This window comes from Thalassobaculum salexigens DSM 19539 (assembly GCF_000423805.1).
Lineage (GTDB): Bacteria > Pseudomonadota > Alphaproteobacteria > Thalassobaculales > Thalassobaculaceae > Thalassobaculum > Thalassobaculum litoreum.
In genome coordinates this window covers 823421-934867 of sequence record NZ_KE384094.1, presented here as the reverse complement: position 1 = coordinate 934867, position 111447 = coordinate 823421, and the positions used below count along the sequence as shown (strand labels likewise).

General features: G+C 67.8%; 109 protein-coding genes and 1 pseudogene (2 of these 110 only partly in view). 48 read left to right on the top strand and 62 right to left on the bottom strand.

Annotated elements, in window-relative coordinates; all coding sequences use genetic code 11:
• The 3 genes from G578_RS0119590 to G578_RS0119580 all read left to right on the top strand — a co-directional run.
• Window positions 1-531, top strand: the 3' portion of a protein-coding gene (locus G578_RS0119590; protein ID WP_028795680.1) for a NapC/NirT family cytochrome c. Its footprint begins 69 nt before the window's first position; 531 of the gene's 600 nt are visible here — the last part of the coding sequence; its start codon lies beyond the left edge, outside the window; it ends in the stop codon at window positions 529-531.
• A gap of 88 nt (window positions 532-619) precedes the next feature.
• Window positions 620-1783, top strand: a complete 1164-nt coding sequence (locus tag G578_RS27240) for an NnrS family protein (protein WP_051245037.1) — start codon at window positions 620-622, stop codon at window positions 1781-1783.
• Window positions 1784-2024: 241 nt separating this feature from the next.
• Window positions 2025-3176: an HPP family protein gene (locus G578_RS0119580; RefSeq protein ID WP_245565652.1), complete on the top strand. Its 1152-nt coding sequence runs from the start codon at window positions 2025-2027 to the stop codon at window positions 3174-3176.
• Window positions 3177-3217: 41 nt separating this feature from the next.
• Here G578_RS0119580 and G578_RS30410 read toward each other — a convergent pair whose 3' ends face one another.
• A complete protein-coding gene (locus tag G578_RS30410; protein WP_084619037.1) occupies window positions 3218-3445 on the bottom strand; it encodes an HGGxSTG domain-containing protein in 228 nt (75 codons plus the stop codon).
• A gap of 317 nt (window positions 3446-3762) precedes the next feature.
• A complete protein-coding gene (locus G578_RS0119575) occupies window positions 3763-4635 on the bottom strand; it encodes a LysR family transcriptional regulator (RefSeq protein ID WP_028795678.1) in 873 nt (290 codons plus the stop codon).
• Between the two features lie 106 nt (window positions 4636-4741).
• Between G578_RS0119575 and G578_RS0119570 the strand changes: the two genes are divergently transcribed.
• From G578_RS0119570 to G578_RS30325, 3 genes are all read left to right on the top strand, one after another.
• On the top strand, window positions 4742-6058 hold the full coding sequence (locus G578_RS0119570; RefSeq protein ID WP_051245036.1) for an aspartate aminotransferase family protein: 1317 nt from the start codon (window positions 4742-4744) through the stop codon (window positions 6056-6058).
• Between the two features lie 327 nt (window positions 6059-6385).
• Window positions 6386-7282 (top strand): hypothetical protein, encoded by an 897-nt coding sequence (locus G578_RS27235; RefSeq protein ID WP_051245035.1) that lies wholly within the window; start codon window positions 6386-6388, stop codon window positions 7280-7282.
• Window positions 7258-7380 carry a hypothetical protein gene (locus G578_RS30325; protein ID WP_281169187.1) on the top strand — a complete coding sequence of 41 codons (123 nt, stop codon included), beginning with the start codon at window positions 7258-7260 and terminating at the stop codon, window positions 7378-7380. Before G578_RS27235 ends, G578_RS30325 begins: the two co-directional genes overlap by 25 nt.
• Window positions 7381-7579: 199 nt before the next feature.
• On the opposite strand, the gene G578_RS0119555 is transcribed toward G578_RS30325, so the two are convergent.
• Window positions 7580-8515 carry a LysR family transcriptional regulator gene (locus tag G578_RS0119555; RefSeq protein ID WP_281169186.1) on the bottom strand — a complete coding sequence of 312 codons (936 nt, stop codon included), beginning with the start codon at window positions 8513-8515 and terminating at the stop codon, window positions 7580-7582.
• 29 nt (window positions 8516-8544) lie between these two features.
• Between G578_RS0119555 and G578_RS0119550 the strand changes: the two genes are divergently transcribed.
• The 3 genes and pseudogenes from G578_RS0119550 to G578_RS0119540 all read left to right on the top strand — a co-directional run bounded on the left by G578_RS0119550 (window position 8545) and on the right by G578_RS0119540 (window position 12019).
• Entirely contained in the window at window positions 8545-9330 is a 786-nt protein-coding gene (locus G578_RS0119550) for an SDR family oxidoreductase (protein ID WP_245565651.1), read from the top strand.
• 27 nt (window positions 9331-9357) lie between these two features.
• Window positions 9358-9669, top strand: a pseudogene (locus G578_RS27230) (Atu4866 domain-containing protein).
• Between the two features lie 307 nt (window positions 9670-9976).
• On the top strand, window positions 9977-12019 hold the full coding sequence (locus G578_RS0119540; protein WP_084619070.1) for a YgiQ family radical SAM protein: 2043 nt from the start codon (window positions 9977-9979) through the stop codon (window positions 12017-12019).
• Here the strand turns inward: G578_RS0119540 and G578_RS0119535 are convergent.
• Together G578_RS0119535 and G578_RS28695 are read right to left on the bottom strand one after the other, a co-directional pair.
• Window positions 12007-12675, bottom strand: coding sequence for a 5-formyltetrahydrofolate cyclo-ligase (locus G578_RS0119535; RefSeq protein ID WP_028795673.1), 669 nt, complete (start codon window positions 12673-12675; stop codon window positions 12007-12009). The genes G578_RS0119540 and G578_RS0119535 overlap by 13 nt on opposite strands.
• 34 nt (window positions 12676-12709) lie before the next feature.
• Window positions 12710-16756 carry a chemotaxis protein CheB gene (locus G578_RS28695; protein ID WP_051245033.1) on the bottom strand — a complete coding sequence of 1349 codons (4047 nt, stop codon included), beginning with the start codon at window positions 16754-16756 and terminating at the stop codon, window positions 12710-12712.
• Window positions 16757-16946: 190 nt separating this feature from the next.
• Between G578_RS28695 and G578_RS27220 the strand changes: the two genes are divergently transcribed.
• Window positions 16947-17699 (top strand): response regulator, encoded by a 753-nt coding sequence (locus G578_RS27220; RefSeq protein WP_038015196.1) that lies wholly within the window; start codon window positions 16947-16949, stop codon window positions 17697-17699.
• Between the two features lie 32 nt (window positions 17700-17731).
• Here G578_RS27220 and G578_RS29670 read toward each other — a convergent pair whose 3' ends face one another.
• The 5 genes from G578_RS29670 to G578_RS0119500 form a co-directional block, all read right to left on the bottom strand.
• Window positions 17732-17923: a hypothetical protein gene (locus tag G578_RS29670; protein WP_038015195.1), complete on the bottom strand. Its 192-nt coding sequence runs from the start codon at window positions 17921-17923 to the stop codon at window positions 17732-17734.
• Window positions 17924-18224: 301 nt separating this feature from the next.
• Window positions 18225-19805, bottom strand: coding sequence for a TRAP transporter large permease (locus G578_RS0119515; RefSeq protein ID WP_028795672.1), 1581 nt, complete (start codon window positions 19803-19805; stop codon window positions 18225-18227).
• Between the two features lie 12 nt (window positions 19806-19817).
• A complete protein-coding gene (locus G578_RS27210; RefSeq protein WP_051245032.1) occupies window positions 19818-20384 on the bottom strand; it encodes a TRAP transporter small permease subunit in 567 nt (188 codons plus the stop codon).
• 118 nt (window positions 20385-20502) lie between these two features.
• Window positions 20503-21528, bottom strand: coding sequence for a TRAP transporter substrate-binding protein (locus tag G578_RS0119505; protein ID WP_028795671.1), 1026 nt, complete (start codon window positions 21526-21528; stop codon window positions 20503-20505).
• A 443-nt stretch (window positions 21529-21971) separates the two neighbouring features.
• Window positions 21972-24248, bottom strand: coding sequence for an adenosylcobalamin-dependent ribonucleoside-diphosphate reductase (locus G578_RS0119500; protein ID WP_028795670.1), 2277 nt, complete (start codon window positions 24246-24248; stop codon window positions 21972-21974).
• Window positions 24249-24440: 192 nt separating this feature from the next.
• Between G578_RS0119500 and G578_RS28690 the strand changes: the two genes are divergently transcribed.
• Window positions 24441-26261, top strand: coding sequence for a sensor histidine kinase (locus G578_RS28690; RefSeq protein ID WP_156907395.1), 1821 nt, complete (start codon window positions 24441-24443; stop codon window positions 26259-26261).
• A 14-nt stretch (window positions 26262-26275) separates the two neighbouring features.
• Here the strand turns inward: G578_RS28690 and G578_RS27200 are convergent, their stop codons facing one another.
• The 6 genes from G578_RS27200 to G578_RS0119465 form a co-directional block, all read right to left on the bottom strand.
• Window positions 26276-26944 (bottom strand): YdcF family protein, encoded by a 669-nt coding sequence (locus G578_RS27200; protein ID WP_084619035.1) that lies wholly within the window; start codon window positions 26942-26944, stop codon window positions 26276-26278.
• A 1-nt stretch (window position 26945) separates the two neighbouring features.
• Window positions 26946-27842 carry a cell division protein FtsX gene (locus G578_RS27195; protein WP_038015194.1) on the bottom strand — a complete coding sequence of 299 codons (897 nt, stop codon included), beginning with the start codon at window positions 27840-27842 and terminating at the stop codon, window positions 26946-26948.
• Complete coding sequence (ftsE, locus tag G578_RS27190; RefSeq protein ID WP_084619034.1) at window positions 27839-28588, bottom strand: cell division ATP-binding protein FtsE; 750 nt, start codon at window positions 28586-28588, stop codon at window positions 27839-27841. The genes G578_RS27195 and ftsE overlap by 4 nt, the downstream gene beginning before the upstream one ends.
• Window positions 28589-28714: 126 nt before the next feature.
• The gene (cobT, locus tag G578_RS0119475; RefSeq protein ID WP_028795668.1) at window positions 28715-30595 is read right to left on the bottom strand and encodes a cobaltochelatase subunit CobT; all 1881 of its coding nucleotides are present in this window, start codon (window positions 30593-30595) and stop codon (window positions 28715-28717) included.
• A 21-nt stretch (window positions 30596-30616) separates the two neighbouring features.
• Window positions 30617-31621, bottom strand: coding sequence for a cobaltochelatase subunit CobS (cobS, locus tag G578_RS0119470; protein WP_051245030.1), 1005 nt, complete (start codon window positions 31619-31621; stop codon window positions 30617-30619).
• 70 nt (window positions 31622-31691) lie between these two features.
• Complete coding sequence (locus G578_RS0119465; protein ID WP_051245097.1) at window positions 31692-32258, bottom strand: J domain-containing protein; 567 nt, start codon at window positions 32256-32258, stop codon at window positions 31692-31694.
• A 78-nt stretch (window positions 32259-32336) separates the two neighbouring features.
• Here G578_RS0119465 and G578_RS0119460 point away from each other — a divergent pair, with 78 nt between their 5' ends.
• Window positions 32337-32606: a BolA family protein gene (locus G578_RS0119460; protein ID WP_028795665.1), complete on the top strand. Its 270-nt coding sequence runs from the start codon at window positions 32337-32339 to the stop codon at window positions 32604-32606.
• Window positions 32607-32718: 112 nt separating this feature from the next.
• A complete protein-coding gene (locus tag G578_RS29665; RefSeq protein WP_156907394.1) occupies window positions 32719-33117 on the top strand; it encodes a ribbon-helix-helix domain-containing protein in 399 nt (132 codons plus the stop codon).
• A 39-nt stretch (window positions 33118-33156) separates the two neighbouring features.
• Here G578_RS29665 and G578_RS28685 read toward each other — a convergent pair whose 3' ends face one another.
• The 6 genes from G578_RS28685 to G578_RS29220 all read right to left on the bottom strand — a co-directional run bounded on the left by G578_RS28685 (window position 33157) and on the right by G578_RS29220 (window position 38911).
• On the bottom strand, window positions 33157-33639 hold the full coding sequence (locus G578_RS28685) for a tetratricopeptide repeat protein (RefSeq protein ID WP_169400886.1): 483 nt from the start codon (window positions 33637-33639) through the stop codon (window positions 33157-33159).
• A gap of 40 nt (window positions 33640-33679) precedes the next feature.
• Window positions 33680-34270: a glutathione peroxidase gene (locus tag G578_RS27175; protein ID WP_038015192.1), complete on the bottom strand. Its 591-nt coding sequence runs from the start codon at window positions 34268-34270 to the stop codon at window positions 33680-33682.
• The gene (locus G578_RS0119440) at window positions 34263-34919 is read right to left on the bottom strand and encodes a sulfite oxidase-like oxidoreductase (RefSeq protein ID WP_028795664.1); all 657 of its coding nucleotides are present in this window, start codon (window positions 34917-34919) and stop codon (window positions 34263-34265) included. Before G578_RS0119440 ends, G578_RS27175 begins: the two co-directional genes overlap by 8 nt.
• Before the next feature lie 126 nt (window positions 34920-35045).
• On the bottom strand, window positions 35046-35768 hold the full coding sequence (gene phbB / locus G578_RS0119435) for an acetoacetyl-CoA reductase (protein ID WP_028795663.1): 723 nt from the start codon (window positions 35766-35768) through the stop codon (window positions 35046-35048).
• Between the two features lie 155 nt (window positions 35769-35923).
• The gene (locus G578_RS0119430) at window positions 35924-37102 is read right to left on the bottom strand and encodes an acetyl-CoA C-acetyltransferase (RefSeq protein ID WP_028795662.1); all 1179 of its coding nucleotides are present in this window, start codon (window positions 37100-37102) and stop codon (window positions 35924-35926) included.
• Window positions 37103-37330: 228 nt separating this feature from the next.
• Entirely contained in the window at window positions 37331-38911 is a 1581-nt protein-coding gene (locus G578_RS29220; RefSeq protein ID WP_156907393.1) for an ATP-dependent nuclease, read from the bottom strand.
• Window positions 38912-39058: 147 nt separating this feature from the next.
• On the opposite strand from G578_RS29220, the gene G578_RS27170 reads away from it, so the two are divergent.
• A complete protein-coding gene (locus tag G578_RS27170; RefSeq protein WP_038015191.1) occupies window positions 39059-39649 on the top strand; it encodes a 3'-5' exonuclease family protein in 591 nt (196 codons plus the stop codon).
• 181 nt (window positions 39650-39830) lie between these two features.
• On the opposite strand, the gene G578_RS27165 is transcribed toward G578_RS27170, so the two are convergent.
• From G578_RS27165 to G578_RS30230, 3 genes are read right to left on the bottom strand one after another with little or no spacing between them, the layout of a single operon-like run.
• Complete coding sequence (locus tag G578_RS27165) at window positions 39831-40997, bottom strand: alpha-hydroxy acid oxidase (RefSeq protein WP_084619033.1); 1167 nt, start codon at window positions 40995-40997, stop codon at window positions 39831-39833.
• A gap of 56 nt (window positions 40998-41053) precedes the next feature.
• The gene (locus tag G578_RS27160) at window positions 41054-42202 is read right to left on the bottom strand and encodes an alpha/beta fold hydrolase (RefSeq protein ID WP_245565650.1); all 1149 of its coding nucleotides are present in this window, start codon (window positions 42200-42202) and stop codon (window positions 41054-41056) included.
• The gene (locus G578_RS30230) at window positions 42123-42632 is read right to left on the bottom strand and encodes a hypothetical protein (RefSeq protein WP_245565649.1); all 510 of its coding nucleotides are present in this window, start codon (window positions 42630-42632) and stop codon (window positions 42123-42125) included. Before G578_RS30230 ends, G578_RS27160 begins: the two co-directional genes overlap by 80 nt.
• A 217-nt stretch (window positions 42633-42849) precedes the next feature.
• On the opposite strand from G578_RS30230, the gene phaR reads away from it, so the two are divergent.
• Both phaR and G578_RS0119400 read left to right on the top strand, forming a co-directional pair.
• Entirely contained in the window at window positions 42850-43602 is a 753-nt protein-coding gene (gene phaR, locus G578_RS27155; protein ID WP_084619032.1) for a polyhydroxyalkanoate synthesis repressor PhaR, read from the top strand.
• A 267-nt stretch (window positions 43603-43869) separates the two neighbouring features.
• Window positions 43870-44133, top strand: a complete 264-nt coding sequence (locus G578_RS0119400) for a hypothetical protein (protein WP_028795661.1) — start codon at window positions 43870-43872, stop codon at window positions 44131-44133.
• 211 nt (window positions 44134-44344) lie between these two features.
• On the opposite strand, the gene G578_RS0119395 is transcribed toward G578_RS0119400, so the two are convergent.
• The 4 genes from G578_RS0119395 to argH all read right to left on the bottom strand — a co-directional run bounded on the left by G578_RS0119395 (window position 44345) and on the right by argH (window position 50177).
• Window positions 44345-45328, bottom strand: a complete 984-nt coding sequence (locus G578_RS0119395) for a DUF2333 family protein (protein ID WP_028795660.1) — start codon at window positions 45326-45328, stop codon at window positions 44345-44347.
• 139 nt (window positions 45329-45467) lie between these two features.
• On the bottom strand, window positions 45468-48212 hold the full coding sequence (locus tag G578_RS27150) for a TIGR02302 family protein (RefSeq protein ID WP_051245028.1): 2745 nt from the start codon (window positions 48210-48212) through the stop codon (window positions 45468-45470).
• A 379-nt stretch (window positions 48213-48591) separates the two neighbouring features.
• Window positions 48592-48756: a hypothetical protein gene (locus G578_RS29660; RefSeq protein ID WP_156907392.1), complete on the bottom strand. Its 165-nt coding sequence runs from the start codon at window positions 48754-48756 to the stop codon at window positions 48592-48594.
• Between the two features lie 14 nt (window positions 48757-48770).
• Window positions 48771-50177, bottom strand: a complete 1407-nt coding sequence (gene argH, locus G578_RS0119380) for an argininosuccinate lyase (protein WP_028795659.1) — start codon at window positions 50175-50177, stop codon at window positions 48771-48773.
• Here argH and G578_RS27145 point away from each other — a divergent pair.
• Window positions 50176-50772 (top strand): TlpA family protein disulfide reductase, encoded by a 597-nt coding sequence (locus G578_RS27145; protein WP_051245027.1) that lies wholly within the window; start codon window positions 50176-50178, stop codon window positions 50770-50772. The two genes, argH and G578_RS27145, sit on opposite strands and share 2 nt — an antisense overlap.
• Window positions 50773-50897: 125 nt before the next feature.
• On the top strand, window positions 50898-51920 hold the full coding sequence (locus G578_RS0119370; RefSeq protein WP_028795658.1) for a TAXI family TRAP transporter solute-binding subunit: 1023 nt from the start codon (window positions 50898-50900) through the stop codon (window positions 51918-51920).
• 142 nt (window positions 51921-52062) lie between these two features.
• Here G578_RS0119370 and G578_RS27140 read toward each other — a convergent pair whose 3' ends face one another.
• Window positions 52063-52284 (bottom strand): hypothetical protein, encoded by a 222-nt coding sequence (locus G578_RS27140; protein WP_038015189.1) that lies wholly within the window; start codon window positions 52282-52284, stop codon window positions 52063-52065.
• Between the two features lie 136 nt (window positions 52285-52420).
• Between G578_RS27140 and G578_RS28680 the strand changes: the two genes are divergently transcribed.
• Both G578_RS28680 and G578_RS0119355 read left to right on the top strand, forming a co-directional pair.
• Entirely contained in the window at window positions 52421-53080 is a 660-nt protein-coding gene (locus G578_RS28680; protein WP_028795657.1) for a class I SAM-dependent methyltransferase, read from the top strand.
• Window positions 53077-54129, top strand: coding sequence for an Ldh family oxidoreductase (locus G578_RS0119355; RefSeq protein WP_028795656.1), 1053 nt, complete (start codon window positions 53077-53079; stop codon window positions 54127-54129). The genes G578_RS28680 and G578_RS0119355 overlap by 4 nt, the downstream gene beginning before the upstream one ends.
• Before the next feature lie 177 nt (window positions 54130-54306).
• Here G578_RS0119355 and G578_RS0119350 read toward each other — a convergent pair whose 3' ends face one another.
• Window positions 54307-55134 carry a dienelactone hydrolase family protein gene (locus tag G578_RS0119350; protein ID WP_028795655.1) on the bottom strand — a complete coding sequence of 276 codons (828 nt, stop codon included), beginning with the start codon at window positions 55132-55134 and terminating at the stop codon, window positions 54307-54309.
• 145 nt (window positions 55135-55279) lie between these two features.
• Here G578_RS0119350 and G578_RS0119345 point away from each other — a divergent pair, with 145 nt between their 5' ends.
• Window positions 55280-56158, top strand: coding sequence for an endonuclease/exonuclease/phosphatase family protein (locus G578_RS0119345; RefSeq protein WP_028795654.1), 879 nt, complete (start codon window positions 55280-55282; stop codon window positions 56156-56158).
• Here G578_RS0119345 and G578_RS0119340 read toward each other — a convergent pair.
• Window positions 56113-57057 (bottom strand): DMT family transporter, encoded by a 945-nt coding sequence (locus tag G578_RS0119340; RefSeq protein WP_038015188.1) that lies wholly within the window; start codon window positions 57055-57057, stop codon window positions 56113-56115. The two genes, G578_RS0119345 and G578_RS0119340, sit on opposite strands and share 46 nt — an antisense overlap.
• Before the next feature lie 67 nt (window positions 57058-57124).
• Here G578_RS0119340 and G578_RS0119335 point away from each other — a divergent pair, with 67 nt between their 5' ends.
• Window positions 57125-58003, top strand: coding sequence for a sulfurtransferase (locus G578_RS0119335; protein ID WP_038015187.1), 879 nt, complete (start codon window positions 57125-57127; stop codon window positions 58001-58003).
• An 84-nt stretch (window positions 58004-58087) separates the two neighbouring features.
• Here the strand turns inward: G578_RS0119335 and G578_RS0119330 are convergent, their stop codons facing one another.
• The gene (locus G578_RS0119330; protein ID WP_028795651.1) at window positions 58088-58525 is read right to left on the bottom strand and encodes a GNAT family N-acetyltransferase; all 438 of its coding nucleotides are present in this window, start codon (window positions 58523-58525) and stop codon (window positions 58088-58090) included.
• Window positions 58526-58631: 106 nt separating this feature from the next.
• Here G578_RS0119330 and rpmH point away from each other — a divergent pair, with 106 nt between their 5' ends.
• The 6 genes from rpmH to argB all read left to right on the top strand — a co-directional run bounded on the left by rpmH (window position 58632) and on the right by argB (window position 62967).
• The gene (rpmH, locus tag G578_RS0119325) at window positions 58632-58766 is read left to right on the top strand and encodes a 50S ribosomal protein L34 (protein WP_028795650.1); all 135 of its coding nucleotides are present in this window, start codon (window positions 58632-58634) and stop codon (window positions 58764-58766) included.
• A gap of 40 nt (window positions 58767-58806) precedes the next feature.
• Window positions 58807-59166 (top strand): ribonuclease P protein component, encoded by a 360-nt coding sequence (rnpA, locus tag G578_RS0119320; protein ID WP_028795649.1) that lies wholly within the window; start codon window positions 58807-58809, stop codon window positions 59164-59166.
• Window positions 59166-59498 (top strand): membrane protein insertion efficiency factor YidD, encoded by a 333-nt coding sequence (gene yidD, locus G578_RS29210; protein ID WP_084619029.1) that lies wholly within the window; start codon window positions 59166-59168, stop codon window positions 59496-59498. Before rnpA ends, yidD begins: the two co-directional genes overlap by 1 nt.
• A complete protein-coding gene (gene yidC, locus G578_RS0119315; protein WP_028795648.1) occupies window positions 59495-61255 on the top strand; it encodes a membrane protein insertase YidC in 1761 nt (586 codons plus the stop codon). Before yidD ends, yidC begins: the two co-directional genes overlap by 4 nt.
• Entirely contained in the window at window positions 61252-61917 is a 666-nt protein-coding gene (yihA, locus tag G578_RS0119310) for a ribosome biogenesis GTP-binding protein YihA/YsxC (RefSeq protein WP_028795647.1), read from the top strand. The genes yidC and yihA overlap by 4 nt, the downstream gene beginning before the upstream one ends.
• A gap of 138 nt (window positions 61918-62055) precedes the next feature.
• Complete coding sequence (gene argB / locus G578_RS0119305) at window positions 62056-62967, top strand: acetylglutamate kinase (protein ID WP_028795646.1); 912 nt, start codon at window positions 62056-62058, stop codon at window positions 62965-62967.
• A gap of 34 nt (window positions 62968-63001) precedes the next feature.
• Here the strand turns inward: argB and G578_RS27130 are convergent, their stop codons facing one another.
• Together G578_RS27130 and G578_RS27125 are read right to left on the bottom strand one after the other, a co-directional pair.
• Window positions 63002-64237, bottom strand: coding sequence for a DUF2336 domain-containing protein (locus tag G578_RS27130; protein WP_038015186.1), 1236 nt, complete (start codon window positions 64235-64237; stop codon window positions 63002-63004).
• A 6-nt stretch (window positions 64238-64243) separates the two neighbouring features.
• Entirely contained in the window at window positions 64244-65947 is a 1704-nt protein-coding gene (locus G578_RS27125; protein WP_084619028.1) for a sensor domain-containing diguanylate cyclase, read from the bottom strand.
• A 224-nt stretch (window positions 65948-66171) separates the two neighbouring features.
• Here G578_RS27125 and G578_RS27120 point away from each other — a divergent pair, with 224 nt between their 5' ends.
• The 4 genes from G578_RS27120 to G578_RS0119275 all read left to right on the top strand — a co-directional run bounded on the left by G578_RS27120 (window position 66172) and on the right by G578_RS0119275 (window position 69588).
• On the top strand, window positions 66172-66843 hold the full coding sequence (locus G578_RS27120; RefSeq protein WP_038015185.1) for a pyrimidine 5'-nucleotidase: 672 nt from the start codon (window positions 66172-66174) through the stop codon (window positions 66841-66843).
• A gap of 87 nt (window positions 66844-66930) precedes the next feature.
• Window positions 66931-67788 (top strand): 2,3,4,5-tetrahydropyridine-2,6-dicarboxylate N-succinyltransferase, encoded by an 858-nt coding sequence (gene dapD / locus G578_RS0119285; protein ID WP_028795645.1) that lies wholly within the window; start codon window positions 66931-66933, stop codon window positions 67786-67788.
• 17 nt (window positions 67789-67805) lie between these two features.
• Entirely contained in the window at window positions 67806-69008 is a 1203-nt protein-coding gene (dapE, locus tag G578_RS0119280) for a succinyl-diaminopimelate desuccinylase (protein ID WP_084619027.1), read from the top strand.
• A 4-nt stretch (window positions 69009-69012) separates the two neighbouring features.
• Window positions 69013-69588 (top strand): hypothetical protein, encoded by a 576-nt coding sequence (locus G578_RS0119275; RefSeq protein WP_028795643.1) that lies wholly within the window; start codon window positions 69013-69015, stop codon window positions 69586-69588.
• A gap of 76 nt (window positions 69589-69664) precedes the next feature.
• Here G578_RS0119275 and G578_RS0119270 read toward each other — a convergent pair whose 3' ends face one another.
• From G578_RS0119270 to G578_RS0119230, 8 genes are all read right to left on the bottom strand, one after another.
• The gene (locus G578_RS0119270; RefSeq protein ID WP_028795642.1) at window positions 69665-70120 is read right to left on the bottom strand and encodes a YtoQ family protein; all 456 of its coding nucleotides are present in this window, start codon (window positions 70118-70120) and stop codon (window positions 69665-69667) included.
• 657 nt (window positions 70121-70777) lie between these two features.
• On the bottom strand, window positions 70778-71515 hold the full coding sequence (locus G578_RS0119260; protein ID WP_028795640.1) for a TerC family protein: 738 nt from the start codon (window positions 71513-71515) through the stop codon (window positions 70778-70780).
• A 5-nt stretch (window positions 71516-71520) separates the two neighbouring features.
• Window positions 71521-72141: a 3-isopropylmalate dehydratase small subunit gene (gene leuD / locus G578_RS0119255; protein WP_028795639.1), complete on the bottom strand. Its 621-nt coding sequence runs from the start codon at window positions 72139-72141 to the stop codon at window positions 71521-71523.
• Window positions 72142-72144: 3 nt separating this feature from the next.
• Window positions 72145-73548, bottom strand: coding sequence for a 3-isopropylmalate dehydratase large subunit (gene leuC / locus G578_RS0119250; protein WP_028795638.1), 1404 nt, complete (start codon window positions 73546-73548; stop codon window positions 72145-72147).
• A gap of 57 nt (window positions 73549-73605) precedes the next feature.
• Entirely contained in the window at window positions 73606-74118 is a 513-nt protein-coding gene (gene cobU, locus G578_RS0119245) for a bifunctional adenosylcobinamide kinase/adenosylcobinamide-phosphate guanylyltransferase (protein ID WP_028795637.1), read from the bottom strand.
• Window positions 74118-75275, bottom strand: a complete 1158-nt coding sequence (locus tag G578_RS0119240; protein ID WP_028795636.1) for an acetyl-CoA acetyltransferase — start codon at window positions 75273-75275, stop codon at window positions 74118-74120. Before G578_RS0119240 ends, cobU begins: the two co-directional genes overlap by 1 nt.
• Window positions 75272-75670 (bottom strand): Zn-ribbon domain-containing OB-fold protein, encoded by a 399-nt coding sequence (locus G578_RS0119235; RefSeq protein WP_028795635.1) that lies wholly within the window; start codon window positions 75668-75670, stop codon window positions 75272-75274. Before G578_RS0119235 ends, G578_RS0119240 begins: the two co-directional genes overlap by 4 nt.
• Window positions 75671-76013: 343 nt before the next feature.
• Window positions 76014-77558: a gamma-glutamyltransferase family protein gene (locus tag G578_RS0119230; protein WP_028795634.1), complete on the bottom strand. Its 1545-nt coding sequence runs from the start codon at window positions 77556-77558 to the stop codon at window positions 76014-76016.
• Between the two features lie 164 nt (window positions 77559-77722).
• Here G578_RS0119230 and G578_RS27115 point away from each other — a divergent pair, with 164 nt between their 5' ends.
• Window positions 77723-78721 (top strand): 2-hydroxyacid dehydrogenase, encoded by a 999-nt coding sequence (locus tag G578_RS27115; RefSeq protein ID WP_051245023.1) that lies wholly within the window; start codon window positions 77723-77725, stop codon window positions 78719-78721.
• A gap of 69 nt (window positions 78722-78790) precedes the next feature.
• On the opposite strand, the gene G578_RS0119220 is transcribed toward G578_RS27115, so the two are convergent.
• From G578_RS0119220 to G578_RS0119210, 3 genes are read right to left on the bottom strand one after another with little or no spacing between them, the layout of a single operon-like run.
• Window positions 78791-79552 (bottom strand): sulfite exporter TauE/SafE family protein, encoded by a 762-nt coding sequence (locus G578_RS0119220; protein WP_028795633.1) that lies wholly within the window; start codon window positions 79550-79552, stop codon window positions 78791-78793.
• A gap of 21 nt (window positions 79553-79573) precedes the next feature.
• Window positions 79574-80215 (bottom strand): pseudaminic acid biosynthesis-associated methylase, encoded by a 642-nt coding sequence (locus G578_RS0119215; RefSeq protein WP_028795632.1) that lies wholly within the window; start codon window positions 80213-80215, stop codon window positions 79574-79576.
• The gene (locus G578_RS0119210; RefSeq protein ID WP_028795631.1) at window positions 80212-80976 is read right to left on the bottom strand and encodes a cytidylyltransferase domain-containing protein; all 765 of its coding nucleotides are present in this window, start codon (window positions 80974-80976) and stop codon (window positions 80212-80214) included. The genes G578_RS0119215 and G578_RS0119210 overlap by 4 nt, the downstream gene beginning before the upstream one ends.
• An 87-nt stretch (window positions 80977-81063) precedes the next feature.
• Here G578_RS0119210 and G578_RS28675 point away from each other — a divergent pair, with 87 nt between their 5' ends.
• Entirely contained in the window at window positions 81064-81528 is a 465-nt protein-coding gene (locus tag G578_RS28675; protein ID WP_051245021.1) for a GNAT family N-acetyltransferase, read from the top strand.
• Here G578_RS28675 and G578_RS0119200 read toward each other — a convergent pair.
• Entirely contained in the window at window positions 81510-82532 is a 1023-nt protein-coding gene (locus tag G578_RS0119200) for a PseG/SpsG family protein (protein ID WP_051245020.1), read from the bottom strand. The genes G578_RS28675 and G578_RS0119200 overlap by 19 nt on opposite strands.
• A gap of 113 nt (window positions 82533-82645) precedes the next feature.
• Here G578_RS0119200 and pseI point away from each other — a divergent pair, with 113 nt between their 5' ends.
• On the top strand, window positions 82646-83710 hold the full coding sequence (gene pseI, locus G578_RS0119190) for a pseudaminic acid synthase (protein ID WP_028795827.1): 1065 nt from the start codon (window positions 82646-82648) through the stop codon (window positions 83708-83710).
• Between the two features lies 1 nt (window position 83711).
• Complete coding sequence (locus tag G578_RS0119185) at window positions 83712-85520, top strand: tetratricopeptide repeat protein (RefSeq protein WP_028795629.1); 1809 nt, start codon at window positions 83712-83714, stop codon at window positions 85518-85520.
• Here the strand turns inward: G578_RS0119185 and G578_RS0119180 are convergent.
• Window positions 85511-86452 carry a DMT family transporter gene (locus G578_RS0119180; protein ID WP_169400885.1) on the bottom strand — a complete coding sequence of 314 codons (942 nt, stop codon included), beginning with the start codon at window positions 86450-86452 and terminating at the stop codon, window positions 85511-85513. The two genes, G578_RS0119185 and G578_RS0119180, sit on opposite strands and share 10 nt — an antisense overlap.
• Before the next feature lie 107 nt (window positions 86453-86559).
• On the opposite strand from G578_RS0119180, the gene G578_RS0119175 reads away from it, so the two are divergent.
• The 7 genes from G578_RS0119175 (at window position 86560) to G578_RS0119145 (ending at window position 92929) form a co-directional block, all read left to right on the top strand.
• Window positions 86560-87228 (top strand): DUF2848 domain-containing protein, encoded by a 669-nt coding sequence (locus G578_RS0119175; protein ID WP_084619025.1) that lies wholly within the window; start codon window positions 86560-86562, stop codon window positions 87226-87228.
• Between the two features lie 3 nt (window positions 87229-87231).
• Window positions 87232-88587, top strand: coding sequence for an amidase (locus G578_RS0119170; protein ID WP_051245018.1), 1356 nt, complete (start codon window positions 87232-87234; stop codon window positions 88585-88587).
• Between the two features lie 130 nt (window positions 88588-88717).
• Window positions 88718-88885 carry a YdcH family protein gene (locus G578_RS29205; RefSeq protein ID WP_084619024.1) on the top strand — a complete coding sequence of 56 codons (168 nt, stop codon included), beginning with the start codon at window positions 88718-88720 and terminating at the stop codon, window positions 88883-88885.
• 365 nt (window positions 88886-89250) lie between these two features.
• Entirely contained in the window at window positions 89251-90387 is a 1137-nt protein-coding gene (locus G578_RS0119160) for a DSD1 family PLP-dependent enzyme (RefSeq protein ID WP_028795625.1), read from the top strand.
• Window positions 90388-90433: 46 nt separating this feature from the next.
• A complete protein-coding gene (locus G578_RS0119155; RefSeq protein WP_156907389.1) occupies window positions 90434-90895 on the top strand; it encodes a SufE family protein in 462 nt (153 codons plus the stop codon).
• Between the two features lie 8 nt (window positions 90896-90903).
• Window positions 90904-91374 carry an iron-sulfur cluster assembly scaffold protein gene (locus G578_RS0119150; RefSeq protein WP_051245017.1) on the top strand — a complete coding sequence of 157 codons (471 nt, stop codon included), beginning with the start codon at window positions 90904-90906 and terminating at the stop codon, window positions 91372-91374.
• Between the two features lie 226 nt (window positions 91375-91600).
• On the top strand, window positions 91601-92929 hold the full coding sequence (locus tag G578_RS0119145) for an MATE family efflux transporter (RefSeq protein ID WP_028795622.1): 1329 nt from the start codon (window positions 91601-91603) through the stop codon (window positions 92927-92929).
• A gap of 155 nt (window positions 92930-93084) precedes the next feature.
• On the opposite strand, the gene G578_RS0119140 is transcribed toward G578_RS0119145, so the two are convergent.
• The gene (locus tag G578_RS0119140; RefSeq protein WP_051245016.1) at window positions 93085-94608 is read right to left on the bottom strand and encodes a DHA2 family efflux MFS transporter permease subunit; all 1524 of its coding nucleotides are present in this window, start codon (window positions 94606-94608) and stop codon (window positions 93085-93087) included.
• A 126-nt stretch (window positions 94609-94734) separates the two neighbouring features.
• Between G578_RS0119140 and hisC the strand changes: the two genes are divergently transcribed.
• Entirely contained in the window at window positions 94735-95853 is a 1119-nt protein-coding gene (gene hisC / locus G578_RS27105; protein ID WP_051245015.1) for a histidinol-phosphate transaminase, read from the top strand.
• A gap of 32 nt (window positions 95854-95885) precedes the next feature.
• Here hisC and G578_RS0119130 read toward each other — a convergent pair whose 3' ends face one another.
• The 6 genes from G578_RS0119130 to G578_RS0119105 form a co-directional block, all read right to left on the bottom strand.
• Entirely contained in the window at window positions 95886-96491 is a 606-nt protein-coding gene (locus tag G578_RS0119130; protein ID WP_028795620.1) for a carboxymuconolactone decarboxylase family protein, read from the bottom strand.
• 73 nt (window positions 96492-96564) lie between these two features.
• Window positions 96565-97209 carry a PAS domain-containing protein gene (locus G578_RS0119125; RefSeq protein WP_028795619.1) on the bottom strand — a complete coding sequence of 215 codons (645 nt, stop codon included), beginning with the start codon at window positions 97207-97209 and terminating at the stop codon, window positions 96565-96567.
• A 194-nt stretch (window positions 97210-97403) separates the two neighbouring features.
• Window positions 97404-98216, bottom strand: coding sequence for an SDR family NAD(P)-dependent oxidoreductase (locus G578_RS0119120; protein ID WP_028795618.1), 813 nt, complete (start codon window positions 98214-98216; stop codon window positions 97404-97406).
• A gap of 34 nt (window positions 98217-98250) precedes the next feature.
• Window positions 98251-98805 (bottom strand): carboxymuconolactone decarboxylase family protein, encoded by a 555-nt coding sequence (locus G578_RS0119115; RefSeq protein WP_028795617.1) that lies wholly within the window; start codon window positions 98803-98805, stop codon window positions 98251-98253.
• Window positions 98806-98831: 26 nt separating this feature from the next.
• Window positions 98832-99914: an FAD-dependent oxidoreductase gene (locus G578_RS27100; RefSeq protein ID WP_051245014.1), complete on the bottom strand. Its 1083-nt coding sequence runs from the start codon at window positions 99912-99914 to the stop codon at window positions 98832-98834.
• A 27-nt stretch (window positions 99915-99941) separates the two neighbouring features.
• Window positions 99942-101405, bottom strand: coding sequence for an amidohydrolase family protein (locus G578_RS0119105; RefSeq protein ID WP_028795616.1), 1464 nt, complete (start codon window positions 101403-101405; stop codon window positions 99942-99944).
• A gap of 215 nt (window positions 101406-101620) precedes the next feature.
• On the opposite strand from G578_RS0119105, the gene G578_RS0119100 reads away from it, so the two are divergent.
• From G578_RS0119100 to G578_RS0119090, 3 genes are all read left to right on the top strand, one after another.
• Window positions 101621-103735, top strand: coding sequence for a hydantoinase/oxoprolinase family protein (locus G578_RS0119100; RefSeq protein ID WP_028795615.1), 2115 nt, complete (start codon window positions 101621-101623; stop codon window positions 103733-103735).
• A gap of 11 nt (window positions 103736-103746) precedes the next feature.
• Complete coding sequence (locus G578_RS0119095; protein WP_211228962.1) at window positions 103747-105441, top strand: hydantoinase B/oxoprolinase family protein; 1695 nt, start codon at window positions 103747-103749, stop codon at window positions 105439-105441.
• An 87-nt stretch (window positions 105442-105528) separates the two neighbouring features.
• The gene (locus tag G578_RS0119090; protein ID WP_028795613.1) at window positions 105529-105918 is read left to right on the top strand and encodes an STAS/SEC14 domain-containing protein; all 390 of its coding nucleotides are present in this window, start codon (window positions 105529-105531) and stop codon (window positions 105916-105918) included.
• Between the two features lie 7 nt (window positions 105919-105925).
• Here G578_RS0119090 and G578_RS0119085 read toward each other — a convergent pair whose 3' ends face one another.
• The 5 genes from G578_RS0119085 to G578_RS27095 form a co-directional block, all read right to left on the bottom strand.
• Entirely contained in the window at window positions 105926-106180 is a 255-nt protein-coding gene (locus G578_RS0119085; protein WP_028795612.1) for a hypothetical protein, read from the bottom strand.
• A 282-nt stretch (window positions 106181-106462) separates the two neighbouring features.
• Window positions 106463-106702 (bottom strand): hypothetical protein, encoded by a 240-nt coding sequence (locus tag G578_RS0119080; RefSeq protein WP_028795611.1) that lies wholly within the window; start codon window positions 106700-106702, stop codon window positions 106463-106465.
• Window positions 106703-106853: 151 nt separating this feature from the next.
• Window positions 106854-107108 carry a hypothetical protein gene (locus tag G578_RS0119075; protein ID WP_028795610.1) on the bottom strand — a complete coding sequence of 85 codons (255 nt, stop codon included), beginning with the start codon at window positions 107106-107108 and terminating at the stop codon, window positions 106854-106856.
• Window positions 107109-107121: 13 nt separating this feature from the next.
• On the bottom strand, window positions 107122-108453 hold the full coding sequence (locus G578_RS0119070; RefSeq protein WP_028795609.1) for an aspartate aminotransferase family protein: 1332 nt from the start codon (window positions 108451-108453) through the stop codon (window positions 107122-107124).
• Complete coding sequence (locus G578_RS27095; protein WP_342664901.1) at window positions 108450-109154, bottom strand: class II aldolase/adducin family protein; 705 nt, start codon at window positions 109152-109154, stop codon at window positions 108450-108452. Before G578_RS27095 ends, G578_RS0119070 begins: the two co-directional genes overlap by 4 nt.
• Window positions 109155-109318: 164 nt before the next feature.
• On the opposite strand from G578_RS27095, the gene G578_RS0119060 reads away from it, so the two are divergent.
• On the top strand, window positions 109319-109834 hold the full coding sequence (locus G578_RS0119060; RefSeq protein ID WP_028795608.1) for a PAS domain-containing protein: 516 nt from the start codon (window positions 109319-109321) through the stop codon (window positions 109832-109834).
• Here G578_RS0119060 and G578_RS0119055 read toward each other — a convergent pair.
• Window positions 109809-110825 (bottom strand): C-terminal binding protein, encoded by a 1017-nt coding sequence (locus G578_RS0119055; protein WP_038015184.1) that lies wholly within the window; start codon window positions 110823-110825, stop codon window positions 109809-109811. The genes G578_RS0119060 and G578_RS0119055 overlap by 26 nt on opposite strands.
• Before the next feature lie 142 nt (window positions 110826-110967).
• On the bottom strand, window positions 110968-111447 hold the 3' end of the coding sequence (locus tag G578_RS0119050; RefSeq protein WP_028795606.1) for a RimK family protein. The gene runs 987 nt beyond the window's last position; only the last 480 of its 1467 coding nucleotides appear in the window; its start codon lies off the right edge, out of view; its stop codon occupies window positions 110968-110970.

Below are 111447 nucleotides of genomic sequence, written 5' to 3'. Positions count from 1 at the left end.
CTCGGCACCCTCACGGTCGGCGGCTTCCTGGCCGGAATCGTGTTCTGGGGCGGTTTCAATACGGCGCTGGAGGCGACCAACACGGAGACCTTCTGCATCGGCTGCCACGAGATGCGCGACAACGTCTATGCGGAACTGCAGACCACCGTGCACTTCACCAACCCCTCGGGCGTGCGGGCGACCTGTCCCGACTGCCACGTGCCGCACGACTGGACCGACAAGATCGCCCGCAAGATGCAGGCCTCCAAGGAGGTGTGGGGGACGATCTTCGGGACGATCGACACCCGCGACGAGTTCCTGGAGGAAAGGCTGCGGCTGGCGAAGCACGAATGGTACCGCCTGAAGACCAACGACTCGCTGGAATGCAGGAACTGCCACAGCGAGGAGTCCATGGACTTCACGCGGCAGAGTCGCCGGGCGGCCGATGCGCACCAGTCCCTGCTGGTCCCCGGCGAGAAGACCTGCATCGACTGCCACAAGGGAATCGCCCACGAACTGCCGGACATGTCGGGGGTCGAGGGGTGGCAATAGGATCGACGCGGCGGCTCCGGGCAGCGCACGATATCGGGCGATGACCGGCGACAGGTCGCCGGCCGCAAAGGGGCCGGGCGAGGGGAGGTTGGCTTTCCTCTCCCTCGGCTTCCGGCCGTTCTTCCTGCTGGCCGCCGTCTGGTCGGCGGTGGCGGTCGCGCTCTGGATCGCCGTCTATGACGGGCGGCTGACCTTGCCGGGCCCGGCGGATCCGCTGGCCTGGCATGCCCATGAACTGCTGTTCGGCTATCTCTGGGCGGTGCTGGCCGGCTTTCTGCTGACCGCGCTGCCATCCTGGACGAAGCGGCCGCCGGTCTCCGGCACGCCGCTCGCGGTCCTGGCGGGGTTGTGGGTCCTCGGCCGCGGGGCGATGCTGCTGCCGGGGCTTGCCCTACCGCAGGCCGGGCTTGTGGCGCTGCTGTTTCCGGTCGCCTTCGCCGCGGTCGTCCTGCGCGAGATCATCGGCGGCGGAAGCCGGCGCAACCTGCCGGTCGGCCTCGCGATCGTGGTGCTGGTCCTGGCGCAGATCGGATTCCTGGCCGAAAACGTGCTGCTCGGCTACGCGCCCTACGCACCCCGGCTCGCGATCGCCGTGATGGTCATGCTCGTCTCTCTGATCGGCGGCAGGGTGACGCCGAACTTCACGGCGAACTGGCTGCGGTCGAGCGAACGCGGCTCGGAACCGGCACCGTTCGGGACCCTGGACCGTCTTGTCGTGTTCGCCGGCGCGGTGGCGCTGGCGCTCTGGATCCTTCAGCCGGGCGCGCCGCCCTGGCTGGAGCGGACGGCCGGCGTAGCGCTGGCCGTGGCCGGCATCGGACATCTGGTCCGGCAGGCGCGCTGGTCGCCGTTCGCTGTCCGTCGCGCGCCGCTGCTGGCTGTTCTGCATCTCGGATACTTCTTCGTCCCGCTGGGCTTTGTGCTTGGCGCCTCGGCCGTGTTCCGGCCGGGCTGGATCGACGGCGCCACCGCCCTGCATGCCTGGACCGTGGGTGCCTTCGGATTGATGCCGATCGCCATCATGGTGCGCGCAACCCGGGGGCACTCCGGTCTGCCGCTAACCGCGCCACCGGCCACGGTCGTCGTCTTCGGCGCGATCCTGGCGGCAACGCTCCTGCGCCTTGGAGCCGGTGCCGGGCTGATCGATCCGGCCCTTGGACTCCGTCTCGCGGGCCTGTCCTGGTCGCTCGGCTTCCTCGGCTTTCTTGGGCTCTACGGACGGGTCTGCATCGTCAAGTCCGCCCCGCGCTAACAGGAGCATGGGCCTTCCGTCTCACCCTCCGCGCGCCGCGGAGGGGATCTGGTACGGAAACGCCTTGCAGAACGAAGCCCCCACGCTCTACTGAGCACACCGAGCCATTGAGTGCCGCGCCCTGCGGTCGCGGCTGCGACGGAGCCCGACGCCCGATCCGCTGGGTGTCGGGTCAGGCGGTCTTCATGAAAACAACCCTGCCTCTGCGACCGCCGTTTCCGGGGAGTGAAAAGGAATTAGGTTGAGTATCCTGCGAGCGCTTGGGCCGGTTGTGGCCCGCACGTCGTCGATGGAAGCCGTCCGGGCGGGCTTCGGGGCCCTGCTGGGCCTGGGACTGGTCGGTCAGTTTCTCTTGTCTCCGACCGTCGATCTGACGGATGGGCTGTACCTCGTGGCGCCGCTTGGTGCGACGTCGGTGCTCCTGTTCGCCGTGCCGAACAGTCCGCTTGCCCAGCCCTGGTCCGCGATCGTCGGGAATACCGTTGCCGCCCTGGTCGCCGTCTCCGTCTGTATGGTCGTGAGTGATCCGGTTGCCCGAATAGCGCTGTCCGTCGGACTTGCGGTCTTCGCCACAATCGGCTGTCGCGCGGTCCATCCGCCTGCGGGTGCCGTCGCCATGACCGCCGCAATGAGCCCAGACGCAATGGAGCGACTGGGATTCTGGTTTGCCCTCGCCCCCGTCGCGACGGGCACGATCGCCCTGGTGCTCGTCGCGATCGCCTACGCGCGGATCACGGGGCGCCGGTACCCGTTCCGTCAGTTCGACGATCCGCACTCGAAGGAACCCGGTGACACGGACCCTGCGGAGCGGCTGGGGCTGTCTGAGCAGGACCTGACCGACATCCTGGAACGCTACCGGCAGTCGTTCAATCTCGGCGTCAAGGACCTTGCCCGTCTGATCGGCGCCGCGGAAGTTCAGGTGGCAACCCAGCATGCGGGTCCGCTCACCGCCGCCGATATCATGTCGAGGAATCTGACAACCGTGAGACTGACGACCCCGCTCGGGGACGTCGCCGACCTGTTCAAGCGACACCGCTTCACTTCGCTTCCCGTCATTGATTCCGACGCCCGATACCTCGGAGTGATCTTCCAGATACATCTGATCGGCCGTGCGCGAGACGATGCCTTGCGTCTCGATCGCGGTTTCGCACCCGCTCTGCGGCGGCTGGTTGACCGCGCGCGCGGCAGGCCGGTTCTGGCGGGAGATATCATGAGTGCGACCGGCCCTCGGGCCGTAGCCACGACCCCGCTGAGTGTCCTTCTGGCGATGATGGGCGACCGGGATGTCGATGCGGTGCCGGTGCTCGACTGTGGAAAGCTCATCGGGATCGTCACCCGAACCGATCTGATCGCGGCGATGGCGCGCCGCATCGCGAGAACCCCGTCCGGCTAAGCCACACACGTCTCCTGTCCGACCCAGAGCGGTCAGTCTGATCAAGCCTCCGATAGATTGCGGGCTAAGAGCCAGCCGGCGATCGTCATTGTATCGCATGACCGCGCGCCATGTTTCCAAGCGTTCCGGTTACCCGTCGGAGCGCCCGGATTGGCTCCGCCATGCATACTGCATAGCTTGCGACCTCTGACCGCCGGGGATTGGCAGGGCATCGCCGCCCGAGCCCTGGCCAAGCAAAGTGCGGGCCCGTGCGGCCTTTTCGGTCTCATTGGGATTGAGCAGCAGCACCGTCGACGCTTTCGGCTGGTCGCTGGTGGACGGAGTGCGCCGGGTAGCTCTGGTCCTCTCATCTCCCTCGCCGTGCTTTCGTGCCGATATTCTGAGACGTGCCGCAGCGCTTTCCGATGATGCGTCCGCCGTTCCGATGGCGGGGAAGCTGGAACTTGAAGGTCGCTGCCGCCTTCGCCCCTTTGAGGCAGTAGCAGAATGCCGTCTGGAGGTTGACGGACTCCCCATTCAAATGAGGGACCAAACGGGGCTCAGACCAGGACCATATTTCGCCGGACTCTGTGTCCGCCAATACCCGTTAAGCGCTCTCAGGCTGCTCCAATCGCGCCACGATGAACTCCCCGAACGCCCGGACCACCGGCGGCGGCCGCGTCGAGGCGTAGGCGATCGACAGGCCGATCTCCGGCAGCGCGGGCAGGCCCCGCGCCACCACGAACAGGTCCGGCGGCACCGCCGAGCGGGTCACCACGCTGAACGCCAGGCCCGAGCGCGCGATCGCCAGCAGACCGGCGAAGCCGTCGCTCGCATGGGTGATGCGGTAGGGACGTCCCGCCGCCTCGAGCGCGCTCTTCGCCATGCGGTGATCCAAGGTATCGGGCCCGGACAGGGCGAGCGGGAGGACCGGCGCCCGCAGCAGCTCGGGCTGCGGCGCGTTGGCGATCCACACGAAGGACTCCCGGCGGAAGATCTCTTCCGCCGGGGCCGAGCCGGGTCCGGACAGGGGCACGGACACGATGGCGAGATCGATATGGCGGCGCTGCAGCAGCGGGCGCAGAGCCACCGTCGGCGCGCAGACGATCTCCACCTCCACCTCCGGATTGTCCCGACCGTACCGCCGCAGCAGGTCGGGGAAGAAGGCGGTCAGGTAATCCTCCGGACAGCCGAAGGCGATCGCCCCCTGCAGGCCCTGGGCGCGGATGGACGCCAGGGTCTCGTCATGGGCGGAGAGGATACGCTCCGCCCCGACCATCAGACGCTCGCCCGCCGCCGTCAGGGCGACGCCGGAGCCGGTGCGGTGAAACAGCCGCTCGCCGGTGATGTCCTCCAGCCGCTTCATCTGCAGGCTGACCGCCGACTGGGTGCGGCCCACGCGCTCGGCCGCGGCCCGGATGGAGCCGGCCCGGGCGACGGCGACGAAACTGCGCAGCAGCAGGATGTCGAGATTGGCCATGGCTATAAGAAAAACTCGATTCCGCCATTAGTACTATGAAACTTTCTAACGTCAGTGGGACGGGTAGTCTTGTCCCATGTGGAACGGCCCCGGATGGAGCGCGCAGATGACCCGGCAGGACAGCACGACGACGCCGCAGGACGGCTTCTGGACCGACGTGGAGGCCCACGTCATGCGCTACGGCCCGGCGTTCGAGCGGCGGGTGATCGACCGGGCGGAGGGCAGCTTCGTCATCGACGAGGACGGCGCGCGGATCCTCGACTTCACCTCCGGCCAGATGAGCTCCGTGCTCGGCCATTCCCATCCGGATATCGTGCGCACCGTGCGCGCGCAGGTCGGGCGGCTCGACCATCTGTTCAGCGGCATGCTGTCCCGCCCCGTGGTCGATCTCTGCAGCCGCCTCGGCAGCATGGTCCCGGGGCTGGAGAAGGCGATGCTGCTGTCCACCGGCGGCGAGTCCAACGAGGCGGCGATCCGGCTGGCGAAATGCGTCACCGGCAAGCACGAGATCGTCGCGTTCACCAAGAGCTGGCATGGCATGACCGGCGGGGCCGCGGGGGCGACCTACAGCTCGGCGCGCAAGGGCTACGGCCCGGCGACGGTCGGCAATTTCGCGATCCCGGCGCCGCATGCCTACCGGCCGCGCTTCGCCCATCCGGACGGCAGCCTGGACTGGCAGACCGAGCTGGACGACGCCTTCGCCCAGGTCGACGCCCAGTCGACCGGCAGCCTCGCCGCCTTCATCGCCGAGCCGATCCTGTCCTCCGGCGGCGTCATCGAGCTGCCGGAGGGCTATCTGGCGGCGCTCAAGCGCAAGTGCGAGGAGCGCGGCATGCTGCTGATCCTCGACGAGGCGCAGACCGGCATCGGGCGCACCGGCCACATGTTCGCCTTCCAGCGCGACGGCGTCACGCCCGACATCCTGACCCTGTCGAAGACGCTGGGCGCCGGCCTCCCCCTGTCGGCGATCCTGACCAGCCGCGAGATCGAGGAGGCGGCGTATGAGAAGGGATTCGTGTTCCTGACGACCCATGTCTCCGACCCGTTGCCGGCCGCCGTCGGACTGACCGTGCTCGATGTGATCGGGCGCGACGGGCTGGTGGAGCGGGCCACCGCCTCCGGCGCGCGCCTGCGCGCGGGCATGGAGGCGCTGAAGCAGCGGTTCGACTGTATCGGCGACGTGCGGGGCCGCGGTCTTCTGCTGGGGCTCGAGATCGTGCAGGACCGGGCCGGCAAGGTGCCCGACCTAGACCGGGGAGACCGGATCGCCGCTGCGGCGATGGCGCGCGGCCTGAGCATGAACATCGTCAAGATCCCGGCCATGGGGGCGGTGTTCCGCATCGCGCCGCCGCTGACGGCCACCGACGCGGAGATCGACCTGGGCCTGGATCTGATGGCCGACGCGATCGCCGCCGCCGGATAAGCTCTGGCGGAACTAGCCGGTGCGGATGGCACCGCACAGAACCGAATACCTATCAAAACACCCTCATAAGACTGCAGACAATCGGACCGACCCGCAGTTTCACTGACGCCTGCGGGAACCGTTCAATCCGCCTGCTCGTTCCTCCGGCACTGAGATCCTGTCGGAAGGACAATCCTATGCATGGAATCATCTATCTCGTCGGCCTCGTCGTGATCGTGCTCGCGATCCTCTCGCTGCTCGGACTCGGCTGACGCCCGCCCGCCCCGGCCCGCGCCGCGGGTGAGGGGACGCCGCGGACATGCGGCAGGCTTACATATGGAGACGACAATGGCAGAGACGTTGCGTGCCGCGGAACCGGCGGCGGTCGTGCATTCCGATACTGGAGCGGCCGCCAGTCACATCGATTGGGCGGCGATTTTCGTGGGGGCTCTGCTGGCGACGGCGGTGTCCTTCGTCCTGAACGGCTTCGGCGCGGCGATCGGGCTGTCCGTGGTGTCGCCCTTCGGGGCGGATGGCATCGGCGGGACGGCCATGCTGATCGCGGTGGCGCTCTGGATGATCTGGGTGCTGGTCTCGAGCTACATGGCCGGCGCCTACGTCACCGGCCGGATGCGGCGGCGCGCGTTCGATGCCACCGAGCATGAGTCGGACGTGCGCGACGGCGTGCACGGGCTGGCGGTCTGGGCCCTGGGCGTTCTGTTCAGCGCCTTCCTGCTGGCCGCCACCGTCGATACCGCCGCGCGGACCGGCGCGCAGCTCGCCACGGCGGCCGGCGGCGCGGTCGCGGAGATGGCCGGCTCGGGCTACGAATACGAGCTGAACCAGCTTCTGCGCCCGGCCGAGCCCGGCCGGTTCTCCTCCCAGCCGGAAAGTCGGGCGGCAATCGTCGACGAGCTGCTGCCGATCGTCGAACGGTCGGTGGAGCGCGGTGAGATCTCCCAGCCGGACCGCGCCTATCTGGCCGGCGTGGTGGCCGCGCGGACGAGCCTCAGCGAGCAGGAAGCCATCCTGCGGGTGAACCAGATGGCCGCGACCGTGCAGGCCTCGGTCGAGGAGGCGAAGGACGCGGTTGAGACCGCCCGGGTCGCCTCGGTGCTGAGTGCCTTCGTGTTGGCGGCGGCCCTGCTGATCTCCGGCGCGGGGGCCTGGTGGGCCGCTGCCGTCGGCGGCACGCATCGCGATGACCAGACGGTCATCAAGTGGCTCTCCGGGCCGCGTCGCTGACGCCGCCCGCGATTGGAGGAGACATCATGCCCTACCTGATCCTGTGGCTGCTCGGCATGCCGCTGACCGTGGTCATCCTGCTGGCCCTGGTGCTGTAGACGCCGAGAAAGTCAGTCTGACGACAGTGGCGGGTTCCTTCGGGAGCCCGCCGCTTTTTTTGGACTGCGTCCATCGCCGACGACCCGTCGTCCCAACCGGGACCGCCCTCCAGAATCGCCCATCCGTCCGGTGAGGAAGTCAGAGCCAGGGAGGCGTCCGACCTGCGGCTCTTCCAGCGCTTGAAGCGCCGGGCATGACCTAGTCCTGCGAGGACGAGACGGGGTCCGCGGGCAAGATCGGTCGGCGCCAACGGCGGGTGTGTTCGACCAGGGCCCTCAGCTTCGGGGCCATGTTCAGACGCTGCGGGTAGTAGAGAAACAGCCCCGGGAACGGCGGCAGGAACTCCTCGAGCAGCGACACCAGCTCGCCGCGGTCGACGTAGGGTCGGAATGTATCGGCGGTCGCGAAGGTGATGCCGCCGCCGTTGAGGGCCATCCGCAGCATGAGCCACAGGTCGTTCGTGGTGACGTAGGGGTCGACGGCCACGTCGAAGGGAACGCCAGCCTCCTCGAATTCCCAGCGGTGCGGGGCGATGTTGGGCGCGCGGCGCCAGCCGATACAGCGATGATGGACCAGATCGCGGGGATGGGCCGGCGTATGATGGGCGGCGAGATAGCCGGGGGCCGCAACCACCGCCTCGCGCTGGTCGCCCGTCACCGGGACGGCGATCATGTCCATTTCGATCACTTCGCCCAGGCGAACACCGGCGTCGAAACCGGCGGCGACGATGTCGAACTCCTCGTCCGTCACCGTCACGTCGAGTTCCACCGCCGGATGGGCATTGGCGAACCCGACAAGGAACGGGCCCGACAGAAACTCTTCGGCGATCGAGGTCACGGCGAGTTTCAGCAGTCCGCTCGGCCGATCCGCGCCGCCGAGCCCTTCCAGCGCGACATCGATATCGGACATCGGCTGAGACAGGGCCGCGTAGAGCCGCTCGCCCGCTTCTGTCAGCCGTACCGATCGGGTGGTTCGCGTTACCAGGGTGATGCCAAGGCTGTCTTCGAGGCGTCGCACGCCCTGGCTTACGGCAGAGCGCGTGACACCCAGCCGGTCGGCCGCAGCGCGGAAGTTTTTCTCTTCGGCCACTGCGGCGAACAGGGGCAGGAGGTTCAGGTCGATTTTTATTGTCAAATGAAGCTAACCATAATGTCCATCAAGGCATGGATACCGCTAACCATCAAGAAGGTCCACCTCCGAGGCTTCACGCAATCACGGAGAAGACGATGGATAAGGTTGTTCTTGTTACCGGAGCGTCTGGCGGTATCGGCGAGGGCATTGCCCGTGAACTTGCCGCCCAAGGTGCGAAGGTGCTTCTGGGTGCGCGCCGGCTTGACCGCATTGAGGCTGTCTCGGACGCCATCTGTGGCGCCGGCGGCACGGCCCGGGCCCGGGTCCTGGATGTCACCGATCGTGAAACGATGTTCGCCTTCGCCGAAGCCGCGGTGGACCTTTGGGGCCGCATCGACGTGCTGGTGAACAACGCCGGAATCATGCCGTTATCGCCGCTTTCCGCCGGAAAGCATGACGAATGGGAGCAGATGGTCGATGTGAACATCAAGGGCACGCTCTGGGGCATGGGGGCGGTGCTGCCCCACATGGAGAAGCAGGGCTTCGGACAGATCGTCAATATCGGCTCCATCGGCGCCCTGGCCGTGGTGCCGACGGCCTCGGTCTACTGCGCGACGAAATTCGCCGTCCGGGCCCTGTCGGACGGACTTCGGCAGGAGAGCGACACGATCCGGGTGACCTGCGTGAATCCGGGCGTCGTCGAGAGCGACCTCGCTTCCACCATCACTCATGAGGGGACCAAGGCATTGATGGATGCGTATCGCGCCATCGCCCTGCGGCCCTCGGACATCGCCCGGGCCGTGCGCCAGGTGATCGAGGCGCCGTATGGCGTCGACACGACTGAGATCACCATCCGACCCACCCGGTCGCCGCATTGATCCCAACCGAACGTACGGGAGACCGTAATGCAGAAAACTCTGACCACGCTCATGACTGTCGCCATGCTGGCACAACCGGTCGGCGCCGCCGGTACCGAGGCCGAGGCGAACCATCCGTATGTCGGGATGTGGGTTACCGAGGACGGACGGGTCCGCCACGAACTTCTGCCCAATGGCCGGTATGTGGAAGCCCGTGGGTCGCGCGAACGGGCCTATGAGGGCCGCTTTGAGGTGACCGGCGACCATATCGAGTACTAGGACGACACCGGATTCACGGCCGACGGCGATTTCATCGACGGCGTCCTGTACCACGGGGGGATGGTGCTTTTCCGGCGATAGGCCAGCCCGCCACCCCCAGCCCGCAACCCATCAAGAATCCGCGCCCCGCAGAGAGCCCCTCGCAGAGAGCCCCTCGCAGAGAGCCCCTCGCCGGGCGCGGCCGCCGCAGACAGGCAAGAAGGTCGCGAGTCGGCCCTCGATTTGCTAAACTGGAGCCTTGCAGGTACAACCCGCGCCAATTCCATCATACGAGGCTTTTGCCGTGAACGCCGTTGTCCCCCCCGCCCGGCCCCGCCAAGGCGCGCGGGAGATCTTCAAGTACAAGAAGTACTGGGCCCACCGTTTCGGGGTGGCGCCGTTCCTGCCGATGAGCCGGGACGAAATGGATCTGCTCGGCTGGGACAGCTGCGACGTCATCCTGGTGACCGGCGACGCCTATGTGGACCACCCGAGCTTCGGCATGGCCGTCATCGGCCGCACGCTGGAGGCGCACGGCTTCCGCGTCGGCATCATCGCCCAGCCCGACTGGACCAGTGCCGAGGCGTTCAAGGAACTGGGCCGGCCGAACCTCTATTTCGGGGTGACGGCGGGCAACATGGACAGCCTCGTCAACAACTACACCGCCGACAAGCGCATCCGCACCGACGACAACTACACGCCGGACGCCGCCCCCGGGAAGCGGCCGGACCGCGCCGTGCTGGTCTACTCCCAGCGCTGCCGCGAGGCGTTCCCGGACGCGCCGATCGTGCTCGGCGGCATCGAGGCGTCCCTGCGCCGGATCGCCCATTTCGACCATTGGAGCGAGAAGGTCCGCCGCTCGGTCCTGATCGACAGCAAGGCCGACGTGCTGCTCTACGGCAATGCCGAGCGCGCGATCATCGACGTCACCCACCGCATCGCCAAGGGCGACAACCCGCGCGACCTGTTCGACATCCGCGGCCTGGCGCTGGTCCGCAACGAGGCCGCCCCCGACTACCGCGAGATCGACATGACCTCGATCGACGACGCGCCGGAGCGGGCCGAGCGCGGCGACGAGGAGCAGGTGATCCGCCTGCCGTCCTACGAGACCGTGCGCGACGACAAGGAGGTCTACGCCCAGGCCTCCCGCATCCTGCATCTGGAGAGCAATCCGGGGAACGCGCGCCCGCTGGTGCAGCGCCACGGCGACCGCGACGTCTGGGTGACGCCGCCGCCGATCCCGCTGACCACCAAGGAGATGGACTGGGTCTTCGACCATCCCTACGCGCGGGCACCTCACCCCTTCTACGGCGATGCGCGGATCCCGGCCTGGGAGATGATCCGCTTCTCGGTGAACATCATGCGCGGCTGCTTCGGCGGCTGCACCTTCTGTTCGATCACCGAGCATGAGGGCCGGATCATCCAGTCGCGCAGCCAGGAGTCGATCGTCCGCGAGATCGAGGACATGCGCGACAAGGTGCCGGGATTCACCGGACAGGTCTCCGACCTCGGCGGGCCGACGGCGAACATGTACCGCATGGCCTGCAAGGACCCGGAGATCGAGAAGTCCTGCCGCCGGCTGTCCTGCGTGTACCCGACGATCTGCAAGAACCTGAACACCGACCACAAGCCGCTGATCGACCTGTACAGGGCAGCCCGCGGCACCGAGGGCGTGAAGAAGGTCTCGATCAGCTCCGGCCTGCGCTACGACCTCGCCGTGGAAAGCCCGGAATACGTCGAAGAGTTGGTGACCCACCACGTGGGCGGCTACCTGAAGATCGCGCCGGAGCATACCGAGGACGGTCCGCTCTCGCGGATGATGAAGCCGGGCATCGGCTCTTACGACAAGTTCAAGGAGATGTTCGACGCGGCGGCCGCCAAGGCGGGCAAGAAGTACTTCCTCATCCCGTACTTCATCGCCGCCCATCCCGGCTGCACCGACGAGGACATGATGAACCTCGCCCTGTGGCTGAAGAAGAACGGCTACCGGGCCGACCAGGTGCAGACGTTCACGCCGACGCCGATGGCGATGGCGACGGCCATGTACTATTCCGGCCGCAACCCGCTGAAGCCGGTCCGCCGTGCCGGGACCGAGCGGGTGGAGACGGCCAAGGGCCTGCGCCAGCGCCGCCTGCACAAGGCGTTTCTGCGTTACCACGACGCCGAGAACTGGCCGCTGCTGCGCGAGGCGCTGAAGGAGATGGGTCGCGAGGACCTGATCGGCAACGGCAAGCACCACCTGATCCCGCGCTGGCAGCCCGCCGGCACCGGCAAGGCCGGCGGCGAGGGCCGCCGACGCGCGGGAGGCCCGGCCAAGGCGGGGGCTCCGGCCGGCTGGAAGCTGCCGCACCGCCCGGCCGAGATGGACCGCGAGGGCGGCGGCCGTCCGGGCGGCCGGTCCCGTAACAAGGCCAAGCCGCAGGCCCAGCGTCGAGGGCGTCAGGCCACCTGAGGATTGCGGATCTTGCCGTCGTCCAGGATGACGGTATCCATGGGAACGTCCCACGGCATGGGAAAAATCGTGGGCATGCGAGAGAAGGCGTATCCGATGCCGACGATCTGCGGCCTCGGCTCGATCCGCACCAGCGTGCGGTCGTAATAGCCCCCGCCGTTGCCGAGCCGGTAGCTCTCCGCATCGACGCCGACGAGCGGCACGACGACGATCTCGGGCCTCGCGGCGTCGGTACCGTCGGGCACGGGGATGTCCCAGAGGCCCCGGACCATGCGGCATCCCGGCTCCCACCGGCGGAAGGTCAGCGGCGCGTCCCGGGTCTCGACCACCGGCAGCAGGACGCTGGCGCCGGCCTCATGGATCTCGCGCATCCAGGGCCGCAGGTCGGGCTCGCCGCGGATCGGCCAGTAGACGGCGACGGTACGGTCGGCGATCGGGCCCAGGGTTCGGCCCAGCCCTTCGGTAATGGCCCGGCCGCAGGCCTCGCGGTCGCCGACCGGCATGGCCCGGCGCAGGGCGTAGAGGCGTTCGCGTTCGGCCTTCCGGAAGCGGGCGACGTCGCGGGCGGTCTCGCAGTCCACCAAATGGCCATCGACCAGCCGATGGCCGAAGCAGGGATCCTCGCCACCGGGCGTCGATATCGGGTCATCAGCCATGGCCGCTCTCCTCACGATCGTCCGCGCCCACCATCTATTCAATCCCGTGTTCGATCGCCTCCAGCGGCAGGTCGAAGCGGCAGACCAGGCCGCTCGGCTTGAACGCGAGATCCACCGTCGCGCCGAGTTCGTACTCCACCAGATCGCGGATGACGCGGATACCGAAGCCGAATTCGCTCGGCTCGCGGACCGGCGGTCCGTCGATCTCGACCCAGTCGACGCAGATCCGGTCACCCCGGCTCTCGGTGCGCACCGAGATCAGCCCGCTCTCGGTCGACAGCGCGCCGTATTTCAGGCTGTTGGTGACCAGCTCGTGGATCGCCATGCCGAGGGTCTGTGCGGCCTGGGGATTGAGGCGGATGTCCTTGCCCTCGAACCGGACGCGGTCGACCATCTTGGCCGAGTAGGGGGCGCATTCCTCGACGATCCGCGTGCGCAGGCTGGCCCCGTCGAACTGGGCATGGCTGAGCATGGAATGGGTCCGGGCGAGCGACAGCAGCCGCTGGCGCAGGTTCGTCTTGAAGCTGGCGACATGCTCCTCCTTGTCCGCCAGGTTCACGATCGAGCCCATGACCGTGAGCATATTCTGCACCCGGTGGTCCAACTCGGCCAGAAGCGTGGCCAGCCGGGTGGCGCTCTGTTTCAGGTCGGTGATGTCATAGCTGAGGCCGATCAGGTGCGGGCCGTCCGCGCGCCCGATGAACATCTTGCCCTTGCTGACCAGCCAGCGTTCCCGGCCGGCAGTGTCGATGATCCGGAACTCGACGTCGAAGACCTCTCCGCGCTCGACCGCCTGGGTCTGTTCCCGCAGCACGAAGTCGCGGTCCTCGGGATGGATAAAGGAATGGAACTTCTCGACACTCGGCGGGATCGCACCCGGCTGCAGGCCGAGCATCGTGTAGAGCCGGTCGTCCCACTGGGCGAGGTCGCTGCGGGGATCCCAGTCCCAGGTGGCGATGCGGCCGGCCTCCAGCGCCAGGCGCAGTCGCTCCGAGTTCTCCAGGAGCTGCTGTTTGAAGGCGGCGTTCGTGATTACCCCATGCAGGACATTGGCGACCGCCTGGACGAAGGCGACGTCGTCGTCGGTGAACTGCTTGATGTCGGTCGCGTGCACGCCGAGCACGCCCCAGGGATCGGCTTCCGTCCCGATGAGCACGCTGATGCCGGACTTGACGCCGCTGCGGGTCAGCAGTTCGGGACCCTGGAAGCGGGTTTCGTTCGGCAGATCCGTGACGACGACCGGCTGGCGGGAGAGCAGGGTGTAGCCGCCCTGGCTGGTATTGCTGTCCGGCACGCTGGAAACGTTCACCTCCACATCCCGGAAACCGCGCTGTGCCACCAGCAGGAGATCGTGGTGCTCCGGGCGATGACGCAGGACCTTGGCCATGTCGCAGCCGAGGCCGTCCACCAGGCAGCGGGCGGCGGCGTCGAACAGGAAGGACAGCGGTGCGTCGGTCAGGCCGATGCGGCCGATATTGGCGACCGCGCGCTGCTGGCGTTCGCGCGTCCCCCGCAGCTCGGTCTCCCGGTACAGCTCGCTGATGTCGCCGTAGGTGATGAGCACGCCTTCGATCCGGCTGTCGGAGGTGCGGTAGGGCAAGACCTGACGATGGAACCACCGACCGTCGATGCTGCTCACATGGGCCGAGAGGGTGGCCAATGTCGTGACGCACCGTTCCACGTCTTCGTAGAGCGTCGGGTCGTTCACCCGCACCGACAGATCGGAGATCGGCCGGCCGATATCGGACTCCAGGATGCGCAGCAGGTCGGCGGCCGAGGGGGTGAACCGGCGGATCACCAGTGATTTGTCGAGAAACAGGACGGCGAGTTGCGTGCTGTTGATCAGGTTCGAGATGTCGTTGTTGACCCGCTCCAGCTCGCCGATCTTGCTCTCGAGCTGATTGTTCACCGTGGAGAGCTCTTCGTTCAGCGACTGCAGCTCTTCGCGGGAGGTCTCCAGTTCCTCGTTGGAGGACTGAAGCTCCTCGTTCGTCGACGTCACCTCCTCGTTGGAGGCGCGGAGCTCCTCGTTGGAGGCCTCGAGCTGCTCGACCGCCGCGGTCAGTTCGTCCCGGGTGATCTGCAGGTCGAATTCGAGCCGCTGGACCGCGGTCTGTTCGTCGGGTGCGACCTCGCTTGCCGGCTCGATCGGCCGCGGCTCGCCGATATCCTCCAGATACAGCAGGACCGCCCACTGGTCGCTCTGCAGGCGCACCGGTTCCGCGGTGATCCGAACCGTGAGCTCCCGGCCGCTGCGGCGCACCCGATGGGCCGTCATGGTCTGCACCTCGCAGGTCTCGAAGGCCTGCTTCAGGGCCACCCGCATCCGGGTGCGCAGCCCGTCCAGGGCCATCAGCGTCACATCGCGGGTCGGCTCGCCCGGCGGAAAGTCGAGATAGTCGCGCACCGGCCCGTGGAAATAGATCGCGTCGTTGCGCTGGTTCACCAGGATGCTGGCTGGAACGAACCGCGAGATCATCGCGTTCTTGGCCAGATCGATGGAGGAGTGTCGGTAGCTCTGCATGCGCGCGGACGCCCGGTTGTCGGAACTTCGGACACCACCTTGGACGTCCGACAGGGTATGGGGAAGGGTCACTCGCTCACTATGTTTTTCGCCGATGCACCGGTAGAGCCGCCATTCCTTCGACAGGGTCGTGTAGAACCGAGCCTGCTTTCCGACGGTCTCGGAACTCCCGAGGAACAGGTGGCCGCCCTGTTTCAGCGCGAAGTGGAACATCCGCAGGATCCGGCTCTGGACCTCGGCGTCGAGATAGATCATCACGTTGCGGCAGATAATCAGGTCGAGCTTCGAGAACGGCGGGTCGCTGATCAGGTCCTGACGGGCGAAGAGGATGAGATCGCGGAGCCGCTTGCCCAGCACGTACCGGCCGTTGTCTTCGATGAAGTGGCGCTGCAACCGCTCCGGTGTGACGTCATCGGCGATGCTGGCGGGAAAGTCGGCCTCGCGGGCCGTGTCGACCGCGCGCCGGTCGATATCGGTGGCGAAGATCTGGAAGCGGGGTTCCATGCCGCGGCGCTCGAACGCCTCGGCCAGAAGGATGGCGACCGATACCGCCTCCTCGCCGGTGGAGCAGCCGGCCACCCAGACCCGGACCGGCTGGTCGTCGATGTGCCCGCCGATCATCGGTCGGATGACGGCTTCCGCCAGCAGATCCCAGGCCTCCGGATCGCGGAAGAACCGGGTGACCCCGATCAGCAGATCGCCGGCGAGACTGTGCACCTCCTCGCGGTCGTTGCGCAGCCGGTCCAGGTATTGCCGCATGGTCTGTACCTGCGCCAGCCCCATGCGCCGGCGGATGCGCCGGTTCAGGGTGGCCGGGCGATAGCTGCTGAAATCGTGATCGGTCTGGCTGCGCAGCAGGCCCAGCAACGCCTGAAAGGCCGCCGGTTCCTCCTCGCTGACCTTTCCGGTTGCTTCCGGTGCGGCGATGAACGGATGGCCGGCATAGCGTGCCAGTAGCCCCGGCATCTCGGCGATCGGCGCGACGAAGTCGGTCACGCCGGCGCCGATGGCGCTGCGCGGCATGCCGTCATAATCGGCGGTCTCCGGATCCTGGACCAGCGTCAGACCGCCCGTCGCCTTGATCTCCCGCAGACCTGCCGTCCCGTCGGAGCCGTTGCCGGTCAGGACGATGCCGACCGCCCGCTCGTGGAGCGTCTCGGCGAGCGAGCGGAAGCAATAGTCGATCGGCATCCGGACGCCGCGCGGCGCGACCGGACGCTCGAGCATGATGGTGAGGTCGACCACGCGCAGATAGCAGTTGGACGGAATGACGTACACCGTGCCCGGGGCGATCCGCATGTCGTCCGCCGCGCTGCGGACCGGCATCCGGCTGTGCCGGTCCAGCAGGTCCGCCATCACGCTCTCGTGGTTCGGGTCCAGATGCTGGATCAGCAGAAAGGCCATCCCGCTGCTCTCGGGCACCGCTTCCAGGAACCGGCGGAACGCGTCCAGTCCGCCGGCCGACGCGCCGACTGCCACGATCGGGAACGGCGCGTCGGCGGCGGGACCGCCGTCGTCGTCGTGCCGGGGCGGAGGGGCGTCCTGATCGTCGGGCATGCGGCCGACCTCGGCTCGGTGATCTTCGGACTCGGCGACGGCCTATGCTGTCGGTGGCGGCGGTTGAGTCGGTATCTTTGAGTTGTAACAGGCCGCACTTGCAGCGCACAGTCCTGCAAATCGGGATTGGAACCGCCGTCCAGATCGCGCGTTAAATACCGATGGGGAACCGCTTTCAGGAATCTCGCAGATGTCTAACGAGCAGGCCGAACTGAGACATCATGCCCGGGTCATGCTCTGGGACCGCGATGTCGGCGACGAGTTGTTCCGGCTCGCCGCCGATCGCGCTTTCCAGGGCACGTCGATCCCGGACAACCAGCGTATGGACGCGTTCAAGCGGTTCTACGAGGCCTGGCGCGAGGGAGTGTCGACGGTTGGCGCGCCCCTGTTCACCGACGCCGCGCTTTTCAGCGCGCTACCCGGCCCCGACAACGTACCCCGCCAGGTGCTCATGCTGGTGGATTTCGCCGGATTCCCGCTGGATCAGGCGGCCGAGATCATGGGCATAGACCGGTCGGTCGCGGAGAAGGCGCTGTCCATAGGCCGCACCCAGAACCGGCTCGATCCGGCCATGGGGTGTAAGGCTCTGATCATTGAGGACGAGTTCCTGATCGCGGAGGAGCTGAGCGCGCTGGCGAAGCAGGCGGGCATCGCGGAGGTCTATCTCGCCCGCACGGTCGAACAGGCGATCCTGCTGGCTCAGGAGCATCTGCCCGACATCATCTTCGCCGACTTTCGGTTGAAGGACGGCGAGACGGGCGTCGACGCCATCGAACCCCTGCGCGAGCTGTCCGGCGCGCCGGTCGGATTCGTGACCGCCTATCCGCACTCGGTTCTGAAGCACTCGGTGATTCCGCCGGATTTCCTGATCCAGAAGCCCTTCCGGCCGGAGGCGGTGACCGCCATCATCGGGCATTGGCTGGTCGAAAAGGAAATGGACTGATCGGCACGGCGAGCGCGCCCGGCAGACAGTCGTTAGTTCGTGAAGTTGTCGCCGAGATCGAGGTCGCTCGCGTGCGTCAGGCCGATGCGCAGCAGTTCGCGGATTGCGGCCGCCATTGAGGGTACACGGTTCTCGAACTGCCAGTCCTTCAACTGGTCGATCTCGGAGTCCGTCAGCATCACCTGCTGTCGGACGAGACGCTTCTCTCTTTGATTCTGGTTCACGTGTCCGTCTGACCTCTGTACGTCACCGCCCGCACCGTCGGTGAAGCTGCCACCGCAGCAAGTCTCGGGACAGGGCCGCGCTCCGTCCCTACTGAATCACTTTGATCGGCGGAAGTCGAATGGTCAATTGTCTCGCGCAGAGTAAGTGGGTGAATTCGCCGGAATGGTTGTATATATATTAAATTAATAATATTCCAATGATTGGAAAGACTTGCCGCTCGGCGGCGGTTCCGGCGGCAGCGTCTCCCGGACGACCGCCGCATACCGGTGTCTGCGGCGGTCGATGTCATTGTGACGGGGGCTACAGGAAGATCGTCGTGATCTCCGGCACCAGCAGGATCAGCGCCAGGATCATAAGCTGGATGCAGATGAAAGGCAGGAACCCACGGAAGATGTCGGTCAGCGAGATATGCGCCGGCGCGACGGACTTCAGATAGAATGCCGCGGGTCCGAAGGGAGGTGACAGGAAGCTGACCTGCATGTTCACGCAGAACAGGATGCCGAACCACACCTTCACCATGGTCATGCTGTCCAGCCCGCCGGTCAGGCCGAGCTCCTCCATCGGCATCTTCAGGACGATCGGCAGGAACACCGGCATGACCAGCAGGACGATCCCGGTCCAGTCCATGAAGGCGCCGAGGAACAGGAAGATCACCATCATCACCAGCAGCACGCCCATGGTCGGCAGGTCGTAGCCGAGGATCAGGTTGGCCACATAGGTCGGCCCGCCGGCGATGGTGTAGGCGCCGGCCAGCGCGGTGGCGCCGAAGGTCACCCAGATGATGGTGCCGGTCGACTTGAACGTCCGCATGGAGGCTTCCTGCAGGAGCTGGAAGGAGAACTCCCCGCGCAGGACGATGAGGACCAGCACGGCGATCGAGCCCATGCCGGCCGCCTCGGTGATGCCGGTGATGCCGCCGTAGATCGAGCCCAGCACGACGACGACGATCAGCAGCGGGGCGACCAGGCCCTTGCCCTTTTCCCAGGCATCCATCGCCTTCTCCCGGCCGACGACCAGGAGCAGATAGCCGAGGCAGGCGACCGCGATCGCCGCGGCGATGCCGAGGGACTGGGCGTCGATCAGCGTGGTCTCCTCGTCGATCGACCCGACGGCGTAGAGCACGGCCCCGCGCAGCACCACCAGAGCGGCGGCGCCGCCGACCATCATCGACAGCAGACTCAGGCCCATCGTGAGCTTCTCCGAGCCGGTCATGTCGTCGGGCGACGGCTCGGGCAGGGGTGCCTGCTCGGGATGCATGCGGGTGCGGATCAGGATGTAGACGATGTAGCAGCCGGCCAGGATGAAGCCCGGCAGGAAGGCCGCCTGAAACAGGGCGTGAATCGACGTCTCGGTGATCAGCCCGTAGAAGATCAGGACGATGGACGGCGGGATCATGGTGCCGAGCGAGCCCGACGCGCAGATCGTGCCGACCGCCAGGTTCTGGTCGTAGCCCAGGCGCAGCATCTGCGGCAGGGCGATCAGGCCGAGCAGCACGACCTCGCCGCCGATGATGCCGGACATCGCCGCCATGACGATGGCCATCACCGCGGTGACCACGGCGATGCCGCCGCGGGTACGCGACAGCCAGAGGTTCAGGGTCGAGTACATGTCGCGGGCGATGCCGGAGCGTTCAAGCAGCGTCGCCATGAAGATGAACAGCGGCACCGACACCAGCACGTAGTTGGTGGTAATGCCGTAGAGCCGCTGGGCCAGGATGTTCAGCGGGCCGGTGCCGAAGGTGCCGAACAGCAGGTCGGGGCCGAATTTCAGCACCATCACGACGACGGCGAGGAAGCCCGAGGCGAAGCCGAGCGGCATGCCGATCGCCAGGAGCGCCAGCATGCCGACCAGCAGGATCAGCGAGATTGTCCCGATATCCATGACGGCGCTTCCTCAGTCGGTCCGGGTGGTCGACGGATCGTTGCCGATATTCGGCATGTCCAGGTCGTCGGCCGGATCGTGGGATTGGGGTTCCTTGTTCCAGTCGAAGATCAGGTTCGAGATCGACTGCAGCGCCAGGAACACGAGGGTGATCAGGATCAGCGGCTTGATGGTGGCCGGGATCGGCGGGTCGAAGGCTGTGCCGAAGGTCTCCCATCGCAGGAACTTGGCCTTGGCCTCGCCGAAGCCGCCCCAGACGACGGCGATCGCGAAGATGACGACGCAGATCACCGACAGGGTGTCGAACAGCTGGCGCATCCATTTCGGCGCCATGTCGTAGAGGATGAAGATGCGAATATGGCTGCGTTGCTGCAGCGCGTAGAGCCCGGCGGTCAGATAGATGCCGCCGCCGACCCACAGGGACATCTCGTTGACCCAGAGCGTGGGGGCAAGGAAGACGTACCGCATCACCACTTCGTAGAAGATGATCGCGACGATGAAGGCTGGCGCCCACATCGCGATCCGACTGAAGCCCCACGTGAGCCAGTCCAGAGGACCGGTGCGCTCATGCTCGACCATTTCCGACTCCCTAGATCTCTCGGCGTCCCGCCGTGCCGCCCGGGAATGGTCCCGAGGGGGGCGACGGGCCGTCCGAAAGGGGGACGGCCCGTCGGATGATGTGCTCAGGCGGTCAGGATCACTCCTTAACCAGGCCGAGCTGACGCAGGTAGGTCAGGTGGCTTTCGACCAGGGCCTTGGCCTCCGGCGTCGTGGCGAAGTCCTTCCACGCGGACTGGGCGGCGTCGCGGAACTTCTGCAGATCCTCGTCCGACCAGGCGTACAGGGTCACGCCCTTCGACTTCAGGTCTGCGGCGGCCTCGGCGTTCTTCTTCTCGAAGGTCAGCGCGGTGCGCAGGGCCAGCGACTCCATGGCCACCGACATGATCCGGCGATGGCTCTCCGGCATGGCGTCCCACTTCGCCTTGTTGCAGGCGAGGTGGTCGGACGGCATGGAATGGAAGCCGGGATAGTTGGCATGCTTCACCAGGTCGTAGAGACCCAGGGACTGGTTGTTCGCCAGGCCCGAGGCGTCGGCGCCGTCGATGATACCGGACTCAAGCGCGGTGAAGATCTCGGTGAAGTCCATCACGATCGGCTTGGCGCCGAGATTCTCGAAGATCTTCGTCTCCATGCCCGGGGGCGAGCGGAACTTGAAGTCCTTCAGGTCGGCGGCGTTGCGGATCGGCTTGGACGAGGCCAGGGACTCCTGCCCGTAGACCCACCAGCCGACCAGCTGCATGTCGAACTTGTTGTAGAGCTTCTGGGCCGCGTCGAGACCGCCGCCGTAATATAGCCAGGAGAGCTGCTGATACGGGGTGGCATAGCCGCCCATGATGTCGCCGACGAACTGGAAGGCCGGGTTCTTGCCGGTCTGATAGGCGCCGCCGGTCATGTCGCAGTCAAGGATGCCCGTGGCCGCGGCGTCGAAGGTCTCCACCGACTTCACGACCGAGGACGAGTAGAACATCTCGATCTGGATCTCGCCGTTCGACATCGTCTGAACGTTATCGACATACTGGGCGGCGAGCTTGCCGGACACGGTCTCCGGGGCGTAGTGCGTCTGGATGCGCAGGGTCGTGGTCTGCGCCATGGCGGCGGTGCTGAGCCCGGCCGCCAGCAGAGCGGCCGACACTGCGGGTGCGAGTTTTCCGATCATTCTCATCATGTCCTCCCTATGGACTGCCGGACTTCCGGCTTCTTGATCCTGGCTTATCAGACAGGATTTGTTCCATCGGTGAGTTTACCTGCATTGGTTTTCAAACGATGCAGAATAACGCCTCACCCGACATGGGTCCGACTTTGTCGGGACCGTCTGTGAACGTCAAGTGATTGGGTGGTTGTATGACTAATTCAGATCGCTCGACCGGCGGCTTGCAGAGGCGGACATCGCCGTAGACGAAGCTTTAGGTCCCGGGCTCCGGGGGATTTCCGATGCTTACCCTGCCCGCAGTGCGCTGGGGGAGCGGAAGATCGACCCTGAGGTCAGACGTGAAGCGGGTTTGTACGATCTGAGATCTGGTTCCCGCGACCCGGCAATCGGCGGTGCGGCCTGTCGGCGGGAGCACCCCCGGCGCAGGGCCGGGGGCGGCGTTCAGATCGACGGCCTCAGCCGCACTTGGAATAGCCGCAGGCGGTGCAGAGGTCGCAGCCCTCCTGCTTCACCAGCGCGACCGAGCCGCAGCTCGGGCATTGCGCCGGGGCGCCGCCGATATTGATGACCTGCTTGACCACCTGCGGAGCCGCATTCTCGGAGTCCGGCGCCTTCAGGAAGCCGATGGCCAGCATGTGTTCCTCGATCACGTCGCCGATCGCCGCCAGCAGGGACGGCACATAGCGCCCCTTCACCCATTGCCCGCCGCGCGGATCGAACACCGCCTTCAGCTCGTCGACCACGAAGCTCACGTCGCCGCCGCGCCGGAACACCGCGCTGATCATGCGGGTCAGGGCCACGGTCCAGGCGAAATGCTCCATGTTCTTGGAGTTGATGAACACCTCGAACGGGCGGCGGCGGCCGTCCTGCTCGATGTCGTTCACGGTGATGTAGATCGCATGGTCGCTGTCGGCCCATTTGATCTTGTATGTCGCCCCCGGCAGGAAGGTCGGTCGGTCCAGCGGCTGCATCAGGTGGATGACCTCGGGATCCTCGGAGGTAACCGTTGCTGGAGCCGGTTGCTCGGGCTCCTCGCGCTTGGTCGCCAGGACCGAGCCGGTGATCAGGTTCGGCCGGTAGGTGGTGCAGCCCTTGCAGCCGCTGCGGTAGGCCTCGCGATAGACGTCCTTGAACGTCTCGAAGGCGATGTCCTCGGGCACGTTGATCGTCTTGGAGATCGAGCTGTCGACATACTTCTGCACGGCCGCCTGCATGACCACGTGGTCATGCGGGGTCAGGCTCTGGGCATCGACGAAGGCATCGGTCAGCTCCGCTGTCTCGCCCTTCAGGCGCCGGTACAGGCGGTAGGCGAAGTCGCTGACCTCCTCCACCTTCTTCGAGCCGTCCGGCATCAGCACCGTGCGGTCGTAGGTGAAGCTGAACACCGGCTCCAGCCCGCTGGACACGTTGTCGGCCAGCAGGGAGATGGTCCCGGTCGGCGCGATGGAGGTGACCAGGGCGTTGCGGATGCCGTGCTTGGCGATCCCCGCCTTCAGGTCGTCGTCCAGCTCGGCGATGCTCTCGCCGGCCAGATAGGCGTCGCGGTCGAACAGCGGGAAGGCGCCCTTCTCGGCGGCGAGGTCGATGGAGGCCTGGTAGGCGTGGCGGCGCACCGCGTCCATCCACTTCTCCACCGTCGCCACCGCTTCCGGCGAGCCGTAGCGCAGACCGCACATGATCAGCGCGTCGGCCAGCCCGGTGACGCCCAGGCCGATCCGCCGCTTGGCCAGCGCCTCGGCGCGCTGCTGCTCCAGCGGGAACAGGGAGACATCGACGACGTTGTCCATCATCCGCACGGCGAGCGGCACCGCCTCGGCCAGCGCCGCCTCGTCCAGGCAGGCATCCGGCTCGAAGGGATGGCGCACGAAGGTGGCCAGGTTCATCGAGCCGAGAAGGCAGGCGCCGTAGGGCGGCAGGGGCTGCTCGCCGCAGGGATTGGTCGCCGCGATGGTCTCGCAATAGTGCAGGTTGTTGCGCTGGTTGATCCGGTCGATGAAGATCACGCCCGGCTCCGCCACGTCGTATGTGGCGGTCATGATCCGGTCCCACAGGTCGCGGGCGCGGATCGTGCGGTAGACGGTCCCGTCGAACACGAGGTCCCAGTCGCCGTCGGTCTCCACCGCCTGCATGAAGGCGTCGGTCACCAGGACCGAGAGGTTGAACATGCGCAGCCGCACCGGATCGCGCTTCACCTCGATGAAGGCCTCGATGTCCGGGTGGTCGCAGCGCAGCGTCGCCATCATCGCACCACGGCGGGAGCCGGCGCTCATGATGGTGCGGCACATGGCGTCCCAGACATCCATGAACGACAGCGGGCCGGAGGCGTCGGCGCCCACGCCCTTCACCGGCGCGCCCTTGGGTCGGATCGTGGAGAAATCGTAGCCGATGCCGCCGCCCTGCTGCATGGTCAGGGCCGCTTCCTTCAGGGCGTCGAAGATGCCGCCCATGTTGTCGGGCACGGTGCCCATGACGAAGCAGTTGAACAGGGTGACCTGGCGCCCGGTTCCCGCGCCGGCGACGATGCGGCCGGCCGGCAGGAAGCGGAAACCTTCCAGCACCTCGCGGAAGCGCGCGGACCACTGGGCGCGTTCGCGCGGCTTCTCCGCCTGAGCCAGGGCATTCGCGACCCGCGTCCAGGTGTCCTCCATCGTCGCGTCGATGGCGGATCCGCCCTGTTTCAGGCGGTATTTCATGTCCCAGATCTGCGTACTGATGGGCGCGAGATCGTTCATCGAATCCTACATGTAGTGGTTCTAGCGCAAGCTACCCAGTGTATCTCGACATTCTTCGGCAGACAAGGAGTCCGGCAGCCGTCCCGGCCGACGCAACTCCGTGTTATGCCGATCTTAACATTTGGGCGCGTAGCACGAGTTCTTAAACAAGAAAACATTGGGGGGAGGCCGTCCAACGGCCCCGCAGATCACGTGTCACGGGAACCAGGCAAGGCAGAGCAGGCCCGCCGGGGGATGAACCCGCCCGGCGCCAGTCGTGTTGGTGCCAGTCGTCTTGGCGGCAGCGTCTCCTTCGGGGCGTTCGCGCTCGTTCTGCTCCTGTCGCTGTGCGGGGTCGCCGCGTCCGTCCTCGGCGCCCTGCGGCTGGCCGAGTCGAGCCGCCAGAACTGGCTGGAACGCGGACGGATGGAGGCGCTCGAGCTCTCCAGCGCCGTGGACGGCGCCCTCCTGCAGGTCGAGGCCCAGCTCGGCGCACTGGTCACTCTGTTCCACAGCTCGTCCTTCGTGGAGGCGGACGAGCTCTCCCGCGCGGAAGCCAATCTTCCATCCGACGGACTGAGCGTCACCCTGTCCGGGCTCGCCTTCGCGGCTATCCTCGACGACAGCGAGCGGCGCCGCTACGAGGACCGGCGGGGCATTGTTCTCTCCGTGCCGGGGAACCCCGACAAGCCCTCGCCTAGCTGGGCCAGCCATTTTCCGGTGATGCTCGCGAGCCAGGGGCATCCGCAGTTCCACGAGGGGGCCGATCTGGCGGCGATCGCACCCCTGCGGTCCATGGCGCTGTCGGCGACGCGGTTGGAACGCACCGTGGTCATGAGCCCGACGTTCCAGATGGTCGGCCGTCGCTTCGCCGCCTTGGCGGTGTCCGCTCCGAACGGGGGCACGCCGGGTCTTCTGCTGGGCATTCTCGACGTGGATGAGATGTTCGAGCGGATGGTCCGGTGGGAACTGCCGGGACTGTCAATGCGGCTGCTGGAATACCCGGGAAGCTGGGAGCTCGACAGCGAACCGAAGACGGTGCGCGGCGTGGCCGAGCCGCCCAGCGAGGCGATCGCCACCTTCGATCACCGGTTCACCCATGGCGAGGCGCGCTGGCACCTGCAATGGAGCCTGCTGCCGAGCTTCGAGGGCGGCGTGGATACGGTGCCGGCATTCATGCTGGGGATCGGCGGCTCGATGCTGAGCCTGCTCGTCGGGCTGGCGCTCTGCCTGCTGATCTATCAGAACGCGCTGATCCGCCAACGGGTGGACGAACGCACCGCGGAGCTGAGCGACGCCTTGAACCGGGCGGAGGCCGGCAACCAGGCGAAGACCAACTTCCTGGCGGTGATCGGCCACGAACTGCGCACGCCGCTGAACGCGGTGATCGGTTTCGCCGACCTGCTGGAGAGCCGGCAGCCGACCGACGAGGCCCGCAGCTACGTCAATTTCGTCCGGGGCGGGGGGCGCCACCTGCTGCGTCTGGTCAATGCCCTGCTGGAGGTCGCCCAGGCCGAGACCGGCGAATTGGCTCTCGAGGAATCGGAGATCGACGTGACGCAGATGATCGTGGAGGCCGTCCGGTCGGTCGACGCGTCGGTGATGGCGCCGGGCGTGGCGATCGCGCTCGACCTGGCCGAGGGGCTGCCGACGGTGCGGGGCGACCGCGAACGGCTGCAGCTGGTGGTCGTCAACCTGGTGCTCAACGCGATCCGCGCCGCAGGCGAGGGAGGAAGGGTGGCCGTCGGCGCCTGGCGCGGCCCGGAAGACGGCGACATCCCGAACGGCGGTGTCCGGATCCGGGTCTGCGACACCGGATCGGGCATGACCGAGAACCAGGTCCAGGCCTCGCTGCAGCTGTTCGAACAGGTGGAGAGCCCGATGAACCGCCGCCACGAGGGGCTCGGCATCGGACTGCCGCTCTGTCGGCATCTGGTCCGCCTGCACGGCGGGACCTTGGAGATCGACACCCGTCCCGGGCAGGGGACCGCGGTGACGGTCGACCTGCCGCCCCACCGCATCCTGAGCCGCTAGCCCGGCCGGTCGTCTCAGCTCGCCACCACCATGAACCAGCCGGCGACGGTGACGCGGGCTGTGGCGAACAGGTACTTGGAATACTCGTTCGCCAGCAGTGCCAGAGTTCCGGGATAGCGGTACCAGTGGTCCAGGCGGACATCCTGCGGAATGACCGGGTACGGGGTGATGCGGACCGACGGCATGGCGTGGGCGAATTCCAGCATCGCCCGCGGCATGTGGTAGTTCGACGTCACCAGCAGCATCGACTCTCGGTCGCCCACGGCCATCCAGATCTCGGTCTCGCGGGCATTGCCGATGGTGTCGGTTGCGCCGTGCCCCAGCACCAGACAGCAGTCGATCAGCTTGTCCGGCAGGCGGGTATCGCCGTCGTCCAGCAGCGAGCGGATGCCCTTGCCGTCGACCCGCTCGTCCACGCCGCTGACGAACAGCACGGGGGCGGCCCCCGCTTCCAGCAGCGCCACGCCCTCGTCCACCCGCCGGCTGCCGCCGGTCAGCACGACCACCGCATCGGCGGTCGGCGGCTGCGCCTCGGCGGTGCGGGGCAGCCGGTCCACGAACCGCACCAGGCCGACGGTCCACACGACGACCAGGGCGACGGCGGCCAGCAGGACCAGCCATCCCAGCCCCCCCATGCGCCGTTCCTGCGCGCGGGCGCTGCGAAAACGATTGCGTCGTGCCATCTCAGGCCATCCTGGCGAGGGCTGTCTGGACCGACACCCGCGCGGTCGCCATGGCGATCGCCGCGGTGACGGGAGGAAGGAGGATCAGCGCGATCCACTCGGCCCAGCCGATCCGCACAAGGGCGGTGATGCTGGACACGCCGACATCCATCGGGGCGGAGGACCATTGCCCGACCCCGATCTGCAGTCCGATGATGCTGGCCACCGCCAGCAGGGCGCCGGCGATGCCGCCGTACAGGGCCAGCCGACCGGCATGCCACTGGAACTGCCGGGCGATGTATCGGTCGGGGGCGCCGATCAGGTTCAGGATCTCGATCTCCTCGCGATGCACCGACAGGCCGGTACGTACGGCGAAGATCACCGCCAGCACGGCCGCGAGCAGCACGACCGCCAGGATGCAGGTCCCGGCGATGGCCACGGAATTGCCCAACGCCCGCGCCTCGGCGAGCCAGCGGCCGTGATCGTCCAGGGTGGTGCCGGGGGCGGCATTGTCGAGGCGGGTCGCGAGGCTGGCCAGGTCGACCTCCTGGCCGCGGTCAAGCTGCAGGTCGACGAGCAGCGGCAGCGGCAGGGTCTCCGCCAGCTCGGCGCCGAGCCAGGGGGCCAGCAGGGCGGCCGACTGTTTCGGCGGCATCGGCTCCACCGAGGCGACCCCTGGCGTGACGCCGAGCAGCCGCAGCACGGAATCCAGCCGTTCCTGCTGGCTGAGCCCGTCGACCGGCGGAATCTGCACGGTGGCCGCCCCGGACAGCCGTGCGTCCCAGTCGGAGACGAACCCGCGCGCGGCCAGCGCACCGACCGTGGCCAGCGCGGCGAGATAGACCATGACGGCCAGCAGGCCGGGCAGGAACCGGGTCGAGGAATCCCGGCCCAGCGCGAGGTCGGAGTGGCCGATCATCGCGGATCCGCCGCCGGCGGCCGGGGCGCGGCGGCACCGGCTGACGCAGTGGTCGCGCGGGGCGGCGGACGGCGCAGCAGGCTGGACGGCGCGCGCCGGGTGATCCGGGCGTCCTCCAGATGCAGGCGCGGATGGTCGAACCGGTCCACCAGACTCTCGTTGTGGGTCGCGATGATCACCGTCGTGCCCATCTTGTGCAGCTCTTCGAACAGGTAGAGGAGGCGCACCGCGATGCGGTCGTCCACGTTGCCGGTCGGCTCGTCGGCGAGCAGCAGAGAGGGCCTTCCTATCACCGCCCGGGCGATGGCGATGCGCTGCTGCTGGCCGCCGGACAGGGTGGCGGGCAGGGCGTCCAGATGGCCCGACAGCCCGACCCAGGCGAGCAGCTCCGGCACATGCTCGCGGATCAGCGCCTCACGGGTGCCGGCGATGCGCAGCGGCAGCGCCACGTTGTCCAGGGCGGAGAGATGGGGCAGCAGGCGGAAATCCTGGAACACCACGCCGATCCGGCGGCGGAAGGAGGGGCGCTCCTTGCGGGTGACCTTGGCGATGTCGCGGCCGAACATGGAGACTTGGCCCGAGACCGGGCGGGCCGCCAGATACATCAGCCGCAGCAGCGTCGATTTCCCGGCCCCGCTGGCGCCGGTCAGGAAATGAAACGATCCCGGCTCCAGATCGAAGGACACGTCGCGCAGGATGACGGGACCTCCGTCATAGCGCATGAAGACGTTCTCAAAGCGAACCACCGCGTCCCTCTGTCACCCGACAGTCTGAAAGTCGCGCGAGTGTGACCCAAGGGCGTGGCGAAAGAAAGGCGTTGCCAAGGTCTTATCCGACCGAGGCATCGCCCGTTGTGGTTCGCGTCCGTCCGCTCAGAGCCGCGCGCCGGCCCGCTGGCGACCGCCGGAAGCGCCGCCCTTGCCGTCCTCGTCGAACAGCGAGGCCAACTGTTCCATCATCGTGCCGCCGAGCTGCTCGGCGTCGACGATGGTGACGGCCCGCCGGTAGTAGCGGGTCACGTCATGGCCGATACCGATGGCCACCAGCTCCACCGGAGAGCGCGACTCGATGTACTTGATGACATCGCGCAGGTGCTTCTCCAGGTAGTTGCCCGGGTTCACGGACAGGGTGCTGTCGTCCACCGGCGCGCCGTCGGAGATCACCATGAGGATGCGTCGCTCCTCCGAGCGGGCGATGATGCGGTTATGCGCCCACATCAGGGCCTCGCCGTCGATGTTCTCCTTCAGGATGCCCTCGCGCAGCATCAGGCCGAGCGACTTGCGGGCCCGGCGCCACGGGGCGTCCGCCGACTTGTAGATGATGTGCCGCAGGTCGTTCAGGCGACCCGGCCCCTGGGGTTTGCCGGAGGAGATCCAGCGCTCGCGCGCCGAGCCGCCCTTCCAGGCCCGGGTGGTGAAGCCGAGGATCTCGACCTTCACGCCGCAGCGCTCCAGCGTGCGCGCCAGGATGTCGGCGGCGATCGCCGCGATGGTGATCGGCCGGCCGCGCATGGAGCCGGAATTGTCGATCAGCAGGGTGACGACCGTGTCCCGGAAATCCGTGTCCTTCTCCATCTTGTAGGACAGCGGGAAGAGCGGCGCGGTGACCACGCGGGACAGGCGGCCGGCATCCAGCACGCCCTCGTCCAGATCGAAATCCCAGGACCGGTTCTGCTGCGCCATCAGGCGGCGCTGCAGCCGGTTGGCCAGCTTGCCGATCACGCCCTGCAGGTGGCTGAGCTGCTGGTCGAGCAGGGCGCGCAGGCGGGTCAGCTCGTCGGCGTCGCACAGGGTGTCGGCCTGCACCACCTCGTCGTATTCGGTGGTGTAGGCGCGGTAGGCCTGATCCTGCCAGTTGCGGCCGTCCATGTTCGGATGCATGGGCGAGCCCGGATTGGCCGGCTCCTCGTCGCCGGAACCCGGCTCGAGGTCCATCTCCTCGGCATCCTCGCCCTCGGCGCTCTCGTCGCCGGCCTGCATGTCGGACGGGATGCTCTCGCTTTCGGTGCCGTCCTCGGAGGTGCCGCGGGTGCCGCCGTCGCTGGTCTCGTCGACGTCGCCACCCTCGTCCTCGCCTTCGGCCTCGCTCGGATCGTCGTCGGCCACACCCTCGTCGCCGACATCCAGGTCGAGATCGGTGATCAGCTGGCGCGCCAGCTTGGCGAAGGCGCCCTGGTCTTCCACGTGCTTGACCAGTTCCGACAGGTCGGCGCCGGCCTTCGACTGCACCCAGGGGCGCCACAGGTCGATCACCCGCTGGGCGCATTCCGGCGGCGCCTCGCCGGTCATCGACTCCCGCGCCATCAGGCGCATGACGTCGACCAGGGAGACGTCGTCCTTCTCCGCCCGGTCCAGGCCCTTGCGCTGGAAATTGTCGTCGAGCATGGCGGAGAGGTTGTTGGCCACCCCCTCCATCCGCCGCGCGCCGATGGCCTCGACCCGCGCCTGCTCCATCGCCTCGAAGATCTCACGCGCCGCCTGGCCCTGGGGGGCGTAGCGGGCATGGACATCGTCGTTATGGTGCTTCAGGCGCAGCGCCATGGAATCCGCCTCGCCGCGCAGACGGGCGAGGGCGGCAGGCTCCATGTCCTTGGGCGGCGAGGGCAGGCGGGCACGGGTACCCGCCGCCGTCGCGTGCTCGGCGCCGTAGGTGACCTCGAGCTCGATCTCGCCGGACATCGCCCGCAGGCAGGCCGCGGTGGATCGCTTGAAGTCCTCGAACGCCGGATCGTCGGGCGCGCGGTTGCTCCTCATGGGATTCCTCGCTGGCTGCGGTTACTCGGCCGCCTTGATGCCGAGCTCGGTGATCTCGTCACCGAAGCAGCGCTGATAGTATTCCGCCACGATCGTCCGCTCGACCTCGTCGCACTTGTTGAGGAAGGTCAGACGGAACGCCAGGTTGATGTCGCCGCCGAAGATGTCGGCGTTCTCGGCCCAGGTGATGACCGTGCGCGGCGACATGACCGTGGAGATGTCGCCGGCGATGAAGCCGGCGCGGGTCAGATCGGCGCAGGCCACCATCTTGGAGATCGTCTGCTTGCCGTCGTCGTTGGCGTAGCCCGGGCTCTTGGCGAGCACGATGTTCACCTCGGCGTCGTGCGGCAGGTAGTTCAGGGTGGTGACGATGTTCCAGCGGTCCATCTGGCCCTGGTTGATCTGCTGGGTGCCGTGATAGAGGCCCGTGGTGTCGCCGAGGCCGACCGTGTTGGCGGTCGAGAACAGGCGGAAATACGGGTTCGGCGTGATCACCTTGTTGGTGTCCAGCAGGGTCAGGCGGCCGTCGACCTCCAGAATACGCTGGATGACGAACATCACGTCGGCGCGGCCGGCGTCGTACTCGTCGAACACCAGCGCGACCGGGTTCTGCAGCGCCCAGGGAAGGATGCCCTCGCGGAACTCCGTCACCTGCTTGCCGTCGCGTAGGACGATGGCGTCCTTGCCGATCAGGTCGATACGGCTGACATGGCTGTCCAGGTTGACGCGGATGCAGGGCCAGTTGAGGCGCGCCGCGACCTGCTCGATATGGGTCGATTTGCCGGTGCCGTGGTAGCCCTGGATCATGACGCGGCGGTTGCGCGCGAAGCCGGCGAGAATGGCCAGCGTGGTGTCATGGTCGAACAGGTAGGAGTCGTCCTTCGTCGGGACATACTCGCTCGGCTCGCTGAAGGCCGGCAGTTCGAGGTCGATATCGAGGCCAAACACCTCACGGGCCGAGACCGTCATGTCGGGCTGGCCGAGGGGGTGGGCGGGCTTACGCTCGATGACGCTGTCGTTCGTCATGGACGAGATCCTGTCTCTCGGGAGTGGGGAGCCGATGCTCCACAGAAGGGATAACTTAGCTCTATGAGCCTTAACTTAGAAACCGACGCAAAGTCGTATAGGCCTCGTTGATACTTTTCAACCGTTCCTCCGCCGCCTTGTCGCCGCCATTGGCGTCGGGATGGTGTTTTTTGACCAGTTCCTTGTAGCGGGCCTTGAGCCGCTCCAGGGTGAAGGGCGGCTCAAGGCCGAGAATGGCGGCCGCCTTGCCTTCGGCCGTGTCGGCCGGCTGCCGTCGGCGGGTCTCTCCCGCGCCCTCCTCGTCGTCGTCCATGAAGCCGAACGGGTCGTTCACGCGGCGGCGCGGTCCCTGGCCCGGCTTCACGGTGCCGAACGGCCAGGACGGGCGGTTCCAGGTCGTGGAGCGGCGGATATCCTCCTCGACCTCGTTGTCGCTCATGCCGTCGTAGTAGTTCCAGGCCTTATTGTACTCGCGGACATGGTCGAGGCAGAACCAGTAATAGTCATTCAGCCGATTTCGGGCCTTTGGCGCGCGGTGCGTTCCCTCTGCGCCGCAGCCCGGACGGTCGCAGGCCCGGACCGCCGGTTTGCGCGGCGCAAAATCCTCCAGGAAAGAGTCTGGATTTGCCTTCGCCATCGCTGTGCCCATCTGCTCCATAGGCGTGTAACAAGACCGGATCTCCGACCCTAGCGCGCCCGAAAGGAAAGTCCATACATGACCATCGCCGAAACCATCCACGACAAGCTGCAAAACGCCTTTGCGCCAACCGCCCTAGAGGTCGTCGATGAATCCCACCTTCATGCCGGACATATGGGTTCCAGGCCGGAGGGCGAAACCCATTTCCGGGTGACGATCGTGTCCGCCGCCTTCACCGGGGTCAGCCGGGTGCAGCGCCACCGGATGGTCCACGAGGTGCTGGCGCAGGAACTCCGCGACCGGGTCCATGCGCTCGCCCTTCAGCTACGCGCGCCCGAGGAAACATGAACAACAACTGAAAATAGTTAATGAGACAAAATAACGTTTAATGGTTGCGCATCAGTGAGAGCCATGCCATTGCTATATTGCACTTAGAAATTGCATGCAATTTGTGCGTTCCATGAGCGTAGAGTTCGATTTGTCATCCGAGAGCGACAAGGCATCGATCCTGGAAAGCCGGAATGTGACGGTCGGCAACAAGCGGACCAGCATGCGGCTTGAGCCTCAGATGTGGGATTCGCTCGAGAAAATCGCCAGGACCGAGGGCGTGACGATCAACAGCCTGTGCACGCAGATCGACCTGCGGCGCGGCCCCGTCGGCCTGACCTCCGCGACCCGGGTGTTCATCATCAGCTATTTCCGTCACCTGGTGCGCCAGCACGAGATCGAGCGGGGCCTGAACGGCCCCGGCCTGGTTCCCAGGATCGACGGGCTGAAAGGCGCGTCGCTGGCCCGCTGGGTGCTGGACACCGTCGTCCCGGCCCATGAGCTCGGCCGCGCCGGGCGGCATCGCGGTTAGACCCGGGACGGGTTTAGGGCCAGGAAAGCCGGGCAGGCGTCAGTTCGTCGCTGCGTATTTCTCGATCGCGGCGGCGAGCTGGTCGCGCTCCTCGCACTCGGCGGCGGGGCAGAGCGCGTTGATCCGCTCCAGCAGGTCGCGGGCGAGTTGCGGCTCGCCGGTCTGCAGGTAGAGCTCGCCCAGATACTCCATGGCCTTCAGGTGTTCGGGATCGAGGCGCAGGGCGTTGAAGTAGTACTGCTGGGCCTCCTCGAGCTTGCCGAGCTTGCGGGTGGCGAATCCCAGGTAGTTCCAGCCGTCCGGGTTCTTGGGATTGCGCTTCAGGGCGGCGTGGAGGAGGGGTTCGGCCTCGGCGAACTCCTCCGCCCAGACCAGGGCGATGGCCCGCTCCAGCTCCGGGTCCTCCATCATGGTCGGCTGGTCGGTCGGCGAGGGGGCCATGGCGGCGGCCGGGGTGCCGACCGCCGGGACCGTCAGGGCCAGCACGGCGAGCAGCGAGGCCCGCAGAAGGGTAGCATGCATCATCGAACCTGTGGCTGTGAGCGCAAGGGTGAGCTCCGGTCTATTGCGGAAGCGCCTTCTCGATCGCCGCGATGGCGCTCGGGTCGGTTGGCGAGACGCGGGTCGGGATCGCCGCCACGAACGTGCCGTCCGGAGCGATCAGGTATTTGTGGAAGTTCCAGCTCGGCACCTTGTCGGCCCCACCGGCTTCGGCCGCCCAGCGGTAGAACGGATGGGCGCCGGACCCCACCACCACCTGCTTCTCGGTCATCGGGAAGTCGACCGAGAAGTTGGTCTCGCAGAACGCCTTGATCTGGGCCTCGGTGCCGGGCTCCTGGCCGCCGAAATCGTTCGACGGCACGCCGAGCACCACCAGCCCCCGGTCGCGGTAGGTCTCCCACACGCTCTGCAGGGCGTCGTATTGCGGGGTGAAGCCGCAGCGCGAGGCGGTGTTGACCACCAGCACCGCCTTGCCGGCGAAATCGCCCATCGACATCGGCGCGCCGTCGATCGAGGTGAAGCTGAACTGGTGGGCGGGGCCGGTTCCGGCGGGCTGGGGAGCGGCGGCCTCGGCGGTGGTGTCGTCTCCCATCAGGGCGGCTCCCGTCAGCATGGTCAGCGCCGCCAGGGCGCCTGTCAGAACTCTAAGCATAGCGCTGCTCCTTCCACGGGTCGCCCAGCATGTGATAGCCGCGGGATTCCCAGAACCCCTTTATGTCGTGCTCGACGAAGCGGATCGACCGGATCCACTTGGCACTCTTCCAGAAATAGAGCGCCGGCACGACGAGGCGAACCGGGCCGCCATGCTCGCGGGTCAGCGGCGCGCCGTTCCAGTGGGTGGCGATCAGGCTGTCCGGCTCGTGCAGGTACGCCACCGGCAGGTTGGTGGTGTAGCCGTCATAGGACTTGATCAGTACGAAGCGCGCCTCCTCGCGCGGCCGCACCTCGGCGATCAGGTCGCGGGTCGCCACCCCGGCGAAGGTGTCGCCCAGCCGGGACCAGGAGGTCACGCAGTGGATGTCGACCGTGCGCTCGCTCCGGGGGATCAGCGACAGCTCGCGGTAGTCGAAACTGGTCGGCACGTCGACCAGCCCCTCCACCCGCAGGGTCCAGTCCTTGGCCGGGACGTTCGGGTGGGTGCCGAGATCCAGGACCGGCCAGTCGCGCGCCAGATGCTGGCCGCGCGGCAGCCGGCCGGTCGGCGCCTCGGGTTTGCCGAACTGCCTGTTCTCGCGCGCCCAGCGCTCCTTCTCGGAGACCAGCTTGGCGCGTTTGGCGGCGATGCGGACGTCGTCTGTCATGGCGGGGAATATGGACCGGCCGGGCCGTCCGGTCACCGGGGCGGCACGAAAACGTGATGGGGCCGGAACGCGAACGGCCCGCCTCGCGGGGAGACGGGCCGTCGGACGCGGGCAGAGAACCGCCGCTCAGTACATGTGCTGGCCGCCGTTGATGCTCAGGGTCGAGCCGGTGATGAAGCCGCCCTCGTCGGCGGTCAGGAACACCACGCCGCGGGCGATCTCCGAGGCGTCGCCGAGACGGCCGACCGGGATGCGCGCCTTGATCTTGTCGAGCACGTCGCCCGGCACCGCCGCGACCATGTCGGTGTCGATATAGCCCGGCGCGATGGCGTTGACGGTGATGCCGGCGCGCGCGCCCTCCTGGGCCAGCGCCTTGGTGAAGCCGTGGATGCCCGACTTGGCGGCGGCGTAGTTCACCTGGCCGTACTGGCCGGCCTGGCCGTTGATCGAGCCGATATTCACGATCCGGCCGAAATTGCGCGACCGCATGCCCTCGATGACGTTGCGGCACATGTTGAAGCAGGAGCCCAGGTTGGTGTCGATCACCGCCTGCCAGGCGTCGTGGCTCATCTTGTGGATGGTGCCGTCGCGGGTGATGCCGGCGTTGTTCACCAGGATGTCGACCGGGCCGACCTCCTTCTCCACCTGGGCGATGCCCTCCTTGCAGGCCTCGAAGTCGGAGACGTCCCACTTGAAGGCCGGAATGCCGGTGCGCGACGTGAAGGCCTTCGCCCGCTCGTCGTTGCCGCCGTAATTGGCGGCGACCTTGCAGCCGGCGTTCTTCAGCGCGACGCAGATCGCCTCGCCGATGCCGCGGGTTCCGCCGGTGACCAATGCTACGCGTGCCATGTGTCCCTCCCTGTCCTGTTCCGGTCCTCGCGGCGTTGAGCGGCCGCGTTGGGTTTGCTGAGCGTCGACGGCCGCACCCGGCCCGTCAACGCCGTTGGTTCATCATGGTTGCACGGGAGGGCGCTATCGTCCCGCCCTCCGCGCAGCCGAAAAGGTCAGTCGCGCTCCACACACATCGCGACACCCATGCCGCCGCCGATGCACAGGGTGGCGAGGCCCTTCTTGGCGTCGCGCTTCTGCATCTCGTGCAGCAGGGTGACCAGCACCCGGGCGCCGGACGCGCCGATCGGATGGCCGAGCGCGATGGCGCCGCCGTTCACGTTGACCTTGTCGGTGTCCCAGGCGAGGCCCTTGTTCACCGCGCAGGCCTGGGCGGCGAAGGCCTCGTTGGCTTCCATCAGGTCCAGATCGTCCTTCGACCAGCCGGCCTTCTCCAGGGCGCGCTGGCTGGACGGGATCGGGCCGGTGCCCATGATCGACGGATCGACGCCGGCGGTGGCCCAGGACACGATGCGGGCGAGCGGCGTCACCCCGCGCTTCGACGCGTTGGCCGCGGTCATCAGCACCAGGGCGGCGGCCCCGTCGTTGATGCCCGAGGCGTTGCCGGCGGTCACGGTGCCGTTCTCGCGCACGAAGGCCGGGCGCAGCTTGGCCAGGGTCGCCGCGGTGGTGTCGGGCTTGGGATGCTCGTCGGTATCGACCACGGTCTCGCCCTTGCGCGACTTGATGGTCACCGGCGCGATCTCGTCCTTGAACCGGCCGGACTCCATGGCCGCGCCCGCCTTCTTCTGGCTGGCCAGGGCGAAGGCGTCCTGCTCGTCGCGGGTGATCTGAAATTTCTCGGCAACGTTCTCGGCGGTGTTGCCCATGTGGTAGCCGTTGAAGGCGTCCCACAGCCCGTCGCGGATCATGGTGTCGATCAGCGACAGGTCGCCCATGCGCTGGCCGGCGCGCAGGTACTGGGCGTGCGGGGCCTGGCTCATGCTCTCCTGGCCGCCGCAGACCATCACCTCGGCATCGCCGAGCATGATCGCCTGGTAGCCGAGCGCCACCGTGCGCAGGCCGGAGCCGCAGAGCTGGTTGATGCCGTAGGCGGTGCGCTCGACCGGGATGCCGGCGCCGATGGCGGCCTGGCGGGCCGGGTTCTGGCCGGCGGCGGCGGTGAGGATCTGGCCCATCACCACCTCGTCGACCTCGCCGGCCTCGGTCTTGGCCCGCTCCAGCGCGGCGCGGATGGCGACCTCGCCGAGATAGCTGGCGGCGACGCTGCTCAGGCTTCCGTTGAATGCGCCGACCGGTGTGCGGGCGGCTCCGGCGATCACGACCTCGGTCATCGGGTCTCTCCTCCTGGATCGTCTCTTACGAGTTCTGCTCTATCAGTTGTCAGCGCGCCCGCGAGCCCTGGGCCGCGGCGCGGGGAATATCACAGACCGGGCGGTTCCGCCCGTGCGTTAAACATAAGCGCGGGGGGATGCTGCCACAACCGGGAGGGGTGTGGGGTTGATGTGGATCAAGGGGTGGGACTATTTCGGGACTGATTACCATATGATCGGGCTTTGTGACTACGGAAGGCGATTGTGAATCTCTTCTATTAAATGTTCGAACTCACTATCGCGGTTTTTTATTACAAAGGATATTAAGTCGTGTCGAGTGGTGGCTTCAGTTAAGTCGATGGCCAGAGATAAATCTCGAAATTCACCATGCTTTTCTGCATATTCAGCTTCTTTAAACGCATTGATCAGGTCGTTAATGCTTTCTATTCCCCAGATGTTCATTAAGAATTCGGCCTTTGAGGTATCTGTACTATTTATTAAAATAGAAGTTTCTTCAATTATCCATCGTTCTGGCCAGTCAGATCCAGGGAGATAAAATACCCTTTCAGATATCCAAGATTCAACGTCTTGCCTTTCATCGGGAGTGCTGCATTCACAGGCGGATTGAGCAATGGAAATGGCTGTTTTTAAATTTCCATTTTGATCTCCGTCCAGAACGCATATACAATTATGTATGCTTTCAAGTTTTCTTGAGGAAAGCTGCCGAATTACAGCAGCGTGTGATCCAATTGACTTTATCTTAACTCTTTTTCTAAGGCCTGCAGGTAACGCGGCTTGCAGCATTTCGACTCCCACGCCATCTTCGACAAATATATCAAGCTCGTGCGCGTCGGGACGGCCCATTTTCCCGCAAACAAAATCTGGCGATGCGCCGGGAGTAATGAAAGTTTTCTCATTGATGCTTTCTACATGAAACCGGGCTTCAGGGGGGAGATTTCTAAGTATTGCGTGAGAATGTGTCGAGCACACTATCTGGCATTTCATTTTGTGGCAGAGCTTTTTTAATTCATCGATAAGTCGAACTTGAGCTAACTCGTGCAAGCCGAGTTCAATTTCATCGATAACTAGTAGGGTTCCTGGGCCTGCGGCAAAAAGGGCGGTCAAGATTTCAAAAACGGACCCTTCACCAGCACCCATATTAAACCCAGAATAGGATATACCATTAGAAGACGCGACGGGCAGAGTATATTTGGTGTGCTCGTAAGAGTCAAAATTGGTATAAGATTTTCCAATTATTCGAGTTGCAATTTCAGCAATTCGTTTTCTGTCTTCTCCATTCATCGTTCCAGGCTTAAATTTACTACGGTAAGATTTATGAGTGCTACGCTCGTAGTGCGGAACTACCCTCTGAACACCGAAGTAAATTACGTTACGATCAACTCGTAGGTCGTAGTCGTTCCATTTTCCTCCTTTCCCTTTTTTTCGAGCTTGAAAGCGAATGCCAGGTTCAACAAGATGCCAGCGGTTATGATGAATTCCATAAAGAATTTCTACTCCCTCAACGGTTGTCTCTGCGCTGGATTGAACAAAAAAATCATGAAATGTATAGTAATTTTTATTTCTTAAGGGCGGATAAAACCCATCGTTTTTATTGTGAAAGGCGCAGGTGGCTAAAGCAAGTATAGTGGATTTTCCTGATCCATTACCTCCAGAAAATACTGTAATTGGATAGTTAAGTGAAATGGAGAAATTCGTAAGGCCACGAATTGTCCCTTTTGTCAGCCGTATTTCGCGAAGAGACGCTCTTGAATCATCATTTTCGAACCACTTGAAGTTGGATTTATCAATCTGGGAGTTTTTATAGGCCATAATTCTCCAGAAGGCATGAAATTGATTTGAGTTTAATTGTATAAACACTTCTTAATTGAGTCAAGTATTCCAGGTGTCGCGTCAACTGAAAACAATGGTAACTGTTTATCCATTCAAAGCCGTGTTGGGGTTGGGCGACAGCATCCAATGACCCTATACCTCGTCACCGATATCGAGACCGACGGCCCGGAGCCGGAGGCGCAGTCGATGCTATCGCTCGCCACGGCCGCCTGTGCGCCGGGGCGGGGGATTGTGGACACCTTCACCATCAACCTCGCCCCGCAGCTGGGCCACGCCGCCCATCCGGAGACGGCCGCCTGGTGGCGGACCCAGCCGGAGGCCTGGGCGGCGGCCACATCCGATCCGGTGGCGCCGGGCGAGGCCATGACCCGCTGGGCCGACTGGGTGCGGGCGCTGCCGGCACCGCGGATCTTCGTCGCCCATCCGCTCACCTTCGACGGCATCTGGGTGGACTGGTATCTGCGGCGCTATGTGGGGGTGCCGCTGAATAGGGGCCCGCTCTCTGGTGAGGCGCTGTTCGCGCCCACCGCGCTGGACCTGCCGAGCCTGATCGCCGGACGGCTCGGCCGGGACCCGGCCACCCTGCACGAGAAGCGCTACCCGCCGGAGTGGCTCGGCGCCGTCCCGCACAGCCACCGGGCGGAGGACGACGCGGTCGGCTATGCGCACCTGCTGCTGCGGGTGCTGGCGATGCCGGTGGCGGTCGGGGCAGGATAGGCTGGCACGCTTCGGGCCTGGGGGTCACAGGCCCCGGCGACGGCGGGGCTGGGTCCCGGCTCAGCCTTTCAGGCCGGCCGGGAAGACGGTGAGGGAGGATGGCGGGTGCCGGCGTCGGAACGCGCGCGGCGCCGCCTCAATACGTGCCGCCTCAATACATGCCGCCTCAATACGTGCCCCCTCAGTACGTATAGTCGTCCGCCGCCAGCAGCGGATACTGGCTCCACACATGGGCCGGCTCCACCGGGTCGGTATAGGCGATGTAGCGCCCGTCGATGTCGTTGAACGAATTCAGCCCGAGCAGGCCGAGATCGATGCGGACCTCCTCCTCCAGCAGCTCCAGCACCCGCACCACCCCGGCGGCCCCGCCGGCGGCGAGGCCGCAGCACAGCATCCGGCCGATGCCGACCGCGTCGGCGCCCAGCGCCCGGGCCTTGATGATGTCGGAGCCGCGGGTCACGCCGCCGTCCACCGCGATCTTCGCCCGGCCGGCGACCGCGTCGGCCACCTCCGGCAGCACGTCGAGCGCGCCCAGCCCGTGGTCGAGCTGGCGGCCGCCATGGTTGGAGACGTAGATCATGTCGGCGCCGTGCTCGACCGCCAGGCGGGCGTCCTCGGCGGTGGCGATGCCCTTCAGGATCAGCGGGATGTCGTGGGTCTTCTTGAACCGCTCCACGTCCTTCCAGTTCAGCGCCTTCTGGAACTCCATGCCGGGCACCTGGCGCCAGGGCTTCACGAAGCGGTTGGCCATGTCGCGCTCGCGCCGGCTGTACCAGGCGCTGTCGACGGTCAGCGCGAAGGCGTCGTAGCCGTGGTCGACGGCGCGGGCGACGATGTCGTCCAGCCAGGAATCGTCGCCGCGCTTGTACAGGCAGAACACCTTGGTGCCGCCCTCGATCTTGGCCACGTCCTCCAGCGGCACGGTGCCGACCGAGGACAGGAACAGCGGCACGCCGGCATGGGCGGCGGCGCGCATCGCCTGGACCGGGCCGTTGGCGGCGAAGCTCTCCAGGCTGCCGATCGGGCAGAGCAGGACCGGCAGGCTGACCTTGTGGGTCAGGAAGGTGCCGCCGGTGTCGATCTCGCGCATGTCGTTGAGCACGCGCGGGCGGAAGGCGACCTTGTCGAAGGCCAGCCGGTTGCGCTTGACCGTGGTCTCGCTCTCGGTGCCGCCGCGCAGGTAGTCCCAGGTGTTGCGGTCCAGGTTGGCGCGGGCGCGCTTGACGATCTCGTGCAGCACGTGGAACTCGTCGCGGACCGTCTCCAGGTCGGTCTCCGGAATGGCGCCCAACTCGGCTGTAGCGGCGGCGTCAGCGGCAGAGGTAGAGGCGGCGGCGGCGTCGGTCATGGTCTGTCTTCCTCCCGGATGCCCTGACGGGCGATCGTTGATCTCTTCTCGTTGCGTCAGCCCGGCAGCGTCTCGGCGAGCCAGGTATGCAGGGTCGTCCAGGCCCGTCGGGGCGCGCCGGCGCTGACCACCATGCCGATATGGCCCAGCGCGACATCGGCGCGGGTGGCGTTCGGCAGGCGGTCGGCCAGGGCGCGGGCCGAGGCGGGCGGGACGATGCGGTCGCGCGCCGGGATCATGGCGAGCGCCGGCACCGTCACCTGTTCCGGAATAACCGTCCGTCCGGCAATCCGCCAGTCCCCGATTGCAGGGGTGTTGCGGCCGTACCAGCCGAACAGGGCCTCGCGCGCCACCGGGGCGGCCAGCGGCACGCCGTCGTTCAGCCAGTCCTCCAGGGCGACGAAGGCCAGCGCCTCCGGCGTGTCGCCGCTGTCCTGGCCGAAGCGCAGGAACTTGTTGATCACCAGCAGCGGGTCGAGGGCGAAGAACAGCGCCTGGATCCAGTCGGTCGGCAGCCAGCCCAGGGTCTCGATCGTGCCGGCCATCCACGGCTCGGCCCCGGGCAGGGCGGCGGCGATCGGCGGGGCGTCGGCGGCGAAGTCGAACGGCGTGGCGAGCAGCAGCAGGCCGGCGACGTCGCGCGGCCGGCGCTGGGCCAGGGCCAGGGCCAGCAGCCCGCCCATGCAGTAGCCCAGCAGGGCGGGGCGGGTGCCGGTGATGGTGAGGACGGCTTCCAGGGCCGCCTCCAGCCGGCCGGCGACGTAGTCGGTCAGCGAGAACCGCCGCTCCGCCTCGCCGGGAAACCCCCACTCGACCAGGAACGGCCGGTAGCCGCGCCGGGCCAGGTCGCGCAGCAGCGAGCGCTCCTCGGTCAGGTCGAGCACGTAGCCGCGGTTGACCAGGGAGGGGACGACCAGGATCGGGATGCCGCCGGGGGCGGCGCCCGGGACGGTGCCGTAGTCGAGCAGCAGGGTGGCGCCGTCCTTCCAGCAGACGGCGGGCTCGGCGACGGCTCGTCGGTAGGGGTGGTGGCGGTAGCGCTCGATGCCGGACAGAAAGCGGTCGAGGCGCCGGCGCACCTCCTCCTCCATGGCGGTCTCGAAGCTGTCCGGCGCGGCGGAGGGGTTACGACCGGCGGCCGCTGCGGCTCTTGCCGCCTCCAGGGCGTCGAGCTGGGTCTTCAGGCTCGCCGCCGTCTCGCTCAAGCCGGGCTTCCAGTCGAGCGATCCGTTCTTCCAGGCGACGGAGCTCGCGTAGGATGAGAGCCAGGTCGTCGCCGCCGCGCTCAGATACAGGGGCAGCGGGCGCGGCCCCGGCCGTGGGGCGTCCCTGCTGCTGCTTCCGATACCGTTCGCTGTCGCCGTCATGGCCGGCACTATAAGGCGAAGCGGGCGCAGATGAAGAGGAAGCGGCGCCGCCGGGCGCGTAGCCGGGCTGCAGCCCGTCGGCCATCGGTCGCGCGGACGGGCCCGAGAAACCCTGGCCGGTCCACAGCGCGGTCCAGCGGCGCACCGCGTCGGCGACCTCCGGATCTGTGGCCATGGCCTGGACCTGGGTTTGCCACAGGTCCATGAACCGGCGCGCCAGATCGCCGGCATCGGGCGGCGGGGCGGAGCTGTCTGAGGTGTCGTTCATGTCGTGCGGTCCGGTCATGGCGCCGCAGTATCTCACGCCGCCACGGGCGGGCCAAGCGCGCGGGACAACCCTACTGGTTGTACAGCCTTCCGCGCCGCCACACGTTGCAAGACCGGGAAATTGCACGGATTCCGGACATCATCGTTGCAAAGCACAAACGAGCGGCGCACTGTTAAAAGAAACGCTAAAAACTGAACCGAGGGTGGGACAGTAAGCCATGACGGATAGCTCCAAGACTGACGCCGCCAAGAAGACGACCCGGGCCCCCGGCCGCAAGGCTGCGGCGGCGAAGGCGTCGACGGTCGGCCGACGGTCGGAGGCGGAGGATGGGTCCGGCGCCACCGGCGGCGCTCAAGCGATCACCATCAAGAAATACGCCAACCGACGGCTCTACAACACGGCGACGAGCAGCTACGTCACCCTCGACCACCTGTGTCAGATGGTGAAGGATGGCGTAGAGTTCGTGGTCTACGATGCCAAGACCGGCGAGGACATCACCCGCGCGGTGCTGACCCAGATCATCGTGGAGGAGGAGTCCAAGGGGCAGAACCTGCTCCCCATCGGCTTCCTGCGCCAGCTCATCAGCTTCTACGGCGACAACCTGCAGATGGTGGTGCCGGGGTATCTGGAATCCTCCATGGCCGCGTTCTCCCAGAATCAGGAGCGGATGCGGAGCTACATGTCCGAGGCGTTCGGCGGCATGTACCCGTTCGGCTCGATCGAGGACATGACCAAGCGCAACCTGACCATGCTGGAACAGGCGATGTCCATGTTCACCCCGCCGGGCGGCACGGCCACGGGCGGCGGTGCGAAGCCGGCCCAGTCCAGCGCCGAGCCAGCCTCGGGCGGATCGGGCGAGGATACGGCGGCGGCGGTGCGCCAACTCCAGACCCAGCTCGAGACGCTGCAGCGGCAGCTGATGGAGCTTGGGACGGGCGCGCTGTCGAAGCGGGACACCGACGACTCTTAACGTGGTTAACCGCTGTTAACCTTCGATCTTAAACCTTTCTCTGGTTTTCTCTTAACATTTCTACGCTAGACTGGGGCTGTCGATCCTTGAGGGAGGCAGGACCCCATGGTCTCGCCTGTCGACGGCCCCGGCCCCCCGCCGGGAAGTTATCTACCCGTCCCGACGGGCGGTCGCGCCGTCGTTCCCTACACGCGTGCCGATGCCGATGAGTCCCTGGGTGCCGGACGCGGCCGTCCGGATCGCCCGGAGCGTCCTGTTCCCGATGCCGTGGCCGTTCCGGTCGGCGCGTCGGCCGGCCGGCCGGCGACACGCGAAAATCCGTTCCTCGACCGCGGCGACGTCTTCCGCCGCCCGCTCCTCACCAGCCGGCCGACCGCGTCCTTCCTCGCCCAGGCGTTCGGCCAGGACGGGGACACGGACGCCCGCACCGCCAGTGCCGAGGCGGCCCGGCGCTACCGAGAGGTTCAGGAGACCGTCGACCGCGCCACCGCCCGCCGCTCCGGCCCGCCGGAGGTGGATGTGGTGACGTAGGGGGCTGATGCTTGCCTGAACGCCTGCCGGTGCTTCCCGCCGCCTGCCGCGCGGCCTTCCGCTGCCGTCTTCCCGGCCTTGCGCCGGGATCCAGCCATCCATCGGCTGGAGCGTGTATCGCGAGAAGACTCCCAACGGCCCGGTTGCTCTATCCCTGGGCCCCGGCGCAGGGCCGGGGAGACGGAGGAAGTGGGACGACGCGCGAGCCTGCCTACTTCAGCAGGATGTTGGTGATTTCTCGGAGCTGGGTGCGGGCGCGCAGGAGGTAGAAGCCCTGAACCGCCAGATGGCTCGGGAAATAGGCGCCGTCCGGCGCGCCGTTCATGACCACCACCGGGTCGAGGATCGCCGCCTGGTTCAGCGACTGCATCATCTGCTCCCAGGCCGGGCCGAGCTGGCGGTCCTTGATCACCCCGTCGAAATCGCGCCCCAGCTCCCGCAGCAGGATCGAGTAGCCGTAGAGCCGGCCCTTCACCCCGTAGAAGATGTCGTCGACCTTGGTGTCGACGAGCAGCGGGCGCGGCTTGGCCAGATGCTGGTCAAGGGTCGCCGAGGCCGACCCCAGATCGGAGGCGATCCGGTCCAGGGTGGCGATCAGGTTGTCCGAGCGGCGCTCGAAGATCGCCTGGCCCGCCGCCAGCCTGTCGTTGTAGGCCTTCAGGGCGCGCGACGCGGCGCGGTACTGGGTCTCCGAGGCCGGGGTGGGCAGGAACGAGGTGGAGAGGTCGAAGATCCAGACATTGCCGGGATACTTCAGCAGCCCCGCCGCCTTGTCGAGATCGGCATCCACCTCCGACGACCCGCGGGTCCGGCCGATCTGGTCGGCCATCTCGATGGTGAAGCGCGACAGGGCGTAGATGATGCCCTGCTGGTAGTTCGGCGTGTTGTCGAGCAGGGCCGAGGGATAGAAGAACGGGTCGTTGGCGGTCCAGAAATGGGTGTCGATCTCCCGGTCGATCAGGGCCGCGGTCGCGGCGACCGCGTGGCTGCCGCCCTCGGGCTCGTTGATCGCCTGGAAATTCGGATCGTCATCGATGCTGTGCATGATGAAGGCGCCGACGACGTAGTAGAGCAGGATCAGGACGACCAGAACGATCAGGGAATACCCGCCGATACGGGCCACGCCGCGGCCTGGGAGGAACCGGCGTTTCGGGGCCGAGTACTCATCGTCCCAGTCGATTTCCGGTCGCGCCATATCCCTGCCCCTTCGCAGCTCTGTCCCATTGCCAGGCTAAACACATAGGAAGCGGGGCCGGTTCTGTCATCCTTGCGTGATCGGGAACGGGCGCGGCCCATCCACCCGTCCGCGCGGCGACGGCCCGGTCGGCGGGCCGTCAGAACCGCTTCAGCAGCCGGTCGATATAATCCAGCTCCTGGGCCGGACGGCCGCGCTCGCCGGATCGCTTGCGCAGTTCGTCGAAGATCCGCCGGGAGCGCAGCAGGTCGCTTTCCGCCGGCAGGCCGTGTCGGGTGGTGCTGTCGGTGGCGTAGCCCTGGCTGTCCTCGCGGTCGTTGTTCAGCGGATCTCGGATCTGGCCGTCCTGAGCGCGGCCCTGGGCGCCGGGTGTGGGGGCGGCACCGCCGCCGGCCTGCTGCTGTTGCTGCATCGCCTCGGACAGCGCCTGGGCGCCGTCCTGCAGGGCCTCGATCGCATCGCCCTGGGGGCCGACCGCCTCGCCCGGCTGGTTCTGGCCGAGCGCGTCGCCCGCCCCCTTCATCGACCGCTCTGCCTGTCCGAAGGGTTGCGGGATCTGACCCATCCCCTCGCCGAGCTTGCGCATGAACTCGCCGAGCTGGCGGCGGAGCTGCTCCTGCATCTGGGCGAGCTGCTCGGAGGTCATGCCCTGGGGGCTGCCGTCGCGGCCCGGTTGGCCCTGACCGGGCTGACCCTGACCCCGCTGGCCCTGTTGACCCTGGCCCTGTTGACCCTGGCCGGGCCGCTGACCCTGCTGTCCGGGCTGCTGGCCCAGATTCTGCTGGCCGCGGTTGCCGAACTGCTCCTCGCCCTGCTGGTGGTTCTTGAAAGTCTCGTCCATCAGCCGCTGCTGCTGCTCGGCGAGGTCCTGGAGCTGGCGCATCATCTCGCGGGCGGCGAGCTGCTCCGGCGACATCATCTGCGGCCGCCCGGCACGCAGGTTCTCCATCATCTCGCGCAGCTGCGACAGCATCTCGCGCGCCGCGTCCTTGGCGCCGGCCTGGGCCATCTGCCGGGCCCGCTCCAGCATGTCCATCAGGTCCTGGCGCTCGATGATCCGGTTGGGGTCGACCTCCTGCATCTGCTCGGCGTTCTGCTCGCCGTTGCGCATCATCTCCTGCATCTGCTCGGCCATCGCCTGCAGCATCTTGTCGATCGCCTGCCGCATCTCGTCGAGCAGCTTGTCCAGCTCGGCCTGATCGACGCTGTCCTCGGCCAGCAGGTCCATGATCTTGCGCTCGATCTCGCGCAGCTCGCGCTCGGCTAGGGACAGCTCGCCGTCCTCGACCCGCAGGGCGGTGTCCCAGAGCAGCTTCTGCACCGCCTCGATCATCTCCGGGCCTTCGTCGTTCAGCACGAGGCGGCCGGCCGCGGTGCGCAGGGCGAGGAAGGTGACGATGTCCTCGTAGTAGTGGTGCGGCCGGACCGCGATCGACATCAGCACCTGGGCGATGTCGTCCTTCGCGCCGGGCTCGGTGGTCAGGCGCTTGCGCTGTTCGATGATCGCCTGGGCGACCGGGTGGGTGAACTGGCGCTCGGGCAGGATGATGTTCAGCGGCTCGCTGATCCCCTCCTGGCCGATCGCGTCGCGGGCCACCAGGGTGATGCGGACCGGCTGTCCGGCCCAGGGATGCGGCGTGAGGTCGTGATAATCCTTGGCGTCCACCGCCTCCGGGGCGGCACCGGGCAGGGACAGCGGCAGGATGATCGGCTCATCGCTGGCCACCTCGGCCGTGCTGCTCAGCCGGTCGATCCGCGCCTCGACCGAGGCCAGGCCGTAATCGTCGGAGGCGGCGAAATGGATCATCAGGGCCGCCCGCTCGGTGGCGGCCGGCGGCTCGGCCATGGTGACGGTCGGCTTCAGGTCGGGCACGACGGTGATGGTCCAGCCGGCGAGCCTGTCGCCGTCCTGGCGGATGGTGAGGGCCGTGCCGGCCTCGATCGGCTTCTCGATCTGGTGGGCGCGGGTGCCCACGGTCTCGAAGGGCAGCACGGTCTCGCGGGCCCCGTCGCCGTCGCCGTCGGTCACCGCCAGTTCCGGGGTGCCGTCGCCGCCATTCACCTTGGCGAGCAGGACCGAGCCCACCGGGACCGCCAGCCGCTCGGGCGCGCCCGGCTCAGCAGGGGAGGCGCTATCGGGGGAGGCGGCTTCCGCGCCGTCCGCCGGCTTGTCGGCGGCCCGGGCCAGCAGCATCGGCACCCGACCGGTATAGGCCGGCGGGTTGATCCAGACATCCAGGGTCGGCGGGGCCGACGCGTAGGGCGAGCGCAGATCGGGCTGGAAGGCGAGCGCGATCCGCTGCCCCGGGTTGCCGGCGGCGATCGCCAGCCCGAGCACCAGCGCCAGCGCCAGCCCGGCGCGCAGGCCGAACCGGTCGAGCTTGGCCATCGCCGGTTCCGGCGGGGCGACCTTGAGACCTCTCAGCCGGGCGGCTTCCCGCTTCAGGTGGGCCCGCCAGATCGCCAGACCCATGTAGTTGGCCTCGTCGGCCGGCCGATCGGCCAGACTGCTCAGCGGCCGGTGGGTGAGGCCGCTGTCGCGCTCCAGGCGGCGCACGGCGTCCCCGTGGGTCGCCGGCTGCCAGCGCACCGCGCCGCGCCGCAGGCTCCACAGGAAGGCGGCGCCGAGGATCAGCAGCAGCGCCAGATGGCCCCAGCCGTAGGTCAGGTCGCCGAGCCAGTGCGGCACGCCGATCAGCGCCAGGGCGATGAAGGTGGCGGCGATCACGATGGGCGGCCACAGGGACGGCCACAGCCGTTCCCAGCCGAGAACGGCTTTCGACAGGGCGAGTTTCAGGGCAAGCGGGCGACTGGTGTCGTCCTGCTTCCCGGACCTTGACCGGTCTTGGGACGTTGACCGGTCCGGCGTCTGCGGGTCACGCACCACGGGTCTCCACCATCGTCGGGGCGTCCGGTGCGCCGGCGGCTTCTTCCGGCCGGCACGATCATGCCTGGCCGGAACCCGCTCCGAAGCGACCGCCAAACCGGGCGCCGATGTAGGGAGTGTTGGTCGACAGGCAGGGGTGGTCAAGCCCCGGCACGGTGATTCAAGCGGATGTGTTCGGGGGAGGGAAGGCGGATATCACGCCACGACCCATATCCCTCCCCGATTGCGCACTCCCCGGACCTGTTCCGGGGCCAGCCCTGCCATCTGGGCGGGCGTCGGTGCATTTCGTCGGGCGCCCGCCTGGAGGATGCCTTGCCCCGGCACAAGGCCGGGGAGTGAGAAATAAGGGGATGGACCCGCTTCCCTCTCCCAATTCCTACTCCTGCAGCACCTTGGTCTTGGTCTGGGCCGGGTAGTTGCGCGGGTGGAGGACCGGCTTGTCCTTCGGCGGGCTCGGGTCGCCTCGCTTGCCGCAGGCCGCGAGGCCGCCCAGGGCCAGGGCCGCGAGGGTCAGAGCCAGTCGGCGGCGGGTCTCGTCCATGCTCACCCTCCCTGTCAGGAACCGTCGTCCAGGAACCGCTCCCGGGCGGCGGCGACCTGCTCGCGCACCCGGGCCGGGGCGGTGCCGCCATAGCTCATGCGGGCGTTCACCGACGCCTCCACAGACAGCACCGCGAAGATGCGGTCGTCAATCGCCGGATCGATCTCCCGCATGACCTCCAGCGGCAGATCCTCCAGACCGCCGCCGCGCTCCTCGGCGGCGCGCACGACCCGGCCGGTGACGTGGTGGGCGTCACGGAACGGCATGCCGGCCTCGCGCACCAGCCAGTCGGCGAGGTCGGTGGCGGTCGGGAAGCCGGCATCCACCGCCTTGCGCAGGGCGGCGGGGTTGGCCTCCATGTCGCGGATCATGCCGGTGGTGCAGGCGATGCACAGGCCCAGGGTGTCGACCGCGTCGAAGCACGGCTCCTTGTCCTCCTGCATGTCCTTGCCGTAGGCCAGCGGCAGGCCCTTCAGGACCACGGCGATCGCGGTGAAGGCGCCGAGCACGCGGCCGGTCTTGCCGCGGACCAGCTCCGCCCCGTCGGCGTTCTTCTTCTGCGGCATGATCGAGCTGCCGGTGGTGAAGGCGTCGGACAGCTTCACGAAGCGGAACTGGGCCGTGGTCCAGATCACCAGCTCCTCGGCGAGACGCGACAGGTGCACCGCGCAGATTCCGGCGGCGGCCAGCAGCTCCAGAACGAAGTCGCGGTCGGACACCGCATCCAGCGAATTGGCGGCCGGCCGGTCGAAGCCGAGCGCGGAGGCGGTCATGTGGCGGTCGATCGGGAACGGCGTGCCGGCGAGGGCGGCCGCCCCGAGCGGGCACTCGTTCAGGCGCCGCCGGGCGTCGGCGAGACGCGAGCGGTCGCGGCCGATCATCTCCACATAGGCCAGCATGTGGTGGCCCAGGGTGACCGGCTGGGCCGGCTGCAGGTGGGTGAAGCCGGGCATGATGGTGTCGGCGTTGCGATCCGCCTGGTCGATCAGCGCGGCCTGCAGGTCCTTCATCTCGACATCCAGGGCGTCGATGGCGCCGCGGACCCAGAGCTTCATGTCGGTCGCGACCTGATCGTTGCGCGACCGACCCGTGTGCAGGCGACCGGCGGCGTCGCCGATCTTTTCGCGCAGCCGGCTCTCCACGTTCAGGTGGATATCCTCCAGTGCGCGCGAGAATTTGAACTCACCGGACTCGATCTCGCCCCAGATGTCCTCTAGACCCTGGGCGATGGCCGCCCCATCTTCGGCGGTGAGGATGCCCTGGGCGACCAGCATCTGCGCGTGGGCCTTGGAGCCCTGGATGTCCTCGCGCCAGAAGCGCCGGTCGAAATCGATGGACGGGTTGATCCGTTCCATGGCTTCCGCCGGCCCGGCGGCGAAGCGGCCGCCCCACATCGTGTTCGCAGAAGAAGGTTCGGTCATGACGTTTCTCGGTTCGCTCTCGTCCTGGTCGCCGGTGCGGCTGGCGCTGGTTGGCGGGGTGGTCGGTCTCGTTGCGGCACTCGCTGCGGGCGGCGTCTTCCTGACCCGGGCCTCCGCCTCCGGACCGCCGGCTTTTTCCGGCGGCTACGGGGACTGGGAGGCCTTCGCGGATCCGCAGCCCGCACCGGCCATCGACTTCCTAGACCCGGACGGCGAGCGCATCAACCTCGACGCATACAAGGGGCAGACGCTCCTGGTGAATTTCTGGGCCACCTGGTGCGCCCCGTGCATCCGCGAACTGCCCGCCCTGGACGAGCTTCAGGCCGATCTGGGCAGCGACGCGTTCCGGGTGCTGATCATCTCCATCGACCGCAAGGGGCTGGAGGTGGCGCAGCCGTTCCTGGACGGCCTCGAGGTGGAGCACCTGAGGACGGCCGCCGACCCCAAGGGCGCGCTGGCCCGCGAGATGAAGGCGACCGGCCTGCCGACGACGGTGCTGATTGCGCCGGACGGCAAGGTGATGGGGCGGATCCTCGGTGACGCGGAGTGGAATTCCGACGGTGCCAAGGCACTCGTGCGTTACTATCTGAAGTGAGGGTGCCTCGATTAAGGGCGTCGCCGGTGTCGTCTCAAGGTCATCGGCGTTCCCTCCGCGGCGGCAGCCAGATTCTGGCCGACGACTCCACCGCGCAACCTGATCAAGGGAGCCGAAGCAGAAAGATGACGACCCTGGCCCGACTGTCCGTCGCCCTGCTCCTGCTTGTCCCTCTGCTGTCCGCCAGCCTGCCCGCCGCGTCCGCCCAGGAGCCGAAATTCTTCCGCATCGGCACCGGCGGGGTGAACGGCACCTACTATCCGATCGGCTCGATCATCGGCAACGCGATCTCCAACCCGCCCGGCTCCCGCGCCTGCGAGGCCGGCGGAAGCTGCGGCGTGCCCGGCCTAATCGGCATCGTGGTGTCGTCCAACGGCTCGGTGGCGAATATCGAGGCGATGGAGCGTGGCGAGATCGATTCCGGCTTCGCTCAGTCCGATGTGATCCACGCCGCCTATACCGGCACCGGCGCTTTCGCGGATCGCGCGCCGATGACCGACCTGCGGGTCATCGCCTCGCTCTATGCCGAGCACATGCAGCTGGTGGTCGGCGAGGACACCGCCATCACCACGCTGGCGGAACTGGCCGGCCACCGCGTTTCCCTGGACGAGCCCGGCTCGGGCACGCTGCTGCTGTCGACCGGTCTGCTGAATGCGGCAGGGATCGGGACCGGCGGCGTGATCGCCGAATACATGAAGCCCGGACCCGCGGCGAGCCTGATGTCCCGAGGCGAACTGGACGCCTTCTTCATCGTCGCCGGCGTACCCACCAATGCGGTGGCCGACCTGATGCGCGCGGGCAAGGCGCGGATCGTGCCCCTGTCCGGCCCCGCCGTGGAGACGCTGCTGGCGCGCCACGAGTTCCTCTCCCGGGTACCGATCCCGGCCGGCATCTACGGCAGCGACCAGAAGGAGATCGACACCTTCGGCGTCACCGCGCAGTGGGTTACCACCGCCAAGGCGTCGGAGGATCTGGTCTATGCCGTCTGCAAGGCGCTGTGGAACGACGCCACCCGCACCCTGCTGGATGGCGGTCATCCCGGCGGCAGGCAGATCCGGCTGACCTCGGCCCTGGACGGGGTCAACGTACCGCTGCATGCCGGCGCGGAGCGCTGCTACGCCGATCTCGAGAAGGCCGAGAAGAATTAGAACCGGGTCCAGGATCCGCGCGCGAAGGGGTTTCCCCGGCCGCCTTTGGAGGCTGGCCGGGGAAACAGCGCCGTGGGGGTGGGGGATCCCACGACACCTTCAAAAGCGACAAAACAGAGGATTTGCGTATCCGTCCCCCGGATCAGTGCACCGTGTCGGCCAAGCGCATCGCATGGCCGTGAATCTGGCGCCGGGTCGCTACGTCGAGGTCTTCGAACGAGGCCTGGGCCATCATCAGATCCACCGAACTCCCACTGTTAATGGCGCGCATGAGCGCCGTCGCAATCTTGGTTTCGTTGCCGACAATGTCGGCAACAGATTGAGATAGAAGGGCAAAAGCCTTATCAGTCACCATTCTGGTCATCGTCTTCCCTCTTTCTGAAGGACTGTAGGTGAGGGGAATTTATGTAAAGTTTTATCTAAAATCAAGGCAAAAGCTGCGGAACTCGGCCATTTCACCGGTTCCGCCTGTAACCTCTTGAGTCATGAGGACTTAGCGTATGGAAGATCCGATCGGCGGCCATCCGACCCGCGCCGAGCAACTCGACATCCTGGTGAGCGCCGCCGCCGCAGTGCTGCAGCCGGGCGACGCCCTGCTCGATCTCGGCTGCGGCACCGGCTATCTGGCCCATCTGCTGTTCCGGCGCCGCGACGATGTCGCGTTCGTCGGGCTGGACCGGAAGGGCGAGTCGCTGCAGGCGTCGCGCGATCGGTTCGGCGACCGGGCCCGGTTCGTCGAGGGGGACCTGGGCGACATCGGGTCGATCGAGATCGCCGGTGGGCCCTTCAAGGTGGTTGCCACCGCCCTGACCTTCCATGACCTCGATGACGGGGCCAAGCGGTCGGTGATCGCCTGGGCGGCCGAGCGGCTCGCCCCCGGCGGCGTGTTCCTGCTGTACGACCGGCTGCGGCTGACGGCGCCGTCGACCTTTCGACTTCAGCAGGCCGTCTGGGACCGAATCGAGAAGATCCACGGCCGGCCGATGCGCACCGCCGCAAGTTTCGCCGACTACGAGGCCGACCTGTCCCCGAGCAACCGGCCGGCGCGGCTCGACGATTACAGTCGGTGGTTTACCGAGCTCGGGCTTGAGCATCAGATACTGCATCTGCACGGTAACGTGGCATTGATCGCGGCCGCCAAGGGAGAGACGACGCCATGACAGAACACTACGCCGCCGAGGCGCTGATCGACTATGCCGAGGCCCTGTTCGCCGCGGCCGGCCTGGAGGCCGACAAGGCCGCCCTGGTGGCGCCGCTGATGGTGGAGGCCGACCTGATGGGGCATACCACCCACGGCCTGCAGCTCGTGGCGCCGTATCTGGCGGCCCTGGCCGACGGCTCGATGACGGCGGCCGGCGCCCCGGAGGTTCTGTCCGACCGTGGACCGGTGGTGGTGTGGGACGGCCGGCGGCTGTCCGGCGTGTGGCTGACGGCGACGGCGGTCGACCTGGCGGTGGAGCGGGCCCGGCAGTACGGAACCTGTACCGTCTCCATCCGCCGCGCCCATCACATCGCCTGCCTCGCCGCCTTCCTGGAGCGCGCGACGGCCCCGGGCATGATGGTGACCCTGACCTGCTCCGATCCGTCGGTGGCCAGCGTCGCCCCCTTCGGCGGCACCCGGGCGATCTACACGCCGGATCCGGTCGCGGTCGGCATCCCGACCTCCGGCGATCCGATCCTGATCGACATCTCCGCGTCGATCACCACCAACGGCCTGACCAACCGCCTGCACAAGGAGGGACGGAATCTCGAGCACGACTGGCTGATCGACGCCGACGGCAACCCGTCCAAGGATCCGTCGGTGCTGTTCACCGACCCGCCGGGCACGATCCTGCCGGTCGGCGGACTGGACCACGGCCACAAGGGCTACGGGCTGGCCCTGATCGTCGAGGCGCTGACCCAGGCTCTGTCCGGCCATGGCCGGGCCGATCCGCCCGAGGGTTGGGGCGCCGGCATCTGGGTGCAGGTCCAGGACCCGACGGCCTTTGCCGGCGCCGACGCCTTCACCCGCCAGACCGACCGGCTGGCCGAGCTGTGCCGCACCAACCCGCCGCGCCCGGGCGTGGAGGCCGTGCGGCTGCCGGGCGACGGCGCGCTGGCCCGCAAGCGCACGGCATTGGCGGACGGGGTGGCGCTGTATCCCGGGATCATTGAGGGTCTGGCGGAATGGGCCGGTAAGCTCGGGGTGGCGGCACCGACGCCGCTCTGAGGGGGATTCGCCTTTCCCTCTGCCCCTCCATTCACTCCCCGGATTCATTCCGGGGCCTACCGGTCGGCTTGCACTGAGTGTGCGGCGGAGTGGCTGACGCCCGCACCTCGCCCGACCGTGGCCCCCGGAATGAATCCGGGGAGTGAAGGAAAGTAAGAACGGGAAAGGGGGTGCCCTCTACTCCCGCGCCAGCCGCTTCAGCTTCGGCGACGGCACCACCCGGGCGAGGAAGTCGGCCACCGCTTCCTGCGCGTCGGCGCGGCGGAGCACGTGGTGGGTCGCGCCCTCGATCACCACCGACGAGGCATCGGCAAAGCCGTCCATGTCCTCGCCGCAGTCGCCGCGCAGGAACCAGCGGTCGAACCAGCGGTCCTCGGCGCTGACGACGGAGAGGACCGGGATCGCGTCCTCGCCCTTGACGCCCCAGAGCGGCGGCCACGGGATCTGGCAGGTCCAGCCCAGGATCACCCGGGCGGCGACGTCGTCGCCCGGATAGTTGGCCGTCGTCATGCCACCCTCGCTCTGGCCCATCAGGACGATCCGATCCGGGTCGACCCAGGGGAAGCGCTGCACCTGCCGGACCGCGAACTCGGCCTCCGCCAGCCGGAAGCCGATCACGCCCGGATGCGCGCCGGCGGATTTCGAGCGCCAGTCGCAGCTCGTCGGTTTGTAGGCGCGCGAGAAGCTGTCCGGCGCGATCACCGCGTATCCGAGGTCGCGCAGGAACTCCAGATCGACCCGATAGCCCCGGTGCAGGCCGTTGCAGCCATGCAGGAAGATCACCACCGGCAGGGTCGGCGCCAGCCGGGCGGATCGCAGCAGCGGCTCCACCTCGGCCATGTCGCCGGTGATGTCGGACATGGCCGGGTCGGCCGAGGAGAACGGCACCACCACCGTCGCCCCCTGCCAGGTGCGCGCCAGCTCGTCCGGCAGGTCGGCCGAACGGGACAGATAGCAGCCGGCCAGCAGGAGAAGGCCGAGGAGGGCGAGGACGGATCGGGTCATGGTAAAGGAATTGTCCTCACGCAGGCGTTCCGGCAAGAGGGAGGTGGTTTCACACGGCGGTCACACCCCGGCGCCATAGTGGCGGCCCTGCCCGCCTTCCTGCCCACCTGTCGTCATACCCGATCCACTGACCAAGGACCCACCGATGCGCCTCGTCATCGCCACCTACAACATCCAGTACGCCCTCGGCCAGGACGGCCGGTACGACATCGCCCGGATCGCCGACGCCGTCGCCGAGGCGGACATCGTCCTGTTCCAGGAAGTCACCCAGAACTGGACGCGCAACGACGGCGAGGATCAGGTGGCGGAACTGGCGGCGCGTCTGAACCGCCACGTGGTGTTCGGCTCGACCTTCGACAGCGACGCCAGCACCGTGGTGGACGGCAAGGTGGTCAACCGCCGGCGCACCTTCGGCAACATGATCGCCAGCCGCTGGCCGATCCTGTCCTCGCGCACCCAGCTCCTGCCGAAGCACGCCCTGCCGGAGACCATGGACGTGCAGCGCTGCGTGGTGGAGGGGATCTGCCAGACCCCGGCCGGTCCCATCCGCGCCTATTCGGTCCATCTGTCCCACATCTCCGCCGGACAGCGTCTGCCGCAGGTCGAGGTGCTGATGCGTTTCATCCGGGAGGCGCAGACCGACGCGCTGCCGGCCGACGGGCCGTTCCCGCAGGCGTGGGACGGTGACGCGGTGGAGGTGCCGCTGCCGGCAAGCGTGATCCTGGGCGGCGACTTCAACTGCACGGCGGACTCGCGGGAGATCGCCCTGGTCTGCGGCGAGATGGACCCGCATCGCGGCCGCCTGCGCCGGGCCGACCAGCTGGTGGACACGTTCGTCGCCGCCGGTCACGACCCGTTGGTCGCCTCGACCTTCTACACCCGCGAGACGGCCTACAAGATCGACCATCTGGTGGCGACGCCGGACCTCGCCGGCTCGGTCGTGCGGAGCTGGATCGGCGACAGCAAGGCCTCCGACCACTATCCGGTGTTCGTGGAACTCGACTGGGCGGGGGTGACGGTCTGACGGCCGCGCTCCCGCGCGGCGGCTTCCCGGCGGGCGATATAGATGGCGGCGGAGACGATGATCGCCGCCCCGACCCAGGTCCAGATCTCCGGTACCTCGGAGAACAGCGCGAAGCCGATCAGCGCCGACCACAGGAGCTGGACGTAGCGGGCCGGCGCGATCGCCGAGATCTCTCCGACCTTGAAGCCCTGGACCATGGCCAGGTGCCCCAGGGTTGCCAGGCCGGCGATGACGATGATCAGGAACCATTCCTCCGGGCTCGGCCATTTCCACACGGAGATGGCCGGTCCCATGGTCACCAGGGTGACGATGACCGAGAGATAGGCAACCACGGCCGGGCCGGATTCCTTGCGGGTCAGCGCCTTTGCCACGAGGTCGGAGAAGGCGAAGAGCGGGGCGGCGATCAGCATGGCGATCGCCCCGGGATCGACGTTGGCGAACCCGGGCCGCACGATGATCAGCGCCCCCATCAGGCCGACGACGACGGCGGTGATGCGCGGCAGCCGGATGCGCTCGCCGAGGAACAGAGCGGCGCCGACGGTGGCGAAGACCGGGGCGGTGAAGCCGATGGCGGTGACCTCCGCCAGCGGGATCCGCGACATGGCGTAGAACCAGAGCATGACGCCGGTGCCGTGCATCAGGCCGCGTCCCAGATGCAGCTTCCACTGCATGGCCCGCAGGTCGACGGCGGTGACCCGCAGGAAGAACGGCGTCAGGAACAGCAGCCCGAAACCGTAGCGCAGGAACGAGGCCTGGATCGGGTCCATGGTGGTGCCGACCAGCCGCACCAGCGCCATGAAGCTGGAGAAGATCAGGCCGGACAGGACGATCCAGAACATGCCCTGTACATTGCGGGGCACGGCATCGAAGGCGGCACGGATTTGTGCGACGGAAGGCATCCGGTACAGTCCGGTGAGAGGCGGCGCGAGAGACGCCACCGGAGACATCAAGGGGAGCACGCGGACAATGGCCGGATCAAGCACTTACGCCCTGCGCGACACATTGGTGAGCACCGACTGGCTGGCCGGCGCCCTGGATCGGGGCGAGGTGCGGGTGTTCGACTGCACCTGCTTTCTGGTGCCGGATCCCAAGACCACCCTGCGCGCCGAAAGCGGTCGCCCCGCCTATGAGGAGGCGCATATTCCGGGTGCCGGGTTCCTCGACATCATGGGCGACTTCTCCGATCCCGCGGGCCGGTTCCGCTTCACCATGCCGGCGCCGGAGCGCCTGGCCGAGGTGTTCGGCACCCATGGCATCGGCGACGACACGGCGGTGGTGCTCTACGCCGCCGACAATCCGAGCTGGGCGACCCGGTTCTGGTGGATGCTGCGGGTCGCCGGCTTCGACAATGCGGCGGTGCTGGACGGCGGTCTGAAGAAATGGCGCGCCGAGGGCCGTCCGGTCGAGCGTGGGGCGGTGTCCCTGCCGCCGGCGACCCTGACCCCGCATCCCCGTCCGGAGCTGGTGGTGGGCCGCGACGGCGTGCTGGCGGCGGTCGGCGATCCGGGGGTGTGCATCGTCAACGCCCTGTCCGAGGCACAGCACAAGGGCGAGGGGGCGCATTACGGCCGGCCGGGCCGGATCGCCGGCTCGACCAACGTGCCGTCGGCGACGCTGCTCGATCCGGAGACCAACGCCTTCAGGCCGGCGGCGGAGATCGAGGCGGCCCTGCGCGCGGCGGGCGCCATGGAGGCGGCCCGGGTGGTGCCCTATTGCGGCGGCGGCATCGCCGCTTCGGTCACCACCTACTGGCTGACCCGGCTGGGCAAGGAGAACGTGGCGCTTTACGACGCCTCCCTGTCGGAATGGGTGTCCGACGAGGCGCTGCCGATGGAGGTCGGGTGAGGTCTGCCAATGCCATTTCCCCCTCTCGTTTTCCCGAACTCGTTTCGGGATGACGGGCAAAGGGATAAAAGAGGACGGGACCGCTCACCCGCCGTCCAGCCGCTTCTTCATGTGATACAGCACGGTCCCGATCGGCCGGTCCTCCAGCACGCCGTAGACCGCGTAGCCCATCCGCTCGTAGAACGGCCGCGCGTCCACGGTCCGCAGATAGGCGACCACCGCTTCGTGCCCGCGCGCGAATTGCTCCAGCCGTTCCATCAGGCCGCTTGCGATGCCCTTGTGGCGGTGCGCCTCGTCGACCCAGAGCAGCTCGACCTCCAGCCCGTTCCAGTACACATCGCCCCGGACGCCGCCGATCACCGCACCGCCCGCGTCCCGGGCGAAGACCGCGGCGGGCATGTCCGCCGTTTCGTCCGGCAGGCCGGGCAGGCGCGACACTTCGTAGCGCCGCATCCCGGCCTTCAGGACGGCGAGGTCGGCGGCCTCCGGTGCGGTGGTCAGGGCGAGACTGAAATCGGCCATGGCGGCATGAAGCGAGGGTGGGGTCGTTGACAGGTCGGGAAGCAGCCTATATACACCCGCGCTCGCTATATCGAGCATCATTCAGTCGACGTGACGGAGGCTTCCCGTGAAGCGCACTTATCAACCGAGCGTTCTGGTCCGCAAGCGCCGCCACGGCTTTCGCTCCCGCATGGCCACGGTCGGCGGTCGCAACGTGATCCGCGCCCGCCGGGCCAAGGGCCGCAAGCGCCTGTCCGCGTAGATCCTCGCGATCTGCGCTACCCAGGCCGGAGAGTGACGGCATGCGCGCGTCGGGCTCCGCCAAGTTAGAGATACTGCCGGCCAGGAAGGATTTCCTGGCCGTTGCGCGTGGGCGCAAGGTGGCCGCACCCGGTCTGGTCCTGCAGATGCGGGTCCGCGAGGATGCCGATGCACCCGCCCGCGTCGGCTATACCGCCAGCCGCAAGGTCGGCAACGCCGTGGCGCGCAACCGGTCGCGACGGCGCCTGCGGGCCGTGGTCAACGACGTCCTCGCCGCCCGTGCGATGCCGGGTCGCGACTATGTCCTGATCGCCCGCGCGGCCACCGCCGGGCGTCCATACGACGACCTTGTGGCGGATCTCGCCGGCGCGCTCGACCGCATCGAAAAGAAGGGTCGGTGATGGCACCTGGGCCGCTCAGCAGGCTCGCTCGGACCGCCGCCCTGGCGCCTGTCTATTTCTACCGCTACGTCCTGTCGCCCTTTTTCGCCGGTTCGTGCCGCTACGCCCCGAGCTGCTCGGCATACGCGGTGGAGGCGGTTCAGACACACGGGGTCTTGCGCGGCGGCCTTCTAGCCCTTAGACGCTTCGCAAGATGCCATCCCTGGGGAGGCGCCGGCTATGATCCGGTGCCGCCGCTCGCCGCGAGCGACCCCCGGACCATGACCGCCTATCCGGCGGAAAAGACCCGCGCCCGCACCGCCCGCGCCAGTACCGACGGAAGCGTTCTATGAGCGACCAGAAGAACATGATCCTAGCGATCGCCCTCTCCGTGGTGATCCTGATCGGTTTTCAGTTCCTAGCCGCGGAGTTCGGGTGGACCCCGACCGCCCCGTCGCAGCAGGCTATAGAGCAGGGCGCCGATCCGACCCCGGGTGTCGGCTCCGACGCGCCGGTTCCGCCGACGGACTCCAGCACCTCGCCGGCACCGTCCGCTGCCCCGGCGATCACCCCGGGCGGTCAGACCGATCGCGCGGCGGCCCTGGCGGCGACCCCGCGCATCGAGATCAACACCCCGACCATCGACGGCTCGATCTCCCTGGTGGGCGCGCGCATCGACGACGTGGTGCTGGACGATTACCAAGTGACCCTGGACCCGAACAGCGAGCACATCCACCTGCTCGAGCCGACCAACTACGTGCGGCCCTACTACGCTGAATTCGGCTGGGTGGCCGCTCCGGGCTCCAACCTGGCGCTGCCCGGGCCGAAGACCCAGTGGGAGACCGACGCGACGGAGCTGGCGCCCGGCTCGCCGGTGACGCTGACCTGGACCAGTCCCCAGGGCCTGACCTTCAAGCGGACCATCGGCGTCGACGACGGCTACCTGTTCACCATCACGGACACGGTGACCAACGGCAGCGACGCGGCCCAGGAGCTGTTCCCCTACGGTCTGATCAGCCGGGGCGGCCTGCCGGAGACCACCGGCTTCTACATCCTGCATGAAGGCCCGCTCGGCGTGTTCGACGACACTCTGAAGGAGGTCGACTACGGCGATCTTCAGGAGGACGGCGACCAGGAGGCGAGATCAGCGGGCGGCTGGATCGGCATCACCGACAAATACTGGCTGGCGGCCCTGGTGCCGGACCAGCAGGCCGAGTGGAGCTACAAGTTCCGCCACTCCATGCGCAATCAGAACGACCGCTTCCAGGTCGACTATCTCGGCGGCGCGACCTCGGTGGCCGCGGGCGGCGAGGTCACCAACACCTCGCATTTCTTCGCCGGCGCCAAGCGCCTCGACCTGCTCGACAAGTACGAGGAGCAGATCGGCGCGCCGAGCTTCGACCTCGCCATCGACTTCGGCTGGTTCTACTTCCTGACCAAGCCGTTCTTCATCGTGCTGACCTGGCTGCACGGCATCCTGGGCAATTTCGGCCTGGCGATCCTGGCGCTGACCGTGGTCATCAAGCTGATCTTCTTCCCGCTGGCCAACAAGTCCTACAAGTCCATGGCCAAGATGAAGGAGCTGACGCCGAAGCTGCAGGAGATGCGCGAGAAGTATGGCGACGACCGCCAGCGTCTCAATGAGGAGATGATGGCGATGTACAAGCGGGAGAAGGTCAATCCCGCCGCCGGCTGTCTGCCGATCGTGGTGCAGATCCCGGTGTTCTTCTCGCTCTACAAGGTGCTGTTCGTCAGCATCGAGATGCGTCACTCGCCGTTCTACGGCTGGATCCGAGACCTGTCGGCGCCGGATCCGACCACGCTCTTCAACCTGTTCGGCCTGATTCCCTGGTCGCCGCCGGCGATGCTGATGATCGGCGCCTGGCCGGTCCTGATGGGCCTGACCATGTACCTGCAGCAGCGCCTCAACCCGCAGCCGGCCGACCCGGTGCAGGCCAAGGTCTTCATGTTCCTGCCGCTGCTGTTCACCTTCCTGCTGTCCAGCTTCGCCGCCGGCCTGGTGATCTACTGGACCTGGAACAACCTGCTGTCGATCCTGCAGCAGTGGGTGATCATGAAGCGCATGGGCGTGAAGAACGCGCTGTCGTGACGGGCGGGCCGGTCCACGACACCCCCGACGCGCCGTCCCAGGCGGAGCTGGAGGCGGCGCGGGTGCTGTTCGCCCAGGAGTGCGGCTTCGTGGCCGCCGCGGCGACGATCCCGCAGCTGCCGCCGGAGACCCTGCCGGAAGTCGCCTTTGTCGGCCGTTCCAATGTCGGTAAGTCGAGCCTGGTCAACGCGCTCACCGGCCGCAAGACCCTGGCCCGGACCTCGAACACTCCGGGGCGGACCCAGGAGGTCATCTTCTTCGACCTGGGCGGCCGGCTGATGCTGGTCGACCTGCCGGGATACGGCTACGCCAAGGTGTCCAAGGCCAAGCAGGCGATCTGGACCGATACGCTGTTCGCCTATCTGCGCGGCCGGCCGACCCTGCAGCGGGTCAGCATGCTGATTGACGGCCGCCACGGCCTGAAGGAGCTGGACACCGAGGCCATGGACATGCTGGACCGCGCGGCGCTGTCCTATCAGGTGGTGCTGACCAAGGGCGACAAGGTGAAGCCGGACGAGATGGCGGCGATGATCGAGAAGACGTCCGCCGCTCTGAAGCGTCACCCGGCGGCCCATCCGATCGTGCTGGCGACCAGCAGCGAGACCGGTGCCGGCATTCCCGAGCTGCGCGCCGAGCTGGCTCGCTTCGCCAATCCGGCCTGACCGGACCACCCCGCATTTCCCCGATTGCCGGACCGAGCGGCCCGGCCCGATTGTGCCGGAGCTGACGGGGGTGCTTTGCGGGACGGGCGCGGCGCTCTATAACCGCAGGCCGGTTTTCTATTGGAGGGAAGGAGCGCCATGACCAGCAAGCCGATCGACCTCAAGCGGCGGGCCGAATGGCTGTCGAAGGCGGGCATCCTGACGGAGGCGCTCCCCTTCATGCGCCGATATTCCGGCAAGACGGTCGTCATCAAGTACGGCGGCCATGCCATGGGCGACAACGATCTGGCGCTGAAATTCGCCGCCGACATGGTCCTGCTGCAGCAGGTCGGCATGAACCCGGTCGTGGTGCATGGCGGCGGCCCGCAGATCGGTAAGATGCTGGAACGGCTGGCGATCAAGAGCGAGTTCATCGACGGTCTGCGGGTCACCGATCAGGCGACGGTCGAGATCGTCGAGATGGTGCTGTCCGGCGCGATCAACAAAGGCATCGTCGCCGCCATCAATCAGGCCGGCGGCCGCGCCATCGGCCTGTCCGGCAAGGACGGCGGCCTGATCCGGGCGGAGAAGCTGCGCCGCACCAAGGTCGATCCCGACAGCAACATCGAGAAGGTGCTCGACCTGGGCTTCGTGGGCGAGCCGACCAAGGTGGACGGCTCGCTGCTGAAGTCGCTGGTGTCCCAGAACCTGATCCCGGTGGTCGCGCCGATCGGTCTCGGCGCCGAGGGCGAGACCTTCAACATCAACGCCGATACGGCCGCCGGCGCCGTCGCCGCCGCGGTCGACGCCAGCCGCTTCATGCTGCTGACCGACGTGGAGGGGGTGCTGGACAAGGACCGCCGCCTGATCCCGGAGCTTACCGTGCCCCAGGCCCGCGCGCTGATCGCCGACGGCACGATTTCCGGCGGCATGATCCCGAAGATCGAGACCTGCATCGAAGCCGTCGAAGGCGGCGCCGAAGGGGCGGTGATCATCGACGGCCGGGTCCAGCACGGCGTGCTGCTGGAACTCTTCACCAGTCACGGCATGGGCACCTGGATCCGCGGCTGACCCGGACCCGCCCCACGATCTTCTCTAGCGGCGGTCAGGCGCTCTGGCCGCCGTCGAACATGCCGAGCTGCCAGAGCATGTCCTCTTCGCTGAGCGGATAGCTGCCGCGCTGACCGCGCAGCATGTCCCGGTCGGCGATATAGGCGAGGCGCTGCTGGAGCTGCTCGGCGAAGCCCATGCTGAGCCCGGCCTTCCAGGACAGGGCGGTCACCGCCTTGGCGCTGCCCGAATTCAGGATCGAGTGGACGATCGGCTCCTTGTAGCCGGTGCGCACCGCCAGGGACGAGATCACCTTGGCGCGGCGGCCCGAGGCCACGGCCTGGGCCAGGTCGTCCTCCGACAATCCGCCGCCCTGGCTCTGGCCGCCGCCTTCCTCCAGCCGCTGGGCCATCACCGTCTGCAGGTGCTTGGACGTCTCCGGGTCGAGGTCGGAGCGTTTGGAGAGCTGCTCGACCAGGGCGTTGGCGACGAATTCCGAGAGCTTCCCGATCTGCCGGCCCGCCAGCTTCGGGCGTGAGACCAGCGGCGCGTGCCAACTCGGCTTCGGCGGCGCACTCTCGATCAGCCGGTCCAGAGTTTCCTCGCGGATCTGGGCGGACTCGTTGCCGAGCAGCACGGCGATCGCCGCGTCGTCGCCGCTGGTGGCGATCGCGTCGGTGACCTTGGAGGAGACGCCCTGGCGTCGGGAGATCGCGCTGACGGACCCGGTGTGCGACGGCTCGTTGATGACGTCCACCAGGAAGTCGTCGCTCAGCAGGCTGGAATGCTCCAGCACCGGCCCCGCCACCTCGATGGCGGCGTCGCGGGCCAGCACCTCGATCACGCCGGTGATCACCTCGGGCGGCGCGCTATCCACGTCCTTGATCGATTCCGCCAGCCGGGCGCGCACCTTGACCGCCGCGTCCAGGGCCAGCGCCTCCAGCATGTTGATGGTCAGCAGCCGCTGCGGGCCCCGACGCTCGTCGATCACGTCGGGGGCGAGAACGCCGATCTTCTCGGCGACCGCGCAGCGCACGGCCTCGTCGTCGTCCTGGGCCAGGAAATCATCGGCCTGGCGCGGCGTGTTGATGTTGGCGGCGACCACCCGGCGCACGGCAGGGTCGGCATCCTCGGCCAGGAAGAACAGCAGTTCCGGCGGCACGTCGCTGCGCGCGGCCAGCGTGCAGCGTTCGGGCACGGTGCCGGTGCGCGCGATCTCCATCGACTGGGCGAGGGTCTGCTTGTCGGCGGTCTGGTCGTCGGACCGGCGGCGCGGTGTCGGCTTGGTCACGGTTCCTCACCCATGCGGTTCGTTGGCGGCTTTGGCGTCGGCGTCCGGAGCGATCCGGTACCAGCCTTTTCCACCATGCTTGATTTCGTACATCACTGCGTCGGCCCGTTCGATCAGGTGCTGGCGGCTCTCGCCGGATCCGGGCAGATAGATCGCCATGCCGATGGACAGGCCGACGGGATGGTCCGGTGTTCCCGAATACTGCAGCAGTTCCTTGCCGGTCTCCAAGATCCACTCTGCACGGGCGGGCGCATCCGGCGCGCCGACCCCCTCCATCCACAGGGCGAACTCGTCGCCGCCGAGGCGGGCGATCAGGTCGCCGGGCCTGGCCTGGCGGTTCAGGATGTCGGACAGATGGATCAGCGCCTGATCCCCGACCTGATGCCCCTTCGTGTCGTTGACCTTCTTGAAGTTATCCAGGTCGACATAGGTGAGCGTCCCGGGGGTCGGGTCGCCGGCGGCCAGCCGCCGGGTGATCGCGTCGTCGAAGGCCCGGCGGTTCAGCAGGCCCGTCATGGCATCGGTGGTCGACAGCCGCTCCAGATGCTGGTGGGCGGCGGCCTGATGCAGGGCGATGCCGAGCTGGTCCGACAGGTCGGCGATCAGCCGGGCGTCGTCGTCGCTCCAGTCCGCGGTGTCTCCGACCCGCCACAGCATCACGGCACCGTTGATCTCGTGGTGGTGCGACAGCTGGTGGGCGAGGGCCGCCCCGATGTCATAGGCCTCGACCACCGGTTCCCGGCTCGCCGTGATGCGCTCGCGCATCTCCTCCACGATGGCACCGGGCACGGGAATGCCCACCGCGGCGGCCAGCCGCATGCCGGCGCCGGGCAGGATCCGGTAGACCGAGCAGCCGTCCGCATTGCCGCCGCGGAACACCGCCTCGGCGGCGATGGACAGCATCCGGTCGGGATCGGTCTCGTCGCGGATCGCCCGCATGATATGGGCGGTCAGCCGCTGGCGCGCGCCGACCCGGGCCAGCTCCATGTCGCGCTGGCGGTCGTCGGTCACGTCGCGGCACACCCCGCGCGCGCCGGCCCAGCTTCCATCCGGCGCGTATAGGGGCGCGGCGGCCGTTTCCAGGCGCGCTTCGCTGCCATCGGCCCGCCGGAAGGTGATCTCCATCTCCTGGCGCGCCTCGCGGGTCTGGAACGGGCTGTCGACGGTGACGCCGGGCGGGGCGATCAGGAAGCCGTCGGCCCGCCGGCCGATCAGGTCGGCCGCCGCCCATCCGATGCCGCCATGGGGCGAGACGAAGACGAAGCGGCCCTGGGCGTCGGTCTCCCAGACGAGGTCGGCGGAGATTTCCACCAGATCGCGGTAGCGCTGGCGCGAGTCGACCAGAGCGGAGCGCAGGTTGCGGTCGACCGAGACGTCGCGGCCGATCAGCAGGACCGCGCCGTCCTCGCCCACGGGCATGGCCGAGAAGCTGGTGGCGCTCGTCGACGCGCCGTCGGTGTCGCGCGATTCGATCACCGCGGAGATGCCGCGTCCGGCACGTCGGGCCTCGGCGATCAGCGAGCCGATATCGGGAAGGTCGCCCAGCCGGCGGGCGAGATCCGCTCCGGCCATGTTGCGGGCCTGCACGCCGTTGTCGCTGCCGACCAGGATCGCGGGACCGTCGGCCAAGGCGAACGGGCCGGTCGACACCATTCTCGCGACCAGTGCCTCTTCCGGTGCTTCAACGGCCGTCTCGCCCGATCCGCTCATGCGTCCACCTTACCCGGTCACCGCTCGATCCGCATTCCACTGCATTATCGTCATGGCAGCGGACCCGCTCCAGGTCTAGTGCATTTGTCGCAAATGGTGCCGGGGCGGGCCGTGGCGAGACGGTGACTGGGGCGAGACGGTGACGGGGGCGGGCATCGTGGGTATTGTCGCGAACAGCCTGGGACCAGCGCGCCCAGATCCTTACCCGGTGCCCAGGACGCTGCATGCTCGCCAAGACCATCGACTGCTGGATCTTCGATCTCGACAACACGCTGTACCCGGCGCGTTCCAACCTGTTCGTCCAGGTCTCCGCCCGGATGACCGAGTTCATCAAGGACCGCTTCGATCTGGAACACGAGCCGGCCCGCGAGCTGCAGCGCGACCTGTTCCGGCGCCACGGCACCACCCTGCGCGGGCTGATGACCGAGCATGGGGTCGACCCCGCGCCGTTCCTCGACTTCGTGCATGACATCGATGTCAGCATCATCGACCCGGCGCCGGAGCTGGACGACCTGCTGACCCGGCTGCCCGGGCGCAAGGTGATCTACACCAACGGCTCGGTCGGCCATTTCGAGCGGGTGGCGAAGCGCCTGGGCGTCGACCACCATTTCGACCATGTCTACGACATCGTCGCCTCCGACTATTCGCCGAAGCCGGACCCGGTGCCCTACGACAAGCTGATCAGGCTGCTGGACATCGATCCCACGCGCACCGCGATGGTCGAGGACATGGCCAAGAACCTGAAGCCGGCGGCCGATCTGGGCATGACCACGGTCTGGCTGAAGAGCGATTTCGACTGGGCGACCGACGGCGCCGACCAGCCCCATGTGCATCATGTGGCCGAGGATGTGATCAGCTTCCTGCGCACCGTCGTCGACTCCGACGCACAGTCGTGACGCGCATCGCGTTGACAGCCTTCCGGCCCCCCGCCATTGTGCCGCGGACCTGCGGAATTCCGACCTTTCGACAAGAGCCGAGACCCCATGACCTCTGATCTTCAAACCGTCATCGACGCCGCCTGGGAAACCCGAGACAGCATCACCGTCTCCACCAAGGGCGAGGTCCGCGACGCCGTCGAGGCGGCGCTGGAAGGGCTGGACAACGGCTCGATCCGTACCGCTCAGCCCGAGGGCAATCATCAGTGGACGGTCAACCAGTGGGCCAAGAAGGCGGTGCTGCTGTCGTTCCGGCTGAACGACATGGTGGTTGTCCCCGGCGGCCCCGAGGATCCGGAGCGCGGCCCGTCGGTGTGGTGGGACAAGGTCCCGTCCAAGTTCGCCGGCTGGGGCGAGAACCGGTTCCGCGAGGCCGGCTTCCGCGCCGTGCCGAACTGCGTCGTGCGCCGCTCCGCCTACATCGCGCCGGGCGTGGTGCTGATGCCGAGCTTCGTGAACCTGGGCGCCTATGTCGACAAGGGCACCATGGTCGACACCTGGGCCACGGTCGGCTCCTGCGCCCAGATCGGCAAGAACGTGCACCTGTCCGGCGGCGTCGGCATCGGCGGCGTGCTCGAGCCGCTGCAGGCCGATCCGGTGATCATCGAGGACAACTGCTTCATCGGCGCGCGCAGCGAGGTCGTCGAGGGCGTGATCGTCGAGGAGGGCGCGGTGCTCTCCATGGGCGTGTTCATCTCCAAGTCGACCCGCATCATCAACCGCGAGACCGGCGAGGTCCATATCGGCCGGGTGCCGGCGTTCTCGGTCGTGGTGCCGGGCTCGATGCCGGGCAAGCCGCTGCCGGACGGCACGCCGGGTCCGTCCCTGTCCTGCGCGGTGATCGTCAAGACGGTCGACGCCCAGACCCGGTCGAAGACTTCCATCAACGAACTGCTGCGCGACTGATCGCGAGGAGCACCGACATGTCGGCGTCCCCCCGGGCCGGCTCAGCTTCCGCCGCCTCAACCTCGGCGGACACCGCGGCGCGCCTCGATCCGGTCGAGGTCGCGGCGGGTCTGATCCGCTGTCCCAGCGTCACCCCGGAGGAGGGCGGCGCCCTCGACCTGCTGCAGTCGCTGCTGGAACCGATGGGCTTCGCCTGCCACCGCCTGCGGTTCGAGGCGGAGGGGACCCCGGCGATCGACAATCTCTATGCCCGACGCGGCACCGAGGCGCCGCATCTCTGCTTCGCCGGCCACACGGACGTGGTCCCGGTCGGTGACGCCGCGGCCTGGAGCAAGGGGCCGTTCGACGGCACCGTCGCCGACGACCGGCTCTGGGGCCGCGGGGCTGCCGACATGAAGGGCGGCATCGCCGCCTTCGTCGCCGCGGTCGACCGCTATCTGGCGTCGGGCGAGGGCAGGGGCTCCATCAGCCTGCTGATCACCGGCGACGAGGAAGGTCCCGCCGTCAACGGCACCACCAAGGTGCTGGACTGGATGGAGGCCAACGGCGAGATCCCCGACATGTGCATCGTGGGCGAGCCGACCAATCCGACCGCCATGGGCGACATGATGAAGATCGGCCGGCGCGGATCCTTCACCGGCCGCCTCACGGTGCACGGGACCCAGGGCCATGTGGCCTATCCGCATCTGGCGGAGAACCCGGTCCACGGTCTGATCCGCCTGCTGGAGCCGTTCGCCCACGGCACACTGGACGAGGGCACGGCGCATTTCCCGCCGACCACGATGTCGGTGACCACCATCGACGTGGGCAACCCCGCCAACAACGTGATCCCGGCGGAGGCGCGGGCCACCTTCAACGTGCGCTTCAACGACGCCCATTCCTCGGCCTCGCTGGAGAAGATGTTCCGCGACAGCTTCGACCAGAAGGGTGTGCGCTACGACATGGAGACCGAGTGCTCGGGCGAGAGTTTCGTCACCGAGCCCGGGGCGCTGTCCGACATGATCTCCGAGGCCAGCTTCGCCGTCACCGGCCGGCGGCCGGAGCTCAGCACCACTGGCGGCACCTCCGACGCGCGCTTCATCAAGCGGCTCTGCCCGGTGGTGGAGTTCGGGCTGGTGGGCCAGACCATGCACAAGGTGGACGAGCATGTCGCCGTTGCCGATATCCGGACGCTGACCGACATCTACGCGGCCGTCCTGGACCGCGCGTTGGGCGGCTAGGGCGATGGCGTTGCCGCCGATCCCCACCCAGCCGGAGGTCGTCGCCTCGGTCTACGGGACGTGGCGGCTGCTGCTCGGCGACCGGGGCGGCCTGAGCTATTTCGGGACCGGGGCTTCCGGGTTCTGGCGGTCCTGCTGGGTGCTGGCCGCCGTGCTGCCGTTGAACCTGCTGATCTACATGATCCAGTCGAGCGCGAGCGACGCGCCGTTCTCCCTCGGTCTGCTGGCGCTGGTCGGCTTCACCGTCGTCATCGCCTGGTACGGCTTTGCGCTGGCGGTGCATTACGTGCTGCCGTCCATCGACCGGGCGGAGCGGTACTACGACTACATGATCCCGGAATTCTGGTCGTCCCTGCCGACCGTGGTGATCCAGTTCGCCGCCATCGCCCTGGCGACGAGCGACGTCCTGCCCGGCTCCCTGGGCAAGGTGCTGACCATCGCCTCGTTCGGCGGCGCCCTCTGGCTGCGGGCGCAGATCATCCGCCTGTCGCTGGATGTCAGCTACGGCGTGTCGGTCGGGCTGGTGGTCGGCAGCCTGGTGTTCAACGCGGTGCTCGCGGCGATCCTGATCCCAGGCTGATTCCCAGGACCAATTTCACTCCCCGGACTTGTTCCGGGGAGTGTGGGAGGCGAGAGGGGGAAGAGGTACGAGCCTCTCACCCCGGCAGCTTGCCGGTCAGCACGTAGCGCAGGATGTCGACCACCTGTTCCGGCGTCTCGGCCACCGCCAGGGCGGCGCCATCGACCTCCTTGAGGGCGTGGGTGTGCTCCGGGGCGTGCAGCACCACCAGGGGCGTGCCCAGGGCCGCCGCATAGCCGGCGTCGAAGGCGGCGTTCCACTGCTTGTACTTCTCGCCGAAGCGCACGACGACCACGTCGGCCTGCTCGATCAGGGTGCGCGTGCGGATGGCGTTGAGCTTGGCGCCCTTGTGGTCCTTCCAGAAGCCGGTCTCCTCCGCGCCCAGGATCGCCACGCCGCAGTCGTCGCTGGCGTCGTGGTCGGTGACGGGGGCCGAGAAGTCGACATCCAGGCCGGCGGCGCGCGCGCCCTTCTCGATGACGTCGCGCCAGTCGGTGTGGATCTCGCCGGACAGATAGACGGACAGGCTCACGATTGCCTCCTTGAGGTGTATTGGACGCCTCAGGCCATAGCACATCCGCTGGCCCGGGTCAGGCACCGCCCCGCGGCCGAACCGACGAGGTTTTCGAACGGCCGGCAAAAAATCCACGGCGCCCTCCGGCGGATCCGACCGACAAATGCGGGTCGGCGGGCCGCCGGGAGATCCTCGAACCGAGCCGCGCGGACGCCCGGAGAGGCTGCGCTAACTGTCTGAAAATAATCGTAAAACGAGTGAAGGCCTGGAGACTTATCTCCAGGCCTTCCTTTACTCGCATTCCGAACCGGGCATCAGGTGGGGAGAGGGGGACGTGCCCCGATCCGAAAGCACTTCTAACTTAGGCGTTCTTTCTGTAATGTGCAATAGAAAATTTTGTTTCAGATTGAAAGGCTGAAGCGGTGAAACGGAGAGTGTTTACACGCCGCCGCCATGCCGAGATCGTGGCCCGCAGGCGGCTGCGGATGGCGACATGGCTGGGGGCGCCACTGGCACTGGGGGCCTTGGGGTGGGAAATCCTGGAAGGCGGCGGAATGCCTGCCATCGGGACCGTTGCGGCGGTCGCGGTGGTGGTGGCGTATACGGTCGCGCTGCTGCGGATCCACGACCTGACGGGGGAGTGGACGTTCTTCTAGAACGTCCACCTCGCCGACTTTAGGTTTTTAAAGTCTGGTCCTTGCGGCGGTTTCGACGCGCCAATTGGTTGAGCGCCTCCACGGCGATGGCGAAGCCGATCGCCGCGTAGAGATAGCCGCGCGGGATGTGGAACTGCAGCCCGTCGGCGACCAGGGCCACGCCGATCAGCATCAGGAACGACAGGGCCAGCATCTTCGAGGTCGGGTGCTTGTGGATGAAGTCGGCGATCGCGCCGGCCGCCGCCATCATCACGCCGATGGACACCACCACGGCAGCCACCATCACCTCGATATGCTCGACCATGCCGATGGCGGTCAGGATCGAGTCGACGCTGAACACCATGTCCAGCGCCATGATCTGGACGACCACGCTGGTGAAGCCGGCCGAGATCCCCTTCTTGGGACCCTGATCCTCTTCGTCGCCCTCGACGGTCTTGTGGATCTCCAGGGTGGCCTTCGCCAGCAGGAAGGCGCCGCCGGCGATCAGGATCAGATCCCGCCAGGACAGATCCACCCCCTGAACCGAGAACGCCACCGCCGTCAGCCCGATCACCCAGGTGATCGCGAAAAGCAGGGCGATGCGCATGACCAGCGCGCCGGCCAGCCCGATCGTTCTGCCGAGCGGCCGCTGCTTCTCCGGCAGCCGGTTGGCGATGATCGAGACGAAGACGACATTGTCGATGCCGAGCACGATCTCCATCAGGGTCAGGGTCAGGAAGCTGGCCCAGACGGTCGGGTCGGCAAGAAGGTCCATCATCACGCTCAACCGGTTGGAGTACGCCAGGGGAAGTCCTGGCCGTAGGAACGCTCGAAGGCCGAGAGGGTTTCAGAATGGGCGAGGGTCAGGTCGATATCGTCCTTGCCCTCCATCAGGCATTCCTTGACGAACGGGTCGATCTCGAAGCCGAACGTCTCCGGGTCGTTGGCCAGGCGTACCGTCTGGGTGGCGAGGTCGACGGTCAGCGGCGCGGAGGGATCGGCTTCGGCCATCTCCCAGATCCTCTCGATCGCCTCGATCGGCAGTTCGACCGGCAGCACGCCGTTCTTGGCGCAGTTCGAGCGGAAGATGTCGCCGAAGCTGGCGGCGATGACGCATCGGAAGCCGGCATCGGCGAGGGCGTAGACCGCACCCTCCCGGCTCGAACCGCCGCCGAAATTGCGGTCGGCAACCAGGATCTCCGCGCTCTGGTACTGCGGCTGGTTCAGCGGGAAATCCTCCCGCATCGAGCCGTCCTCGTTCCGGCGCAGGTCGTGGAACAGGTAATTGTCGTAGCCGTCCGAGCGCGGCTTGCGCAGGAAGCGGCCGGGCTGCAGCTGGTCGGTGTCCACATTGGCCAGCCGCAGGGGCACGACGGTGGCGGCGAGGGTTCCGAAGGGGTCCATGGCTCAGCCCTCCGCCAGCTTGCGCACGTCGGTGATGGTGCCGGTGACGGCCGCCGCGGCCGCCATGGCCGGGCTCATCAGATGGGTGCGGGACCCCGGCCCCTGGCGGCCGCGGAAATTGCGGTTGGTGGTCGACGCGCAGCGCTCGCCCGGCGGCACCATGTCGCCGTTGGTGGCGGCACACATGGAGCAGCCTGACTCAAGCCACTCGGCCCCGGCACCGGTGAAGATCCGGTCCAACCCTTCCTGCTCGGCCTGGCGCTTCACCATGGTGGAGCCGGGGACGATCATGGTCGGCACCTTCGTGCTGCGGTCCTTCAGGATCGCGGCGGCGGCCCGCAGGTCCTCGATCCTTGCGTTGGTGCAGGAGCCGATGAACACCCGGTCCACCCGCAGCCCGTCCAGCGGCGCGCCGGGGGTCAGGCCCATATAGTCGACCGCCTTCTCGAAGGTCGTCCGGCGTCCTTCATTGGCCTCGCCGGACGGATCCGGGACGGCGGCGGTGACCGGCAGCGCGTGTTCGGGCGACGTCCCCCAGGTCACGGTCGGCGCGATCTCGTCGGCATGCAGCCGGACCTCGCGGTCGAAGACGGCGCCCTCGTCGGTCTTCAGGCCGCGCCAGAAAGCGACGGCCGCCTCCCAGTCCTTGCCTTTCGGCATGTAGCGCCGGCCCTTAAGCCAGGAGATCGTCGTGTCGTCGGGTGCGATCATGCCGGCCCGGCCGCCGGCTTCGATCGACATGTTGCAGACGGTCATCCGCGCTTCCATGGACAGGCCGCGGATCGCCTCGCCGGCATATTCGATGACGTGACCGGCCGCCCCGTCGGCGCCGATCCTGGCGATCACCGACAGGATCAGGTCCTTCGCCGTCACATGCGGGCCGAGCTGCCCGTCGACGGTGATGCGCATGGTGCGCGGCCGCTTCTGCCAGAGCGTCTGGGTGGCGAGCACATGGCTCACCTCGGACGCGCCGATCCCGAAGGCCAGCGCCCCGAAGGCGCCGTGGGTGGAGGTGTGGCTGTCGCCGCAGACCAGCACGATGCCGGGCTGGGTGAGGCCGAGCTCGGGGCCGACCACATGGACGATGCCCTGTTCCGGATCGCCGAGGCCGAACTGGCGGATGCCGTTGGTCCGGCTGTGCTCGTCCAGCAGCCGGATCATGGTGGCGATCTCCGGCTCGTCCGGGCCGGTGGCACGGTTGCGCGTCGGCACGTAGTGGTCGGCGATGGAGAAGGTGAGGTCGGGTCGGCGCACCTTGCGGCCGCTCATCGCCAGCTTCTCGAAGGCGTGGAACGAGCCTTCGTGGCACAGGTGGCGGTCAATCCACAGCAGCGTCTGCCCGTCCTCGCGGGCGGTGACGATATGGGCGCGCCAGATCTTTTCAAAGAGGGTGAGCTGCTCGGTCATGGCCTGGAGATTAGCCGGAAGCGGGGGGAGGGCAAGGGGGTGTTGCTGGGTGCAGGGTCAGCCCTTCACCGTCATCGGTATTCCCGCAACCACCAGTTCCACCCGTGCCGCGTGCTCCGCCACCCGCTGGTGCAGCCGGCCGGCGTGGTCGCGGAAGTCGCGGGCCATCTTGTGCTCCGGGACGATGCCGAAGCCGACCTCGTTGGAGACCAGGATTGCCGGACCCGTGGGCGCCGCGCACCACGCCAGGAACTCTGCCGTCGCCGCCTCCAGGTCCCGTTCGTGCACCATCAGATTGGTCAGCCAGGTGGTCAGGCACTCCACCAGCACCACCCGGCCCGGCCGGGCTTCGCGGGCCAGGGCGGCGGCGAGGGCAAGCGGCTCCTCCACCGTTGTCCAGCCATGGGCCGCCCGGTCCTCCCGGTGCTTGGCGATGCGCGCGGCCATATCGGCATCCATCGGCTCGGCGGTGGCGAGATAGATCCCCTCCAGCCCCGTCTCCCTGGCGAGCGCCTCGGCCCGGCGCGACTTGCCGGACCGGGCACCGCCCAGGATCAGGGTCAGTGTCATTACAGCGCCGCCGCGGTGCCGAGCAGGGCGGTGGATTCATGGGCGAACATGCCGCCATTGCCATGGGCGAGCCCGATGGTGGCGCCGTCGATCTGCCGTTCGCCGCATTCGCCGCGCAACTGCCGCACCGCCTCGATGGTGGTGAAGATGCCGAGCATGCCCGGATGGGTGCAGGACAGCCCGCCGCCATAGGTGTTGAACGGCAGTGCGCCGCCCGGCCGCAGCCGCCCGTCGCCGACGAAGTCTCCCCCCTCGCCCTTGGGACAGAAGCCCAGATCCTCCAGCAGCATGACCGCGTTGATGGTGAAGGCGTCGTAGACCTGCACCACGTCCACATCGGCCGGGGTGAGGCCGGCCATCGTGAACGCCTCGCGCCCGCTCTGCACGGCGGCGGTGGTGGTGAGCGACGGCATCATCGAGTACTGGCGATGGGTATGCCCGCCGGCGCAGCCGAGCAGATAGACCGGGGTCTTATTGAGGTCCTTCGCCCGGTCGGCCCGGGTCATGACGATGGCGCCGCCGCCGTCGGTCACCAGGCAGCAGTCGCGCACGGTCAGCGGATCGCAGACCATGCGGGAGCCGAGCACGTCGTCCACGCTCAGCGGATCGCGCATGAACGCCTCGTCGTTCATTCCCGCCCACATCCGCGCGGCGACGGCGACCTCGGCGAGCTGTTCGCGGGTGGTGCCGTAGTCGTGCATGTGCCGGGCCGCCGACATGGCGTAGCCGGCGATCGGCGCGCGCAGGCCGTAGGGCTTCTCGTAGGGCAGGTTCTCCGCCCCGGACGGCGAATGCAGCTTGCCCGACGCGGTGCGCTGGTTCGAGCCGTAGACGATCAGCGCCACGTCGCAGAGCCCGTTCTCCAGCGCCAGGGCGGCGTGCAGCATCTGGATGACGGCCGAAGAGCCGCCGACGATGGTGGCCTCGGAGAAGCGCGGCTCGATGCCGAGATACTCGCCGTAGGTCAGGGCCGGGAACACCGAATGCATGGAGACGGCGAACAGCCCGTCCACGTCCTTCAGACTCAGCCCGGCGTCGGCCAGGGCGGCGCGGGCGGCGTCGGCGGCGATCTCCATGTGGCTGTAGCCGGGGGCCTCGCCCAGATGGGCGGTGGCGGCACCGACGATGGCGGCCTTGCCGCGAAGGGACCAGGTCATGCCGAGGCTCCTTCAGCGGGATCGAACACCACGACCGTCTGGCCGTCCTGCTTGGCGAGGCGGGCGGCGACCGGCATGCCGATGGCGACCTCGGTCGGCTCCATGCCTTCCACCCGGCTCATCATCCGCACGCCCTCGTCCAGATCGACGAGGCAGACATTGTAGTCGCCGCCGCTTTCCGGCCGCCGGCGGATGACGGTGGTGGAATGCACGGTCCCCTTGCCGCTCGGCGCCACCCAGTCGAGGTCTTCGCCGTCACAGGACGGGCACATGACACGCGGCTGGAAGATGTGGGTGTTGCAGGAGGCGCAGCGCTGGATCCGCCAGTCCCCGGCCTCCAGATAGGCGAAATAGGTGGCGTCGGGGCCGCCGGGGGCGGGCTTGGCGTCGGGCATGCGGGTTCCTCCTGTGCGTCCGTTTTTCTTCAGTTCTTTCGTCTCCCCGGCCTTGCGCAGAGGCCTAGGGTGGGTGCCGCTGGAGCGCTGGGCGATTTGCCTCCGTCGCTCCAGCAAGCGCTTCTCTCGGTCCCGGCGCAGGGCCGGGAAGACCGTTCCGTGCAGGGGGCAGCGGTTTCGTCCGCTATCCCCAATTCTCCGTTCCTTTCCGTCTCCCCGGCCTCGTGCCGGGGCCCAGGGTGGGTGCCGCTGGAGCGCCGGGCGATTTGCCTCCGTCGCTCCAGCAGGCGTTTGTCTCGGTCCCGGTGCAGGGCCGGGAAGACGGGTCAAGGACGCTGGAGACCTACACAACCCGCCCCTGCGCCCGCGCGCGGGGATCGCCGACCGCCACCGCCATGCCGTCCGCGTCGACCGAGATCGTCTGGCAGACCGCCATCATCGGGTCGCGCACCGGGTTCACAGACAGAGTCAGGCCCAGTTCCCCGGCCACCGCACGGGCGGTGTCGGCGATGTCCGGGTCGCACATCATGCTGTCCTCTTCCGCATGCACGCGCGCCTCGCGCACCGCCTTCTCCAGCGGAATGTCGCGGCCGAGATGGTGGAACAGGATCTGCATCAGGGCGGTGACGATGCGGGTCGCTCCCGAGGCGCCGATCGCCATTGCCGCCCGGTTCCCCTCGAACAGCAGGGTCGGCATCATCGACGACGCCGGCCGTTTGCCGCCGACCACCGAGTTGGCGCTGCCCTCCCAGGCGTGGAACAGCCGCATCTGGTTGTTCAGCAGGATCCCCGTGCCCGGCACCACCACCGCGGAGTGGTTGTTGTTGGAGAAGGTGATGCAGGCGGCGTTGCCGATGGCGTCCATGGCGCAGAGGCTCGTGGTCTCCGTACTCTCGCCGCCCGGCGCGATGGGAGACGGCACGAAGGCGGGATCGCCCAGCCCGCGGCGTCGGGCGTTGAACATCGCCAGCATGGCCTCGGCCAACGCCTTGGTGCGGCCGTGCGCGTCCTCCGGGACGCCCGCGGCGTCCAGGGCGGCGAGGCCCTTGGCGACCATGAAGCCGGTCGAGGGCGGCCCCATGGTGGCGATCCGGCGGCCCCGGTACTGCCCGCCGGCGGCCGGCCGGCGCACCACGTGGTAGCCGGCGAGATCGTCGGCGGTGAGGAAGCCGCCATGGGCCTCCATCTCGGCGACGATCTTGGCCCCGAGTTCGCCCTCGTAGAGCGCGCGCGGCCCTTCATCGGCGATCAGCTCAAGGCTCGCCCCGTAATCCGACATGTCCATGCGGTCGCCGGCCTGGAACAGGCCGCCGTCCGGCTTGAGCAGCATCGCCGCCGTGGCCGGCATGTAGGACAGCATGTCCTTGCTGCGCGACATCCGCAGCGCGGCCTTGGGCGCCACGTCGAAGCCGTCATAGGCGAGGCGGATCGCCGGCGCCATCACCGACTTCAGCGGCATCCGACCGAAGGTGTCGAGCGCCCGGCACAGGCCGGCGGCCGCCCCGGGTACCGCGACCGAGCGGTGGCCGATCTCGTTGGCCTTGTCCTTGACCAGGATGGTGTAGTCGCCCAGCGGATTGACCGACTGGAACAGCTCGTACTTGGCGTTGACCGGGGCGGTGCCCATGAAGTCGAAGGTGGTCGTGGTCTTGGTCCGCGCATGATGTACGGTCATGAACCCGCCGGCCCCCAGGCCGCTGTCCAGCGGCTCGACCACGCCCATGGCGAAGGCGGTGGCGATCACCGCGTCGATGGCGTTGCCGCCGCGCTCCAGGATCTCCACGCCGGCCTCGGCCGCGTCGGGATTGCCGCAGGCCACCGCCCCCAGCTTCATGGGCGCGCGTTCGTAACCGACCCAATCGGCGTTCGGGTCAAATCCGTCAGGCATGCGGGAATCCTCCAGAAAAAGGGCGGCATCCGGCGCCTAGGGTGGTGCGCGGAGCCGGCAAAGGCTAGACAAAGCCGCCCCGCATACACAAGCTCCCTTCCGCCGTGCCTACCGGGGCGCCCGTCCGTCCCGTTCCGTTCTGCAAACTCCAATCGAGGTCCATCGTGAGCGAAGCGCCCACCGTTCTGCTGACCGGCAAGAACTCGATCCGCCGCGCCGATTTTCTGGCCGAAAATACCGAGTCCGATCTGCGTTTCGTCTGCTGCGACATGGCGGAGGAGCCGGAGCGCCTGCAGGAGCTGCTGCCGGAGGCGGACGTGATCGTCGGCGGCGGCCGGGGGCTGAAATTCCCGGCGACCAACCGTCTGAAGCTCTTTCAGATCCCGTTCACCGGCTACGACTGGATCACCCCGCCCGAGCTGCCCAAGGGCGTGCTGTTCTGCAACACCCACGAGCACGAGACCACCATCGCCGAGCATATCCTGGCCGGCATGCTGGAATTCCAGACCGGGCTGATGCGCGACACCCATCCGATGATGGTGGCGAAATCCTATAACGGCCGCTCGATCTCCGCCGGGCCGATGCATCGCGAGATGCGCGGCTGCACGGTCGGCATCGTCGGCTACGGCCATATCGGCCGCGAGGTCGCCCGGCGCTGCAAGGCGTTCGACATGAAAGTGCTGGCGGTCAGCCGCACCGTCCGGGACGAGGGCGACCTGGTCGACGCCTACTGGACGGTGGATGACGGGCTCGACCGGCTGTGCGCGGAGAGCGATTTCGTGATCGTCTGCGCGCCGCTGGACGACGTGACCCGCGGCATGATCGGCGCGGCCCAGTTCAAGGCCATGAAGCCGGACGCGGTGATCAGCAATGTCGGCCGCGGCGAGGTGATCGACGAGGCCGCCCTGTACGAGGCGCTGTCCTCGAAGCGCATTCGCGGCGGCATCATCGACGTCTGGTACGTCTATCCCTCGAAGGACGACCCGAACCCCTGGCCGTCGAAGTTTCCGTTCCAGAAGCTGGATAACGTGATCCTGTCGCCGCACAACTCGGCCTGGACCGAGCCGATGACCACCCGGCGCTGGCTGTTCGTGGCCAAGCAGCTCGACCGGTTTGTCACCGGCGAGCCGCTGGAGAACGTCTGCTTCGAGGGCGAGGGGTAAGCCACTTCCGTTTCCCCCGACTGTCATCCCGAAACAAGTTCGGGATGACGGGTCAGAAGGGGCGGACATTCACCCCCACACCGCCTTGCGGATCAGGTTGGCGCCCATCAGGGCCATGGCGATGAACACCGCCTGGCGGAAACGGGCCTGGGGCAGGTGGGCGCGGATGCGGGTGCCGATCGCCATCGCCGCCAGCGCCGCCACCAGCGCCACCGCCGACAGCGGCAGGGTCTCCACGGTGATCCCGCCATTGGCCCAGATGGCCACCACCCAGACCAGCCCGGTCAGGAAGAACGACAGCCCCACCCCCTGCACATATTCGTCACGGGTCAGGTTCAGGCTGGCGAGATAGACCGCGATCACGATCCCCTGGCTACCGGTCATCCCGCCGATGACGCCGGAGACGAGGCCGACGGGCACCGACAGGGCGAGTTCCCGGCGTTGCGGGATCACCGGCATGCCGCCAAGCACCTGCATTCCGGCATTGGCGATCAGCAGGCAGCCCAGCGCGATCTGCATCCATTTCGGATCGACCGAGAACAGGATCTCGGTGCCGATCCACAGACCCACCGCCGCCGCCGCGTTCAGCAGGCCGAACCGCTTCGCCAGGGTGCCCACGGCGCCGACCTGGATGATCTGCCACAGGTTGGAGATCAGCAGCGGGATGATCAGGATGCCGATGGCCGTGCGCAGGCTGACCACATTGGCCAGGATGGCCATGGCGATGGTCGGCAGGCCGAGGCCGACGATGCCCTTGACCCCGCCGCCGACGGCAAAGGCGAAGGCGACGAGCAGTGCCAGCGACAGCTCGGGAAGCGGGAGATCGGGCATGATGTGTCCGGCGCCGTGGGTTCAGGCGCCGGCCTTTTCGCCAGTTTTTTCCATCAGGAACCAGGTGACGTCGTCGGCCGGGAAGGCCGGATCGCGATGGTACTGGAAACCGTAATCCACCAGCCGCAGGTCGGGGAAGCGGTCCATCATCTCGCCGGCGAAATCGCGCTTGAACAATCGGTCCTGGTGGCCCCGGTACGGGATCGCGGCGGGACTGGGGTTGTAGTATTCCGACAGCAGGATCAGCCGGGACGACGCGGCGTAGAGGTTGTCGTACACGGTCGGCAGGGCGTCCGGATTGATGTGGATGAGCACGCCGGAGCAGAAGGCGAGCTCGCTGACCTCGACCGGGTGTTTCTCCAGGATCGAGCCGTGATGCACCGCCACGCCGGGCAGCGTGCGCAGCACCTCCACCGCCTTTGCGTTGATCTCGATGGCCGACAGCGCGATCTGCGGCAGCAGGTGGCGCAGGGCGACCAGGTTGATGCCGACATTGGGACCGAACTCCACCGCCGAGGCCACGCCTCCGGCCCGCTTCAGGGCGTTGGAGAACAGATGGGTGCGCGAGGCCAGCAGGGAGGCCCCCTGGTTGCGATCGACATAGTCGTCGCCGAACGCGCCGCTCCAGAACGCCTCCTGTTCGGTGCGCCAGCTCGTCGTCATGTCGATCCTCCCGAGATCCTGTCCTCGTAGCGCCGCTGCTTCTGCCCGACGCCGGCGTTCAGTGTGCGCCAATCCGGGTGCGCGTCCAGCAGCGCGATAACGTCGCGCCAGCCGAAGCCGGGATTTTCCGGCAGCAGCGCCTCCAGTATCCGCACCAGCAGCTCGTAGTCGGACCGCTCGTCCAGGGTCCAGCGATAGCCGCTGAGATCGAGGGCGGAGGGGTAGCGGGCGATGCGGAACCGCTCCGGCTGGCGGTAGAGGAACGGCATCACGTGCTCGCGGTCGTAGGAGTCGCCCGCCTCTTCGTTGGCGAGGCGCAGGGCGGCCATGGAGGCGACCTCGACGTCGAGCCCGATCGGCCAGGTGCGCGGGAAGCTGTTGGTGGCGTAGTCCGCCGGCGGGTCGCTGTCGCGGAAGGTGCCGACCACCGCGTCGATCAGGGCGGGATCGGTCAGCGGGCAGTCGCCGGTGAGCCGCACGACGGTCTCGGCGCCGACACTCTCCGCCGCGCCCACGAAGCGGTCGAGCACGTCCGGCTCCGAGCCGCGGAACACGGCCACACCCTCGGCCTCGGCCAGGGCGGCCACCGGGTCGTCATCGGCGTTCGTGGTGGTGGCGATGCAGACCGTGCCGACCGTTGTCGCCCGCCGCACCCGGTCGATCTGGTGGGCCAGCATCGGTCGCCCCGCCGCCGGCAACAGCACCTTGCCCGGCAGGCGGGTGGAGGTCATGCGGGCCTGAATCACGGCGGCAACGGTCACGGCATCTCCCAAGGGCGGTCTCGGTGGCGGAACTGACGGTAGCATGCCGCCGTCGCCCCGGCGCCGAATAGCGGTTAGGCTGGAAGCATGACCGATGCCTCCGACATCACGCTGCGCCCCATTACCTCGGAAGATTCAGAGGATCTGCTGGCCTGGCGCAACGATCCGCTGACCCGGGCCAATTCCCGCAACGGCGACGCCGTCACCCAGCAGGAGCACGCCGCCTGGCTGTCGCGGGTGCTCGACGACCCGAATCGGCAGGTTTGGATCGGCCTGGAGGACGAGGAGACGGTCGGCACCACCTCCGCGGTGCGGCACGAGGATGGAGCGGTGGAGATCTCCGTCACCGTCGCCCCCGAGGCAAGGGGCCGGCGGCGCGGCGCCGCTCTCGTGGCGGCGGCTGTGGAGGAGGCGCAGTCGCTCTGGCCCGACGCACCGATCCGGGCGGCGATCAAGCAAGACAATCAGGCGAGCCGGAAGGCGTTCGAGGCCTGTGGCTTCGAACAGGTGGCGGAGCGGGACGGTCTTCTCGACTACGAATTGCCGCGCTGATCCGGCAGCAGGCCGGCGATGGTGGCGGCGACCCGGTCCGCTCCCAGCCCGTCGACCAGGGTGCGGGCGTTTTCGGCCAGCTTGCTGCGGCGTTCCGGATCGAGCGCCAAGGCGGTGACGGTCTCTACCAGCACGGCGGGATCCAGATCCTCCAGCGGTCCGATATCGACCGCCGCTCCCGTCCTGGCCAGCGCGGCGGCGGGCCCGACCTCGCTCTCGTTCTGGGCGCCGATGATCATCGGCACCCCCAGCACCGCCATCTCCAGTACGGTGGATCCGGCGGCCGAGACGGCAAGGTCGACCGACCCGAGCAGACCCGCCATGTCGCGCACATCGTGGCGGACATCGATGCGGACCGGCAGCAGCGCGGCGCGGCGCTCCAGGTCGGGCAGGGCCGGGTTGGCGGCACCCACGACCAGGATCACCTCCGGCTCGCTCGGAATCCTCTCCGCCGCCGCCGCCACGGCGTCCAGGGCGAGGGCGCTGTATCCCTTGGGGTCGGCACCGCCCATCAGGACCAGCAGGCGGGACGCGAAGTCCGGCATGGGGCGGGGCTCGGCGCCGGTCGGTCGGAACTCCCGGCGCAGCAGTCCCCAGCCGGGTCCGAGACAAAGCCGGGCATCGGACTTGCCGGCATAGAGCCGATGGGAGGCGTGCAGGTTCTGGTTCACCACCAGCGCGCCGGGATAGGCCGGGCGATGGCCCATGTCGTCGATGATCGCCAGCGGCGGCGCCTCCTCGGCGAGAGCCGCAAGGTCGGCGTCGGCGATCTCCAGCCCGTCGACCACCACGGCGGCTGCGTCGTCCACCAGATCCTGCGGTGGCCAGCGGTCGTGCAGCACGACCTCCGCCCCCTCGGCGTGATAGCGTTCGGCAATGGCGGGCGGCACGGCGGTGCAGGCCAGCCGCACGGTGCCGCCGAAGCCGATCCAGCTCTGGGCGAGCGCCAGGCAGCGCATCACATGGCCCATGCCGATCCGGCCGTCCGCGTCCGCGCGGATCACCAGCCGCTCGCCCTTCAGGGAGGCGACGGTCGGTGCTGCTTCATTTGCGGCGGCGGGGAGAGTATCGTCTGGCGGCCGAATCACTGGAACTGCCCGGTCGGAGGACGCGTTGGGTGCAAGGCGAGTTTAGCATAGCCGGACGGCCGGTCGGTCCCGACCACCCGCCGTATATCGTCGCGGAGATGTCGGGCAACCACAACGGCGACATCAACCGCGCTTTCCGCATTCTCGAAGCGGCCAAGGCCGCCGGCGCGGATGCGGTGAAGCTGCAGACCTACACCGCCGACACCATCACGCTCGACCATGACGGACCCGAGTTCCTGATCCATGGCGGGCTGTGGGACGGCCGCCGCCTGCACGAGCTGTACGAGGAGGCCCATACCCCCTGGGACTGGCACGGCCCGATCTTCGACAAGGCGCGCGCGCTGGGGATCACGGTGTTCTCCACCCCGTTCGATCCGACCGCCATCGACCTGCTGGAGAGCCTGGGCGCGCCGGCCTACAAGGTCGCGTCCCAGGAACTGGTGGACCTGCCGCTGATCCGGCGGGTGGCGGCGACCGGCAAGCCGATGATCCTGTCCACCGGCATGGGCAGCCTGGAGGAGATCCGCGAGGCGGTCGACGCCGCGCGCGACGCCGGGGCCGAGCAGATCGTCGTGCTGCACTGCGTCAGCGCCTATCCGGCACCGGCGGACGAGACCAACCTGCGCACCATCGCGGATCTGGCCGACAAGCTGGGCGTGGTCACCGGCCTGTCGGACCACACCATGGACACCACCATCGCCACCCTGTCGGTCGCCATGGGCGCCTGCCTGATCGAGAAGCATGTCACCCTGGCCCGGGCCGATGGCGGCGTGGACAGCGCCTTCTCCCTGGAGCCGGACGAACTGGCCCGGCTGGTGCGCGACACCCGCATGGCCCATGCCGCACTGGGCGCGCCGGCCTACCGGCCGACCAGGTCGGAGGAGGCGGGGCTGAAGTTCCGCCGCTCGCTCTATGTCGTGGAAGACGTTCCCGCCGGTGCCGAACTGACGGCCCGGAACATCCGGTCCATCCGACCCAGCAACGGCCTGGCGCCGAAGCATTACGAGACCGTACTCGGCCGCCGGGCGACCCGCGACCTGACCCGGGGCGAGCCGCTGAGCGCCGACATGGTCGAGGGCGGCATCGACGCCTGATATGGAAACACCGCAACAGATCCTGGAGCGCGCCACCGCCCTCCACCTGGCCGGACATCTGGAGCAGGCCATCGTGCTCTACGCCCATCTGCTCAAGTCCAATCCGAAGCATCCGGACCTGCTGTACCGGCTCGGGATGGCGCTGCATCAGAGCGGGCGGGCGGAGGCCGCCGCGCAGATGATCACCGGCGCCGCCGAGGCCCGGCCGCAGGAAGCCTCCTACCGGCACGCGCTCGGGGTGGTGCTGCACGGACTGGGACGCCATGACGAGGCCGTCCTGGCCTACGAGGCCGCCCTGGCGCGCGATCCGCTGCTGTCCGACACCCTGGCCAGTCTGGGGGGAATCCTGGCCACGGGCGAGCGCCGGGCCGAAGGCGTGGCGATGCTGCGTCGGGCGGCCGTCCTGGCCCCGGCGAGCGACGAGGCCTGGACGCGGCTCGGCAACCACCTGCAGGCGGTCTCCGACCTGAAGGCCTGCGAGTCCGCCCGGCACCGGGCGCTGATCGCCGCACCCGCCAAGGCCGACCGCTGGGTGTCCCATGCCCTCGGCCTGATGGAGATCGAGCAGGGCGATGCGGCGATGCGGGCCTTCCGTGCCGCCGCGGTAATTCTTCCCGGCCACCACGATGCCTACAACCATCTGGCCTGGCTGCAGGTCGGCCGGTTGAAGATCGCCGAGGCCCGCACCGGCTTCCGGAGGGCCCGCACCCTGCAGCCCGACCTGGCCTCCGCCTATGCCGGCCTGTCGGAAGCGGCGTTCGCCGCCGGCGCGCCGGACGAGGCGGTGCGCTGGATGCGGGAAGCCCTCACGGTGTCGCCGGGACAGCCGCACTACCGCTTCCGGCTGGGAATCCAGCTGCTTGCGGTCGGCGAGATGGCCGCGGGCTGGGACGGCTACAGCCAGTTGCGGCAGAAGCCGAGTGCCGTGCGGCGCGATCCGTCCATCCGACTGTGGAACGGCGTCCCGTCGAAGGATACCACCCTGCTGATCGCCGCCGACCAGGGCGTGGGGGACGAGCTGCTGCATGCCTGTTGCATCGACGATGCCGCCCGCGACGTGGGCCGGGTGGTGATCGAGTGCGATCAGCGGATCCAGGAACTGATGCGCCGCAGCTTCCCCGATGCCTATGTCCACGCCTATCACCGCGTCGGCGACCGCAACGCGCCCGAGCATCTGTACGACTGGGTGCCGCCCGACTACCGGCCCGACGCCTATGCCGACGGCGCGCTGCTGCTGTCGCGCTACCGGGGCACCGTCGCCCAGGCCGATGCGGCCGCGCGGCCGTGGCTGAAGGCCGATCCCGACCGGGTGGCGGAGATGCGCGAGCGGCTGGCGGCCCTCGGTGACGGGCCGAAGATCGGCGTGGCCTGGCGCAGCCGGCGGCTGACCACCTTCCGCCTGCCGCATTACCCGGGCCTGGGGCCGTTCGAGGAGGTGCTGAAGGTCGGCGGCGCCCGGTTCGTCTCCCTGCAATACGGCATCGGCTGGCGCGAGGAGCTGACGGCGTCCGGCGCCAATGTCAGCCTGATCGACGGGCTCGACACCACCAACGACATCGACGGCGTGTTCGCCCTGGTCGAGGCGCTGGACCTTGTGATCTGCCCGTCCAGTACCGTCGGCTGGATCGCGGCGGCTCTCGGCAAGCCGGTGTGGCTGCTCTACAACACGCCGGTCTTCCTGGAATACGGCACGGACCGGTTCCCCGGCTTCCCGACCGTGCGCAGCTTCCGCAAGACCCAGGTTGAACCCTGGCGGCCGCTGATGGCGCAGGTCGGGCAGGCCCTCGCCGACTCTCTCGATCAGGCCTGATTGGGCGAGGGGGGCGCCGTCGGCTTCCTGCCGCGCAGGGTCTCCCGATAGGTGATGTAGAGCCCGCTGGAGATGATGATTCCGCCGCCGACGAAGGTCCAGATGTCGGGGAAGGTGCCGAACACGAAGAAGCTGAGGATGATCGCCATCACGAGCTGGCCGTAGTTGAACGGCGCCAGCACCGAGGCCTCGCCGTACTGGAACGCCCGGATCACGAAATAATGGCCGAGCCCGCCGATGAAGCCGAGCAGGGCGAACAGCCCGGCATCGAGGACGGAGACCGGCGTCACCCAGTAGAACGGCAGGGCGATGGAGGAGATCACCGCCCCGACCACGGCGATGTAGGTGATCGAGGTCTCCGGCGAATCGGCGGCGGAGAACTTGCGGGTGTAGATCTGGTAGGTGGCGTAGCAGAGCGCCGTGCCCAGGACCAGGAACATGGCCCAGTGGGTCTCGCCGCCGCCCGGCCGGATGATGATCAGCGCACCGGCGAAGCCGACCGCCACCGCGGTCCAGCGCCGGATGCCCACCGCCTCGCCGAGGAACGGGGCGGCCAGTGCCGTGACGATCAGCGGCGAGGTGAAGTTGATGGCGCTCGCCACCGGCACCTCGATGAAGCGCAGGGCGGTGAAGAAGCAGACCGTCGCCACGAACATCAGCACCGAGCGGATGATGTGGATGCCCGGCCTGCTCGCCTTGAACAGGGACAGCCCGCGGCGCGGCATGAACATCAGAACGACGAAGACCAGATGTCCAGTATAGCGTGCCCAGACCACCTGAACCGTGTGGTAGTCGCCGGACAGGAATTTGGCCGCGACGTTCATGAACGGCAGCAGGTTGATCGCCAGCAGCATGAACAGCACCGCGCGCAGGGTGTCCTGCGACGGGTTCCGGGCGGGCGCGGCGGCGGTGGTCGGGGGTACGCTTGACATGGCGGCAGGGTAGATCACCCGTCCGCGCCGACACATCCCCTTATCCGGATCTTCCGCGATGCCCAGACGGCAGCTATCGTCCCCGCGCATTCAAACGGGAGGCATGCATGGGAGCCCAGGTACTGCGGTTCGAAACCCCGGACGGTCCGGTCGAGGTGGCGGTGACGGACTGCGTCATCGCCGGCTGGACCGGTCGCGACAAGGCGGCGATCGACCATCACATCGAGGAACTGGCCGAGATCGGCGTGCCGGGACCGAGCACGGTGCCGCTGTATTACCGCTGCGCGGTGGAGCAGCTCATCCAGAGCGACCATGTTCAGGTGATCGGCGGCGACAGCTCCGGCGAGGTCGAGCCGGTGCTGGTGGCGACCGAGAGCGGCCTGTACCTGACCGTCGGCTCCGACCATACCGACCGCAAGGTGGAGACCTACTCCATCGCCGTCTCCAAGCAGATGTGTCCCAAGGTGCTGGGCAGCACCGCCTGGCCGGTCTCGCTGGACGACGATCTGGACGCGCTGGTGCTGGAGGCGACGGCGACTATCAAGGGGGCGGAGGAGCCGTATCAGACCGGCACGTTCGCCCTGATCCGGCCGCTGAAGGACCTGGTGGACGGTTATGGTGGGCTGAAGCCCGGCACCGTCATGCTGTGCGGCACCGTGCCGGTCACCGGCGGCATCCGACCGGCCGACCGCCTGGCGATCTCCATCACCGACCCGGCGAACGGCCGCAGCTTGGCCCATGCCTATGACATCGAAACCCTGCCCGTGGTGAGCTGACCCATGACCTTCGCACCGAAAACCCCGATCGCCGAGATCCTCACCGCACTCGATACCGGCCAGACCACCGCCTCCGCCCTGCTCGACACCGCACTGGAACGGGCGAAGGACGCCTCCGGCGAGGGCGCACGGGTCTTCCTGTCCCTGATGGAGGACAGCGCCCGCGCCGAAGCGGTGGCGAGCGACGGCCTGCGCAAGGCCGGCGTGCCGCCGCGGCCGCTGGAAGGCCTGCCGATCTCGGTGAAGGACCTGTTCGACGTGAAGGGCGCGGTGACCACCGCCGGCTCCAAGGTGCTGGCCTCCGAGCCGCCGGCCGAGGCCGACGCCCCGGTCATCGCCCGGCTGCGCGCCGCCGGGGCGGTGCTGGTCGGCCGCACCAACATGACCGAGTTCGCCTATTCCGGCCTCGGCATCAATCCGCATTACGGCACCCCGGCCAATGCCTGGGACCGGGCCTCGAAGCGCATTCCCGGCGGCTCCTCCTCCGGGGCGGCGGTCAGTGTGACCGACGGCATGGCGACGGTCGGTCTCGGCACCGATACCGGCGGCTCGGTGCGCATCCCGTCCGGGCTCTGCGGTCTGGCCGGCTTCAAGCCGACCCAGAGCCGGGTGCCGATCGACGGGGCGGTGCCGCTGTCCACCAGCCTGGACAGCATCGGCCCCCTGGCGCCGACCATGGACTGCTGCGTGCGGGTGCATCAGGTGCTGGCCGGCGAGCCGAGGCGGGCGATCCCGGCCCTGCCGGTGAAGGGTCTGCGCCTGGCCGTGCCGAAGGAGTTCGTGCTCGACGATCTGGACGAGCCGACGGCGGCGGCGTTCCAGGCGGCCCTGAGCCGGATCTCGGAGGCCGGGGCGACCATCGTCGACCTCGCCCTGCCGGAGCTGCTGGAACTGCCGGTGGTCAACGCCAAGGGCGGGTTCACCGCGCCGGAGAGCTACGCCCTGCACGAGCGGCACATCCTGCGCGATCCGGACGCCTTCGATCCGCGTGTCATTTCCCGCATGCGCCGGGCGAGCGAGCAGTCGGCAGCCGATTACTACAGCCTGGTGAACGCCAGGGCCGACATCCAGGCCCGAGTCGCGGCCAAGACCTCCGCCTTCGACGCGGTGCTGATGCCGACCACCCCGCGCATCGCCCCGCCGATCGAGGAGCTGGCGGCCGACGACGCGGTCTACGGCGCGGTGAACATGGCCATGCTGCGGAACTGCTCCGTCGGCAACTTCCTCGACCGCTGTGCCGCGACCATCCCCGTGCAGGATGAGGGGGCGGCCCCGGTGGGCCTGATGATCATGGGAGAAACCCTGGCGGATGACCGGATCTTGGCCATCGCGCTCGGCCTGGAGACCTTATTCACGTAATGGGCTTCTGGTAACTTTCCGTCAAAACTTCAAGGGGTTGAGAGTTCATTGTTGCGCACCTAACTGGGAAGGGTACGCTTTTGGTTCCGGGCGGCAGACACGCACCCGGAGACGTCGAAAGGAGGATCGTATGACAGCGACTGATCGGATCCACTCCCTGCAAGTGCGCCACGCCTCGCTTGAAGAGAAGCTGGACAATGAGTCCGGACGACCGTTGCCGGACGAAGTCGCGATACATGACCTGAAACGTCAGAAGCTAGCCATCAAGGACGAAATAGCGCGACTGCAGCGCCCCTGATCAAAAGGGTCTCGTTCTTTCCTACAGGACCGGTTCGTGCGCCGATCACGGAGCGTACGGACCGGCCCTCGGGCCCGCCTTTCCACCGAAGGGCGGGCTTTTTTAATGGGCGGTTGGAAGGTGGGTGCAAGGACATCTTCTTGTCTGTCACATACCGTTCCCCGTCATCCCGGCGAAGCCCGGGCTTGACCCGGGGATCGGCCGGGACCTAGCCGTAGCCGAAGGTACTGGGTCCCGGTCGTCCTCTCCGGAGGCCACCGGGATGACGGGAGGTGAGTGAAAGAGGATAGAAGCGCTCCCCGTCTTGCCCTGGGCCGTCTGGCGGACGACAGTGGTCCCCTCTTTCGTCACCGGGAGCCTTCATCATGACCACGCCGCCGCCAGCCCGTGTCGGAGATCCGGCCGGTGCGATCGACACGCCCGCCCTGGTGATCGATCTGGACGCCTTCGAGCGCAACCTCGACCGGATGGCGGCCTTCGCCAAGGAAACCGGCGTGCGCATCCGGCCGCACGCCAAGACCCACAAGTCGCCGATGATCGCCCGCCTGCAGATGGAACGCGGCGCCGTCGGCCAGTGCTGTCAGAAGGTCGGCGAGGCCGAGGTGCTGGTCGATGGCGGCATCGACGACGTGCTGGTCTCCAACCAGGTGGTCGGCGAGGCCAAGGTCGCGCGTCTGGCCGCCCTGGCCCGACGGGCGCGCATCGGCGTCTGCGCCGACGACCCGCTGCAGGTCGACGCCTATGCCGCCGCCGCGCGGACATACGGGACGACGCTCCATGTGCTGGTCGAGATCGACGTGGGCGCGGCGCGCTGCGGCGTCGCCCCCGGCACGCCGGCGGTCGAACTGGCCCAGCGGATCGCGGCGGCCGACGGTCTGGTCTTCGACGGCATCCAGGCCTATCACGGCGCCGCCCAGCACATCCGCGGCTATCGCGAACGTCACGCCGCCATCGCCAAGGCCTCCGACCTGGTCGAGGCGACCGTCGATGCGCTCGCCGCCGCCGGCCTGGAATGCCGCACCATCGGCGGGGCGGGCTCCGGCACCTTCCGCTTCGAGACCGGCACCGGGCTGTGGAACGAGCTGCAGCCCGGCTCCTACTGCCTGATGGATGCCGACTACGGCCGCAACCTCAAGGACGACGGCTCCGAAGGGCTGGAGTTCGAGCACGCCCTGTTCATCGCTTCCACGGTGATGAGCGCCGTCGTTCCCGGTCGGGCGGTGGTCGATGCCGGGCTCAAGGCGTCGTCGGTGGACAGCGGGCTGCCCGAGGTCTGGCAGCGCGCGGACACGACCTTCGTCTCCGCGTCGGACGAGCATGGCAAGCTGTCGCTCGGCGCCGGCGCCCCGCCGGCCGGGCTGGGCGACCGGGTCTGGCTGGTGCCGGGCCACGTGGATCCCACGGTCAACCTGTACGACTGGTATGTCGGCGTGCGCGGCGGGCTGGAGAGCGGTCATGTGGAGTGCCTGTGGCCGGTGGCCGCCCGCGGCGCGCTGACCTGAGGGGCTGTTCGTTGACAGCCGCACCGCAACGCGCCAAATCCTGGGCATGGACAAGATGACCCCCGACGCGCCCGACCCTGCACCCGAGCGTTCGATCCACGAGGAGCAGGAAGAGCTCATCGACGAGTTCGCCTTCTTCGACGACTGGATGCAGCGCTACGAGTACCTGATCGATCTCGGCCGCAAGCTTCCGCCGCTGGACGAAGCGTACAAGCGCGACGAGTTCAAGCTGAAGGGCTGCCAGAGCCAGGTCTGGCTGGTCGGCGAGAAGCGGGGCGAGCGGCTGGTGTTCCACGCCATCAGCGACGCGGCCATCGTCTCCGGCATCATTGCGCTGCTGCTGCGGGTGTACTCGAACCGCACGCCGCGGGAGATCGCCGCGACCGAGCCCGACTTCATCCCGGCCATCGGCCTCGACGCCCACCTGTCGCCGACCCGCAAGAACGGGCTCGGCGCCATGCTGACGGCGATCAAGGACCGGGCGCGGGCCGAACTCGACGCGGCATAGGCGCGGCCATGGCGGCGCAGTCCTCGACCCCGGCCCCCACGCTGGCCCCCACTCTGGACAGCGTCTATCAGGACCGGCTGCTCGACCTCGCCGACACCATCGCCCGCGACGGTCATGTGGTCGCCGCGCCCGATGCCGAGACCTCGGCGGTCAGCCGGGCCTGCGGCAGCCGGGTGGCGATCCAGGTGCGCTTCGACGGCGACACGGTCGCCGATTACGGACAGCGGGTGGAGGCCTGCGCGCTCGGCTCCGCCGCCGCCTCGGCGGTCGGCGGCGCGGTGGTCGGCGCATCGGTGGCCGAGGTGCGCGCGGCGGCGATCACGCTGGAGGCGATGCTGAAGCGGGACGGGCCGGCGCCCGACGGTCGGTTCGAGGCGCTCTCCGCCCTGCTGCCGGCAAAGGCGTTCACCAACCGCCATGCGTCCATCCTGCTGACCTTCCGCGCCTTGGAGAAGGCGTTCAAGGCGACGGGCCGGTAGAACAGCCTTCGAGCCACTCGGGTCGAGGTCCTTTTTGCCCATTTCATCGTCATCCCGGCGAGCCCCGGGCTCGACCCGGGGGTCGACCGGGACCTAGATTGGGAGGGTGCTGGGTTCCGGTCCGCCCCCGGATCAGATCCGGGGCCGTCCGGGATGACGGATGCTTGGAAATCATAACGCCTTGCCCTTAAGCCCTGGGGCGGTTCTCGCACATGAAGGACACGACGTGAGCGACGCGCGCCGGACCCGGCTGCTGGACGGGCCGATCCTGAAGACCCTGGCCGTCCTCGCGGTCCCCAACATCGCCGCCTCCTTCCTGCAGTCGGGGATGAGCGTGGTGGAGGGCGCCTATCTCGGCTGGCTCGGCACGGTGGAGCTGGCCGGCGTCGCCCTGGTGTTTCCGCTGCTGATGCTCACCAACATGCTGTCGGGCGGCGCCATCGGCGGCGTGGTCGCCGGAGCGACCGCCCGCGCGCTCGGCGCGGACGACGACGCGCGGGCGCAGGAGATCCTGCGCGCGGCGGTGCTGATCGCCCTGGCGCTGGCCACCGTCATGGCGCTGGCGATCCTCGGCTTCGGCCGCGCGCTCTACGGTCTGCTCGGCGGCGAGGGGGTGGTGCTGGAGGCGGCCGACCTGTACGGCGACCGCCTGGCCGCCGGCATCTTCACCCTGTGGCAGTTCAACGTGCTCGCCAGCCTGCTGCGCGGATCGGGAGACACGATCCGGCCGGCGATCGCGCTCGGCTGCGTGCTGGTGTTGCATGCGGTGATCGCCTGGGTGCTGATCTTCCCGGCGGGGCTCGGCATCGCCGGAGCGGGGCTCGCCATGCCGCTGGCCTATCTCTTCGGGACCCTTGGCCTGTCGGCCTGGCTGCTGAGCGGCCGTGCGGCGGTGCTGGTGAAGCCCGGGCCGGTGACCGGCCGGGTGCTCGTCCCGTTGCTGCGCCAGGGAACCCTGGCGGCGACCCAGTCGGCCCTGACGATCTCCATGGCGCTGATCGTGACCGCGATCATCGGCCGGCTCGGGACCCACTGGCTCGCCGGTTACGGCATCGGGGCGCGGCTGGAGCTGCTGATGATCCCGGTGATCTTCGGGGTGGGCGGGGCGCTGATCGCCATGGTCGGGGTCAATGTCGGCGCCGGCCGGCGGCAGCGCGCGATCCGCGTCGCGTGGACCGGCGGGGCGATGGCGGCCTGTATCGTCGGCAGCATCGGTCTGATCGGGTCGGTGGCCCCGGATCTCTGGGGCGGGCTGTTCACCCGGGACCCCGAGACCCTGGCCGCGGTCGCGACCTATCTGGGCATCGTCGGGCCGTTCTACGCCTTCTTCGGCCTGGGGCTGTGCCTGTATTTCGCCAGCCAGGGTCTCGGCTCCATGGTCTGGCCGGTGGTCGGCACGCTGCTGCGGCTGCTGATCGTGGTGGCCGGCGGCACCGCCCTGGTCGCGACCGACGCCGCCACCCCGCAGGCGGTCTTCGCCGTGGTGGCCGCGGCGATGGCGTTCTACGGCATGTTCATCGTGGCGGCGCTGCGGCTGGGGCCGTGGCGCTCGTAAATTTTCACCGTCATCCCGGTGACCCCGGACCTGATCCGGGGCCGGGCTCGACCCGGAGGTCGGCCGGGACCCAGAAGGGCTGCGGCCCGGTCCCGGCCCGAGTCCGGATCGGGTCCGGTCTCGTCCGGGATGACAATCCAAAAGGAAAGAGCCCGCTATCGCCGCAGCCTGATCAGCAGCATCAGCGGGAGCACGGCGAAGGACGTCAGCGTGAAGGCGTAGAACGAGTTCAAATACCCGATCATCGCCGCCTGCCGGGCCATTTCGCCGGACAGGCCCGCCAGCGCGCCGGCCCCGTCCAGCGACCACACCCGGAACAGGGAATCCTGGAACTGCAGCGCCTCGTTGGTCGGCCGCGCATGGGCCGTCATCTCCGCGTAGTTCACCCGGGCGCTGTTCAGGGCGATGGAGATGGCGATCGAGATGTAGATCGAACTGCCGAAGTTCCGCACCAGATGGAAGATCGCCGTCGCCTCCGACGTCTTCTCCCGCGGCAGGGTGTTGAAGCTGACGACGGTCAACGGCACCCAGACCAGCCCGACGCCGAGCCCCTGGAGCGCACTGGTCCACAGCACGTCGAAGGTGGTCAGGTTGATGCTGAACTGGGACATGTACCAGCCGGCGATGCCCTGCAGCGCGAAGCCGGCGGCCAGGGTCGGTCTGGGGTCGAGCTTGCTGCCCCAGAACATGAAGAAGAACCCGACCAGCGTTCCCACCCCGCGGGCGCCCAGGACCACCCCGATGATCGAATCCGGATAGCCCCGCACCCCCTGCAGCAGGGCCGGCAGCAGGGTCATCGGCGTGAAGTTCAGCATGCCGAAGACGAAGACCAGCAGCAGGCCGATGGCGTAGTTGCGGTCCAGCAGCAGCTTGGGATCGAGGAACGGCCGCTCGGCGGTGAGCGAGTGGGCGATGAACAGGTACAGCATCAGCGCCGCGACCGCGCCGCAGAGCAGGATCGTCGCGCTGTCGAACCAGTCCAGCCGCTCGCCCTGGTCCAACATGAACTGGAAGGCCGCGATGAACATCGCCAGGGTCAGGAAGCCGGTCCAGTCGAGGTAGTTGGAGCCCGCCTTGGAGCGGTCCTGGATATAGATCGCCACCCCGGCGAGCGCCGCGAGACCGCAGGGCACGATCATGAAGAACACCCAGCGCCAGTTATAGACCTCGGACAGGTAGCCGCCGATGGTCGGGGCCAGCACCGGGCCGAGCACCACGCCCATGCCGAAGATCGCCATGGCCGAGCCCTGCTGATGCTTGGGGTAGCTGTCCATGACGATGGCCTGGCTGAGCGGCACCAGCGGCGCGCCGAACGCGCCCTGGAAGACGCGCGCCACCACCAGCAGCTCCAGCGTCGGCGCCAGCCCGCAGGCCAGGGAGGCGACGGTGAACCCGCTGACCCCCCACAACAGGATCGTACGCCGCGAGAACCGGGCGGCGAGCCAGCCGGTCATCGGCGTGGCGACCGCCGTGGCGATGATGTTGAAGGTCACCACCAGGGCGATCTGGTCGGTGGTGGCCGACAGCGCCCCCTGCATCTGCGGCAGCGACACGTTGGCGATGGTGACCGTCATCGCGTACAGCGCGGTCACCATGGTCAGCGTCGTCAGGATCAGCGCCCGGGTCAGCGCATCCGGACGCGTGGCCTCGGCGGGGTCATCGATCGGCTCAGCGGTCATGGCCTCAGCTTATCGGCAGCGCGCGGCAATAACGAGAGGGGCAGCCGTCGCAGGTGCCGCGAGGTGATGCACAGCGCGATCAAATCACGCTAATCTCTGCCGCCCGCCAGACCAGGAGACCCGTACATGGCCGATGCCGAACCCGCGCAGAGTGTTGCGAAGCCCTTCATTCGTGCCATGCCGCCCGCCGGCCAGCCGCCGATCCAGCGGGATTCCAAATCGGGGATCGATCCGGCCGCCATCCGGCGCATGAACCTGAACGAATCGCCCTTCCCGCCGTCGCCCAAGGCGATCGCGGCGATGCAGGAGGCGGCGACCCGGGTGAACTACTACCCGGACCCGGTGTGGCGCGACCTGACGGCCGCTCTGGCCGACCATACCGGCCATCCGCAGAACCGCATCGTGCTGGCCAACGGCTCCGACGAGCTGATCGTCGCCGCCGGCCGCATCGTGCTGTCGCCGGGCGACGAGGTGCTGGTGCCGGTGCCGTCCTTTCCGAGCTACAACAAGACCGCGGCGGTGAACGGCGCCTCCCTGGTCGCGGTCAAGGTGCGCCAGGACGGCGCCGCCGATACCGAGGGGATGCTGGCCGCGGTGACCGACCGTACGCGCATCGTGTTCCTGGCCACGCCGAACAACCCGACCGGCGGGATCCTGAGCACCGAGGAGGTGGTGTCCTTCGCCAAGGCCCTTCCGCCGACCACCCTGCTGGTGCTGGACGAGGCGTATTACGAGTATGGCATCCATGGCGGCGGCTCCGACCATCTGGCGGCCATGGCCGAGGTCACCAACGTGCCGTGGGTCGCCTTCCGCACCTTCTCCAAGGCCTACGGCCTGGCCGGCATGCGGGTCGGCTACGGTCTGTGCGGGTCGGACGAGGTCGCCGGCTGGTTCCAGAAGGTCCGCAGCACCTTCAACGTGAACGCGGTGGCCCAGGCCGGCGCGCTGGCGGCGCTGGGCGATCAGGCGCATATGAAGTCGATCGTGCAGCGCACCTTCGTGGAGCGTCAGCGCCTGGAGGCGGGGCTGGCCAGGCTCGGATGCGAGTCGTTCCCCAGCGTCGGCAACTACCTGTCGTCGAAGACCCCGAAGCCGGCCGCCGAGGTGGTCGCCGAGCTGGAGAAGCGCGGCATCATGATCGGCCGCCTGATGGCGCCGGGCTACGAGGGCTATATCCGCATCACCACCGGCCGGGCGGAGGATACCGACGCCCTGCTGGCGGCGCTGGAAGAGGTGTTGGCGTAAGGCCGGTGCGGAACACGGGCGTCGGCCTGCCGCTACCCGTGGCTCCAATTCTCCGGATCGTCGTTCTCGCCGGGTGACAGGCCGAGGATGTCGCCCTCGGTGTTCACGCCCAGGCCGAGCACCGTGCGGTTGGCGTAGCTGAAATACGCGGTGACCTGGTTGATCTCCAGGATCTCGCCGTCGTCCCAGCCGGCCGAGCGCATCTCCTCCACCATGTCGGCGGTCATGGTCGCCGGGTCGCGGGTCAGGTGCTCGGCATAGCGCAGGGCGGCCCGGTGCTTGGCGTCGAAGGCCGGGCCCGGATCGCCGGCCTCCAGCGCGCCGCGGATCTCGTTCGCCCGGCCGTCGTCATCGAGCAGCCGTCGCAGCCCCTGGAAGTGATGCTCCACGCAGTAGGAGCAGCCGTTCAGCAGGCTGACCTGCACGCCGATGGTCTCCAGGAAGTGCTTGGGCACCGTGTTGGCGGCATGGTGCAGCACGTACTTGTAGAGGTGCATATGCCCCTCCATCGAGTGCGGCCGCAGCGAATGCGCCATCATGATGTTGTCGACGTTGTCCCCCGGCCCCTTCACCCGGTCGTACAGGGTCTTCAGGCGGCCGGTGGCGTCGTCGTAGGGGACCGTCTTTATCCAGGTCATGGCGGGTACCTTCACGGTTGCTCGCCCGACGGTACACCGCCTCCCGCGCTTGCGGCACCGCAGAGTGTCGAGCCTAGGTCGACGCCTTACGCACCCGGGCCTGCTGGCGGGCCTTTTCCTCGGGCGACAGCTCGAACGGGTCCACCGGGATGTTGCCGACGATGAACTGGGAGCAGACATCCCCCTCGTAGGTCATCGGCAGGACCACCCGACGCCAGCATTTCGCGCCGACCCAGTCGGGCGAGCGGTGCAGGCTGTAGATCGGGCGGCGCGCCCGGTAGGCGGCCAGGTAGATCGAACGGTACATCAGCGCCAGATTGTTCCGGGTGGTCCGGTTCATCTCCGACACCGTCTCGCCGGTCCAGTCGCGGCCCGCATGGGTGGCCACGCCGGTGCCGTAGAGTCGGTAGCGGGCGTCGAACCCGTCGCGCAGCACGTCCAGGATCATGATGTTCCCCACCGCGGGGAGCAGGGTCAGCATGTCGAACTCGGCGCGGGTCTGGTGGCCGGTCTGCGGGTCGGTGTGCTTCTGCCAGTAGGAGAACAGGAAGCTCAGCTTCTCATTCTCCAGCTCGTCGGGCGATGTCGCGAAGAAGCAGGCGAGACAGTCGGGGCTCAGGCGGGCCGGCGGACAGCCGCCGATCAGGGCGTTGGCGGCGGCGTCCAGTTCCGCGTCGGTCGGCTCGACCCAGGCGGGGTCAACGGGGCGGTCTTTCAAGCTCGTTCTCCTGCGCCGACACCCCGAGTTCGCGCTCCGGCCTCGCGTCGCGACGGCCGGCACGGGTGGACGGCATCGAAGAGTACGCGACCACACTCCCCGCCGGTTGTCACCCCTTCTCACCCAAAGGTCACCGGCGCCCCTGGGCGATACACAACTGGGTTGTAGCAGCGCCCGGATCGGGTGTCCGAACCCTATCCCCGCACCGAGGTGAGCCCGCCATCGACCGGCATGATCAGGCCGGTGACGTACCCCGCCTCGTCGGAAGCCAGGAACAGCGCGGCGTTGGCCACGTCCCAGGCGGTGCCCATGCGGCCGAGCAGGGGAACCCGGGCGTTGCGTTCGCGACGGACCTCCTCGCGGTCGATGTTGCGCTCCCGCGCCCGGCGCTCGATCGCCATGGGCGTGTCCATCAGGCCTGGCAGGATGGCGTTGGCGCGGATGCCGTATTCGGCGTTCTCGATGGCCAGATGGTGGGTGAGGGTGTTCACCGCCCCCTTGCTGGTCTTGTAGGCGACACCGCTGCGGGCGTTCTGCTCCCAGCGGGCGCTGATCGAGGAGGTCGATGACACGTTCAGGATCACGCCCGCGCGCTGGTCGCGCATGACCGGCAGCACATGCTTGCAGGTCATGACCATGCCCTTGAGGTTCATGTCGAACAGCCGGTCCCAGACCTCCATGTCCATCTCCGGCGTCGGCCGGTCGCCCAGGGACATGCCGACATTGTTGTGCAGGATGTCGATCCGGCCGTAGCGGTCCACGCAGGCGGCGGCCATGGCCCGGCAGCTCTCCTCGTCGGTGATGTCGGCCTCGAAGGCCGAGGCGGTGCCGCCCGCGTCGGCGATCATCGCGACCGTGTCCTGTGCCGAGGCGATATCCTTGTCGACGACCAGCACCGTCGCACACTCCTGTCCGAAGCGCAGGGCGACGGCCCGGCCGTTGCCCATGGTCTCGCCCGGCTGCTGTCCGCCGCCGACGACGATGGCGACCTTGTCCTTCAGGCGCATGCCCGTTCCTCCCGGTTGTTGTTGTTCTTTTGCGTCAGGCGGGCAGGGGGAACTGCTCCAGCCAGGGGGCGTAGTCGTCTTCCACGTCGATCTGCAGGCTGGCGAGGATCCGCACCACGCCGCAGTAGAAGCCGATGGTGACGATCAGATCGACCAGATCGGACCGGTCGATCCCGGCCTCCAGGGTGGCGTATGTGGCGTCGCCGACGGCCATGTCGGTGACCATCTCGCGGGCGGCCCGCAGCACGGCGGTCTCCAGCTCGGGGAAGCCACCGTTGCCCTCCGCCTCGGTCTCCCGGCTGATGGCGTGGATGTCTTCCGCACTGACGCCGAACTGCTCCACGCCGAGGCGGCAATGGTGGGAATACTCGTAGGCGCTGCGGGTGAGGTAGCCGACCTGGATGATCGCCAGCTCGCGCAGCCGCGCATCGAGGGTGCTGCCGTAGCGGATATGGCCGCCGATGGTGCCGAAGGCGCGGGCCATGCCTGGGCTGTTCGCCAGCGCCCGGTGCAGGGTGATCGGCCGCTTCAGCAGATCCCTGTCCTCGGGCGCGAGGTCGTCGGGGGTGAGATACGGAACGCGGGCCACAGGCGGGGTCTCCTTCGATGTTGCCGTCAGTCCGCGATGCCCATCAGGCGTGGACGGAGGATCCGTTGTACGGCATCCAGCGGAACGACCTGGCGGAGCAGCATATTGCGCAGGCCTCGGGCCATCGGGTTCTTCAGGGTCGCCATCGACAGCATCCGCTCGGTCTGCTGCACGATGGACAGTCCGACCCGCCGGCGGTCGCGCGAATAGGAGGTCAACCCGCCGTCCGAGATCCGGTCGGCCAGGACGGTCGCGTCCTCGATCCCGAGATTCATGCCGCGCCCGCCGGCGGGGGAGTGAATATGCGCGGCGTCACCGGCCAGGAACACGCGGCTGCTGCCGTAGCTGTCGACGATCCGATGCCCGGTGCTGAAGTCGGCGGACCAGGACGGTGTGCCGACGATCTTGCCCATCGGCAGTTTGGAGAGGGAGTCGGGGACGGTCGTCACGATCCGGAACCGTCGGCCGCCGAGCGGGATCACCAGCATCGCGTGCTCCGGTTGCAGGTGCATGGTGACCTCGTCGGCGCCGTAGGGCCCGTCGATCTCGACATCGGCGAGGTTCCAGTGCAGCGGGTGCTTTTCGCCCGGGAAACCGACGCCGAGTCCTTTACGCACCATGCTGTGCGCGCCGTCGGCGCCGATCAGGTAGTCGACCCGGACCCGTGTCTCGCTGCCATCCTCGCTCCGGAGCGTTGCGTCGACAACGTCGTCTCCGGCGGAGAACGCGGTAAGACCGGTCCGCCTGTCGACGCCGACGCCCAGAGCCAGGAGATCCTCCTCCAGTATCCGTTCCGTTTCGGACTGAGGCAGGGAGATCAGGAAGTTGTAGCGATGGTCAAGCCGGTCGAAGTGGATATCCGCGAGCGGTTTGGCGCCGGAGAAGAAGCGCATCCTGTTGAGCCGCTGCCCGGCGGCGATCAGACGCTCGGTCAGACCCGAGCGTTCGAGCAGTTCCATGGTCCGGACATTCACCGCCAGCGCCTTGCTGAGCGTGGTGCGGGCGGCGTTGCTGTCGACGATGCGGACGGTCGCGCCGTTCCGGGTCAGTCGGTTGGCGGCAGCCAGACCAACCGGCCCGGCTCCCGCGACGAGGACGGACGGTGCCATGGCGATCCTCCAATGCGTGTCGCCATCCTACACGCTGTCGCGGGTTTCGAACACCATCGGGGCCATCTGGTCCACGGTGCGGCCGGCCCAGTCGCGGGTCGGGATGCTGGAGAAGGAGCGCTCCTGCGCCGCCTGCAGCTCGGTCAGGGCGGCGCGCAGGTCGATGGTCGTGACAGCACCATCCTTCACCACCTGGTTGCCGTCGACGAAGACGTCGCGGATGCCCCGGTCGGTGGCGGCATAGATCAGCGAGCGGATCGGCTCGCGCACCGGCATCATCGAGGGGGCCGTCAGGTCGACGCAGACCAGATCGGCGCGGCAGCCGACCGCCAGCTTGCCGATATCGTCGCGGCGCAGCGCCCGCGCGCCGCCGACCGTGGCGGCGTTGAAGATGTCGGAGGTGTTCAGGTCGTCCACCGTCTCGGCGATGGTGCGGGCCACCGTGGCGACGTTGCGCATCTCCTCCAGGAAGTTATGCGGATAGGTGTCGGTGCCGATGCCCATGTTGATGCCCTCGCGCACATAGCCGCCGAAGGTGCGCAGGGTGATGCCGCGGCGCATGAACACGGTCGGGCAGTGGGCGACGGTGGTGCCGCTGTCGGCCAGCAGGCGCAGATCCTCGCGGGTCGACCAGTGCACCCAGGGGTGATGGTCGAGGAAGATGCCGTGGCCGATGATCGCGTGCTCGCCCAGCACGCCGATATCGCTCATCCACTGCACCGGCGTGCGGCCGTGGCGGCGGATCATCTCCTGGAACTCGTTGACCGACTGGGCGGCGTGGGTCTGCCAGGGCAGGTTCTTTTCCTGGGCGTAGTCGTAGCTGTCGCGCAGCAGGTCGGCGGAACAGGTGTCGATCTGCGCCGGCGCCAGCATGCCCATCAGGCGGCCCGACGGGTGCTGATTGGCAAGATCGATGGTGCGCATCGCCTTCTCGAACCCGGCGCGGCCGCCGCCGGACTCGTCCCAGTCGTACTGAAGCTGGTGGCCGTCATTGGTGTACCATTTGGCATCCTTGAACATCGGCGCCACGCAGGCGCGGATGCCGGACTCGGCCAGCACGTCGAGCCAGGCGTCGAACGGGAAGGAGTAATCGACCACGGTGGTGACACCGCTGGTCAGCAGCTCGGCCATGGCGACCCGCAGGCTGGCGGCGAGGCCCTCCGGATCGTTCTCGAAGATGGTAAGGAACTCGTAGAGCGAGGAGTGGAAGAAGCCGGGGCTGCGGATCTCGTCGGTCACGCCCTTGCGCAGCGGCTCGCTGGTCGGGTGGCTGTGGATGTTGACCAGGCCCGGCATCACCATGCGGTCGGATCCGTCCATCTCCGCATCCACCTCGCCGGTGTAGCGGCCGCCGACCTGGGTGACGACACCGTTGGCGAAGACCACGTCTCCCCCCTTCAGGTAGACGTGCCGGCTCTCCTTGGCGTCCCAGGCGACGATCCAGGCGGCGTTGCGGATCACGGTGGTGCCGGGGGCGGACGGACCGGTCATCGGAAGGGCTCCATGTCTGTGCGGGCGGGTGCCGGGGGAGGCGAGGAATGGGGAAAGTCTAGGCATACATGGCCGAGCCTCGAAAGCCCTCCAATGCGGTCCTTCCGCGCCGCCGGACCGCCGACGAATTACAGACGTTGACGTAGCGGGCAATCATGGGAACGATCGAACTCCTCCCGAATGCTGCACCGCAAACTCAGGATTGATTGTCTGCCATGGGCGCTAACCCCCAGTCCGTACGTCTTGCCGTCGATGTCGGCGGCACCTTCACCGATGTGGCCCTTGAGATCGGCGACCCGGCCGCCGATGGCCGGCGCGTCACTTCCAAGGTTCTGACGACGTCGCGCGCGCCGGAACAGGGGGTGATCGACGGGGTGGAGAAGGCGGTGGCCGAAGCCGGGATCGAGCCCGGTTCGGTGACGCTGATCATCCACGGCACCACGCTCGCCACCAACGCGCTGATCGAGCGCAAGGGCGCGAAGACCGCGCTGATCACCACCGACGGCCACCGCGACGCCGTGGAGATGGCGCAGGAAAACCGGTTCGAGCAGTACGACATCAACATCGACCGCCCGGATCCGATCGTGCCGCGCTACCTGCGCTGGTCGGTGCGCGAGCGTATGAACTATCGCGGCGACGTGCTGGTGCCGCTCGACGAGGACAGCGTGCGCGCGCTGATCCCCAAGTTCGAGGAGAACGGTGTGGAGGCGGTGGCCATCGGCCTGCTGCACTCCTACGCCAACGGCGCGCACGAGGCGCGGGTGGCCGAGATCATCGCCGAGGCGCGGCCGGACCTGGCGATCACCCTGTCCAGCGAGGTCTGCCCGGAAATCCGCGAGTACGAGCGCCAGTCGACCGCCTCGGCCAATGCCTATGTGCAGCCGAAGATGGCCGGCTATCTGCGCAAGCTGGAGGACGAGATGCGGTCGCGCGGCTTCGGCTGCCCGTTCCTGCTGATGACCTCGGGCGGCGGCCTGACCGATCTGGACACCGCCGTGCGCTTCCCGATCCGTCTGGTCGAGTCCGGCCCGGCCGGCGGCGCCATCCTGGCGACCGAGATCGCCAAGGAATGCGGCCTCGCCAACGTGGTCTCCTACGACATGGGCGGGACCACGGCGAAGATCTGCCTGATCGACAATTACGCCCCGCAGATGACCCGCACCTTCGAGGTCGCCCGCGTCTACCGCAACATGAAGGGCAGTGGCCTGCCGGTGCGCATCCCCGCCATCGAGATGGTCGAGATCGGCGCCGGCGGCGGCTCCATCGCCCATGTCGACAATATGGGCCGGCTGCAGGTCGGCCCGGAGAGCGCCGGCTCCGAACCTGGTCCCGCCTGCTACGGGCGCGGCGGCACGCGCCCGACCGTGACCGATGGCGACGTGGTAATGGGCAAGGTCGACCCGGCCCGCTTCGCCGGCGGCTCGGTGGCGCTCGATATCGAGGCGTCGCAGAAGGCGGTGGCCAGCGATGTCGGTAAGCCGATGGAACTGGAAGGCCGTCTCGCCGCCTTCGCGCTGGCCGAGATCGTCGACGAGAACATGGCGAATGCCGCCCGCGTCCACGCCATCGAATGGGGCAAGGACATCTCCGCCCGCGCGATGATCGCCTTCGGTGGCGCCGCCCCGCTGCACGCCGCCCGTCTGGCCGAGAAGCTGGCGATCGACACCATCGTGGTGCCGACGGGGGCCGGTGTCGGCTCGGCCATCGGCTTCCTGCGCGCGCCGGTCTCCTACGAAGTGGTGCGCAGCCGCTACCTGCTGCTGTCCGACTTCGACGCGGGGACGGTGAACGAGCTGCTGTCCGGTATGTCGGCCGAAGCCCGCGCCATCGTCAGCGCGGCCGCTGTCGGGGTCGAGCTGACGGAGACCCGGGTCGCCTATATGCGCTATTCCGGCCAGGGCCACGAGATCACCGTGCCATTGCCGGAGGGCGACCTGACCGCCGCCGATGGCGACGCCATCCGCAAATCCTTCGAGGCCGAATACGCCAAGCTCTACGGCCGCACGATCCCCGACGTGGAGCCGGAAATCCTGTCCTGGACCCTGACCGTGGCGGCACCGATCGCGCTGTCGCCGGAGGCCTCGACGGCGGCCGGAGACGCTGGGACCGCCACGCCGATCGACAGCCGCGTGGTGTTCGATCCCGACCTGCAGCGCGATGCCGACTACGCCATCCATGCCCGCACGGACCTGGCACCCGGCATGACCGTGGCCGGTCCGGCGCTGATCGTCGAGGACCAGACCACGACCGTCGTGACCTCCACCTTCGACGCCAAGGTGGACGGCCTCGGCTACCTGATCCTGACCGCCAAGCACAAGACGGCGGCGTGAGGAGAATGACCATGAGCACCAACCGTTCGGCCCTCGACCAGATCCACATCCAGATCCAGTGGAACCGTCTGCTCTCCGTCGTCGAGGAGCAGGCCCAGACCCTCGTGCGCACGGCCTTCTCCACCTCCGCGCGGGAGGCCGGCGACATCTCTGCCGGCGTGTTCGACACCGACGGCCAGATGCTGGCCCAGGCGGTGACCGGCACCCCCGGCCACGTCAACGCCATGGCCGCCTCGGTCTGTTTCTTCCTGGAGGTCTACCCGATCGACACGATGAAGGACGGCGACGTCTACATCACCAACGATCCGTGGAAGGGGACCGGCCACCTGAACGACATCACCGTCGTCACTCCGACCTTCCTCGACGGCAAGCCGGTCGGCCTGTTCGCCTGTACCTCCCACGTGGTGGATATCGGCGGGCGCGGCTTCGGCCCGGACGGCCGGCAGGTCTACGAGGAGGGGATCAACATCCCGATCATGCCGCTGGCCCGCGAGGGCGAGGTGGATCGCGGCCTGCTGCACCTGATCAAGGTGAACGTCCGCAATCCGATCGAAGTGGAAGGCGACATCTACTCGCTGATGGCCTGCAACGAGGTCGGCGGGCGCCGGTTGGTGGAGATGATGCGCGAGTTCGGCATGACCGATCTCGGCGAGCTCGGCCGCCACATCATCGAGAGCTCCCGCGCTGGGATGCTGGAGGAGATCGGCAAGCTGCCCAAGGGAACCTACCGCAACTCCATGCGGATCGACGGGTTCGAGAGCGAGGTCGATCTGGTCGGCTCCCTCACCGTCTCCGAGGACGGCATCGACATCGATTTCGACGGCACGTCCGGCACCTCGCGCTACGGCATCAACGTGCCGCTGACCTATACCCAGGCCTATGCCAGCTTCGGCGTGCGCTGCGTGATCGGCGGCTCGATCCCGAACAACGCCGGCTCCCTCGGCGTGATCCGGATCACCGCACCGGAAGGCTCGATTCTGAACGCCCCGCCGCCCTGCGCGGTGGCCGCGCGCCACGTGATCGGTCAGATGCTGCCGGACGTCATGCTCGGCTGCCTGAACCACATCATCCCGGACAAGGTGCCGGCCGAGGGAACGAGCTGTCTGTGGAACCCGGTCTTGCTCGGCGGGCGGGGGATCGTCGACGGCGATTACGGCGACAGCCGGCCCTTCGCCATGAACACCTTCCATACCGGCGGCACCGGCGCGCGGCCGGGCAAGGACGGCATGGACGCCACCTCCTTCCCCTCGGGCGTGCGCAACACGCCGGTGGAAGTGAACGAGACCATCGCCCCGCTGATCTTCTGGAAGAAGGAGTACCGCACGGATTCCGGCGGAGCCGGCACCTATCGCGGCGGCACGGGTCAGGTGATGGAGATCGCCCATGCCGACGGCAAGCCCTTCGCCATCTCCTCCATGTTCGACCGGGTGATCCATCCGCCGCGCGGCCGCAACGGCGGTGCCAACGGGCAGACCGGCAAGATCTACCTGAAGTCGGGCCCGAAGCTTCAGGGCAAGGGGCGCCAGACGATCCCGGCGGGCGATACGCTGGTGCTGGAGATGCCGGGCGGCGGCGGGCTGGGCAGTCCGGCCGACCGCGATCCGGCGACCCTGGCCATTGACGTGCGCGACGGCTTCGTCAGCGAGGCTGCGGCGCGGGAGGCCTATGGCTGGACCGAGCCGCAACTTGTCGCCGGCGACGACTGATTGTCGGAAGACACTTGTGGCTGACCGCCGAGTTGCGGATAACCGACACACGGGGCGTTCTGGGGAGAGCGCCCCGACGGAGCCGGGATGGCTGATCTGGACTGGACCTATGATTCCGAACGCCGGCTCTTCGTCGTGCGGTATTTTGGGCGCGTGACCCTTGAGGTCTTTCTGAAGGCCCGCGCCGCCCGGCGGTCGGTCGATGCCGCGTACGGCCAGGCTCGGGTGCTGATCGATGCCCGAAATGCCGACGTGAGCGAACTCACGGGCGAGGATTTCAAGGCGATGGAGGCCGAGCGGGGAACGCGGTTCGACGGGATCGCCGAGCCGGCGGCGGCGCTCGTCGGCAGCGAGATCGATCGGGACATCGCGACGCTCTGGGCATTCTATCGCAACCGGTCGGTCCCGGGCTCCACCGCGGTGTTCCTGAGCGAGCGCGAGGCGGTGGCCTGGCTGATGGCCTACCCCCGAGGGTAGGCGTCTCTCACACCACGATGTTCAGGATGGTGCCGCGCGGCGCGTTCGGATTGAGGAGACGCACCTGATCGGCCGTGCGCTCCAGGTCGAACTGGCGCCGCTCCGCTTCGTCCAGCGGCTCGGCGATGGCGGTCTCCGGCGGCCGCTCGGCGCCGGCGCGGGACGCACGGGCGTCGTTCCGACGCTCCGTCGCGTCGGTGACCGCCCCCCGCTGTCCGTCGACCGGAGGGAACACCGGCAATCCTGTGGGGCCGATCGCCATGACCGTTGCTCCCGTGCTGTCTCTCTGGGTCGCGTCTGCTGCGTTCCGGGAGCCCGATGAGCCGGCTCCCATATATAAAATCATATTTTCAGATAATTTTATATAATTTCTATCGAAGTCATTTCAAGTGACTTCTTACCGGCGAGGCCGCGTCGGGAGTTCTTGGGGGGAGAAGCCTCGGATTTGGCTCTAAAACAATGAGATAGAGCAGAGTCACGCACGCTGACGCGATCACGAAGTGATCCCGTCACCGCACGATCTGCGCTAGGCGGGCGTGAGCGGTCAGGACAGGATATCGATGACCTTGCCGCGTTGACGGTTCAGCGCGGCGCGGCCGAGTTCGCGGAGGTACTCGAGACGCTGGACCGAATCCATCTCGGCCACTTCCCCGGCCGGGCGACCCGTGACCAGAGGTTTCTGGCTTGGCTCATTGGACACACCGCTACCGTCGCCGGCGATCCGGACCTTGTCCGGGCTGGCGATATGGGAATTCCAGATCGGCGCGAGTAAACCGCTGATCATGGTGCCATGACATCCGCAGTTGGCCTGCGATGTATATGGCATATACGAGGGTGAATCGCAAATTTCACTCCCGAACGGGGAGTTGGATTCTCGTTCTGAAAGTACCGCGAGGCATCGGCGTTAAAATCTATTCGGCAACCAGGCCTGTGGATCACCGCGAGCGGTCATCCTCCGGCGGCAGCAGCTTGGCGCGGAAGCGGCGGGCGTAGCCGATCGGATCGTCGGCGAAACTGCCGCTGCTGGATGTCTCGCGGGCGGTCTCGACGATATGGCGGCCGGCATTCTCCACGGTCGGCCGGGCGCGGCGGGCGGCCTCGCCGGCGATCTCGGCGGCCTTGGCCCGCAGGCGGGGATCGGAAGCGGCCCGTCGTACCGCTTCCCGGGCAAGTCGTGCGAACAGGCTCATGCCGCAAACTCCCTCATGCCACGCTCTCCTCCGTCAGCGCCGCCTCGATCACGCCGCGGCGGCTGTCCAGGAACTCCTCGAACGCTGCGGCCAGAGTGTCGAATGCCGCGGCGTCCATCGGCAGCGACAGCACCATCATGCCCCGGCGCGCGGTGTAGATGCCGCCATGGATCAGGTCCAGGTGCATCAGGTCGACCAGCCGCCGGTTGCGCTGTGCCGCCTCCGGCGGAGATGTGGGCGCGGTCCGGCCGGCATGCAACGCCATCATCGAACCGCGGCCCGTCATGGTCAGCGGCAGGCCGCGGTCGTCGATCGCCGTCTGCAGGCGCGCGCGCAGGGCGTCGCCGTCGGCATTGAGGGAGACCGCCCGCTCCGGCGTGTAGACATGGGTCAGCCCGGCAAGCCCGGCGGACATGGTGAAGACGTTGTTGTTGAAGGTCCCGGCATGGGGCCAGGCGCCGGGCTGGCGGGGATCGAACTTGGCCAGGATGTCGGCGCGGCCGCCGAAGGCGCCGAAGCTCAACCCGCCCCCCACATACTTGCCGAGGCTAAGCAGGTCCGGGGTGATCCCGAGCAGCCCGTGCAGGCCGGTCGGCGACAGGCGCGAGGTCATCACCTCGTCGAAGATCAGCAGCGCGCCGGTCTCCCGCGTCGCGTCCCGCAGCGCCTGCAGGAAGGCCCCGGAGCCTGGCAGGCAGCCGCCGGAGCCCGACATCGGCTCGACCAGCACGGCGGCGAGCCGGTCGCCCTGCTCGCGGATCAGCGCGGCACTGCCCTCGGCGTCGTTGTAGTCGCCCATGACGTAGTCGAAGGGCGCGTTCAGCGGCGAGCCGGAGAAGTACAGCACCCCGCCGTGATAGGCCCCCTTGAACACCATCACCCGGTCGCGGCCGGTATGGGCGCGGGCGGCGGCCAGCGCCATCAGGTTGGCCTCGGTGCCGGAATTGGTGAAGCGCACCCGCTCCAGCGCCGGGAAGCGGTTGACCACCGTCTCCGCCATCCGCGCCTCCAGCAGGGTCGGCCCGCCCAGCACCCAGCCGTCATCGGCCGCCTGCTTGATGGCGTCGCGGATCACCGGTTCGCTGTGGCCGTACAGCCCGGCGGTGTATTCGCCGAGGAAGTCGACATACTCGTGCCCGTCGACGTCCCACAGCCGGCAGCCCTCGCCGCGGGCGAAGCGCAGCGGATAGGGGTGGTAGTGCAGAACGGTGCGGGTGTTGCCGCCGGGCATGGCGGCGAGCGCCTGCTCCTGGATCGCGGCACTCTTGGGATTGGCGGCGGTGAACCGTTCCGCCGCCTCGGAATAGGCCGCCTCTAGGGTGGCGTTGGCGCCAGTCGTGCTCATGCCGTACCTACCTTCTTCTGGGCGTCCTTCTGGGCATCGACCGCGCCGTAGCCCATGGTTCCGAACTTCTCGCCGACTCGAGCGATCTCGTCGTCGGGCAGGATCACCGGTTTGCCGACCTGCAGGGTGCGCCAGTACATGGCGGCCAGGGTCTCGACCTCCACCGCGAGCGCCAGCGCCTTCTTCAGATTGGGGCCGATGGCGATCATGCCGTGATTGGCCAACAGGCAGGCCTTGCGGCCCTCCAATGCCTCCAGGGCGGTGTCCGACAGTTCCTGGGTGCCGAAGGTCGCGTAGTCGGAGCAGCGGATGGTCGAACCGCCGGCCTGGGCGATCATGTAGTGGAAGGCCGGGATCTCCATGCGCAGGCAGGCGAGCGTGGTGGCGAACATGCCGTGGGTATGGACGATGGCGCCGCAGTCGGGCCGCGCGCGCATGATGTCCAGATGAAAGCGCCACTCGCTCGACGGCCGCCGGTTGTCGGAATGGGTGCCGTCCAGCTTCATGGTGACGACGTCTTCCGGCGCGATCTCCTCGTAGGGGATCGAGGACGGGGTGATGAAGAACCCGTCCTCGGGATTGTCTGAGACCCGCACGCTGGCATTGCCCGACGTGCCCTGGTTGATGCCGAGCGCGTTCATCTTGATGCAGGTGTCGATCACCTCCTGGCGCAGGGCGCGTTCGGCGGCGGACATGGGCATGGGGCGGCTCCGGATCATCGTCTCTGTAGCCCCCAGTCTACGCACGCCCGCAGCGGGTCGCCATCCCGTTCCGAGCCCTGGAGAGGGTCGAGTTGACCGGGGTCACCGGCGCCCCCACTATTCCTGCGCCGTTGGGTGTGACGGGTTGGGCGGCGGAGGATCTGTTGGAGAAGTTGGGCGCGGGTACGCTGGACGAGCTGCCGGTGTCCGTGGTCGCTGCGATCCGGACGCTGGTCACCTATTGGAACCACAAGCGTGGCACCCGGGCCATGCCCAGCCGGGTGGATTTCGATCCGATGGATGTGCCGCCGCTGCTGCCGCGCCTTCTGCTGATCGACGTGGAGGGGGTCCGCTCAGACGGCGCCGGGATCTTCCGCTACCGGGTCGTCGGCGGCATCGAGGTCGCCAATCGCGGACACAACCCCACGGGACGCCTGGTCGAGGAGGGATTCTACGCGGAATCCCTGGAGAATGCGCTGGCCCATTACGAGGCGGTGCGTCAGGCCAAGTGCCCGATCTACGACCGGGTCACCTTTCTCGACGACAGGAGCAGGCCGGTCCATGAGGACACCATCCTGCTCCCGTTCTCCGAGGATGGGACGACGGTGTCCCAGATCCTGGTCTATTCCGAGCAACTGCCCCTGGAGGGCGCGTTCAAGCCTTCAGAAACGCGCCGTTGACGCAGTTCCACAGCTCGCCGGTCTCCAGGTAGCGCATCATCGTCCTGGTCGAGTTCGCCCGCGCGTCGTAGCGGCCGGCGGCGCTGTTGAAGGCGGCATGCGGGGTGAGGATCAGCCGATCCTTGAGCCAGTTCGGCTGCTCGGCGAAGGCCTTGACCAGCGGGTCGTCCATGCTCGCCGGCTCCACCGGCAGCACGTCGAGCCCGGCGGCGGCGATCTCGTTGTTGCGCAGGGCGTCGATCAGAGCCGCGGTGTCGACGATCGGGCCGCGCGCGGTGTTGATCAGGATGGCGTCCGACTTCATCCGCTTGAGCGCGGCGGCGTCGATCATGCCCCGGGTTTCGTCGGTCAGCGGGGTGTGGATGCTGAGGACGTCGGCCCGCTCCAGCACCTCCTCCAGGCTCTCTACCCGCTCGATCTCCAGCGCGATCTCCTGACCGCGCGGGGCGTATTTGTCGTAGCCGACGATGTGCATGCCGAAGGCCTTGGCCCGCAGCAGGGCGGCGGTGCCGATCCGCCCGAACCCGACCACGCCGAAGGTCTTGTGCCGGATGCGACGCGGCTCGCCGTGCTTCCAGTGGAAGTTGCCGGCCGGGTCGGCGGTCATGGTGCGGTGATACGCGGTCATCCCACGGGTGAAGGTCAGCATCATGGCGATGGCGTGGTCGGCCACCTCGTTGGTGCCGTAATCCGGGCAGTTCGACACCGGAATGCCGGCACCGGCGGCCGTGGCCAGGTCGATATGGTCGAAGCCGACGCCGCAGCGCACGATGATCTTGCAGTTCTTCAGCCGCGACAGCACCCGCTGGTCGATCGGCAGCACGTGCCAGACCAGCAGGGCATCCACCTTCTCCCAGATCTCGTCCGGAATGTCGGAGGCATCGGCCGTCGTGTAGTGGATGAAGTCGACATCGCCGCCGGCCACCTCGCGCTCGACCCGATGGTCGTCGTCGTGCTGGGCGTCGGGGGTGAGAACGGTATAGCGGGCCACGGGCGTCTCCGGGATGGTTTCTTGATTTGATCGGGCCGCGATGGTGGCCGCAGCGAAGGTGGAGGGCAAGAGCGGGCTTCCACGAAACAACCGCCCCCTCCCCGGCACAGGGCCGGGGAGGGGGGAAGAGGTAGACGTCGAACTACCGCGCCCGTATGCGGGTGATGAAGCTGTCGATCAGCCGCTCGTAGAGCTTGTCCTTGAGCACCTTGTCTTCCACGCCCTGGTCGATGTTCGGGTTGTCGTTGACCTCGACCACGAAGACGCCGCGGTCGTTCTGCTTCAGGTCGACGCCGTACAGACCGCTGCCCATCAGGTTGGCGGCCTTCATCGCCACATCGATGACGTCCTTCGGGGTGTCCTGCACCGAGAAGGTGGCGAAACCGCCGGATTTGCCGCGACCGGTGGCACCGTGGTTGTAGATCTGCCAGTGCTTCGGCGCCATCTTGTACTGGGAGACGAAGAGCGGTTGGCCGTCCAGCACGCCGACCCGCCAGTCGAAATCCGTCGGCATGAATTCCTGGGCCAGGATCAGGTCGCTGTCGGCGAACAGGCTCTTGGCGATTTTTTTCAGCTCCGACGGGTTCTCCGCCTTGAACACGCCGCGGGAGAACGAGCCGTC

What these genes read in the sequence shown, in the direction of transcription:
- G578_RS0119330 (WP_028795651.1), bottom strand. Translation starts at nt 58,525, where the DNA reads ATGGCCGATTTCAGTCTCGCCCTGACCACCGCACCGGAGGCCGCCGAC.
- G578_RS28695 (WP_051245033.1), bottom strand. Translation starts at nt 16,756, where the DNA reads ATGCCCGACGATCAGGACGCCCCTCCGCCCCGGCACGACGACGACGGC.
- G578_RS0119150 (WP_051245017.1), top strand. Translation starts at nt 90,904, where the DNA reads ATGGCGGCGCAGTCCTCGACCCCGGCCCCCACGCTGGCCCCCACTCTG.
- G578_RS29220 (WP_156907393.1), bottom strand. Translation starts at nt 38,911, where the DNA reads ATGGCCTATAAAAACTCCCAGATTGATAAATCCAACTTCAAGTGGTTC.
- G578_RS0119460 (WP_028795665.1), top strand. Translation starts at nt 32,337, where the DNA reads ATGACCATCGCCGAAACCATCCACGACAAGCTGCAAAACGCCTTTGCG.
- rnpA (WP_028795649.1), top strand. Translation starts at nt 58,807, where the DNA reads ATGCGCGCGTCGGGCTCCGCCAAGTTAGAGATACTGCCGGCCAGGAAG.
- G578_RS27210 (WP_051245032.1), bottom strand. Translation starts at nt 20,384, where the DNA reads ATGGTCGAGCATGAGCGCACCGGTCCTCTGGACTGGCTCACGTGGGGC.
- G578_RS0119515 (WP_028795672.1), bottom strand. Translation starts at nt 19,805, where the DNA reads ATGGATATCGGGACAATCTCGCTGATCCTGCTGGTCGGCATGCTGGCG.
- G578_RS0119105 (WP_028795616.1), bottom strand. Translation starts at nt 101,405, where the DNA reads ATGACCGGTCCGTCCGCCCCCGGCACCACCGTGATCCGCAACGCCGCC.
- G578_RS27100 (WP_051245014.1), bottom strand. Translation starts at nt 99,914, where the DNA reads ATGGCACCGTCCGTCCTCGTCGCGGGAGCCGGGCCGGTTGGTCTGGCT.
- cobU (WP_028795637.1), bottom strand. Translation starts at nt 74,118, where the DNA reads ATGACACTGACCCTGATCCTGGGCGGTGCCCGGTCCGGCAAGTCGCGC.
- G578_RS0119260 (WP_028795640.1), bottom strand. Translation starts at nt 71,515, where the DNA reads ATGATGGACCTTCTTGCCGACCCGACCGTCTGGGCCAGCTTCCTGACC.
- G578_RS0119340 (WP_038015188.1), bottom strand. Translation starts at nt 57,057, where the DNA reads ATGCCTTCCGTCGCACAAATCCGTGCCGCCTTCGATGCCGTGCCCCGC.
- G578_RS0119355 (WP_028795656.1), top strand. Translation starts at nt 53,077, where the DNA reads ATGACAGAACACTACGCCGCCGAGGCGCTGATCGACTATGCCGAGGCC.
- leuC (WP_028795638.1), bottom strand. Translation starts at nt 73,548, where the DNA reads ATGACCGAGCAGCTCACCCTCTTTGAAAAGATCTGGCGCGCCCATATC.
- dapD (WP_028795645.1), top strand. Translation starts at nt 66,931, where the DNA reads ATGACCTCTGATCTTCAAACCGTCATCGACGCCGCCTGGGAAACCCGA.
- G578_RS27170 (WP_038015191.1), top strand. Translation starts at nt 39,059, where the DNA reads ATGACCCTATACCTCGTCACCGATATCGAGACCGACGGCCCGGAGCCG.
- yidC (WP_028795648.1), top strand. Translation starts at nt 59,495, where the DNA reads ATGAGCGACCAGAAGAACATGATCCTAGCGATCGCCCTCTCCGTGGTG.
- G578_RS30230 (WP_245565649.1), bottom strand. Translation starts at nt 42,632, where the DNA reads ATGAACGACACCTCAGACAGCTCCGCCCCGCCGCCCGATGCCGGCGAT.
- G578_RS0119350 (WP_028795655.1), bottom strand. Translation starts at nt 55,134, where the DNA reads ATGACCCGATCCGTCCTCGCCCTCCTCGGCCTTCTCCTGCTGGCCGGC.
- G578_RS0119120 (WP_028795618.1), bottom strand. Translation starts at nt 98,216, where the DNA reads ATGCGCCTGAAGGACAAGGTCGCCATCGTCGTCGGCGGCGGACAGCAG.
- G578_RS0119160 (WP_028795625.1), top strand. Translation starts at nt 89,251, where the DNA reads ATGACCACGCCGCCGCCAGCCCGTGTCGGAGATCCGGCCGGTGCGATC.
- G578_RS0119550 (WP_245565651.1), top strand. Translation starts at nt 8,545, where the DNA reads ATGGATACCGCTAACCATCAAGAAGGTCCACCTCCGAGGCTTCACGCA.
- G578_RS27140 (WP_038015189.1), bottom strand. Translation starts at nt 52,284, where the DNA reads ATGACCAGAATGGTGACTGATAAGGCTTTTGCCCTTCTATCTCAATCT.
- G578_RS0119155 (WP_156907389.1), top strand. Translation starts at nt 90,434, where the DNA reads ATGGACAAGATGACCCCCGACGCGCCCGACCCTGCACCCGAGCGTTCG.
- G578_RS0119235 (WP_028795635.1), bottom strand. Translation starts at nt 75,670, where the DNA reads ATGCCCGACGCCAAGCCCGCCCCCGGCGGCCCCGACGCCACCTATTTC.
- G578_RS0119275 (WP_028795643.1), top strand. Translation starts at nt 69,013, where the DNA reads ATGGCGTTGCCGCCGATCCCCACCCAGCCGGAGGTCGTCGCCTCGGTC.
- G578_RS0119345 (WP_028795654.1), top strand. Translation starts at nt 55,280, where the DNA reads ATGCGCCTCGTCATCGCCACCTACAACATCCAGTACGCCCTCGGCCAG.
- G578_RS27145 (WP_051245027.1), top strand. Translation starts at nt 50,176, where the DNA reads ATGACGTTTCTCGGTTCGCTCTCGTCCTGGTCGCCGGTGCGGCTGGCG.
- G578_RS0119215 (WP_028795632.1), bottom strand. Translation starts at nt 80,215, where the DNA reads ATGACGACGAGCTGGCGCACCGAACAGGAGGCGTTCTGGAGCGGCGCG.
- hisC (WP_051245015.1), top strand. Translation starts at nt 94,735, where the DNA reads ATGGCCGATGCCGAACCCGCGCAGAGTGTTGCGAAGCCCTTCATTCGT.
- argH (WP_028795659.1), bottom strand. Translation starts at nt 50,177, where the DNA reads ATGACCGAACCTTCTTCTGCGAACACGATGTGGGGCGGCCGCTTCGCC.
- G578_RS27165 (WP_084619033.1), bottom strand. Translation starts at nt 40,997, where the DNA reads ATGACCGACGCCGCCGCCGCCTCTACCTCTGCCGCTGACGCCGCCGCT.
- G578_RS0119370 (WP_028795658.1), top strand. Translation starts at nt 50,898, where the DNA reads ATGACGACCCTGGCCCGACTGTCCGTCGCCCTGCTCCTGCTTGTCCCT.
- G578_RS0119230 (WP_028795634.1), bottom strand. Translation starts at nt 77,558, where the DNA reads ATGCCTGACGGATTTGACCCGAACGCCGATTGGGTCGGTTACGAACGC.
- G578_RS0119175 (WP_084619025.1), top strand. Translation starts at nt 86,560, where the DNA reads ATGGGAGCCCAGGTACTGCGGTTCGAAACCCCGGACGGTCCGGTCGAG.
- G578_RS28675 (WP_051245021.1), top strand. Translation starts at nt 81,064, where the DNA reads ATGACCGATGCCTCCGACATCACGCTGCGCCCCATTACCTCGGAAGAT.
- G578_RS0119540 (WP_084619070.1), top strand. Translation starts at nt 9,977, where the DNA reads ATGAGCCGGGACGAAATGGATCTGCTCGGCTGGGACAGCTGCGACGTC.
- G578_RS29205 (WP_084619024.1), top strand. Translation starts at nt 88,718, where the DNA reads ATGACAGCGACTGATCGGATCCACTCCCTGCAAGTGCGCCACGCCTCG.
- G578_RS27220 (WP_038015196.1), top strand. Translation starts at nt 16,947, where the DNA reads ATGTCTAACGAGCAGGCCGAACTGAGACATCATGCCCGGGTCATGCTC.
- G578_RS0119500 (WP_028795670.1), bottom strand. Translation starts at nt 24,248, where the DNA reads ATGAACGATCTCGCGCCCATCAGTACGCAGATCTGGGACATGAAATAC.
- G578_RS0119430 (WP_028795662.1), bottom strand. Translation starts at nt 37,102, where the DNA reads ATGACCGAGGTCGTGATCGCCGGAGCCGCCCGCACACCGGTCGGCGCA.
- G578_RS0119075 (WP_028795610.1), bottom strand. Translation starts at nt 107,108, where the DNA reads ATGAGCCTGTTCGCACGACTTGCCCGGGAAGCGGTACGACGGGCCGCT.
- G578_RS0119575 (WP_028795678.1), bottom strand. Translation starts at nt 4,635, where the DNA reads ATGGCCAATCTCGACATCCTGCTGCTGCGCAGTTTCGTCGCCGTCGCC.
- G578_RS27195 (WP_038015194.1), bottom strand. Translation starts at nt 27,842, where the DNA reads ATGATCGGCCACTCCGACCTCGCGCTGGGCCGGGATTCCTCGACCCGG.
- leuD (WP_028795639.1), bottom strand. Translation starts at nt 72,141, where the DNA reads ATGGACCCCTTCGGAACCCTCGCCGCCACCGTCGTGCCCCTGCGGCTG.
- G578_RS0119465 (WP_051245097.1), bottom strand. Translation starts at nt 32,258, where the DNA reads ATGGCGAAGGCAAATCCAGACTCTTTCCTGGAGGATTTTGCGCCGCGC.
- G578_RS0119570 (WP_051245036.1), top strand. Translation starts at nt 4,742, where the DNA reads ATGACCCGGCAGGACAGCACGACGACGCCGCAGGACGGCTTCTGGACC.
- G578_RS28680 (WP_028795657.1), top strand. Translation starts at nt 52,421, where the DNA reads ATGGAAGATCCGATCGGCGGCCATCCGACCCGCGCCGAGCAACTCGAC.
- phaR (WP_084619032.1), top strand. Translation starts at nt 42,850, where the DNA reads ATGACGGATAGCTCCAAGACTGACGCCGCCAAGAAGACGACCCGGGCC.
- G578_RS0119335 (WP_038015187.1), top strand. Translation starts at nt 57,125, where the DNA reads ATGGCCGGATCAAGCACTTACGCCCTGCGCGACACATTGGTGAGCACC.
- dapE (WP_084619027.1), top strand. Translation starts at nt 67,806, where the DNA reads ATGTCGGCGTCCCCCCGGGCCGGCTCAGCTTCCGCCGCCTCAACCTCG.
- G578_RS0119535 (WP_028795673.1), bottom strand. Translation starts at nt 12,675, where the DNA reads ATGGCTGATGACCCGATATCGACGCCCGGTGGCGAGGATCCCTGCTTC.
- G578_RS27120 (WP_038015185.1), top strand. Translation starts at nt 66,172, where the DNA reads ATGCTCGCCAAGACCATCGACTGCTGGATCTTCGATCTCGACAACACG.
- yidD (WP_084619029.1), top strand. Translation starts at nt 59,166, where the DNA reads ATGGCACCTGGGCCGCTCAGCAGGCTCGCTCGGACCGCCGCCCTGGCG.
- G578_RS0119090 (WP_028795613.1), top strand. Translation starts at nt 105,529, where the DNA reads ATGGCTGATCTGGACTGGACCTATGATTCCGAACGCCGGCTCTTCGTC.
- G578_RS27175 (WP_038015192.1), bottom strand. Translation starts at nt 34,270, where the DNA reads ATGCTTAGAGTTCTGACAGGCGCCCTGGCGGCGCTGACCATGCTGACG.
- G578_RS0119185 (WP_028795629.1), top strand. Translation starts at nt 83,712, where the DNA reads ATGGAAACACCGCAACAGATCCTGGAGCGCGCCACCGCCCTCCACCTG.
- G578_RS0119180 (WP_169400885.1), bottom strand. Translation starts at nt 86,452, where the DNA reads ATGTCAAGCGTACCCCCGACCACCGCCGCCGCGCCCGCCCGGAACCCG.
- cobS (WP_051245030.1), bottom strand. Translation starts at nt 31,621, where the DNA reads ATGACGAACGACAGCGTCATCGAGCGTAAGCCCGCCCACCCCCTCGGC.
- G578_RS0119440 (WP_028795664.1), bottom strand. Translation starts at nt 34,919, where the DNA reads ATGACAGACGACGTCCGCATCGCCGCCAAACGCGCCAAGCTGGTCTCC.
- G578_RS0119130 (WP_028795620.1), bottom strand. Translation starts at nt 96,491, where the DNA reads ATGACCTGGATAAAGACGGTCCCCTACGACGACGCCACCGGCCGCCTG.
- G578_RS0119095 (WP_211228962.1), top strand. Translation starts at nt 103,747, where the DNA reads ATGAGCACCAACCGTTCGGCCCTCGACCAGATCCACATCCAGATCCAG.
- cobT (WP_028795668.1), bottom strand. Translation starts at nt 30,595, where the DNA reads ATGAGGAGCAACCGCGCGCCCGACGATCCGGCGTTCGAGGACTTCAAG.
- G578_RS27200 (WP_084619035.1), bottom strand. Translation starts at nt 26,944, where the DNA reads ATGGCACGACGCAATCGTTTTCGCAGCGCCCGCGCGCAGGAACGGCGC.
- G578_RS0119220 (WP_028795633.1), bottom strand. Translation starts at nt 79,552, where the DNA reads ATGCCCGATCTCCCGCTTCCCGAGCTGTCGCTGGCACTGCTCGTCGCC.
- G578_RS27095 (WP_342664901.1), bottom strand. Translation starts at nt 109,154, where the DNA reads ATGCCCATGTCCGCCGCCGAACGCGCCCTGCGCCAGGAGGTGATCGAC.
- G578_RS29665 (WP_156907394.1), top strand. Translation starts at nt 32,719, where the DNA reads ATGAGCGTAGAGTTCGATTTGTCATCCGAGAGCGACAAGGCATCGATC.
- G578_RS0119080 (WP_028795611.1), bottom strand. Translation starts at nt 106,702, where the DNA reads ATGATCAGCGGTTTACTCGCGCCGATCTGGAATTCCCATATCGCCAGC.
- G578_RS0119170 (WP_051245018.1), top strand. Translation starts at nt 87,232, where the DNA reads ATGACCTTCGCACCGAAAACCCCGATCGCCGAGATCCTCACCGCACTC.
- G578_RS0119085 (WP_028795612.1), bottom strand. Translation starts at nt 106,180, where the DNA reads ATGGCGATCGGCCCCACAGGATTGCCGGTGTTCCCTCCGGTCGACGGA.
- argB (WP_028795646.1), top strand. Translation starts at nt 62,056, where the DNA reads ATGACCAGCAAGCCGATCGACCTCAAGCGGCGGGCCGAATGGCTGTCG.
- G578_RS27235 (WP_051245035.1), top strand. Translation starts at nt 6,386, where the DNA reads ATGGCAGAGACGTTGCGTGCCGCGGAACCGGCGGCGGTCGTGCATTCC.
- phbB (WP_028795663.1), bottom strand. Translation starts at nt 35,768, where the DNA reads ATGGCACGCGTAGCATTGGTCACCGGCGGAACCCGCGGCATCGGCGAG.
- G578_RS0119100 (WP_028795615.1), top strand. Translation starts at nt 101,621, where the DNA reads ATGGGCGCTAACCCCCAGTCCGTACGTCTTGCCGTCGATGTCGGCGGC.
- G578_RS0119070 (WP_028795609.1), bottom strand. Translation starts at nt 108,453, where the DNA reads ATGAGCACGACTGGCGCCAACGCCACCCTAGAGGCGGCCTATTCCGAG.
- G578_RS28685 (WP_169400886.1), bottom strand. Translation starts at nt 33,639, where the DNA reads ATGCATGCTACCCTTCTGCGGGCCTCGCTGCTCGCCGTGCTGGCCCTG.
- G578_RS0119505 (WP_028795671.1), bottom strand. Translation starts at nt 21,528, where the DNA reads ATGAGAATGATCGGAAAACTCGCACCCGCAGTGTCGGCCGCTCTGCTG.
- G578_RS29660 (WP_156907392.1), bottom strand. Translation starts at nt 48,756, where the DNA reads ATGGACGAGACCCGCCGCCGACTGGCTCTGACCCTCGCGGCCCTGGCC.
- G578_RS0119140 (WP_051245016.1), bottom strand. Translation starts at nt 94,608, where the DNA reads ATGACCGCTGAGCCGATCGATGACCCCGCCGAGGCCACGCGTCCGGAT.
- G578_RS27125 (WP_084619028.1), bottom strand. Translation starts at nt 65,947, where the DNA reads ATGAGCGGATCGGGCGAGACGGCCGTTGAAGCACCGGAAGAGGCACTG.
- G578_RS0119395 (WP_028795660.1), bottom strand. Translation starts at nt 45,328, where the DNA reads ATGGCGCGACCGGAAATCGACTGGGACGATGAGTACTCGGCCCCGAAA.
- G578_RS0119240 (WP_028795636.1), bottom strand. Translation starts at nt 75,275, where the DNA reads ATGACCTGGTCCCTTCGCGGCAAGGCCGCCATCGTCGGTGCCGCCACC.
- G578_RS30410 (WP_084619037.1), bottom strand. Translation starts at nt 3,445, where the DNA reads ATGAGACCGAAAAGGCCGCACGGGCCCGCACTTTGCTTGGCCAGGGCT.